Source organism: Streptomyces sp. NBC_00503 (genome assembly GCF_036346895.1).
Taxonomy (GTDB): domain Bacteria; phylum Actinomycetota; class Actinomycetes; order Streptomycetales; family Streptomycetaceae; genus Streptomyces.
In genome coordinates this window covers 6410286-6525628 of sequence record NZ_CP107855.1, presented here as the reverse complement: position 1 = coordinate 6525628, position 115343 = coordinate 6410286, and the positions used below count along the sequence as shown (strand labels likewise).

At 70.2% G+C, this 115343-nt stretch carries 77 protein-coding genes and 1 pseudogene (2 of these 78 cut by a window edge); 41 read left to right on the top strand and 37 right to left on the bottom strand.

Going from position 1 to position 115343, the window contains the following annotated elements:
• From OG490_RS29790 to OG490_RS29775, 4 genes are all read left to right on the top strand, one after another.
• Positions 1 to 120 carry the 3' portion of a nucleotidyltransferase family protein gene (locus OG490_RS29790; protein ID WP_330301123.1) on the top strand. Its footprint begins 462 nt before the window's first position, so the window shows 120 of its 582 coding nt (coding positions 463-582); its start codon lies off the left edge, out of view; the stop codon is at positions 118 to 120.
• Between the two features lie 272 nt (positions 121 to 392).
• Positions 393 to 2012 carry a malate synthase A gene (gene aceB, locus OG490_RS29785; protein WP_330299352.1) on the top strand — a complete coding sequence of 540 codons (1620 nt, stop codon included), beginning with the start codon at positions 393 to 395 and terminating at the stop codon, positions 2010 to 2012.
• Positions 2013 to 2307: 295 nt separating this feature from the next.
• The gene (locus tag OG490_RS29780; RefSeq protein WP_330299351.1) at positions 2308 to 3501 is read left to right on the top strand and encodes a GDSL-type esterase/lipase family protein; all 1194 of its coding nucleotides are present in this window, start codon (positions 2308 to 2310) and stop codon (positions 3499 to 3501) included.
• Between the two features lie 70 nt (positions 3502 to 3571).
• Positions 3572 to 4522 carry an MTH938/NDUFAF3 family protein gene (locus tag OG490_RS29775; RefSeq protein WP_330299350.1) on the top strand — a complete coding sequence of 317 codons (951 nt, stop codon included), beginning with the start codon at positions 3572 to 3574 and terminating at the stop codon, positions 4520 to 4522.
• Positions 4523 to 4544: 22 nt separating this feature from the next.
• On the opposite strand, the gene OG490_RS29770 is transcribed toward OG490_RS29775, so the two are convergent.
• The gene (locus OG490_RS29770; RefSeq protein WP_330299349.1) at positions 4545 to 6608 is read right to left on the bottom strand and encodes an ATP-binding protein; all 2064 of its coding nucleotides are present in this window, start codon (positions 6606 to 6608) and stop codon (positions 4545 to 4547) included.
• 141 nt (positions 6609 to 6749) lie between these two features.
• On the opposite strand from OG490_RS29770, the gene OG490_RS29765 reads away from it, so the two are divergent.
• The gene (locus OG490_RS29765; RefSeq protein WP_330299348.1) at positions 6750 to 7811 is read left to right on the top strand and encodes an Lrp/AsnC family transcriptional regulator; all 1062 of its coding nucleotides are present in this window, start codon (positions 6750 to 6752) and stop codon (positions 7809 to 7811) included.
• A 137-nt stretch (positions 7812 to 7948) separates the two neighbouring features.
• Here OG490_RS29765 and OG490_RS29760 read toward each other — a convergent pair whose 3' ends face one another.
• The 7 genes from OG490_RS29760 to OG490_RS29730 all read right to left on the bottom strand — a co-directional run bounded on the left by OG490_RS29760 (position 7949) and on the right by OG490_RS29730 (position 13980).
• On the bottom strand, positions 7949 to 9343 hold the full coding sequence (locus OG490_RS29760; RefSeq protein ID WP_330299347.1) for a nucleobase:cation symporter-2 family protein: 1395 nt from the start codon (positions 9341 to 9343) through the stop codon (positions 7949 to 7951).
• A gap of 392 nt (positions 9344 to 9735) precedes the next feature.
• Positions 9736 to 11133 (bottom strand): 8-oxoguanine deaminase, encoded by a 1398-nt coding sequence (locus OG490_RS29755; protein WP_330299346.1) that lies wholly within the window; start codon positions 11131 to 11133, stop codon positions 9736 to 9738.
• Between the two features lie 206 nt (positions 11134 to 11339).
• On the bottom strand, positions 11340 to 12263 hold the full coding sequence (pucL, locus tag OG490_RS29750) for a factor-independent urate hydroxylase (RefSeq protein ID WP_330299345.1): 924 nt from the start codon (positions 12261 to 12263) through the stop codon (positions 11340 to 11342).
• 1 nt (position 12264) lies between these two features.
• Positions 12265 to 12657, bottom strand: a complete 393-nt coding sequence (uraH, locus tag OG490_RS29745; protein ID WP_243339130.1) for a hydroxyisourate hydrolase — start codon at positions 12655 to 12657, stop codon at positions 12265 to 12267.
• Positions 12658 to 12665: 8 nt separating this feature from the next.
• Positions 12666 to 13181 (bottom strand): 2-oxo-4-hydroxy-4-carboxy-5-ureidoimidazoline decarboxylase, encoded by a 516-nt coding sequence (uraD, locus tag OG490_RS29740; RefSeq protein ID WP_330299344.1) that lies wholly within the window; start codon positions 13179 to 13181, stop codon positions 12666 to 12668.
• A 152-nt stretch (positions 13182 to 13333) separates the two neighbouring features.
• A complete protein-coding gene (locus OG490_RS29735) occupies positions 13334 to 13732 on the bottom strand; it encodes a helix-turn-helix domain-containing protein (protein WP_330299343.1) in 399 nt (132 codons plus the stop codon).
• Complete coding sequence (locus OG490_RS29730) at positions 13729 to 13980, bottom strand: thiamine-binding protein (RefSeq protein ID WP_330299342.1); 252 nt, start codon at positions 13978 to 13980, stop codon at positions 13729 to 13731. The genes OG490_RS29735 and OG490_RS29730 overlap by 4 nt, the downstream gene beginning before the upstream one ends.
• Positions 13981 to 14106: 126 nt before the next feature.
• On the opposite strand from OG490_RS29730, the gene OG490_RS29725 reads away from it, so the two are divergent.
• The 4 genes from OG490_RS29725 (at position 14107) to OG490_RS29710 (ending at position 18387) form a co-directional block, all read left to right on the top strand.
• A complete protein-coding gene (locus OG490_RS29725; protein WP_330299341.1) occupies positions 14107 to 14940 on the top strand; it encodes a TIM barrel protein in 834 nt (277 codons plus the stop codon).
• A 74-nt stretch (positions 14941 to 15014) separates the two neighbouring features.
• Positions 15015 to 15905, top strand: a complete 891-nt coding sequence (locus tag OG490_RS29720; RefSeq protein WP_330299340.1) for a 2-hydroxy-3-oxopropionate reductase — start codon at positions 15015 to 15017, stop codon at positions 15903 to 15905.
• A gap of 234 nt (positions 15906 to 16139) precedes the next feature.
• Positions 16140 to 17597: a catalase gene (locus tag OG490_RS29715; protein ID WP_330301122.1), complete on the top strand. Its 1458-nt coding sequence runs from the start codon at positions 16140 to 16142 to the stop codon at positions 17595 to 17597.
• Between the two features lie 511 nt (positions 17598 to 18108).
• Positions 18109 to 18387 (top strand): hypothetical protein, encoded by a 279-nt coding sequence (locus tag OG490_RS29710; protein WP_330299339.1) that lies wholly within the window; start codon positions 18109 to 18111, stop codon positions 18385 to 18387.
• Between the two features lie 239 nt (positions 18388 to 18626).
• On the opposite strand, the gene gcl is transcribed toward OG490_RS29710, so the two are convergent.
• Both gcl and OG490_RS29700 read right to left on the bottom strand, forming a co-directional pair.
• Positions 18627 to 20414, bottom strand: a complete 1788-nt coding sequence (gene gcl, locus OG490_RS29705; RefSeq protein WP_330299338.1) for a glyoxylate carboligase — start codon at positions 20412 to 20414, stop codon at positions 18627 to 18629.
• A gap of 306 nt (positions 20415 to 20720) precedes the next feature.
• Positions 20721 to 20981, bottom strand: a complete 261-nt coding sequence (locus OG490_RS29700) for a hypothetical protein (RefSeq protein WP_330299337.1) — start codon at positions 20979 to 20981, stop codon at positions 20721 to 20723.
• On the opposite strand from OG490_RS29700, the gene OG490_RS29695 reads away from it, so the two are divergent.
• Positions 20884 to 21417, top strand: coding sequence for a hypothetical protein (locus tag OG490_RS29695; RefSeq protein WP_443065989.1), 534 nt, complete (start codon positions 20884 to 20886; stop codon positions 21415 to 21417). The two genes, OG490_RS29700 and OG490_RS29695, sit on opposite strands and share 98 nt — an antisense overlap.
• A gap of 41 nt (positions 21418 to 21458) precedes the next feature.
• Complete coding sequence (locus tag OG490_RS29690) at positions 21459 to 21947, top strand: glutathione peroxidase (protein WP_330299335.1); 489 nt, start codon at positions 21459 to 21461, stop codon at positions 21945 to 21947.
• Positions 21948 to 22059: 112 nt separating this feature from the next.
• Here OG490_RS29690 and OG490_RS29685 read toward each other — a convergent pair whose 3' ends face one another.
• The gene (locus tag OG490_RS29685; protein ID WP_330299334.1) at positions 22060 to 23601 is read right to left on the bottom strand and encodes an AMP-binding protein; all 1542 of its coding nucleotides are present in this window, start codon (positions 23599 to 23601) and stop codon (positions 22060 to 22062) included.
• A 107-nt stretch (positions 23602 to 23708) separates the two neighbouring features.
• Complete coding sequence (locus OG490_RS29680; RefSeq protein ID WP_330299333.1) at positions 23709 to 24926, bottom strand: winged helix DNA-binding domain-containing protein; 1218 nt, start codon at positions 24924 to 24926, stop codon at positions 23709 to 23711.
• A 180-nt stretch (positions 24927 to 25106) separates the two neighbouring features.
• On the opposite strand from OG490_RS29680, the gene OG490_RS29675 reads away from it, so the two are divergent.
• Positions 25107 to 26282, top strand: a complete 1176-nt coding sequence (locus OG490_RS29675) for a magnesium and cobalt transport protein CorA (protein WP_330299332.1) — start codon at positions 25107 to 25109, stop codon at positions 26280 to 26282.
• A 209-nt stretch (positions 26283 to 26491) separates the two neighbouring features.
• On the top strand, positions 26492 to 26833 hold the full coding sequence (locus tag OG490_RS29670; RefSeq protein ID WP_443065892.1) for a hypothetical protein: 342 nt from the start codon (positions 26492 to 26494) through the stop codon (positions 26831 to 26833).
• Between the two features lie 1220 nt (positions 26834 to 28053).
• On the opposite strand, the gene OG490_RS29665 is transcribed toward OG490_RS29670, so the two are convergent.
• The 7 genes from OG490_RS29665 to OG490_RS29635 all read right to left on the bottom strand — a co-directional run bounded on the left by OG490_RS29665 (position 28054) and on the right by OG490_RS29635 (position 34635).
• Positions 28054 to 28689: an LmbU family transcriptional regulator gene (locus OG490_RS29665; protein WP_330299331.1), complete on the bottom strand. Its 636-nt coding sequence runs from the start codon at positions 28687 to 28689 to the stop codon at positions 28054 to 28056.
• A gap of 595 nt (positions 28690 to 29284) precedes the next feature.
• A complete protein-coding gene (locus tag OG490_RS29660) occupies positions 29285 to 30019 on the bottom strand; it encodes a response regulator transcription factor (protein ID WP_330299330.1) in 735 nt (244 codons plus the stop codon).
• Positions 30020 to 30175: 156 nt separating this feature from the next.
• The gene (locus OG490_RS29655) at positions 30176 to 30463 is read right to left on the bottom strand and encodes an acyl carrier protein (RefSeq protein WP_330299329.1); all 288 of its coding nucleotides are present in this window, start codon (positions 30461 to 30463) and stop codon (positions 30176 to 30178) included.
• Positions 30464 to 30597: 134 nt separating this feature from the next.
• Positions 30598 to 30813: a hypothetical protein gene (locus OG490_RS29650; protein WP_330299328.1), complete on the bottom strand. Its 216-nt coding sequence runs from the start codon at positions 30811 to 30813 to the stop codon at positions 30598 to 30600.
• Positions 30814 to 31046: 233 nt separating this feature from the next.
• Positions 31047 to 32399, bottom strand: a complete 1353-nt coding sequence (locus OG490_RS29645) for a lysine N(6)-hydroxylase/L-ornithine N(5)-oxygenase family protein (RefSeq protein WP_330299327.1) — start codon at positions 32397 to 32399, stop codon at positions 31047 to 31049.
• A gap of 45 nt (positions 32400 to 32444) precedes the next feature.
• Entirely contained in the window at positions 32445 to 33281 is an 837-nt protein-coding gene (gene ddaH / locus OG490_RS29640) for a dimethylargininase (RefSeq protein ID WP_443065891.1), read from the bottom strand.
• Positions 33282 to 33396: 115 nt separating this feature from the next.
• The gene (locus OG490_RS29635; protein ID WP_330299326.1) at positions 33397 to 34635 is read right to left on the bottom strand and encodes an arginine deiminase; all 1239 of its coding nucleotides are present in this window, start codon (positions 34633 to 34635) and stop codon (positions 33397 to 33399) included.
• Positions 34636 to 34685: 50 nt separating this feature from the next.
• Between OG490_RS29635 and OG490_RS29630 the strand changes: the two genes are divergently transcribed.
• The 5 genes from OG490_RS29630 to OG490_RS29610 all read left to right on the top strand — a co-directional run bounded on the left by OG490_RS29630 (position 34686) and on the right by OG490_RS29610 (position 45134).
• Positions 34686 to 35597, top strand: coding sequence for an FMN-binding negative transcriptional regulator (locus OG490_RS29630; RefSeq protein ID WP_330299325.1), 912 nt, complete (start codon positions 34686 to 34688; stop codon positions 35595 to 35597).
• 223 nt (positions 35598 to 35820) lie between these two features.
• Positions 35821 to 36846 (top strand): ATP-binding cassette domain-containing protein, encoded by a 1026-nt coding sequence (locus tag OG490_RS29625; protein WP_330299324.1) that lies wholly within the window; start codon positions 35821 to 35823, stop codon positions 36844 to 36846.
• The gene (locus tag OG490_RS29620) at positions 36843 to 37637 is read left to right on the top strand and encodes an ABC transporter permease (RefSeq protein WP_330299323.1); all 795 of its coding nucleotides are present in this window, start codon (positions 36843 to 36845) and stop codon (positions 37635 to 37637) included. Before OG490_RS29625 ends, OG490_RS29620 begins: the two co-directional genes overlap by 4 nt.
• Before the next feature lie 88 nt (positions 37638 to 37725).
• The gene (gene glyA, locus OG490_RS29615) at positions 37726 to 39153 is read left to right on the top strand and encodes a serine hydroxymethyltransferase (RefSeq protein WP_330299322.1); all 1428 of its coding nucleotides are present in this window, start codon (positions 37726 to 37728) and stop codon (positions 39151 to 39153) included.
• Complete coding sequence (locus tag OG490_RS29610) at positions 39150 to 45134, top strand: amino acid adenylation domain-containing protein (RefSeq protein ID WP_330299321.1); 5985 nt, start codon at positions 39150 to 39152, stop codon at positions 45132 to 45134. Before glyA ends, OG490_RS29610 begins: the two co-directional genes overlap by 4 nt.
• A gap of 91 nt (positions 45135 to 45225) precedes the next feature.
• On the opposite strand, the gene OG490_RS29605 is transcribed toward OG490_RS29610, so the two are convergent.
• The 10 genes from OG490_RS29605 to OG490_RS29560 form a co-directional block, all read right to left on the bottom strand.
• A complete protein-coding gene (locus tag OG490_RS29605) occupies positions 45226 to 46428 on the bottom strand; it encodes a cytochrome P450 (RefSeq protein WP_330299320.1) in 1203 nt (400 codons plus the stop codon).
• The gene (locus tag OG490_RS29600) at positions 46412 to 46693 is read right to left on the bottom strand and encodes a hypothetical protein (protein WP_330299319.1); all 282 of its coding nucleotides are present in this window, start codon (positions 46691 to 46693) and stop codon (positions 46412 to 46414) included. Before OG490_RS29600 ends, OG490_RS29605 begins: the two co-directional genes overlap by 17 nt.
• Positions 46694 to 46976: 283 nt before the next feature.
• Entirely contained in the window at positions 46977 to 47858 is an 882-nt protein-coding gene (locus tag OG490_RS29595) for a DUF4097 family beta strand repeat-containing protein (RefSeq protein WP_330299318.1), read from the bottom strand.
• Positions 47859 to 48153: 295 nt separating this feature from the next.
• A complete protein-coding gene (locus tag OG490_RS29590; protein WP_330299317.1) occupies positions 48154 to 49677 on the bottom strand; it encodes an MFS transporter in 1524 nt (507 codons plus the stop codon).
• 285 nt (positions 49678 to 49962) lie between these two features.
• Positions 49963 to 51153 (bottom strand): cytochrome P450, encoded by a 1191-nt coding sequence (locus OG490_RS29585; protein ID WP_330299316.1) that lies wholly within the window; start codon positions 51151 to 51153, stop codon positions 49963 to 49965.
• 36 nt (positions 51154 to 51189) lie between these two features.
• On the bottom strand, positions 51190 to 51411 hold the full coding sequence (locus tag OG490_RS29580) for an MbtH family protein (protein WP_330299315.1): 222 nt from the start codon (positions 51409 to 51411) through the stop codon (positions 51190 to 51192).
• Positions 51408 to 67739 carry an amino acid adenylation domain-containing protein gene (locus tag OG490_RS29575; RefSeq protein WP_330299314.1) on the bottom strand — a complete coding sequence of 5444 codons (16332 nt, stop codon included), beginning with the start codon at positions 67737 to 67739 and terminating at the stop codon, positions 51408 to 51410. Before OG490_RS29575 ends, OG490_RS29580 begins: the two co-directional genes overlap by 4 nt.
• 90 nt (positions 67740 to 67829) lie before the next feature.
• Entirely contained in the window at positions 67830 to 71660 is a 3831-nt protein-coding gene (locus OG490_RS29570; RefSeq protein ID WP_330299313.1) for an SDR family NAD(P)-dependent oxidoreductase, read from the bottom strand.
• Complete coding sequence (locus tag OG490_RS29565; protein WP_330299312.1) at positions 71657 to 72442, bottom strand: thioesterase II family protein; 786 nt, start codon at positions 72440 to 72442, stop codon at positions 71657 to 71659. The genes OG490_RS29570 and OG490_RS29565 overlap by 4 nt, the downstream gene beginning before the upstream one ends.
• Positions 72443 to 72984: 542 nt before the next feature.
• Positions 72985 to 74505 carry a tryptophan halogenase family protein gene (locus OG490_RS29560; RefSeq protein WP_330299311.1) on the bottom strand — a complete coding sequence of 507 codons (1521 nt, stop codon included), beginning with the start codon at positions 74503 to 74505 and terminating at the stop codon, positions 72985 to 72987.
• Between the two features lie 361 nt (positions 74506 to 74866).
• Between OG490_RS29560 and OG490_RS29555 the strand changes: the two genes are divergently transcribed.
• Positions 74867 to 77137, top strand: coding sequence for a S9 family peptidase (locus OG490_RS29555; protein WP_330299310.1), 2271 nt, complete (start codon positions 74867 to 74869; stop codon positions 77135 to 77137).
• Between the two features lie 126 nt (positions 77138 to 77263).
• On the opposite strand, the gene OG490_RS29550 is transcribed toward OG490_RS29555, so the two are convergent.
• Positions 77264 to 80191 (bottom strand): AfsR/SARP family transcriptional regulator, encoded by a 2928-nt coding sequence (locus OG490_RS29550; RefSeq protein WP_330299309.1) that lies wholly within the window; start codon positions 80189 to 80191, stop codon positions 77264 to 77266.
• 173 nt (positions 80192 to 80364) lie between these two features.
• The gene (locus OG490_RS29545) at positions 80365 to 80541 is read right to left on the bottom strand and encodes a hypothetical protein (RefSeq protein WP_330299308.1); all 177 of its coding nucleotides are present in this window, start codon (positions 80539 to 80541) and stop codon (positions 80365 to 80367) included.
• Positions 80542 to 80815: 274 nt separating this feature from the next.
• On the opposite strand from OG490_RS29545, the gene OG490_RS29540 reads away from it, so the two are divergent.
• The 3 genes from OG490_RS29540 (at position 80816) to OG490_RS29530 (ending at position 83501) form a co-directional block, all read left to right on the top strand.
• Positions 80816 to 81706: a 4'-phosphopantetheinyl transferase family protein gene (locus OG490_RS29540; RefSeq protein ID WP_330299307.1), complete on the top strand. Its 891-nt coding sequence runs from the start codon at positions 80816 to 80818 to the stop codon at positions 81704 to 81706.
• A gap of 206 nt (positions 81707 to 81912) precedes the next feature.
• On the top strand, positions 81913 to 82236 hold the full coding sequence (locus OG490_RS29535; RefSeq protein WP_330299306.1) for a 2Fe-2S iron-sulfur cluster-binding protein: 324 nt from the start codon (positions 81913 to 81915) through the stop codon (positions 82234 to 82236).
• A complete protein-coding gene (locus tag OG490_RS29530; RefSeq protein WP_330299305.1) occupies positions 82236 to 83501 on the top strand; it encodes an NAD(P)/FAD-dependent oxidoreductase in 1266 nt (421 codons plus the stop codon). The genes OG490_RS29535 and OG490_RS29530 overlap by 1 nt, the downstream gene beginning before the upstream one ends.
• 67 nt (positions 83502 to 83568) lie before the next feature.
• On the opposite strand, the gene OG490_RS29525 is transcribed toward OG490_RS29530, so the two are convergent.
• Positions 83569 to 84963, bottom strand: coding sequence for a serine hydrolase domain-containing protein (locus OG490_RS29525; protein WP_330299304.1), 1395 nt, complete (start codon positions 84961 to 84963; stop codon positions 83569 to 83571).
• A 161-nt stretch (positions 84964 to 85124) separates the two neighbouring features.
• Between OG490_RS29525 and OG490_RS29520 the strand changes: the two genes are divergently transcribed.
• Both OG490_RS29520 and OG490_RS29515 read left to right on the top strand, forming a co-directional pair.
• On the top strand, positions 85125 to 85649 hold the full coding sequence (locus OG490_RS29520) for a hypothetical protein (protein ID WP_330299303.1): 525 nt from the start codon (positions 85125 to 85127) through the stop codon (positions 85647 to 85649).
• Between the two features lie 106 nt (positions 85650 to 85755).
• Entirely contained in the window at positions 85756 to 86592 is an 837-nt protein-coding gene (locus OG490_RS29515) for a DUF4097 family beta strand repeat-containing protein (protein WP_330299302.1), read from the top strand.
• Positions 86593 to 86652: 60 nt separating this feature from the next.
• Here the strand turns inward: OG490_RS29515 and OG490_RS29510 are convergent, their stop codons facing one another.
• Positions 86653 to 87822 carry a serine hydrolase domain-containing protein gene (locus tag OG490_RS29510; protein ID WP_330299301.1) on the bottom strand — a complete coding sequence of 390 codons (1170 nt, stop codon included), beginning with the start codon at positions 87820 to 87822 and terminating at the stop codon, positions 86653 to 86655.
• A gap of 62 nt (positions 87823 to 87884) precedes the next feature.
• Positions 87885 to 89078 (bottom strand): serine hydrolase domain-containing protein, encoded by a 1194-nt coding sequence (locus OG490_RS29505; protein WP_330299300.1) that lies wholly within the window; start codon positions 89076 to 89078, stop codon positions 87885 to 87887.
• Between the two features lie 141 nt (positions 89079 to 89219).
• On the opposite strand from OG490_RS29505, the gene OG490_RS29500 reads away from it, so the two are divergent.
• The 17 genes and pseudogenes from OG490_RS29500 (at position 89220) to OG490_RS29420 (ending at position 110001) form a co-directional block, all read left to right on the top strand.
• Entirely contained in the window at positions 89220 to 90470 is a 1251-nt protein-coding gene (locus tag OG490_RS29500) for a sensor histidine kinase (protein WP_330299299.1), read from the top strand.
• Positions 90467 to 91204, top strand: a complete 738-nt coding sequence (locus tag OG490_RS29495) for a response regulator (RefSeq protein ID WP_443065890.1) — start codon at positions 90467 to 90469, stop codon at positions 91202 to 91204. Before OG490_RS29500 ends, OG490_RS29495 begins: the two co-directional genes overlap by 4 nt.
• 37 nt (positions 91205 to 91241) lie before the next feature.
• A pseudogene (locus OG490_RS29490) lies at positions 91242 to 91580 on the top strand (alpha/beta hydrolase fold domain-containing protein); the annotation flags it as partial.
• Positions 91581 to 91667: 87 nt separating this feature from the next.
• Positions 91668 to 96905, top strand: a complete 5238-nt coding sequence (locus OG490_RS29485; protein ID WP_330299298.1) for a caspase family protein — start codon at positions 91668 to 91670, stop codon at positions 96903 to 96905.
• Positions 96902 to 97750, top strand: a complete 849-nt coding sequence (locus OG490_RS29480) for a hypothetical protein (protein WP_330299297.1) — start codon at positions 96902 to 96904, stop codon at positions 97748 to 97750. Before OG490_RS29485 ends, OG490_RS29480 begins: the two co-directional genes overlap by 4 nt.
• 705 nt (positions 97751 to 98455) lie before the next feature.
• Positions 98456 to 99661, top strand: coding sequence for an ATP-binding protein (locus OG490_RS29475; protein ID WP_330299296.1), 1206 nt, complete (start codon positions 98456 to 98458; stop codon positions 99659 to 99661).
• Positions 99658 to 100500, top strand: coding sequence for a roadblock/LC7 domain-containing protein (locus OG490_RS29470; RefSeq protein ID WP_330299295.1), 843 nt, complete (start codon positions 99658 to 99660; stop codon positions 100498 to 100500). Before OG490_RS29475 ends, OG490_RS29470 begins: the two co-directional genes overlap by 4 nt.
• Complete coding sequence (locus OG490_RS29465; RefSeq protein WP_330299294.1) at positions 100493 to 100885, top strand: DUF742 domain-containing protein; 393 nt, start codon at positions 100493 to 100495, stop codon at positions 100883 to 100885. Before OG490_RS29470 ends, OG490_RS29465 begins: the two co-directional genes overlap by 8 nt.
• 3 nt (positions 100886 to 100888) lie before the next feature.
• Positions 100889 to 101449 (top strand): GTP-binding protein, encoded by a 561-nt coding sequence (locus OG490_RS29460; protein WP_330299293.1) that lies wholly within the window; start codon positions 100889 to 100891, stop codon positions 101447 to 101449.
• 10 nt (positions 101450 to 101459) lie between these two features.
• On the top strand, positions 101460 to 102848 hold the full coding sequence (locus OG490_RS29455) for a cytochrome P450 (protein ID WP_330299292.1): 1389 nt from the start codon (positions 101460 to 101462) through the stop codon (positions 102846 to 102848).
• Positions 102849 to 102952: 104 nt separating this feature from the next.
• Positions 102953 to 104200 (top strand): cytochrome P450, encoded by a 1248-nt coding sequence (locus OG490_RS29450; RefSeq protein WP_330299291.1) that lies wholly within the window; start codon positions 102953 to 102955, stop codon positions 104198 to 104200.
• Positions 104197 to 105006 carry an enoyl-CoA hydratase/isomerase family protein gene (locus tag OG490_RS29445; RefSeq protein WP_330299290.1) on the top strand — a complete coding sequence of 270 codons (810 nt, stop codon included), beginning with the start codon at positions 104197 to 104199 and terminating at the stop codon, positions 105004 to 105006. The genes OG490_RS29450 and OG490_RS29445 overlap by 4 nt, the downstream gene beginning before the upstream one ends.
• Positions 105007 to 105109: 103 nt before the next feature.
• The gene (locus tag OG490_RS29440; RefSeq protein ID WP_330299289.1) at positions 105110 to 105964 is read left to right on the top strand and encodes a uridine kinase family protein; all 855 of its coding nucleotides are present in this window, start codon (positions 105110 to 105112) and stop codon (positions 105962 to 105964) included.
• Positions 105965 to 106085: 121 nt separating this feature from the next.
• Positions 106086 to 106883, top strand: a complete 798-nt coding sequence (locus tag OG490_RS29435; RefSeq protein WP_330301119.1) for a VOC family protein — start codon at positions 106086 to 106088, stop codon at positions 106881 to 106883.
• 121 nt (positions 106884 to 107004) lie between these two features.
• Complete coding sequence (locus OG490_RS29430) at positions 107005 to 108273, top strand: VWA domain-containing protein (protein WP_330299288.1); 1269 nt, start codon at positions 107005 to 107007, stop codon at positions 108271 to 108273.
• A complete protein-coding gene (locus OG490_RS29425; RefSeq protein WP_330299287.1) occupies positions 108273 to 109076 on the top strand; it encodes a hypothetical protein in 804 nt (267 codons plus the stop codon). The genes OG490_RS29430 and OG490_RS29425 overlap by 1 nt, the downstream gene beginning before the upstream one ends.
• A 145-nt stretch (positions 109077 to 109221) precedes the next feature.
• Positions 109222 to 110001: a methyltransferase domain-containing protein gene (locus OG490_RS29420; RefSeq protein WP_330299286.1), complete on the top strand. Its 780-nt coding sequence runs from the start codon at positions 109222 to 109224 to the stop codon at positions 109999 to 110001.
• Here OG490_RS29420 and OG490_RS29415 read toward each other — a convergent pair.
• From OG490_RS29415 to OG490_RS29405, 3 genes are all read right to left on the bottom strand, one after another.
• Positions 109998 to 113699 (bottom strand): pentapeptide repeat-containing protein, encoded by a 3702-nt coding sequence (locus OG490_RS29415; protein ID WP_330299285.1) that lies wholly within the window; start codon positions 113697 to 113699, stop codon positions 109998 to 110000. The genes OG490_RS29420 and OG490_RS29415 overlap by 4 nt on opposite strands.
• A complete protein-coding gene (locus OG490_RS29410) occupies positions 113696 to 114742 on the bottom strand; it encodes an AAA family ATPase (protein ID WP_330299284.1) in 1047 nt (348 codons plus the stop codon). The genes OG490_RS29415 and OG490_RS29410 overlap by 4 nt, the downstream gene beginning before the upstream one ends.
• A gap of 69 nt (positions 114743 to 114811) precedes the next feature.
• A protein-coding gene (locus OG490_RS29405) for a VMAP-C domain-containing protein (protein ID WP_330299283.1) crosses the window boundary here: on the bottom strand, positions 114812 to 115343 show its end. It continues 1640 nt past the right edge of the window; only the last 532 of its 2172 coding nucleotides appear in the window; its start codon lies beyond the right edge, outside the window; its stop codon occupies positions 114812 to 114814.

Sequence of the window (115343 nt, the reverse complement as noted above, 5' to 3'; positions counted from 1 at the left end):
GACAAGGGCGCACGGGTGCACTTGTCGGCGCACGTGACGGAGCTCACGCTGGTCGAGTGCGGGGACGTCGCGGAGGCCTTCGACATCGACACGCCGCCCGACCTGGCACGGCTCATCTGAGCAGGACCGGAGGCAACCTTGAGCGGGCTGTGACCGCTATGGCACTGAGGGCCACCAGGTAGCGGAATCTGTCGACCCAGAGAATCTCGACATCAACAAACCATTGAACTTCCACCATGAGGAAATTACTATCCACTGGTCAGAAGCGCCCTGAACCCCCAGACGGCGCCCGCGACCGTATCCGGAACTCTCCACACCCGACGGCACTGCGTGCCGTCCAGCGCGAGCATTCCCCGCGGCCGCCAGGCACCGCCGCTGAAGGAGTGACAGATATGTCCGCACCAGCGCCGTCATCGCTGGCCATCGTCGCCGCCGAGCCCCTGCCCCGGCAGGACGAGGTCCTCACGGAAGCGGCCCTCGCCTTCGTGGCCGAGCTCCACCGGCGGTTCGCCCCCCGTCGCGCCGAGCTCCTCGCCCGTCGCGCCGAGCGCCGCGCCGAGATCGCCCGTACTTCCACCCTCGACTTCCTCCCGGACACCGCACAGGTCCGCGAGGGCGACTGGAAGGTGGCGCCGGCCCCGGCCGCGCTGAACGACCGCCGTGTGGAGATCACCGGTCCGACGGACCGCAAGATGACCATCAACGCCCTGAACTCGGGCGCCAAGGTCTGGCTCGCCGACTTCGAGGACGCCTCGGCTCCCACCTGGGAGAACGTGGTCATCGGCCAGCTCAACCTGATCGACGCCTACGAGCGCCGCATCGACTTCACCGACGCCCGCACGGGCAAGGCGTACGCCCTCAAGCCCGCCGAGGAGCTCGCCACCGTCGTGATGCGCCCGCGCGGCTGGCACCTCCAGGAGCGCCACCTGCAGTTCGAGGGCGGCCCGGCCTCCGGCTCGCTCGTCGACTTCGGCCTGTACTTCTTCCACAACGCCAAGCGCCTCATCGCGCTCGGCAAGGGCCCGTACTTCTACCTGCCGAAGACCGAGTCGCACCTCGAGGCGCGCCTCTGGAACGAGATCTTCGTCTTCGCCCAGGACTACGTCGGCATCCCGCAGGGCACGGTCCGCGCGACCGTCCTGATCGAGACCATCACGGCCGCGTACGAGATGGACGAGATCCTCTACGAGCTGCGCGACCACGCGGCGGGCCTGAACGCCGGCCGCTGGGACTACCTCTTCTCCATCGTCAAGAACTTCCGTGACGGCGGCGAGAAGTTCGTCCTGCCGGACCGCAACGCGGTGACGATGACCGCTCCCTTCATGCGGGCGTACACCGAACTCCTCGTCAAGACCTGCCACAAGCGCGGCGCGCACGCCATCGGCGGCATGGCGGCCTTCATCCCGTCCCGCAAGGACGCCGAGATCAACAAGGTCGCCTTCGAGAAGGTCAAGGCCGACAAGGACCGCGAGGCCGGCGACGGTTTCGACGGCTCCTGGGTCGCCCACCCCGACCTGGTCCCGATCGCGATGGCCTCCTTCGACGCGGTCCTCGGCGACAACCCGAACCAGAAGAGCCGCCTGCGCGAGGACGTCTCCGTCGCCGCCGGCGAGCTCATCGCGATCGACTCCCTGGATGCGAAGCCCACCTACGACGGCCTGCGCAACGCCGTCCAGGTCGGCATCCGCTACATCGAGGCCTGGCTGCGTGGCCTCGGCGCCGTCGGCATCTTCGGCCTGATGGAGGACGCTGCCACCGCCGAGATCTCGCGCTCGCAGATCTGGCAGTGGATCAACGCCGGCGTGATCTTCGAGAACGGCAAGCTCGCGACCGCCGAGCTCACCCGCGAGGTGGCCACCGCCGAACTCGCCGCGATCCGCGCCGAGGTCGGCGAGGAAGCCTTCACCAACGGCAAGTGGCAGCAGGCCCACGACCTCCTCCTCCAGGTCTCCCTGGACGCGGACTACGCCGACTTCCTCACCCTCCCGGCGTACGACCAGCTCATCGGCTAGTCCAGAACCCCGACCGGCCCAGCACCTCGGCTGAAATTCGCACAGCAGCCGAACCAGACCGCGCCCCCGAAGCCCCACGGCTCCGGGGGCGCGGTCATGTCCGGAGCCAGGATCCAGACAGTCGGGCCGAACGACCGGTCGGTTGTTACTTGTTCGTAACTTGCCTGTACCTAGCGGTAACAAGCGGGGACATGGGAGTTTTCCGGTTACCACCGGCCGGAGGTAACCCCCACTTACCCAGCCATGCACCGGAGTTGTTCCCGACTTCGGCATGGCCGACCGCAGGAGTTCCGCAGTGATCGGATTCCGCAACGACAGCACGAACCGGACCGCCCGCAGTCGAGTGCGACGACTGGCCGGCATCGGGATGGCACTGCCGCTCGCCGCCGGGGCGCTGGTGGCCGGCGGGGCCGGGACGGCCGTGGCCGGGCCCGGGAGCGGGCCCACCGCCGTGGTGTCCATGGGCGACAGCTACATCTCCGGCGAGGCCGGACGCTGGAAGGGCAACAGCCTCACCAACAGCGGGAGCCGGACCGGCACCGACCGGGGATGGGTCAGCGGGAGCACCTACGACCCCTCGAAGGTGTACGGGGCCACGGCAGGCGGGTGCGACCGGTCCGACTCCGCCGAGGTGAAGAGCGCCGGGGCGATCGCCGACGTGGCCGTCAACCTCGCCTGCTCCGGGGCGACCTCGGAGAACGTGTTCCGCGCCTCGAACGGCGGCGTCGCCTTCAAGGGCGAGGCCCCGCAGGCCGATCAGCTCGCCGCCGTGGCCGCGAACAACAACGTCAAGGTCATCGCGCTGTCCATCGGCGGGAACGACCTCGGCTTCGCCGACATCATCAAGGAGTGCGCGTACGACTTCGTGCTGTGGAACTCCTACTGCTACGACGACCAGCAGTCGGTCGTCGACCAGAAGATGGACGCCGTCATGGCGAACGTCGGCAAGTCGGTCGACGAGGTACGGACCGTCATGCGGGGCGCCGGTTACGCCGACTCCTCGTACCGGATCGTGCTGCAGTCCTACCCGTCGCCGATCCCGCGCGGCACGGAGAACCGGTACACCCAGAGCGACTGGAGCCGGCTCAACAGCGGCGGCTGTCCCTTCTGGAACAAGGACTCGGACTGGGCGCGCGACTCGCTCGTGCCGCAGATCGCCGACCGCATCAGGGGGGTTGCCGCCGCCAAGGGAGTGCAGTTCCTGGACCTGCGGGACATGATGCAGGGCCGCGAGGTCTGCGCGAAGGCGAGCAAGCAGGTGACGACCGCGGCGCCGGCCTCGGCGAAGACGAGCGAGTGGGCGCGCTGGATCGACAGCAGCGAGACGCAGGGGCTGGTCCAGGAGTCCATGCACCCGAACTACTTCGGCCAGCTGGCGGCCGGGCGCTGCCTGGCGCTGGTAGTGGCCCAGCCGGCGAGCGGCGGATTCGGCTGCAAGAACACCGCCGGGGGCGACCAGACCGGGATGTACCTGACCCCTTCGTCCTGATCCCCTCCCCCCAATCCCCGCCCCGATATTGGGGTGACCCGGTTCGGCGCGGGCTGGCATGCTTCCGGGCATGTCAGCCCGCGCAGCACGTCCCAACGTCTACATCTCCGTCGACATCGAGGCGGACGGACCGATCCCCGGGCCGTACTCGATGATCAGCTTCGGCGCCGCCGTGGCCGGCCGGCAGAGCGGGCACTCGTATACGGCCGCCGATCCGGAACAGGACACCTTCTACCGCGAGTTGCGTCCCATCAGCGAGGCCTTCGTACCGGAGGCGCTCGCCGTCAGCGGGCTCGACCGGGACCGGCTGCTGAGCGAGGGCGCCGAACCGGCCGCCGCCATGGCCGAATTCCGCGCGTGGGTCCGGGAAGTCTCCGCCGGGGCCCAGCCGGTGATGTGCGGATACCCGGCCTCCTTCGACTGGACCTTCCTGTACTGGTACTTGATGAGCTTCGGCGGCGAGAGCCCCTTCGGGCACTCGGGCTGCCTGGACATGAAGACCCTCTACGCGACCAAGGCCCAGGTCCCGCTCCGCTCCGCCGTCAAGCGCCACATGCCCCCGCACCTCCTCTCCCGCCGCCCGCACACCCACCACGCGCTGGACGACGCGATCGAGCAGGCCGAGCTGATGAGCAGCCTGATGCTGTGGGAGCCGCCCGCCCGTTCCCCGCTGGTCACCCACGTCTCCTGGGGCCGGATGGAGGTCGAGGGGCTGCCGCCCGGCAAGGACTTCGTGCTGTACCCGGGCGGCGGTCGCGCCTGGGACTGGTCGCGGCACGGCACCCGGCACGAGCCGGGGATCCAGCCCGCCGACGTACGGGAACTCCTGGACCGGGGCTGCGCCGAGGTCGTCCTCAGCCGCGGAATGGAGCTGCGGCTCCACACCATGCCCGAGACGCTGAGCCTGCTCCAGGACGCCGGAGTCGGCGTCCACGTCGAGGAGACGACCGCGGCGGTCGCCCTCTACAACCGGCTGGCCGCCACCGAGCGGGTCGGCGGGCTCTTCCACTCCACCTGCTGAACGGGGCGGGCCTGCCCCGCACTCAGTCCGACAGCTCCGGCAGCAGGTCGCGCAGGGGGGTGCGGGCGCCTGTGCGGTAGGCCGTGCGGAAGGCGTCCGGGGTGAGGCGGGTGCGGAGCGTGTGCAGGGCTCGGGGGGCCGAGGCCGCGCGGGGGCGAGTGCGGGAGACCGCTCCCAGGAGGCGGGCGGCCTGCGCGTAGTGGGCCTGGTCCGCCTCCAGTTCGGCGAGGAGCTCCACCGAGAAGGCCGCTCCGAGCTGGTCGTCCAGCGCGAGCTGGGTCCGCAGGGCGCGCAGCAGTTCGGTGCGGGCCAGCGCCGGGCGGCCTTCGCGGCGCTGGACCAGGGCATGGGCGCAGCAGGTCCAGGATCGGGCCCACAGGTCGGCGGGGCCTTCCGGCGGGCCGTCCTCCAGCGGGACCGACAGCGGGTCGAAGTGGGCCACCGCCATGGTGTGCGCGGCTTCGAGCGCTTCGCGGCCGAGGCCGAAGTCGGGGTCGGCCGGCAGCAGTTCCAGTCCGTCGCGGAACTCCGCGGCGGCCTCCTCGTACCGGTGCTCCCACAGCGCGACCGTGCCCCGTACGTGCGCGAGGTAGGCCAGGCAGGTGTCCTCCCCCTCGTGTACGGCCGCGGCCCACGCCTCCACCAGCAGGGGGTCGGCGCCGTCCGACTCGCCGAAGCCGGCCACGAGCCAGGCCGCGAGCCACAGGGCCCGTGCGGGCCGGGGCGCGGGGTGCAGGGCCAGGGCCCGTTCCAGGTGGCGCCGCCCCTCCGCCACCATCCCGCACGCGGACCACAGGAACCACAGGGACACCGCGATCTCCAGGGCCGTGCCCGGACCGCTGGCGGAGAGCGGGTTCATGGCCGCGCGCAGTTCGGGGAGTTCCCGCAGGGCGAGGGCGCGCGCCTCCCGCTGCGCGCCCGCGCGCCACAGCTGCGCCGCCCGCTCGGCGACCACCCGACACCGCTCGTGGTGGCGCCGAGCGGTGGCCGCGCCGTCTCCGGCGGGCCCGTGCGCGAGCAGGCGGCCCGCGTAGGCCCGTACGGAGAGCGGCAGCCGGTAGCGGCCCGGCCCGACGTCCGCCAGCAGGCCGGGGGCCAGCCGCTGCAGCGCCTCGGCGGCGGTGTCCGGGGTGAGTTCCCCGAAGCCGCACACCTCGGCGACGGCCGCCCGGTCGAAGGGGCCGGCGAAGACGGAGAGCCGCTCCCAGAGCAGCCGTTCGGCGGGCGAGGCCAGCCGGTGGGACCGTTCGGCGTCGACTCGGGTGCTGCGGCCGGCGCCGCCCGCGAGGAAGGTCAGCGGGTCGGAGCCGAGTCTGCGGAGCGCCTGCGCCGGCGCGTACTGGTGCGCACGCCCCGCTGCGAGCTCCAGCGCGCCGGGGATCCCGTCGAGGGCCCGGCACAGCGCGGCCACGGCGGCCGCGTTGCGGTCGGTCAGCTCGAAGAAGGGGTCGGCGCCGCGGGCCCGTTCCTCGAAGAGCCGCACGGCCTCGTACCCGGCGACGGCCGCCACCGCAACCGCCACCGGAACCGGCGCCGAGGGGTACGCCGTTGGGGGCCGGTTCCGGGGGCCGGGCAGGGGCGGGGCCGCCGGAGGCACGGAGGGTGCGCAGGACACGGAGGATGCGCAGGACCCGGGCCCGGCCAGTGGCGGCACGGCCAGTGGCGGTACGGCGAGCACCGCCTCCCCCGCCAGCCGCAGCCGCCGCTGCGAGGTGGCCAGGATCCGCAGCCCCGGAAGGCGCGACAGCAGCCCCGCAGCGAGCCCCGGCCCCGCTTCCCCGAGCTGTTCGCACCCGTCGAGGACGAGCAGCGCCGCGCGCCCCGCCAGCCGGTCGGCGAGCTGGCTCTCCAGCTCCGCCCAGCGGCGCTCGGGCAGGGCCGCGAGGTCCAGCCAGTCGGCATCGAGCCCGTCCCGGCGGATCAGCGTGCGCACGGAGCGCACCGCGAGCCGGGTCTTGCCGATGCCGGCGGGGCCGGTGAGTGTCGTCAGGCGTTCGCCGGCCAGCAGCGAGGCGAGGGCGGTCAGCTCCCGCTCACGGCCGATGAAACTGGACAGTTCGGCGGGCACCGCAAGGCGCATCCCCACGCCGGTCTCCCCCACGCATCCTCCTGCGATGTCCGACAAGTACATACAACCACTCGTTCAACAGTTGAATGCACAAAGAAGGATGATCGGTTCATAATTTCGTTGTCTCGTCACCGACCGGGAGAACCACCAGGGGAAGGTATGAACTCGGCCAATTCCGCCATCGACGACATGGACCGGGCGCTCGTCCACGCACTCCAGCTCGCTCCCCGTGCGAGCTGGGAGCTGCTGGCACCGGTGCTGGGAGCACGCCCGGACACCCTGGCACGCCGCTGGGAGCGGCTCACCGGGGCCGGGGAGGCGTGGCTGACGGGGATAGGACTGCGGACCGGCGTCCGGCCGCCCTGCATGGCCTGGGTGGAGGTCACCTGCGCCCCGGGAACCTCCCCGCCCGTGGGCGACGCGCTCGTGGCGGATCCGTACACGCTCGGCGTGGAACACACCACCGGCGGCCGTGACCTGCTGGTCTTCCTGGCCCTCCCGGACCTGCCCGCGCTGTACCGGTACCTGTCCTCGCGAGTGCAGCTGATCCCGGGCGTGATCGGGACCCGCACCTCCATGGTGACCGCGGTGCACTACGCCCCCGACCGCTGGCGCCTGGACCAGCTGGCCCCGGGCCAGATCGACCTGCTGACCGGCCGGACCCGGCGTTCGGCACACGCCACCGCCCCGGCCACGGCCCCGGTCGCACCGCTCCAGCACGAGGACCGGCCGCTGGTACGGGCCCTGGCCTCCGACGCCCGGCGCAGCGTGGCCTCGCTGGCCCGGGAGTTCGAGATGAGCGAGTCGACCGTACGGCGCCGCCTGACGAAGCTGGAGGCCGGTCAGAGCCTGCGCTACAGCTGCGCCCTGGCGTCGGGGCTGTCGGGCTGGCCGGTGTCGGCGACGCTCTGGGCGGAGGCGGCCGAGTACGAACTGGCCGATTGCGCGGCGGCGGCCGCGGGACTGCGCGAGACCCGGACCTGCATGTCCGTCAGCGGGCCCTGGAACTTCATGATCAGCGTACGGCTGCGCACGGTGGAGGACCTCTCCCGCTACACCGCGGACCTCACCCGCCGGCTGCCGGGCCTGCGCATGCGGGACTCCGCGGTGTCCCTGCGCGTGCGCAAGTCGGAGGCGCAGGAACTGGGCCCGCGCGGCCACCGGTTGCGCACGGTCGTCCCGGACATCTGGTCCGACCCGGTCCCGCAGGGCGGCGCCTGAGCCTCCCTCAGGCCGGCGCCCCGCCCGGAGGAGCGGCCCGCCGGAACCCGCAAACGCGCACGGCGGTGCGGACGCCACACCCGCAGTGGGTGGCGTACGCACCGCCGTTCGGCACTGTCCGGCCGGGCCGGGCCCGGTCAGTGCACCGGCACCGGTTCCGGGCCGGCGGCTTGGGCCGCGCCCTTCTTGGTGCCGAGGTGGTTGAAGGCCAGGTTCAGCGCGATGGCCACGACGCAGCCGGTGCTGATGCCTGAGTCGAGGACGACCAACAGGTCCTTCGGGAAGGCGTGGTAGAAGCCGGGGGCCGCGATCGGGATCAGGCCGATGCCGAGGGCGGCGGCGACGATCAGGGCGTTCTCGCCCTTCTCCATGGCCGCGCCGGCCAGGGTCTGGATGCCGCTTGCGGCCACCGAGCCGAAGAGGACGATGCCCGCGCCGCCGAGCACCGGGAGCGGGACGACTCCGATGACGGAGGCGGCGATCGGACACAGGCCCAGCAGGATCAGGATGCCGCCGCCGGCCGCGACGACGAACCGGCTGCGCACCTTGGTCATGGCGACCAGGCCGATGTTCTGCGCGAAGGCGCTGCACATGAACCCGTTGAACAGCGGGCTGATCGCGCTGCCGAGGGCGTCGGCCCGCAGGCCGCCCTCGATGGTCTTCTCGTCGGCGGGACGGCCCACGATCTTGCCCAGCGCCAGGATGTCGGCGGTGGACTCCGTCATGCACACGAGCATCACGATGCACATCGAGATGATGGCGGCGACCTGGAACTGCGGGGCGCCGAAGTGGAACGGGGTCGGGAAGCCCACGAAGTCGGCGTTCCTGACGGCGTCGAGGTTGGTCATGCCCAGGGGCAGCGCGATGAGCGTGCCGGCGACCAGGCCGAGCAGGATGGATATCTGCTGGAGGAACCCGCGCAGGAACTTGCGCATCAGCAGGACGATCGCGAGGGTGACCGCGGCCATCCCGATGTTCTGCATCGAGCCGTAGTCGGTGGCGGTGCGGTTCCCGCCCTGCGACCAGTTGAAGGACACGGGGAGCAGCGAGACGCCGATCAGGGTGATGACCGTACCGGTGACCACCGGCGGGAAGAACCTGACCAGCTTGCCGAAGTACGGGGCGGCGAAGAAGCCGAGGACTCCGGCGACGATGATCGCGCCGAAGATGACGGGGACGGCGTTGTCGCCGGCCCCCTTGCCGATGGCGATCATCGGGGTCACGCCGGCGAACGAAACGCCGTTGACGAAGGGGAGTTTGGCGCCGATCTTCCAGAACCCGAGGGTCTGGAGGAGGGTCGCGAGCCCTGCGGTGAAGAGCGAGGCGCCCATCAGGAAGGCGGTCTCGGTGGCCGAGAGGCCGACCGCCGGGCCGACGATCATGGGCGGGGCGACGACACCCGCGTACATGGCGGCCACGTGCTGGAGCCCGCTGGTGAACATCTTCAACGGAGGCAAGGTCTCGTCGACCGGATGCTTCCCCTCCGCCGGTACTACGACTGCATCTTTGCGAAACCCAGGCGTTGCGGCCACGGTTTCCTCCGCTCGGTTAGTCACGTCGGCAGGGACGTGAGTGTCTTGGAGGTGGTGCTGAAGCGGTGCTAGTCGAGCCTGTATTGAGTTGTGGGTGACGCTCGTGGTGCGCGGCTCGGTGCTTGGCGCTGGGTGCTTGGCGCTCGGCACTCGGCGCCGAATGTTCGTCCCAAGGGGTACGGAATTTGAGCTGGCGGTGCCGTGGCAGTGGCGCGGTTCACGAGCTGGGGAGCAAGTGTCACGAGTCACCGCCCCCGGGGGCGCCTTCGGAAAAATCCTCAGGCGCTACCCGGGAACGGCTGCCGCGGACCCCGCTCGGGTCCACGGCCGCCGGACGAGGGCCGTCCCCCCCGTCCGGACTCCGTGGGATCAGGCCTGCGCAGGCCAGATCGCTAAGAATGCAGTCGCGCGAGGCGCTGGGCCTCTTCCCGGGTGGACACGGCGATCGCGTCCTCGTCGGCGAAGAGAAGACGGTTGTTCTCGACGATCTGCTTGCCGTTGACCAGCGAGAGGGTCACGGGAGCGGCAGCTCCGAAGACCAGGGCGGTGACCGGGTCTGCGATGGAGGAGTGGGCCAGCGTGCTCAGGTTCCACATCACCAGGTCGGCGCACTTGCCGACCTCGAGCGAGCCGATGTTGTCGGCGCGGCCGAGGACTTGGGCGCCACCGTACGTACCGAGGCGCAGGGCCTGGCGCGCGTTGAGGGCGCGCTCGCGGTGGACCGGGTTCAGGCGGTTGATGAGCAGCGCGTTGCGCAGTTCGGTGTGCAGTTCGCCCGACTCGTTGGAGGCGGTGCCGTCCACGCCGAGGCCGACCGGGACGCCGGCGGCGAGCATGTCCGGGACGCGGGCGATGCCGGCGGCCAGACGGGCGTTGGAGGACGGGCAGTGCGCGACACCGGTCCTGGTACGGGCGAACGCGGCGATGTCGGAGTCGTTCATGTGGACGCTGTGCGCCATCCACACGTCCTCGCCGAGCCAGCCGGTCGACTCGAAGTAGTCGGTCGGGCCCATGCCGAACAGTTCCTTGCAGAACTGCTCCTCCTCGACGGTCTCGCTGCCGTGCGTGTGCATGCGCACACCGAGGCGGCGGGCCAGCTCGGCGCCCTGCTTCAGCAGCTCAGTGGAGACCGAGAAGGGGGAGCACGGGGCGACGGCGACCTGAGTCATCGCGTCGAAGGAGTAGTCGTGATGCTTCTTGACGGTCGCCTCGGTGTCGGCGAGCGCGCCTTCGAGGGTCTCGACCGCGTGGTCCGGCGGCAGGCCGCCGTCCTTCACGCTGCGGTCCATGGAACCGCGGGCGAGGGTGAAGCGGACGCCCATCTCGGACGCGGCGCGGATGATCGACCCGGAGAGGTCGCCCGAGCCCTTGGGGAAGACGTAGTGGTGGTCCATGGCGGTGGTGACGCCGCCCTTGGCCATCATCGCCAGGGAGCCCTGGGCCGCCGTGTACGTCATCTGCTCGTCGATGCGCGCCCAGGTCGGGTACAGCGCGACGAGCCAGTTGAAGAGGTTGTGGTCGGTGGCCAGACCACGCGTGATCCACTGGTAGAAGTGGTGGTGCGTGTTGACCAGACCGGGGGTCACGAGGTGTCCGGTGCCGTCGATGCGACGGACTGTGTTGACGAGGTTCTCGGGGGCCCTGCCCGCACCGATGGCCTCGATCCTGTTACCGGCGACCACGACATGGCCCGAGGCGTACTCGGTGTCGTTGGCGTCGACGGTTGCAATCGCACAGTTTTCGATGACGATGCGCTCTACAGCGCTGTCACGGGCTGCCGATGCTGTCATGGGACTTCCTCGTGCTTTCAGTGGCGGTACGGGCACGGCAAAACCCTGGGGATTTGAGTGCCGGAGCCGGGGGCCTTGGCAGCTGACAGTACTGCCGCCCCATATGTTGCTACCGGGTGCCGAGATTCACGAAGTGTGGATGTCTGACGGGCCGGGTGATGCACCGTCCCGGGGCCACTGCGGAGCCCCGGGACGCGCGTGCCACATCAGAGGTTGGTCATGTCCACGGGGATACGGGCGTCGACGCCGTCGCGGAGAACCGTCGCTTCGATCAGACCGTACGGGCGGTCCGCGGCGAAGTAGACCTCGTTGTCGTTCTTGAGACCGAAGGGCTCGAGGTCGACGAGGAAGTGGTGCTTGTTCGGGAGCGAGAAGCGAACCTCGTCGATCTCCGAACGGTGGTTGATGATGCGCGAACCCATCTGGTACAGGGTCTGCTGCAGCGACAGGGAGTAGGTCTCCGCGAAGGCCTGCAGCATGTGCTTGCGGGTCTCGGCGTAGGACTTCTCCCAGTTGGGCATCCGCTGGTCGTCGTCCGACCAGCTGAAGCGCCAGCGGGCCGACACCTGGGTGGCGAGGATGCGGTCGTACGCTTCCTTCAGGGTCGTGTACTTGTCCTTCACGTAACCCCAGAACTCGGAGTTCGTGGAGTTCATGACGACGAGGTCCTTGAGGCCGGAGATGACCTCCCAGTTCTTGCCGTCGTACGTGATCTGCGTGACCCGGGTCTCGCCGCCGTTGCGGACGAACGAGTGGTTCACCTCGTCGGAGCCGATGAACTTGGAGTTCGCGTCCGAGGTGGCGATCCGGGACCAGGAGTACTCCTCGATCCGGATGCGCGCCCTGTGGATCGGCTCCTGGCTGTTGACGAACCAACGCGCCAGGTGGATGCCGAACTGCTCGGCGGACTCGATGCCGTACTCCTTGGCGAAGGCGTACACCGTGTTCTTGGTGGTGTCCGTCGGCAGGCAGTTGGCGTTCGAACCGGAGTAGTGGACGTCGTCCATGTCACCCGAGAGGGCGACCGAGACGTTCAGGTCCTTGATGTGGTGGGTGTCGCCGTCCCGCGTGATCTTGACTACGCGGTTCTCTGCTTTGCCGTACTGGTTCTGGCCCAGAATGGTGGCCATGCTAGCTCCCTCGGTAAACGGAGTAGCCGAACGGGTTGAGCAGCAGCGGTACGTGATAGTGCTCGCCCGGGTTCACCGCGAAGGTGATGGTGACCTCGGGGAAGAACGCACCGCTGTCCCTTACGCGGGGGGCGTCCTGCTGTGCCTCGGCGGCTTGCTTCTTGGAGAAGTACGTCTCGGTCTCGAAGTCGAGACGCACGTGGGTGGTGCCCTCCGGCAGGGCCGGCAGGTCCTTGCAGCGCCCGTCCACATCGGTGGCGGAGCCGCCCAGGGCCGCCCACTCACCGTCGAGACCCGTACGGGCCGACAGGGAGATCGCGACGCCTTCGGCGGGCTTTCCGATGCTGGTGTCCAGGATGTGCGTGGACACCGACGCGGTGGTCTCAGTGCTCATGCTCGGTCTTACTCTCCTTCTACGGATTCCACGAGACGGGTCAGGCGAATCCGGTTGATCTTGACGAGCTCGCCACGAGCGATTTCCCGCTCCTGTTCCGGCGAGTTCTCGATCCGGACCTTGACCGCGTCCCGCATGAACTCACCGGTCGCACCGGTGGCGCAGATGAGGAAGACGTGGCCGAACTTGTCCTGGTAGGCCAGGTTCAGTTCGAGGAGCTCGTTCTTGAGCTCCTCCGAGGCACCGGCCATGCCACGCTGCTCGCGGGCGGAGGTCGGGTCTCCCGGCTTCGGGCGGCCGATCGGCGCGTGGCCTCCCATGGCCTCGGCCAGGTCCTCGGCGGTGAGCTCGGCCATGGCCGCCTCGTTCGCGGAGAACAGGGTTTCGGCGCTGGTGAAGGGGCGCTGGGCGAGCAGCTTGCTCCCCCATGCCGAACTGGCGCACACCTCGTGGAGCTCGGCCGTGGCCGCGCTGTCGTCCAAGGTGTTGAACCGGGTGAGACCCGGGGTCGGACTCGAAGTCACGGTAGGCCTCCGTGGCCTTGTTGCTTTGACGGGCTGGGCATAGCTAACGCCCTCGACAACACGGCGTCAACACTTTGTTGAAACTTCCCGTACACAAAAGCCGCCGCCCGGGTGAATTGGGCGGCGGCTCGTCACTCTGAGTCAGGTCGGCTTCACGTTTGGTTCGCTTTGTTGGGTCCTTTGGGAGCATTCGAGTCCCGGTTCAAATAGTTGTACACCGTGAACCGGCTGACACCCAGGGCTCCCGCGACCGTCTCCACGCCGTGCCGGACGGAAAAAGCGCCGCGCGCCTCGAGTATCCGTACGGTGTCCTGCTTGGTCTTCCGGTCGAGCTGGGACAACGGTACGCCGTGCCGGCGCTCCAGCGCCGCCAGGATGTGATCCAGCGAGTCCGAGAGCTGCGGAAGCCGTACGGCCAGCAGGTCCTCGCCCTCCCAGGCGAGCACGACGTCGTCGGGCTGGGCCAGGGCGGGATCCATCAGCTCCCCGCCCATCGCGTCCACCAGCGGCTTGATCGCCGCGACGAACGGGTGATCACGGGGCTCGGTCATGGGGTCTCCTCCCCGATCACGTTGACCTGGAGCGAGACGCGCGTCGCTCCGGCCGCCAGCGCGTCGCGCAGCAGCGCGGTGACCGCGCTCAGCACCTCGTCGGTCTCCCCTTCGGCCGTGTTTCCGAACGGGCCGACATCCACCGCGTCCAGTTGGGCCTTCTGGATGACCTCGCGAGCGGCCACGGCATGGGCAGGGGCCTCTTCGAGATCGAAGGGCTCGGTCGTGAACTCCACTCTCAATCGCACGTCGCTCAAGCTACCCGGCAGTCCGGACTTTTCGGCAGTCGGTACTTGACAAGTGAGACACCGGGCTTGCAGTCTTCCATCAGGCAGAAACTAACTTCCGCAATACGGAAGGAGCGCACACCCCTCATGGGATACACGGACCAGCGCTTCGATGTAAATCTTTCGATCCTCTTCACGGAACTCCCGCTCCTGGAGCGTCCCGCGGCTGCCGCCGCAGCGGGCTTCACGGCGGTCGAGCTGTGGTGGCCCTGGATCGAGACCCCCACCCCCGCACAGGAGGAGCTCGACGCTCTCAAGAAGGCTCTTGAGGACGCCGGGACCCAGCTGGTGGGCCTGAACTTCTACGCCGGCCAGCTGCCGGGTCCGGACCGCGGTGCGGTTTCGGTTCCCGGTGAGGAGTCGGAGCGCTTCAACGCCAACATCAACGTGGCGGCGGACTTCGCCGCCTCGGTCGGCTGCAAGGCGCTGAACGCCCTCTACGGCAACCGCGTCGAGGGTGTGGACCCGGCCGTCCAGGACGAGCTCGCCCTGAAGAACCTGGTCGTGGCGGCCCAGGCCGCGGACCGCGTCGGCGCGATCCTCCTGATCGAGACCCTGAACAAGCCCGAGTCGCCGCTCTACCCCCTGGTGAGCGCCCCGGCCGGCATCGAGGTAGTGGACAAGGTGAACGAGGCCACCGGCCTCGGCAACGCCAAGTTCCTGCTCGACCTGTACCACCTGGCGATGAACGATGAGGACCTCTCCGAGGTCATCGAAAAGTACGCCGCCAAGACCGGGCACGTCCAGATTGCGGACAAGCCGGGACGAGGTGCCCCCGGCACCGGCGACCTGCCTCTCGAAGAGCTGCTCGACCAGCTCCAGAAGGCCGGTTACAACGGTTATGTCGGTCTTGAGTACAAGGCCGCAGACGCCGCCGCGTCCTTCGCGTTCCTGCCGGCCGAGGCCCGCGCCGCGAAGTAAGCGGAAAAGTCCGGGCGAACAGCCAGGCACCACACGAACTTTTCGTACAAAGCATTAAGAGAAGGACCCTCATCATGAGCAACCTCCCCAAGATCGCGTGGATCGGTCTCGGCATCATGGGCTCCCCCATGGCCGAGAACCTCCTGAAGGCCGGTTACTCGGTCACCGGCTTCACGCTGGAGCAGGACAAGCTGGACCGCCTGGCCGCCGCCGGTGGCTCCGCCGCCGGTTCGATCGCCGACGCCGTGGCCGACGCCGACGTCATCATCACGATGGTGCCCGCGTCCCCGCACGTCGAGGCCATCTCCTACGGTGAGAACGGCATCCTCGAGAACGCCAAGTCCGGCGCGCTGATCATCGACATGTCGTCGATCACCCCGCAGACCTCGATCGACCTGGCGAAGAACGCCGCCGCCAAGGGCATCCGCGTCATCGACGCTCCGGTGTCCGGTGGCGAGGCCGGTGCCATCGAGGCCGTCCTGTCGATCATGGTGGGTGGCGAGCAGGCCGACTTCGACGAGGCCCTCCCGATCCTCGAGGCCCTCGGCAAGGTCATCGTCCTGTGCGGCCCGCACGGCTCCGGCCAGACGGTGAAGGCTGCCAACCAGCTCATCGTCGCGGTGAACATCCAGGCGTGCGCCGAGGCCGTCGTCTTCCTCGAGAAGTCGGGCGTGAACCTCGAAGCCGCTCTGGACGTGCTCAACGGCGGTCTGGCCGGCTCCACGGTCCTGACCCGCAAGAAGGCCAACTTCCTGAACCGCGACTTCAAGCCCGGTTTCCGGATCGACCTGCACCACAAGGACATGGGCATCGTCACCGACGCCGCCCGCAACGTGGGTGCGGCCCTCCCGGTCGGCGCTGTCGTCGCCCAGCTGGTCGCCTCGCTGCGCGCCCAGGGTGACGGTGGCCTGGACCACTCCGCGCTGCTCCGTGCGGTCGAGCGCCTCTCCGGCGCCCAGATCTGATCCCGCGGCCCGCTTGCGGGCCGCAGCTCCACTCCCCTTCGGGGGACCTGAGTTTCCGGATGGTGCCGGTGCTGACACCTGTCCTGTCGCGCCCAAGCGCCGGCACCGTCCGGATTACCTCTCCCGCCATCTTTCTTTTCAACAAACTGTTGACGTCGAGTTCAAGTCGAAATTAGGCTGTTCCGCATGACGGAAGACGAATTCCGTCAGCAGTTCCCCGTACGGAAGGTCACCATGTCGAAGCGCACGCTGACGACCGAGTCTGGCGCCCCGGTCGCCGACAACCAGAACTCCGCTACCGCCGGCGTCGGTGGCCCCATCCTGGTCCAGGACCAGCAGCTCCTCGAGAAGCTTGCCCGCTTCAACCGTGAGCGCATCCCGGAGCGTGTGGTGCACGCCCGCGGCTCCGCCGCGTACGGTCACTTCGAGGTGACCGACGACGTCACCGCGTACACCAGCGCCGCGTTCCTGAACACGGTCGGCAAGAAGACCGAGACCTTCCTGCGGTTCTCCACCGTGGCCGACTCGCTGGGTGGCTCGGACGCGGTCCGCGACCCGCGCGGCTTCGCGCTGAAGTTCTACACCGAAGAGGGCAACTACGACCTCGTCGGCAACAACACCCCGGTGTTCTTCATCAAGGACCCGATCAAGTTCCCCGACTTCATCCACTCCCAGAAGCGCGACCCCTTCACGGGCAAGCAGGAGCCGGACAACGTCTGGGACTTCTGGGCGCACGCCCCCGAGGCGACGCACCAGATCACCTGGCTCATGGGTGACCGCGGTATCCCGGCGTCGTACCGTCACATGAACGGCTACGGCTCCCACACGTACCAGTGGACCAACGAGCAGGGCGAGGCCTTCTTCGTCAAGTACCACTTCAAGACGAACCAGGGCATCCGCTGCCTCTCCGGTGACCAGGCCGCCGAGCTCGTCGGCAAGGACGGCAACTCGCACCAGACCGACCTGCTCCAGGCGATCGAGCGCGGTGTGAACCCGAGCTGGACCCTCTACGTCCAGATCATGCCCGCCGCCGAGGCCGCGGACTACCGCTTCAACCCGTTCGACATCACCAAGGTGTGGCCGCACAGCGACTACCCGCTGCAGCGCGTCGGCCGTCTTGTCCTGGACAAGAACCCCGACAACGTCTTCGCCGAGGTCGAGCAGTCCGCGTTCTCCCCGAACAACTTCGTCCCGGGCATCACCGCCTCGCCGGACAAGATGCTCCAGGGCCGTCTGTTCGCGTACGCCGACGCCCAGCGCTACCGCCTCGGTGTGAACCACACCCTGCTGCCGGTCAACGCCCCGAAGGCGACCAAGGCCGACAACTACGGCCGCGACGGCGTCATGGCGCTGCGCAACGGCTCGCGCCACGACAAGAACTACGAGCCCAACTCGTACCAGGGTCCGGCCGAGACCGGTCTGGCGCTGGGCGCCCCGAAGGCCGTCTCCGGCTACACGGGCACCCACGAGGCTCCGCTGCACACCAAGGACGACCACTTCTTCCAGGCCGGTGAGCTCTACCGCCTGATGTCCGAGGCCGAGAAGCAGCGTCTGGTGGCGAACATCGCCGGCGGCCTGTCCCAGGTCACCATCGAGGACGTCATCGAGAAGAACCTGGCTCACTTCCACGCCGCCGACGCCGACTACGGCAAGCGCGTCGAGGAGGCCGTTCGCGCCCTGCGCGACGCCTGAGCCGAAAAAGCTTCACCGGGGGCCTGACGGGAGGTCAGGTCCCGGGTGACGAGCCCACACTGCGGACCCGGATGAGGGGTGGTACGCGGTGAGGGCGGACTGCGCCAGTCCTTGCGGCTGGCGCCGCGTGGGGACCGTGGCGAGCGTGCGAGCCAGTGCGGTGGTAATGGGTTCCGAGGCCCGTCTCTTGACCTGAGGGAGACGAAGCCGGAGTTCTCGTCGTCCGCCCGCCACGGTCCCAGCCAAATCCTCCTCATATACACAGGGGCCACGCACAGAGCCCCCTGTGTATATAGGGGACAACCTCCCCCACCTTCTCCGCCCGGTGGTGCGAACGTCCTGTCGCGCCAGCCTCGTACCGTCGGGCGGTACCAAACCAGAGAGCCGAGTCACGGACGGTCCCGTGACTCGGCTCTTTGTCATGTCCGGGTGTGGTCCAGCAGCCCCTCGAAGCGGGTCCGCCACATGGCCTCCTGGCCAGGCCCTCCTCGACGCGCACGCGGCGCCCGGGGTGTCGGCCGGTGACGCCGGGCTGGCCCGCGCGTCCCCTGCTGGAGGCGGCCGTCTGCTCCCTCCCCAGGGCGCGCCCTCGGCCGCCCCCACCGGCCCTGTCGCCAGGCAGCACCTGGAGGCGTACCGCGCGCCGGCCGGGGCCGCCGTGGCCTACGAGGCGCTGCTGAACGACCTGCTGCGACACCTCGGCGCGCAGGGCGGGCCCACGCTCCCGCGCGAGACCTCGGCCGGGCCGGGGACGCGGCCGGGGACGCGACCTCCTTCACGCATCTGTTGAACGAGGAGCTGAGGGTGCTCGGGCCCGACCATCCGGACACCGCGGCGACCCGCCGGGAGCCGGCCCGGTGGGCACCGTAGGCGCGGGACCGGTAGCCGGAGGCGGGCGGGAGCGTTCCGCCCCGCGGGACGGTCCCGGGACCTGGGACCCGTAGGGCACGCGAAACGGCCCCCGTTCCTCCTGGAGGAGGGACGGGGGCCGCTGCGTGGTGCTAGACCAGCCTGGTGGAGACAGGCGGACTAGGCAGAGATCGGGCGGATCGCGGTCGGGGCGTGGCCCGGCTCGGTCGCCAGCTCTTCGAACTCGGTGACGTCGCTCATGTCGACCGTCTTGCTCATCGAGATGTTGGTGACGCGCTCCAGGATGGCCTCGACGACGACCGGGACGCTGTACTCGGCGGCCAGCTTCTTGGCCTCCTCGAGGGCGGCACCCAGCTCGTTCGGGTCCGTCACGCGGATGGCCTTGCAGCCCAGACCCTCGACGACCTTGACGTGGTCGACGCCGTAGACACCCAGCTCGGGGGCGTTGATGTTCTCGAACTCGAGGTTGACCTCGAAGTTGATGCCGAGACCACCCTGCGCCTGACGGATCAGACCCAGGTAGGCGTTGTTCACGAGGACGTGGACGTACGGGATCTTGTGCTGCGCACCGACGGCCAGCTCTTCCAGCATGAACTGGAAGTCGTAGTCACCGGAGAGCGCGACGACCGGGGTCGTCGGGTCGGCCTTGGCGACACCCAGCGCGGCCGGGATGGTCCAGCCGAGCGGGCCGGCCTGGCCGCAGTTGATCCAGTGGCGCGGCTTGAAGACGTGCAGCATCTGCGCACCGGCGATCTGGGACAGACCGATGGTGGTGACGTAGCGGGTCTCCGGGCCGAAGGCCTTGTTCATCTCCTCGTAGACGCGCTGCGGCTTCATGGGGATGTTGTCGAAGTGCGTACGGCGCTGCAGCGAGCCCTTGCGCTCCAGGTGCGAGGCGACCCAGGCGCTGTAGTCGGGCAGCTTGCCCGCGGCCTTGAGCTCCTTGGCGACCTCGATGAAGGTGATCAGCGCGGCCTTGGCGTCGGAGACGATGCCCAGGTCCGGGGCGAAGATCTTGCCGATCTGGGTGGGCTCGATGTCGACGTGGACGAACTTGCGGTCGCCCAGGTACGCGTCCAGGTTGTAACCGGTGTGACGGTTGGCCCAGCGGTTGCCGATGCCCAGGACGTAGTCCGACTCCAGGAACGTCGCGTTGCCGTAGCGGTGCGAGGTCTGGACACCGACCATGCCGGCGGCGAGCTCGTGGTCGTCCGGGATGACGCCCCAGCCCATGAGGGTGGAGATGACCGGGACGTTCAGCAGCTCGGCGAACTCGACCAGCAGGTCGGAGGCGTCGGCGTTGATGATGCCGCCACCGGCGACGATCAGCGGGCGCTCGGACTCCAGCAGGAGCGAGATGGCCTTCTCGGCCTGCTTGCGGGTCACGGCCGGCTTGTGGACGGCCAGCGGCTCGTACAGGTCCGGGTCGAACTCGATCTCGGTCAGCTGGACGTCGATCGGCAGGTCGATGAGGACCGGGCCGGGACGGCCGGAGCGCATCAGGTAGAAGGCCTCCTGGAACACGCCCGGGACCTGCGCGGCCTCCAGGACGGTGGTCGCCTTCTTGGTGACCGGCTTGGCGATCGACGCGATGTCGACGGCCTGGAAGTCTTCCTTGTGCAGCTTGGCGACCGGGGCCTGACCGGTGATGCACAGGATCGGGATCGAGTCCGCGATGGCCGAGTACAGGCCGGTGATCATGTCGGTGCCGGCGGGGCCGGAGGTACCGATGCAGACGCCGATGTTACCCGGGGCCGTGCGGGTGTAGCCCTCGGCCATGTGCGAGGCGCCCTCGACGTGGCGAGCGAGGGTGTGGCCGATGCCACCCACGTTCTTGAGCTCGCGGTAGAACGGGTTGATCGCAGCGCCGGGCACGCCGAACGCTTGCGAAACGCCCTCGCGCTTGAGGATCTCCACTGCAGCGGCGGCGGCTGTCATACGAGGCATCGAGTTCTCCTGCGGGTCTGGCGGTCAGGCTTTTCCGTAATCCGGAAGTTTTGTTCTGCTATACGGAACAAGCTAAGCGTCGGCCCCGCGCACGTCAAGACGGGAAGGCAGCCCGGAACCCACCAAAAGCCGCGTCTCGGTCGGTGAGTTGTACGAAAAACCAGGCCTCGGCCAAAAATCGGGGGTCTGCCCGCCCCGGTGGTGGCAGGTGGTGGAGCATGGGGATACGCACAGCGACGGAGGGGGATCAGGTCTCATGGCGGATGCGGTACCAGTGCGCTGCCCGGCGTGCCTGCGCGAGAACGACTACACGGTGCCGGTGTTCCCCTGCGCCTGCGGGAGCCCGGTCACCCCGCCGCTCGACCTGTCCTCGCCGCCCCGGGAGCTGACCCATCGCACCTGGTCGGACGGCTGGGTGTCGGTGCGGTGCGCGGCCTGCGGGCGGGAGAGCGAGTGGCCGCATCCGGAGGTGGGGTGCGGATCGTGCGGGACGGTGGTGGCGGTCCCTGTCCACCCGCCGGGCGCCGGGTCCGCCCAGCCCGCCCGGGCCCGGGCCGCTGAGCCCATGGGGTCCGCCCCGGGCCCCACCGCGCCGTCGGGTGGCCCCGTGGCGGTCCGCCCCGCGTTCCGCCCGGTGACCATCCGTACCGCCCGGGACGCGGTGGCCACGGCCGCGCTGTACCTGCGCTGGCTCGGCTTCCAGGACGTGCGCCAGCCCGACGGCCGGCCCATTCCGTCGGCAGCGGTGGACCTGCGGGCCCCGGGCCTGGTCGCCCAGGTGGACCCGACCACGGCGCCGGCCGGGCTGCGGGCGGTGGAATGCGTCTGGCTGAACGGGCTCACGGCCTCCGCGACCAGCGTGTACTTCGCGCTCGCCGGATATACGGAAGACGCGCGCGCCCGCGCGGACGACCTGGGGATACCCCTGTTCGTCATGGACCTCACCGGCATGCCGCAGCCGGTCAACGACCCGGCGGACGAGCTCGTCGGTACGGGGGCCTAGGCTCGGGGCGTATTACGCGATTTTCTGCCGAGGAGAGCTTGATGAGCCTGTACGACATCCCGCTGACCACCCTGTCCGACGAGCCCACCAGCCTCGCCGCGTACAAGGGCAAGGCGATCCTGCTCGTGAACACCGCCTCGCAGTGCAGTCTCACCCCCCAGTACTCGGGTCTGGCCCGGCTGCAGTTCAAGTACCAGGAGAAGGGCTTCACCGTCATCGGTGTGCCCTGCAACCAGTTCGGCGAGCAGGAGCCGGGCAACGCCGAGGACATCCAGACCTTCTGCGCGGCCGGTTTCGGCGTCACCTTCCCGATACTGGAGAAGTCCGAGGTCAACGGTGAGAACCGGCACCCGCTCTACCAGGAGCTGGTGAAGACCCCGGACGCCGAGGGCGAGGCCGGGGACATCCGGTGGAACTTCGAGAAGTTCCTGATCTCCCCGGCCGGCGAGGTCGTGGGCCGCTTCCGCCCGGGCACCGAGCCCGAGTCCCCCGAGGTCGTCGCCGCGATCGAGGCGCAGCTGCCGGCGTAGTGCCCGGTGCAGCTGCCCGACTGTCCGGCTGTCCGGCCTCCCGGCCGGTACGGGGCTGCGCGCGCAGCCCCGTACCGGCCGGGAGGCCGCTCCGGCCTGACCGCCTCGGTGGTCAGTTCACCTGCCGGTCGCGGCCCGACCAGTACGGGTCGCGGAGCTTGAACTTCTGGATCTTGCCCGTGGCCGTGCGCGGAATGGCATCGCGGAACTCGACCGTCGTCGGTGCCTTGTAACCCGCCATGCGCTCCTTGCAGTAGGCGATGATGTCGGCCTCCTGGGCCGTCGCCCCCTCGGCCAGCACCACCAGGGCCTTGATCGTCTCGCCCCACTTCTCGTGCGGGACGCCGATGACGGCGACCTCGGCGACCGCCGGATGGCTGAAGATCGCGTCCTCCACCTCGATCGAGGAGACGTTCTCGCCGCCGGTGATGATCACGTCCTTCTTCCGGTCGGAGATCGTCAGGTGGCCGTCGGCCCCGTCGACCGTGCCGCCGTCGCCGGTGTGGAACCAGTCCCCCTCCAGCGCCGCCCCGGTCTCCTCCGGCTTGTCCCAGTAGCCGTCGAGCACCACGTTCGAGCGGGCCAGGACCTCTCCGGAGTCCGAGACCTTCAGCTTGACCCCGAGCGCGGGCAGGCCCGCGCGGGACAGCTTGCGCGCACGCTCCTCGGCCGGCAGGTCCGCGTCGGCGGGCCGGGTCCGGTTGAAGGTCAGGAGCGGGGAGGTCTCGGTGAGGCCGTAGATCTGGGTGAATTCCCAGCCCAGCTCCTCCTCCACCCGCTGGATGGTCCTGGTCGGCGGCGGGGCGCCCGCGCAGACGATCCGTACCCGGTCGCGGCCCGGGATCGCGCCCTCCCAGGTCGCCGCCGCGTCCAGCACCATGTTCCACACGGCGGGCGCGCCGCACATCAGGGTCACCCCGTGCTCCTCGACGCGGCGCAGGATCTCCGTCCCGTCCACCTTGCGCAGGACGACCTGCTTCACGCCGAGGCCTGCCATGACGTACGGCATGCCCCAGCCGTTGCAGTGGAACATCGGCAGGGTGTGCATGTAGACGTCGCGCTCCCACACGCGGGTGTGCAGGCCGAAGGTCAGGCCGTTCACCCAGATGTTGCGGTGCGTGAGCTGCACGCCCTTGGGGCGGGCCGTGGTTCCGGAGGTGTAGTTGATCGTTGCGGTGGCGTCCTCGTCCGGCCGCGACCACGGGCGCGGCTCCACGCCGAAGCGCATCAGCTCGGTATCGGTCTGGGTGCCCAGGACGAAGCGGTGGCGCGCCTTGACGGCGGAGAGCGACTCGTCGAGCTCCGGGTCCACCAGCAGGACCGAAGCACCGGACTGCTGGACCACGTACGCCACCTCCTCGGGCTTGAGGCGGAAGTTGACCGGCACGCAGATCCGGCCGCTCATCGGCACCGCGAACAGCAGCTCCAGCATCCGCGCGGAGTTGTGGCTGACCACCGCCACGCGCTCGCCCTCGCCGACCCCCAGCGCGTCCAGCCCCGCCTGCCAGGCCCGGACACGCTCGCCCAGCCGCCCGTACGTCGAGTCGGGCACCGGCGCCGCGGGCTGATCGGGCTCGTCGACCACGCCGGGGCTGGAGGAGAACCCCAGCTCCGCCCGGTCGAGGAAGTCCGTGACGGTCATGGGAATCCGCATTGCTTGCTCTCTCCTATGTCCGGAACAGGTACGCATGGCGCCGGTGCATGCATACATGGCACACGGTGCATCGTGCCGTGTCGGGAGGCCGGGCCACCAGAGCGGCGTCAGCCGTGGATTGACCCGAAGCGGACGGACCCGCCGGCGCCGTCCTCGGCCATGGCGGCGAGGAGCACCTCCCCTTCGGCGACGATCTCCGCCCTACGGTCCTTCGTCGCCCCGGAGGACGACTCGAACGACCCGAGCGACCCGAGCGAACCGACCGGCTCGAACAGCTCGACGGTGAGGACGTTCCCGTCCAGCTTCCAGAGCCCGGCGAGGAAGCCGTCGAGCAGGAGGACGCAGTGGGCCTGGTTCCCCGTCCAGGTGCGCCCCTTGAGCTCGGGGGCGATCACGCGGGTCCGGTCGGCGTGGGAGAGGAGCAGGTTGTCGAACTCGGGGAGGAAGCGCGGCGGCGCGGGCACGTCGGCCCCGGGGCGGGGCGCCTCGGGCAGGTCGAAGAGCTCCACGCCGTTCTCGTCCTGGAAGACGACCAGCCGCGGCCGCAACCGCTCGAACGCTTCGCGCAACCGGGTGAGACCGGCCCAGGTCTGCATGTCCTTGACGGAGGCGGGGCCGAAGGCACCCAGATAGCGCAGAACGGCGTCATCGACGGCAACCGCCCCGTCATCCACCTCCCCCACCTCGCCCTCCACCCCTGCCCCTGCCCCTGCCCCTACCCCTGCCTCTGCTTCCGCGCCCACCCACACGCCGAGGGTGGTGAGCCGCACCTGCCCGCTCCTCCCCCACACCCCGCGCGGGGTGACCTGCACGAGCGGCAGCCGACAGCGCGCGGCGACGGACAGCGACTGCGGGTCGGCATCGGGCCACTCCTTGAGCAGCTCCTCGCGAATCTCTCCCATGGTGCGGGGCTCCTCCTCCACGAAATCCCGCGCGAGCCCGGCCAGCCGGTCCAGGTCGACTCCGACCAGGCCCTTGCGGAAGTTGTTGACCTCCCGGTCCCGGGCGGGCTGCACGAGCGGCCGCAACGTCAGCGCGTCCTGGGCCGTGTGGGTGTGGATGGTGGACCGCATGGTGACGATCCGGAGCACTTCCCGGGACTCCATGAGCCCGGCGAGTTCGGCGGGCCGGAATCCGGCGAGGCGGGCGTGGAGCTGGAAGTACGGCGGCTTCACGTTCTGTGCCTGCAGTCCGAGGAGGTGTGCGACGGCATCCTTCGCCGGCATCTCGGCGCGGCTCAGGAGCAGCTGACGCGCGAGCGTGGCGCGGTTCAGCGAACGGGTATCAAGTACGGGATGCGTCGTCCTGGAGGTGGTGGAGGCCATGACAGAAAACTAGCCGCCCTTGCGGACAACTCCTGTCCGCAACCCAAAACCGACCACCCCACACCCACACCCACAACGTCCCCGCCACCCACCACCCCCCATTCCGCGCTATATCCTGCCCCTTGCTCGCAAACCGCATCAATCACATTCGCCCGGGAGCTGCCTGCGATGTCACCCTCGATGTCGGAGCGCCCAGACCGCCGCCCCTCGCCCCCCGCCTCGCCCGCGAAGCGCGCCGGTGGCTGGCGCCGCCCGGGATCCCCTGCCTCGCATCCCCCGGCCACACCCCCGCGGACCCCGAAGCCGGCCCCGCCGGCCCCCACGCCCCCGGACCACCGCAGCGTGATCGACTCCGCCGTCTACCGCGACGGCGTCCGAGTCGCCACGCCCACCACCCTCGCCGAGACCTTCCGCAGGCTGCGCGAACAGCCCGACGGCATGGCCTGGATCGGCCTCCACCGCCCCACAGAGCCAGAACTCCACTCCCTGGCCACCGAGTTCAACCTCCACCCGCTCTCCGTCGAAGACGCCCTGGAGGCCCACCAGCGGCCCAAGCTGGAACGGTACGGAGACACCCTCTTCGTGGTCCTGCGCGCCGCCCGCTACCTGGACGCCCTGGAGGAGGTCGACTTCAGCGAGCTCCACATCTTCGTCGGCCCGGACTTCCTGATCACGGTCCGCCACGGCGCCGCCCCCGACCTCTCCGCGGTCCGCCGCCGCATGGAGGAGTCCCCCGAACTCCTCTCCCTGGGCCCGGAGGCCGCCCTCTACGCCATCCTCGACGCGGTGGTCGACGGCTACGCCCCGGTCGTCGAGGGCGTCCAGAACGACATGGACGAGATCGAGACCGAGGTGTTCCGCGGCGACCCCGAGGTCTCCCGCCGCATCTACGAACTCTCCCGGGAAATGGTCGAATTCCAACGCGCCACCCGCCCCCTGGTCGGCATGCTCCACAGCCTGATGGCGGGCTTCGCCAAGTACGGCACCGACGAGGAACTCCAGCGCTACCTCCGCGACGTGGCCGACCACGTAACCCACACCAGCGAACGCGTGGACGGCTTCCGCCAGGCCCTCACCGAAATCCTGACGGTCAACGCCACCCTGGTCTCCCAACAACAGAACGCCGAAATGCGAGCCCTGGCCGAGGCCGGCTTCGAGCAGAACGAGGAAATCAAGAAGATCTCCTCGTGGGCCGCCATCCTCTTTGCACCCACACTCGTGGGAACCATCTACGGCATGAACTTCGAAGACATGCCGGAGCTGAAGTGGGCAGGCGGCTACCCCTTCGCAATCCTGCTGATGGCAGTGGTCTGCGTCAGCCTGTACCTCATCTTCAAGAAGCGCGACTGGCTGTAGATCGCACACCGGAATCGTTGATCAACTTAGCTCTTGCGAACATCTGGAAGTGGCCCGCAGGGCCCCCTAGGGAGAATCTGAGGAGAATCCGCAGCCCACCCGTGCCGGGCACTCCCCCGCACCTTGGGACAGCCCTTCCCGCACCGCCGACCACCTTCGACCGCACGCGGTGGCGGAGGGTCAGCGAACTGGACGGCAGCGACTTCCGCGTGTTCGGACAGGACGGAACGGGCGGGTACGCAGCGATCTGGCTCATCCGCCCGAGCCGGCCACTGGCCGAGCAGCCCGTCGTCTTCCTCGGGTCCGAGGGAGAGACCGGTGTCGTAGCACGCGACCTGGGTGACTTCCTGTGGCTCCTGGCCGACGGCTTCGGCCCCTGGGAAGCCGCCACGTCGTACGAGCCCGACTGGAGGGCGCACCCCAATCCGGAGTTGGCAGCCGTCGCCGAAGGATTCGCACCGCACCAGCGCCGGTCGGCGGCAGCCGTGATCGAGCTGGCGGCGCAGGAGTTCCCCGACTTCGACGACACCATCATGGAGCTCTGCCGCTGAACCCAGCGCCGTCGTCGCGGACGTTCACTCAGCCGGCCGCCGGACGGGACGAGGAGGAGGTCTTCGCCGCACTGGCCGCGCGCACCGGCGACTGGGGCGCCTCCGCGTTGGCTGTATGTCTGGCCCTCCTGGCGGCATGATCCCCTGGTTTCGTACCGGGGAGCTCACGAAGATCTTCCTGTTCTTCGCGAAGACCCGGTTCCGGAACGGGCCAGGCTCACCTCCCGAGTTCTGGGCAGCACCGACCGGGGCATGTCGACGATGCGCGTCTTGCCGCCCTTGGGTAGAGCGAAGTAGAGGCGCCCCGAGGGAAGTTGCACCTGCCTGCACACCCTGATCATCGATTCCCTTCCCCCTTGCGCGAGGTCACTGCCCGGCCGTCGAGTACGTACGCAGCATCCGCCGGGACAGCCCGCGCGACATCGTCGGCGTGTACACCCGCCGGGCCGATCACCACCCCGCAGCCCGCGCCCCTGGCGCCTACCGCCGTGGCGAAACGATCCGGCACGATCCGGCACGCGACGCCTCGTCCCGCACGCCCTGACGCCCGCCCGCCCGTCCCGGCCCACCGGGCGCGCACGGCTTCCAGGTCCCATTGCCGCAATTCCCTCGCCGGCCGGACCGGCCTGACCGATTGCCAAAGACCGCGGGCAGAAGCCGCATAAGAAAGCGGAATGTTGGATACGATATCAAGGAGTGGCTGATTCTCGCCCACCATTGCTCGCGAGAAATCGTTGGCCCGGATGGAATTGCCGCCGCCTTCCCGTCGAGATCCGCTCGGGGGTGGATGGCTTGAAACAGATGTCACGGATGTTACGGATTACGTGAATCCAATGAAACCCGACAAGGCAGACTGCGGAGGACTCACCGACCAATCGCCGGACATCTTTCCACGGCACCCATCGAAATCCGTCCGGATGGTCGCGGAAGCGTCGGAGAAAATCAAGAGGAGCTCGCGTTAAGGATTCGTATGGACATCCCTGCTTCCCGCTTCCGCTCCCCCAAACGCAAAGGCCGGCTGTCCTGTTAACAGGACAGCCGGCCCCGCGAAGCCGGTCGCAAGGGACCAGCCGAGAACGCACCTACCGACTGAGCATGGCGGATCGATACTGCATCAACCCAGACCGCCGCATCCTCAACCTCCGCAGCCCCATGGTGCGCACGGCCTTCCTTCCGCCCCATGGGCCACCCGGATCACGCGAATTACCGGATCGCCCGGATCACTCCGCGACGCGCACGACCTCCAAGTCGAGCGCTGCTTCCGGTAGCTGGGGTGCAGTTCGGGGATGTCCGGCCTGGACGGTCTCATCGGCGGCCAGCTCGACCGCCTCCCCGAAGACCAGCTCAGCGGCGGAGTCGAGCGTGGACAGCACCCACTCGTCCACCTCGGCACCGCTGCGCTCGGCGGCCTTGAGCCACCGATCAAAGCGGTCGCGAGGCACGGCCAACCGGCGGACGCCGTCCCGGCCTTCGGACTTCAAGACCTCCGCCCCCCTGGCCTCCCGCAGGGCATTGCGGAGCTGCTTCGTCGTCCAGGACAGCTCCTCGGCCCGGCTGAGCCACGTGTCCTGCTCCGCCACCGACAGCGAGGCCACTTCCGCATGGTGCTGGAACGTCAGTCGAGCATGCCTCCTGCCCTGCTCGAACCGGCGGGTTACCCAGGCGTAGTTGCGCAGGGTCTGGTACTGCAGTCCGGCGGCCTGTATGCCCTGCTGGTATCGGTCGGAGAAGTGGTCCTTTCCATAGGTCAGCCAGTCGCCCAGCCACCATGCGGAGGAATCCAGGACACCAGCCAATTGACGTCCGGCCCGCTCCCACTCCTCGAAGGCAAGCAGGTCCGGCAGCTTCAGCCCCACCCTTGTGGTGAGCACCTGGTCAGCGCGCGGCTGCCCTCTGCGTAAGCCTCCGCGCGGCGGCGGAATCATCCTCTCCGCCCGTGGAGTGGATGATGGAGGCGCGCTTATTCCGCCATCGGCGCTATTAGCCAGGATCACGCACATGACCCCCGTTTCGGTCAGTTCTGCACGCGGTTGGAATTGTCACTTTTACATTTCGAGCAGATTCGAGGAAAGCAGCCGAGTAGTTCAGCTGTCAAGATCACTTCGCGGGAGCGCGGGCAATGAGATCGTCAAGGCAACGTCCGGTTGCGGTGCGTGACCGCGCGTGCGTTCGGGGTCGTGACCCGGCGTCGGACAGGCATGCGGCCCAGGTAGGGGCATGCCTGCGGAGACCACGATCACCTACACCGCCGTCGCTGGTTCCTCGACGGCATCACCCGGGCCGCCCTCGTCCTGCTGTACGTCTGACAAGGGCGTTCGGTTCACCGGCAATTGATGTCGTCCGGACTTCGTCCAGGCCGCACTCGGCGAGACCGTATTTCGAAGGGGGACGCCGGCGTCACGCCGGGAACGCCGACCCGGCGCGGCTCGTTCGAGTCGGACAACAAAGCGCTCATGCCACGCTGTTGAGGATCCTGTGACGTGGCTCCTGCTTGAGGTCGCGAGGAACCGTCAGCTGCGCGTGCTGATCCGTCAGATAACGCAACACCGCGAGCACCCGACGGTTGTCGCTCGGGCTGCCGGGGATGTCCAGCTTGTCGAACACCGCCGCCACCCGCTTCTCCACCGTTCCCTGGGATACGACGAGCCGCGCTGCGATCGCACTGTTGGTACGGCCCTGCGCCATCAGGGAGAGGACCTCCAGCTCACGCTCGCTGAGCGCGTCGAGCACGGTCCCGCGGCCGCCGCCGAACCGGTGCGCGGTGCCCGCCGCCAGCGCGCCGACCATGCGGGGATCGACCACGGTACCGCCCACCGCGACGTGGGCGAGCGTGTCCATCAGCTCGCCGGTGTCCGTCATGCGGTCCTGGATCAGATAGCCCAGGCCCGCGCCGTCCCCCGCGAACAGTCGGGCGACATGCTGCGGTTCGGGGACCGCCGAGATGACCAGGACGCCGATGCCCGGGTGTCGGCGGCGGGCGTCGAGCGCGGCCTCCACGCCCTCGTCGCTCCAGGTGGGCGCCAGCCGGACGTTGGCGATGAGGACGTCGGGACGGTGTGTGGAGATCAGAGCGGGCAACACCCTGGCGTCATGGACGGAAGCGGCCAGTTGGTGACCGTAGTCGCCGAGTACGTGTGCCAGGCCTGCCCGCAGTATCGCGGAGCCTTCGGCGATGATCAGTCGCACAGCGGATCACTTCCTTGGCTGGGGCCTACACGGACAGCCGTGCAACTCGGCTGTCCGAGGGATGAGTTCGCCGGCCCGGCCCGCCTCTGTCGCGGACGTCCGGTCAGGCACGACCTGGGCACCCGATCGTAGAGCGCCTTCACTGCGGTCTTCATCTCATCCACCGAGGGCCGCAACCCCGGGGACCGCGGGACGCCGGTCCAGCAGGTCCGCCATGAGGGCCAGGGTGGGCGTCCGCGCGAACTCGCTCATGGTCAGGCGCCGTTCCAGCGCTGTCACCAGCCGCGCGGCCGCCCTCGACGTGCCGCCGATCTCGAAGAAGTTGTCGCCCCGGCGAATGCGTTCGACCGGAACGCCGAGCATATCGGCCCACGCGGCGGCCAGCCTGCGCTCACTCTCAGTCGCCGGTCGGCTGGAGCTCTCACGGTCGTCTTCGCCGGTCATTTGTTTCGCCTCCACTGGGATACCCACTCCGCCCATCGTGAGCCGTTTCGGCATCACGTCTTCATGCAGGGAGACGTTAGGCGACAGCCCTATCAATGCAATATCGCTCCAGTTCCGCCGGAGGTTATGGAGGCTCAGTCCAGCCCCTCCAAGAGCCGTTGCAGCGCACCGACCCGCTTGCCCAGCTCGGCCACCTCGCTGCGCAACTCCTGCTGCTGCGCCGCAGTACGGCAGGCGGTCCGCCGTTCCCTGGTCGAGGTCGCCGAGGCCCAGAACAGCCCCGCTGCGAGGAGTGTCGTCGTGCTCAGCAGTACCGAGCCCGCGATCATCGAGCCTGCCGTGGAATCCATTGTTCCGCCTCTCTCCGGGCCCGTTCGGAACCCTCTGACATGTGCGCGTATTTTGAAGTTACGCGATTGCACTCGCCCTCACCATGGAGGAAATCCTCCAATTAGAGGGAAACTCCGGGCACGAAGAGTGCCCTATGAAATTATCTATTTCCCCTCCGGACGTGGCTGTCGGCCCCCTGGACGAATCCTGGGGGCCGACAGTCATATGCAACGGAAAGGCGGGCGGAGGAAGATCAGAGGCGTTTCTCCCCGGCCTCGAGTCGCCCGGCCACAGCCGGCACCAGTTCCCGTTCCGCACGCCGCTGGATGATGGAGTCGGCGATCTCACCGCTGCGCACGGCGATGTTCGACAGCAGCGACGAAGTCAGGCCGTGCGTGTGCTCCGTACCTCCCTGAAGATAGATGCCGCAGGTCAGCTCGGGTGTGGTGACGAGCCGGTAGTTGCGTTCCACCCGGTGGCGGCCCGCCTCGTCACGCAGGCAGTAGCGGTCGAGGTCGCCGAGCAGATGGGTCGGGTCCATGCCCGCGTAGCCGGTGGCGAAGACGATCGCGTCCACATCGAGCGGCTGGGGCTTCCCGCCGCGCAGCGACTTCAGGAACACCTTCCTCCCGCGCCCGTCGACTTCGACCGACTGGACCTTGCTGAGGTTGTGGTAGTGCAGGCGCTTGGCCTCGGCCACGTCCTCGTCGTACGTGACCTGGTAGAGGTATCGGATGTCGGCGTCGTCGACCACCCCGTAGTTGGTGTTGCGGTGGTAGCGCCAGAAGGCGTCGCGCGCCGACTCGGCGCCGTCGTAGTAGTCGTCGACCGCGTCGGCGTCGAACACCTGGTTGGCGAAGGGCGTGTCGTCCGCTACGGAGTACCCGTACGACGGCAGGATCGCGTGCACCTGCGCGTGCGGGAGCCGCTCGTGGAAGAACTTGGTGATCTCGGCCGCGCTCTGGCCGGCACCGACCACCGCGACGCTCTTGAGCTCCTCGGGCTCGACCCTGCCCCACCTGTCGAGGAACTCGGAGCTGTGCCAGACCCGTTCGTCCCGCACCACCCCGTCCGGCATGCGCGGCTGGAGCCCTGTCGAGATGACGACGTTCCGCGCGTTGACGAGCCGGGTGGCGCCCCCGGCGGTGTCGCGGATCTCGAGCTGCAGATGCTCGGACGTACCGGGTACGTCTCCGGGTGGTAGGCGTATCGCGCTGACGGCCGAACTGTAGGTGACGACGTTGGACATGCTCGACTCGGCCCACTCCAGGTACTGGTGGAACTCCTGGCGGGTCGGGAAGAAGTCCTTGCGGTTGACGAACTGCGCCAGTCGGCCCTTCGCGTGCAGGAAGGACACGTAGCTGAATCGCGAGGCCGGGTTGCGGAAGGTGACCAGGTCCTTCAGGAAGGAGATCTGCATGGTCGCCGACGGCAGCAGCATGTTGCGGTGCCAGCCGAACGACGGCTGGCGCTCGAAGAACGCGGCCTTGACCGGGTCCGTCAGGACATTGGCGCGGTGCTCTTCCAAGGAGATGGACAGCGACAGATTGGACGGGCCGAATCCGATGCCGACCACGTCGTAGGTGGGGTCTTCGTGAACACTCATGGGGGCTCTCCCGGTTGTGGAGCTGATGGTTGTGAGGAGTGCGGATCAGGCCGCGGTCCAGTGGCGGATCTCCAACGTGCAGCACTTCACGCTGCCGCCCGCCTTGAGCAGTTCGGACAGGTCCACCCCCACGGGCTCGAACCCGCGGCTGCGCAGCTGCGCGGCCAGTCCCGTCGCGGTTTCGGGCAGGAACACCCGGAGCCCGTCCGAGACCGCGTTGAGGCCGAAGACCTCCGCGTCCTCCTCGTCGACGGGGATCGCGTCGGGGTAGAGCTCGCGCAGGGTGGCGAGGCTCTCCGGGGAGAACGCCGCCGGGTAGTACATGACTTCGGTGTCGGAGAGCACGGCGAGCGCCGTGTCCAGGTGGTAGTAGCGCGGGTCGACGAGGTTGAGCGTGACCACCGGGAGGCCCAGGGCCTTCTCCAGTTCGGCGTGGGCACGGGGGTCGGTCCGGAAGCCGGTGCCCGCCAGGATGGTGTCGCCGACGACCATGTAGTCGCCCTCGGCCTCATTGACGTATTCGGCGGAGTGGACCTCGGGGTAGCCGCGCCGCGTGAACCACTCGTGGTACGCCGGGGCCTCCGCGGCGCGCTCCGCGTGGTGGAACCGGGCGACCAGCACACGGTCGTCCACCACGGTCGCGCCGTTGGCGGAGAAGACCATGTCCGGCAGGCCTTCGACGGGGTCGATGAGATCGACGGTGTGCCCGTACTCCAGGTACAGCCGGCGCAGGCCGTCCCACTGCTCGATCGCCAGATCGGTGTCGACCGGCTTTTCGGGGTTCATCCAGGGGTTGATCGCGTAGGTGACGTCGAAGAATGTCGGACGGCACATCAGGTAGTGGCGGGGTGTGGCCTTGCGGGGAGCCTGGGACTGGGACAAGGGAGTGCTTCCTTAGGGTGGGTTGATCTCGTGGATGAATCTCGTGCGGTGAATCTCGTGGTCATTTCGCGCAGCAGGTGCGACCGCTCCTCCGCGGCGGCCGCCGGCGGACGGCTCACACGGCTTCGCGCTCTATCGGGCAGCTCATGCAGCGCGGTCCGCCGCGTCCCCGGCCGAGCTGGTCGCCCCTGATCCGCAGCACCTCGATGCCGTTCTCCTCCAGCATCCGGTTGCTGTTCTCGTTGACCTCGTAGGCGACGACGCTGCCGGGAGCGATGGCCAGGAGATTGCACCCGTCGTTCCACTGCTCGCGCTCGGAGCTGTACGAGTCCTGCTCGGTCTGCAGGACGCGGACCGTGTCGAGGCCGAGCGCCGTGCCGATGGCGGCGAAGAGGTCCTTGTTCTCGGTGACGTCGGGGGCCTCATGGGCGCCCGGGGTCAGGGTCCAGGACCTCAGCGCGTGGCGGTCGAGGCCGGCGAAGAGGGTGAAGGCGTCCCTGTCCACCATGGTCATCACGGTGTCGAGGTGCATGAGGGCACGGGCCTTGGGCAGTTCCACCGCGATCACGCGCTGCGCGGAACCGGCGCGGAAGAGGCGGCGGGCAAGGAGCTCCACGCCGGCGGGGGTGGTGCGTTCGCCGAGGCCGATGAGGACGGTGCCGTTGCCGATCACCTCGACGTCGCCGCCCTCGATCGAGGCCGGCGCCATCGCCTCGCCGTCGATCCAGCGGTAGGCCCCGCTGCCCGCGAACATCGGGTGGAAGTTGTAGATCGCCTCGTAGTTGACGGTCTCGCGCTTGCGTCCGGTCTTCCTCATCGGGTTGACCGAGACGCCGTCATAGACCCAGCAGCTGGTGTCGCGGGTGAAGAGCGAGTTGGGCAGCGGCGGGAGGATGAAGTCGTCGTCCGCCAGCAGGGCGAGTCCGAGGGAACGGCCGTCGGCCTGTCGTCTCTCCCCCGCCCTTTCGAGGAGTTCGCGCTTGTTCAGGCCGCCGAGCAGGTGGGTGGCCAGTTCGTCCGGCCCCATCCCGGTCAGCACCCGCTCTGTCACCCGGGCGAGCAAGGCGCCCAGATGGGGCTGACGCTCGTCGAGGATGCGGTCGAGTACGAAAGCCACCGCGTCGTCGCCCTTGACCGTCTCGGCCAGCAGATCGTGCAGGAGATGGACGGTGACTCCCCTGTCGCGGAGGAGCTGCTGGAAGGCCCGGTGCTCCTCCTGCGCCCTGGACACCCAAACGACGTCGTCGAAGAGCAGCTCGTCCTTGTTGCTCGGAGTCAGCCGCTCCAAATCCAGACCGGGTTCGTGCAGGATGACCTGTTTCAGCGCACCGACTTCAGAATTCACATGGAACATGTTCTCTCCTGGCTTCGATCCTGGGCGGCGACTACTCGTCCACCGAAGTTATGGACACCGGTTTCTCTTTCGTTATCGAACTCTTTTCGGCCAAAGATCAGCCATCGCCGTGGCCGGACTCCGTCGGCCCGCTTCGGGGGTCCGAAACGCACCCGCTGCCCGCCTCCGGCTTTCCGGACACGGGCAAGGAACGCAGCTGGGGCCCGGATCCCGAAGCCCGATCAATAACGACTCGAAAGGGCCGGTGGCTAATTTTCTCCGCAGACAACAAGCCGCAGCTCACAAAGCAGCAGAAGGAGCGGTCCCCGATGTTCGTTCCCCCGCCCTACCGAGAACCGGACGGTTCCTGGACGGCCGATCTGATCCGCGGCAACCCGCTGGGGCTGCTGCTGAGCAACGGCGGCCCCGCCGAGGTCCCGTTCGCCACGCACCTCCCCGTGATCCCCGATCCGGAGATGACGGCCGACTGGTCCGCCGGCCTGTCCGGAGTCACCCTGCTCGGGCACATGAACAGGGCGAACCCGCACTGGGCCGCATTGAAGACCGGCGATGTGGCGCTGCTGACCTTCACGGGACCGCACGCCTACGTGTCGCCGACGGTGTACCAGGTGACGCCGGCCGCCCCGACGTGGAACTTCACCTCGGTCCACGTACACGGCACGATCGAGAAGATCGAAGAGGCCGAGCCGGCCGAGGAGACGCTGCACGTGGTGAAGTCCACCGTGCGGGCCTTCGAGGCCGATTTCGGCGCCGACTGGGACATGACCGAGTCCGTCTCCTATTTCCGCCAGATCCTGCCGAACGTGGGCGGATTCCGATTCACGGTCTCGGGCGCCGACGGAATGTTCAAACTCAGCCAGGAACAGCGCCCCGAGATCCGCAGCCGTGTACAGCAGGAATTCACCGAGCGCGGGTGCACCCGGCACCGCGCAACCGCCGCACTGATGAACCGGCTGCCATGAGCCGGGCCAGGAGTGGACTGCAGGTTCCCGTGATGTACGACATGGGGTTCCGCGCTACATCCATGGCCGCGGCCCGGATTCTCACAGCCTGCCTGCGCAGGGTTTCCCGGCGCAGCACAATGAGCAGCGGAAAGAGCAGCGGATCGCTCCGCCATCAGGGCACGGAGATTTCCCTCATCCGTAATTCAACCTGATCCACGACCCACTTTTACAAGGAGGAATCATGTCGGTGAGTGAGCCCGGGCCCTCTCGGGGGTCGCGTTCGGGTGCGGCGATCACGGCTACGGGGCTGCGGAAGGCGTACGGGGAGCAGCAGGTGCTGGACGGGGTGGATCTCCACATCCCGGAGGGTTCGGTGTTCTCGCTGCTGGGCCCGAACGGGGCCGGCAAGACCACCGCGGTGAAGATCCTCTCCACACTGACTCCGGCGGATGCCGGGCAGATCACGGTGGCCGGGCACGATCTCGCATCGGACCCGGACGGAGTACGCCGCAGCATCGGTGTCACCGGCCAGTTCTCCGCGGTCGACATGTTCCACAACGCTGCGGAGAACCTCGAACTGATGGGCCGGCTGTGGCACCTGGACCCCCAGGTCATCAAGCGGCGGAGCGCCCGTCTGATCGAGCAGTTCGACCTCGTAGAGGCTGGGAAGAAGCCGGTGATCACCTACTCCGGCGGCATGAAGCGCCGCCTGGACCTGGCGATGACCCTGATCGCCGCCCCGCCTGTGATCTTCCTCGACGAGCCGACCACCGGGTTGGACCCGAGGGTGCGTCGGGCGATGTGGGACCTGATCCGCGACCTGGTCGCCGACGGCGTCACCATCTTCCTGACCACCCAGTACCTCGAAGAGGCGGACCAGCTCGCCGACACGATCGCCGTCCTCAACGGCGGCCGCCTCGTCGCCCAGGGCACCCCCGAACAACTCAAGCGGCAGGTCCCCGGCGGCAGCATCGACCTCCAGTTCACCTCCCCGGCCGCACTCGACCGGGCCCAGGCCGCCCTCTACGGCACCCCCGCCACCCGCGACGACGACACCCTGACCCTGCGCGTGTCCAGCGACGGCTCCGCCGCCTCGGTCCAGCACGTACTGGGCCGCCTGGACACCGCCACCGTCCACGAACTGTCCCTGAAGACTCCCGATCTCGACGACGTCTTCCTCGCCCTCACCGGACAGACCCCCACCACCGTCGGCGTCGGCAACGCCGACGCCCCTGCGCCCGCCGACACGGAGAAGGTCCTGGCATGAGCACCGTCACCTACGCGGTGGCCGACACCGCCACCCTGCTGCGCCGCAACATCAAGAACCTGCTGCGCTACCCCACCACCATCATCGCCGTCGTGGGCATCCCGGTCCTGTTCCTGCTGCTGTTCGTCTACGTCTTCGGCGGCGTCCTGGGCACCGGCGTGACCGCCGCCATGCCCGGCGGCAGCACCGACTACGTCAACTACGTCCTTCCCGGCCTGATCATCATGACCGCCGCCACCGGGTCCCTCAGCACCGCCGCGGCCACCAACATCGACATGACCGAGGGCATCATCGCCCGGTTCAAGACCATGGCGATCTTCCGCCCCGCCATCCTCATCGCCCGGGTCACCTCCAGCGTCCTGCAGACGCTCGCCTCCATGGCCCTGGTCTTCGCCGTCGCCTGGCTCATGGGCTTCACACCCACCGCCAACGCGATCGAATGGCTCGCCGCCATCGCCCTCCTGGCCGCCACCAGCTTCGCTCTCACCTGGCTCGGCGTCGCCTTCGGCCTGGCCGCCAAAACCCTCGATTCCGCGAGCAACGCCCCCTTCCCCCTCATCCTGCTGCCCTTCGTCGGCTCCGGCATCGTCCCGACCGACACGATGCCCACCGGCCTGCGGTACTTCGCCGAGTACCAGCCCTTCACCCCCATCATCGAGACCCTCCGCGGCCTCCTCATGGGCACGGAGATCGGCAACAGCGGCTACATCGCCGCTGCCTGGTGCGCCGGCATCACCCTCCTCGGCTACGTCTGGGCCATGAAGCACTTCAACACCGACCGCACCCGCTGAACCCCGTCCCACCACCACCCGGCAGTCCCCCCAACAACTTTCCGTTCCGTGAGTCGAGGCGCGTCAAGCGCGAGATGAGGTACAGGTGATGACACATCAGTCGCTCGCTGGAGAGGCGCGCTCGACGTCTCACGGTGACAGTTCCTGGACGGGCCAGCAGGCGGAACTGCTCCGCATCGGCATCGGCTCCCTGCACGAGACCGACCCGGAGCTCGCCGCGATGCTGGACGCCGAGGTGAGCCAGCAGAACTCGACCCTCGCGATGATCGCGTCGGCGAGCATCGCGGATCCCTCCGTCCTCGCCGTCGGCGGAGCGGCCCTGTCGAACGTGACGGCCGAAGGCTACCCAGGGGCGCGATACCACCCGGGGGCCCAGCAGTTCGACCGGGTCGAGAACCTGGCGGTGGAACGGGCGAAACGATTGTTCGGCGCCCGGTACGCCAATGTGCAGGCGCACTCCTGCTCCTCCGCCAACCTCGCGGTCCTCTCGGCGCTGATGCGCCCGGGTGACACGCTCCTGGGGCTCGACCTCGACTCGGGCGGTCACCTCACCCACGGCTCCCGGGCTTCGGTGAGCGGGCGCCACTACAACGCGGTGTCCTACGGCCTGGACGAGTCCGGCCGGATCGACTTCGCGCGGCTGGAGGAACTGGCCCTCGAACACCGGCCCCGGGTCCTGATAGCCGGAGCCAGTGCCTACCCGCGTACGGTCGACTTCGCCCGGTTCCGCGCCATCGCCGACTCCGTCGGGGCGTATCTGCTCGCGGACATCTCCCACATCGCGGGTCTGGTCGCCGCCGGCCTGCACCCGAGCCCGATCGACGTCGCCCACATCACCACCACCAGTACCTACAAGCAACTGGGCGGACCCCGGGGCGGTTTGATCCTCAGCGGGGTGGAGTACACGACTCCCGGACCCGACGGCCGCACTCCGCTGTCCCGGCTCATCCAGCGCGCCGTCTTCCCGCAGTCACAGGGCACGCCCAGCCCGGCATCCATCGCCGCCAAGGCCCGCGCCTTCGCGATGGCGGCCGAGCCCGCCTTCCGGGAGACGGCCCGGCTGATCCTGCTCAACGCCCAGGCACTCGCCGCGGAACTCTCGGCCCTCGGCTATCGAGTACTCACCGGCGGCACCGACAACCACATGGTCCTGATCGACACCACCGGCGTCGGCCTGACCGGTGTGACCGCCGAGCGCGCGCTGGAGGAGTGCGGCATCCTCGCGAACCGCAACCGCATCCCCGGTGACACCAAGCCGCCGCTGGTCACCAGCGGCCTGCGCCTGGGCACCAACATCCTCGCGCAGCGCGCAATGGGCCCCGTGGAGATGCGCGAGTGCGCGCAGCTGCTTCACACCGTCCTCTCCGGCACCCGCCTGCAGTCGGACACCGACTACCTGATCGACCCGGCCCTGGTCGCCACGGTCCGCGAGGAAGTCCGGTGGCTGTGCGCCCGTCACCCCCTGTCCATCGACACCGCCCGTGTCCCGGTATCCCTGATCGGAGTCGGAGCATGATCACCGACCACCACCCCGCCTCCGAGTCCCGGCGCGGATCCGCCCCCGAGCTCTGGCCGCCCGCGCTCGTACCGACGAACCAGCCGCGCCGCCCCGGCGCGGCCCCCCGGTGCACGGCCAGCGAGAACGCCCCGCTGACATCGAGATCCATCCGTCCCCGGGTCCTCGCCGCGGCGTTCGCGGCGGTGCTGCACCGCTACACCGGCCAGGACCGCATCGCACTGGCCGTACCGGCGGGCGAGCTCCGCTTCGAGGTCACGGGTGGGACGACCCTGCGGGACCTGGCGGACGACAGCACCGCAGCGGATGCCTTCGGCACCGCATCCGTCGGCTTCGCCGCCGCCGGCGACCCGTTCGAAGAAGGCGCCTCCCTCGAGCTCCAGCTGGTCGTACGCGCCGAAAGGGTCGAACTCCACTACGACGCCGAGCTGTTCGAGCACACCACGGTGGTCAGGCTGCTCGACCACTACCGCACGCTGCTCCTGGACGGACTGCGCCACCCCGAGCGCACCGTGAGCCGGATGCGGCTGCTCACCGACGAGGAGCTGCACCACACCCTCGTCGAGTGGAACCGGACCGAGACGGAGCTGCCCAACCAGGGATGCCTGCACGAGGCCTTCGAGGCCCGGGCGGACAGTGCGCCGGAGGCGATCGCCGTCGTCCACGGCACCGAGCGGCTGACGTACCGCGAGGTCAATGCCGCCGCCAACCAGCTCGCCCACCACCTGCGGTCCCTGGGCGTCGGCCCGGACGTGCGGGTCGGCCTGTGCCTGGACCGCTCCGCCCGGCTGCTCGTGGCGGAGCTCGCGGTCCTCAAGGCGGGCGGCGCCTACGTGCCGCTCGATCCGGACTATCCCGCGGAGCGCATCGCCGCCATGGTCGCCGGCACCTCCTGCGCGGTGATGATCAGCCGCGAGGAGCTGACCGGGAGCCTGCCCGAGGGCGACGGGCAGAGCCCGCCGCTGGTCCTGCTCGACCGGGACGCCGACATGCTGGCCCAGCTGCCCGAGCACAGCCCGGGCCGCCTCGCGGAACCGGACCACCTCTGCTACATCATCCACACGTCCGGCTCGACCGGCGCGCCCAAGCCGATCGCGCTGCACCACCGCGGGGTCCTGAACAACATCGCGGACCTCAACACCCGTTTCGGCGTGGGTCCCGGGGACTCGGTGCTCGCACTGTCCTCGCCCAGCTTCGACATGTCCGTCTACGAGTTCCTGGGCCTGACCATCGCCGGCGGCACCGTGATCGTGCCCGACGCCGGTCGCACGAAGGACCCCGAACACTGGGCGGAGCTGCTCGTCGCCGAGGGCGTCACCGTCTGGAACTCCGCCCCGGCACTGCTGAACCTGCTGACCGACCACCTGGAGCAGACCGGCGCCGGGCCGCTGCCACGGCTGCGCCTGGCGCTGCTCGGCGGCGACTGGGTACCGGTCACCTTGCCGGAGCGGGTGGACGCCGTCGCTCCCGGTCTGCGGTTCATCGTGATGGGCGGGGCCACCGAGTCCTCGATCCACTCGACGATCTACGACGTGGACAAGGTCGACCCGGAGTGGACGAGCATCCCGTACGGCCGTCCCATGGCCAACCAGCGCACGTACATCCTCGACGAGGCCATGCAGCCGGTGCCGCCGGGCGTGACCGGCGAGCTGTACCTGGCGGGCGTCGGCCTGGCCCGCGGCTACCTGGACCAGCCGGAGCGCACCGCCGAGCGGTTCACCGACTGGTCGTACGGGGACGTGGTGCGGGGCGAGCGCCTGTACCGCACCGGTGACGCCGCCCGGTTCGGGGCGGACGGACTGATCGAGCTGATCGGCCGCAAGGACTTCCAGGTCAAGATCCACGGCCTGCGCGTGGAGCTCGGCGAGGTCGAGTCCGTGCTGCGCTCCCACCCGGGCGTACGGCAGAGCGTGGTCGTGACCCGCTCCAACCGGCTCGTCGCCTACGTGGTGCCCGAGGAGGGCGAGGCCGGCGCCGCCGTCGACAGCGGGGTGCTGCTGAGCCTGGCGGCGCAGAAGCTGCCGCAGTACATGGTCCCCGCCTCGGTCGTCACGCTCGATCGGCTCCCGCTCACGCCGAACGGCAAGCTGGACCGGCTCGGGCTGCCCGAGCCGGAGTTCACCACCGCCGTCTACCGGGCACCGGCGTCGCCCGAGGAGGAGATCCTGGCCGCCGTGTACGCCGAGGTGCTCGGCATGGACCGGGTCGGCGTCGACGACGACTTCCTGACCGTCGGCGGAGACAGCATCCGCGCCATCAAGGTCGTCACCCGGGCCCGGGCCCGCGGCCTGGAGGTCACCCCGCGGCAGATCCTGGAGTCCCGCACGGTCGCCGCGCTCGCCCGGGCCGCGACCGTCGCCGTCCCCGCGACCGGAGCAACCGTCTCCGCGCCCCTGGCCGATCCCGGCTCCCCGGAGTTCCAGGACTGGCAGCGGCGCTACCCCGGGCTCTCGGACGTGTGGCCGCTGACCTCGCTGCAGTCCGGGATCCTCTTCGAGTCCACGCTCAACGACACCGGCTACGACGCGTACCAGATGCAGAGCGTGTTCCACCTGTCCGGCGAGGTCGACGCGACCCGCATGCGTACGGCCGGTCAGGCCCTGCTCGACCGGTACGCCAACCTGCGCGTGGCCTTCGTCGCGGACGCCGACGACAATCCGGTACAGCTCGTGGTGGACGGCGTGGAGCTTCCCTGGCAGGAGATCGACCTCGCCCCGGTGTCCCCCGCCGAGCGGGGCGAGGCCTTCGAGCGCTTCCTCGCCGAGGACTACGCCAGGCCCTTCGACCGCGCCACCCCGCCGCTGCTGCGCCTGACCCTGGTGCGGTTCGGCCCGGAACGGTGCGAGCTGGTGCTCACCACCCACCACGTGCTCATCGACGGCTGGTCCGAGCCGATCCTGATGCAGGACCTGCTGCGTCTGTACGCTTCCGGAGGGGACGCCTCCGGCCTCCCGGCGGTCCACGAGTTCCGCGACTTCCTGGCCTGGCTGAACCGGCAGGACCGCACCGAGACCGCGCGGGTCTGGGCGCAGGAGCTCGCCGGTGTCGACGAGCCGACGCTGCTCTTCCCGTCCGGCACCCCGCGCGCCGAGACCCGGGGCGCCGGCGAGCTCAGCCTCACGCTGACCCGGGACGACTCCCGGCGGCTGCTGCGGCGCGCCGCCGAGCTGGGCGTCACGGTGAACACCGTGGTCCAGGGCGCCTGGGCGGTCCTGCTCAGCGGGCTCACCGGGCGCGAGGAGGTGGTGTTCGGCGCGACGGTCTCCGGCCGTCCCGGCTCGCTGCCGGGCGTGGAGTCCATGGTGGGGCTGTTCATCAACACCCTTCCGGTACGCGTCCGTTGCACCCCAGGCGACACCCTCGCCGATCTGCTGACCCGACTGCAGAGCCGACAGTCCGCACTCCTGGACCACCATCACCACGGCCTGGTCGACATCCACCAGCAGACCGGCCTGGACGCCCTGTTCGACACCCTCGTGGCGTTCCAGTCGTACCCGGTGGACCAGGCCGGCATCGCCGAGGCCGGCGCCGCGGCGGGGATCGAGGTCACGGGGGTGCACGCCGAAGGCGCCGCCAACTACCCGCTGGCCCTGATCGTCGAAACCGACCCCGGCATCCGCCTGACCCTCCAGTACCACCGCAACCTCTTCACCGAGGACGCCGTCGACGGCATCGCCGTACGGCTGCACGAGGTGGTGCAGCAGCTCCTGGACGACCCGTCCCGGCGTGTCGGCACGGTCGACGTGCTGCTGCCCGCCGAGCGCGAGCTGATCGCCACCGGGCGCCGGGGCACGGACTCGGCACTGCCCGGGGAGCCGCTGCCCGCCCTGGTCGAGCGGCAGGCGGCCGAGACCCCGGACGCGGTCGCGGTGGTCTCCGAGGGGGTCACGCTGAGCTACCGGGAGCTCAACACCTGGGCCAACCGGCTGGCGCACCGGCTGATCCGGCTCGGCGCCGGCCCCGAGTCGGTGGTCGCGCTCGCCCTGCCCCGGTCCGCGCAACTGGCGGTCGCGCTGCTGGGGACGCTGAAGTCCGGCGCCGCGTTCCTCCTGATCGACCCCGACGGGCAGGCCCCGGCGGAGGCGGTCCAGGTCGTCACCCGGGCGGACGTCAACGAACTGGGCGCAGAGGCCATCGGCCCCGGGGAGAACGCCGACCCCACCGCCGCGGACCGCACCGCCCCCCTGGACCCGCGGCACCTGGCCTGGGTGCGCCGCCCGCACCGGGCCGACGGCACGGGGGCCGTTGTCGCCCTCGACCATGGCGCACTGGCGGCCGGAGCGCTGCGGTTCGCGGCCGGTGCGGGACTGACTCCCGGGACGCGGCTGCTGGCGGCCTCGCCGGACGACGACGCCATGCTGTTCGAGGTCTTCGGCGCACTGTGCTCCGGCGCCTCCGCGCAACTGCCCACGGACATCGACACCCTCGGCGAGGACTGGGGCTGGACGGGCGATGTGATCGCCACGGTCGCCCCGTTCCTGGCCGAGGTCCTCAACAGGTCCGGTGGCGCCATCTACGCGGGCACGGTGGTCCTCACCGGTGACACGCTGCCCGCGTCGGTCGTCCGATGCGTGCGCGGGGCGATCCAGGGTGCGCGGGTGACCGGCATCTACGGACCCGCCGAGACGGTCGCCGCCACCGCCTTCGCCGCCCCGGACGGGCCGGGCACGCAGGTGCTCCCGCTCGGCGCGCCGCTCGGGAACGTGCGGGCCTACGTACTGGACTCCGCGCTGCGGCCCGTACCGGCAGGTGTGGTCGGCGAGTTGTACGTCGCCGGGGAGGTGGCACGCGGCTACCACGGGCAGGCCCGCCTGACCGCGGAGCGGTTCGTCGCCGACCCGTACGGTCCGGACGGGGCCCGGATGTACCGCACCGGGGACCTGGCCCGCTGGTCCCGCGACGGCGCCCTGGAGTACTCCGGGCGCGGCGGCCCGCAGCCGCTGGTACGCGGGCGCCGGATCGCCACCGCCGGCATCGAGGCCGTCCTGGCCACCCACCCGGGCGTGTCCCAGGCGGCGGTGGCCGTCCGCGCCGACGCGGCCACGGGCGAGCCCCAGCTGGTGGCTTACGTGGCGCCGCTGCGCACCTCGGACGGCGTACGGGCCGAGGAGCTGCGCGAGTTCGCGGCGAGCCGGCTGCCGGACCACATGGTGCCGACGACCGTGGTGGCGCTGGAGGCGCTGCCTCTGGCGGCCGACGGCACCGTGGACCGGGAGGCCCTTCCCGAGCCCGGGTCCGTATCCGCGGGCGGCGGGCGCCGCAAGGGGCGCACCCCGCAGGAGGAGGCGGTCTGCGCACTGATCGCGGAGGTCCTCGGTGTGGACGAAGTGGGCATCGACGACAACTTCTTCGCCTTGCGCTGCAACTCCCTCAAGGCCACCCGCATCATCGGCCGGATGCGCCGGACGCTCGGAGTCGACATATCGATCCGCCTGCTGTTCCAGCACCCCACCGTCGCGGAGCTCTCCGAGCACCTCAAGCCCGCGACCGCCAAGACCCGCCCCAGCCTGGGCAGTCCGCTCAGGCGCATGACCGACAGCAACGACCCCGACGGGGCCAAAGCGATGGCCCGGCAGATCGTCGCCGAAACGAAGGCACAGGTACCCCTCATGCGCGAACAGGCCAAGCAGCAGGCCAAGGAACAGGCCAAGGCGCTCAAGGAGCAGATCACCGCGGAGGCCCTGGAGAAGTGGGGTGGCGACGCCTTCAAGTCCAGGATGGCCCAGAACATCGACGAGCGGATCCGCGCCGGCCTGCTGCGGGGATCGGGCAAGCCGGCGGACGAGCCGAAGGCCAAGGACGCCAAGGAGTCGCAGCGGCGCATGAAGGGGATGCTCGGACGCTTCAGCGAGGAAGTCCGCGACGGCAGCCAGAACCACCACCTCACCGAGGAGCAGCTGGCCCAGGTCCAGGAGATCCTCGCCGTCACCGCCAACTCCCTGCGCGGTGTCGTCCTGGAGGCTGCGAAGACGGCCGGCTGATCCTCCCCGGCCCCAACGCCGCGCCCCCCATGCCGGATCGTTCCCGGCATGGGGGGCGCAGTGGTCTCCGCGGCGCGGTGGCGCAGGGGGGTCAGCGGGTGAGGACCCACAGACCACCCGAGCGCACACCGGTGAAGTCGGGCGAGTTGAAGAAGAGCGGCGGAATGTTCGGGTCGATCCGCAGGTTCGGGAAGCGCTCCAGGAGCACCTCGAACACGATGCGGGTCTCCACCCGGACCATCTGGCCGCCGACACAGTAGTGCGAGCCACGGCCGAACCCGAGGTGGGCGTTGGGGCTGCGGGTCACATCGAACTCGTCCGGGTTGGGGAACTGGAGCGGGTCGCGGTTGGCCGCCCCGAGGAACACGCGGATCAGCGAGTCCTTGGGAATCTGCTTGCCGCCGAGCTCCACGTCCGCGATGGTGGCGCGGTAGGAGACGGCACCCGGGGTCAGGAAGCGCATCGACTCCTCGAGCATGCCGGGGATGAGCGAGTGGTCGGCCTTGACCTTCTCCGCCTGCTCCGGGAACGACTCCAAGCACAGCATGGTGTTGCCGATCAGCAACGGGGTGGCGAGGTGTCCGGCGCCCAGGATGCCGATGATGAAGTTGATGATCTGATCACGGGTCATCAGGCTGCCGTCGAGCTTCTTGACCTGGCTCAGCAGGCTGATCAGGTCTTCCTTCGGGTTCTGCGTACGCTCGTCGACGTGCCGGCCGAGCATCTCGCGAAGGGGCTCCAGGGGCTTCGTGAGCTTCTCGAAGTAACCCTCCTCGCCGTCGCCCTGGTCGACCGGCGTCATCTGGGCCTGCTGGTCCATGTTCTGGTCCACCAGCTTGAACATCGTCCGGTCGTCGGCCGGGATGCCCAGCAGCTCGCTGAAGACGATGCCCGCCACGTGGTCGACGAAGTCGCTCAGCAGGTTGAACCGGCCCAGATGGATCAGCTGGTCGGCGTACTCGTTGGCCAATTCGAGGACCCGGGACTCGAGGTGCTCTATGAACCGCGGGCTGAACGCGTGGCTGACCTGCTTGCGGATGTTCGCGTGCTCCGCACCGGTCATCTGCGCGAGGTCGCCGTCGAAGTACTTCAGCGTCTCCTCATCGAGGTTGAACAGCCGTCCGGAGTCGGCCGAGTATCCGTCGTTGTTGCTGAGGGCCTCGTTCACCTCCGCATAGCCGTATGCATGCCAGCGGCCGAGCTCCTCACTCCATTCGACGGGCTCCTTCGGCTGCTCACCACGCAGCCAGAACTTGTCGTCGGCAAAACCCCAGCGGTCAGCAAAATCGGTCATCGGTTTTCCTCCGTTGATGGAACTGCGGCAACTGGCTCACGGGATTGACCACCACGCGATGACGGTTGCGCTCACGCTGTTGGAACGACTGCCGCACGCGGCCACAGGCCTCGGACGCCATTTCCCGGCTGAGCATAAACACGCCGTTGGGTCCGAACACGGTGACCCGGAACGCGCCCACACGGCGGGCGCTGGCCCAGAGTAAGGCGCGAAGTCCGCGCCAGACCAGCACTTTGCGTGGCCGGCCGTCCTGTCGACGGGACATCGCCCGGCACCGGGCCGGACTGCCCATCGGCGTAATACTAAAAACCACGCATTCCCCGCGACGCAAGCCCCGATTCGCCGGCGGAGCTCGATGTTCGCGCTGACGTGGGAAGTAACCAGGCTGTTTAGCGGGAGCCGGTTGAGAACAACGACCTCGACCCGGCCCCATTCATCTGGGGCCGGGTCGAGGTCGAGACGCCGGTGTTTTTCAGCACACTTGGCCAATTCCGGGCTCTACGGAGGAGCGGGACGGAGCTCGGCGCCACCCGAGAACGTGTGCACGACTACGGCCATTCCTCGTCGAGGTCGAGTGCTGCGCGACGTATCACAATGTCTCCGATGAGGGTGCGGGCCTGCACCTTGACCGTCTCTGCGTCCGCCTCGGGTTTACGGGCGGAACTGTCGAGGAAGTCGAGGGACTGATAGACGGTGCCTACGTGTGAGTCCAGGTCCAGGTGGGCTCGGACGCCTTCGGGAATGCCGACCTCCAGCTTTCCGGACGCGGTCTCCAGGACCAGCGGGCCCCGTAACATCGCGTCGATGCGGATGTCGCCCTGCGTGGCCCGGGCCTCGACCGCGGCGTGCGCCCGGCCGATGTGGAGGTCACCGCTGTCCGCGTACACGCGTACGCCGCCGCTCACCTCGCCGATACGGATGTCGCCCGTACCCCTGTTGGCCTCCACCGCACCGTCGATCTCCCGGATGTACACGTCGCCGCTTCCGGCGACGGCCTCGAAGTCGCCTGCCACGTGCTGCACGTCGACGTTGCCGAGGACCGAGGACAGGAGCAGGGGGCCCGTCCGATCGAGCCGGATGTGACCGCAGCCGGCGGTGATCCGGCACTCCCCCAGCCGGCCCGTGCCGCGGAAGTCGGCGGCGAGGGCGTTCCCGTGCACACGGGAGCCGCTCGGCAGCTCGATGTCGACGATCACGGCCCCGATCCCCTGCAGGCCGCGCGCCGTCGGGGCGGACACCACGAGCTCGCCGGCCGTGTACGCGACGCCGGCCCGGCCGGCGGTGGCGACACCGGACGCGTCGTCGCGGTCCAGGGCGCGCACTTCGACGGTCGTCCTGGAGCGGTCGCCCGCGGTGAGCCGGACGTGGCCGATGTCCAGGCCGATGGTGACAAGGATCGGCTCAGGTGTGTCGAACTCGAAAATCGGCATGTCGATGCCCTCATGCGGATGGCAAGCGGCCATGGCCTCACGAGGCGTGCGCCACTGGCTGCGGGACTATCGGATGGGTGGGAGTGAAGTGGGGGCCGTCGGCGACGAACGGTGACTCCCGTCGTCGCCCGGCGGCTCTTTCCCTCAGTTCCGACAATGACGTTACGAGCAGGGCATATCGGCCTGATATTGGACAGCTATCGTGGAAAGGTGCGCATACACGAAATCCCCGCCGGCAGAAGCCGTACGGGGATTTCTTCCGTGCTGTACTGGGACGGAGATCAGAGCGTGGAACTCAGGCCGCCAGGGTGGACTCCTGCTCGCTCTCGGCCCGGCTCGCGCCGATCGGCTCCTTCGAGGCGTTCTCCCGCAGCAGCCAGGCCGCCACCAGGCCTCCGAGCAGGACAGCGACCGCGCCGATCAGCTGGGAGCTGGTCAGGCTGTCCCCGAAGGCGTTGTGGACCTGCTGCGCCGCATTCGGACCGGCCGCCGCGAGGGCCTCCGGCAGGGAGCGTGCAGCGTCGTCCGGGACGCCGGTCGGCAGTGAGGCGGCGAATCCCGCGGTCAGCACCGCACCGAGGACGGCGACGCCGAGCGAGTTGCCGACCTCGCTGATGGTGCCCATCAGGCCCGAGCCGACGCCCGCCTTCTCCGGCGGGATCGAGGTCATCACCGCGCCCGCCATGGCCGGCTTGGCGCAGGCGACGCCCGCTCCCATCAGCACCAGGCCCAGCAGGATGCCCGGGTAGGAGCCGCTGTGTCCGAGTACCGCGATGGAGGCGAGCCCCAGGGACATCAGGCTCAGCCCGGTGGCGATGGCCACCGGCGGCGCGAGCTTGCTGGTCAGCCGTACGCCCACACCGGTGAGGTTGAGCGCGACGAGGGTCAGCGCCATCGGCGCGATGCGCAGACCGGCCTCCAGCGGGCCGTAGCCGAGCACGAACTGAAGGTGCTGCGTCAGCAGGAACAGCGACCCGGCCAGACCGAACGCGACGAGCACACCGCCGGAGACCGCCCCGCGGAAGCGGGCGTTGCTGAAGAACGACATGTCCATCAGCGGGTTCGGGATACGGCGCTCCCAGAGGACGAAGCCCACCAGGACGGCCAGCCCGATACCGCCGGGCAGCAGCGTTCCGGCAGAGGTCCAGCCGTAGCCGGGACCCTGGATGATCGCGTAGATGACGGCCACGCTGCCGATGGTGGAGAGCAGCGCGCCGAACAGGTCGGGGCGGTCGCCCTGCGGGTCCTTCGACTCCGGGACCCGAAGGGCCACGGCGATCAGCCCGATCACGCAGACCGGCACGTTGACCAGGAACACCGAACCCCACCAGAACTCGGCCAGCAGCACGCCGCCGATCACGGGACCGAGCGCGAGGCCGAGCGAGGCGACGCCCATGATCCAGGTGAGCGCCTTGGGGGTCTCCTCCGCGTCGAAGGTGCGGACGATGATGGCCATGTTGGTGGCGAGCAGGAGGCTGCCTCCGACACCCATGCCCGCGCGGGCGGCGATCAGCAGGCCGGGGCTGGTGGCGAGTGTTGCGGCGAGCGAGCCGAGGCCGAAGAACGCGAGTCCGAGCAGTTGGATGCGCTTGCGTCCGTACCGGTCGGCGAAGCCGCCGGCGGCGATCAGCAGGCCCGCCTGGGTGAGGGCGTACGCGCCGATGACCCACTGGGTCTGCGCGGTGGTTGCGCCGAGCTCCTCGGTGAGGGAGGGGATGGCGACGTTGAGGATGGTGTTGTCGAGGATCACGACGAGCTGCACGAGGCAGACCACGGCGAGAATAATCCAGCGGTCCGGTCGGCGTTGCGGCTGGGTCACGGCCACTCCTTGTATGACGTATACAACTTTTACAGTGCACAGAAAAGGCGCACGGCGCGCCACGGCTACGATCGCCACACCGGAACTGGTGGGGGGACTGTTCCTTCGTTCTGAGAAGAACAGTAGGGGGCGCTCATATCGACCGGATATTGGAGACGTATTACAGGAGCACGAGCGTGCGGGCATTCGTTCCGCATCGGTCGACAATCTCTCGCAGACGTTGAAATGCCACGCGGCGAGGCTCCTTTTCAGGAAGCCTTCGGCCGCGTGGCTCACGTCGTACGTCTACTTGAGGATGACGGGCATCGCGCGGACGCCCACCATGTCCTCCGAGGGGAAGAAGGACGTCTTGTCCGCGTCGATCGCGAAGTCCGGGTAGCGGTCGAGCAGGGCGTTGATCGCGATCTTGCCTTCGAGCCGCGCGAGGCGGGTGCCCAGGCAGTAGTGGACACCGTGCCCGAACACGATGTGGGGGTTGGGGTTGCGGGCCGGGTCGAACTCCTGGGGGCGCTCGAACTTGAGCGGGTCCCGGTTGGCGGCGCTCACCCACGGCAGGATCATCTGCCCCGCGGGGATGGTGACACCACCGATCTCCACATCCTTGACGGTCACCCGGGACAGCGTCGCGGCCGGCGGGAGCAGCCGCAGGGCCTCCTCGATCGCGGTCGGCACCAGGGAGCGGTCCTCGCGCACCCGGACGAGCTTGTCGCGCTCGGTGTCCAGGCAGGCCATCGTGTTGCCGACCATCATGGTGCTGGTGATGTGGCCGGTGATCAGGAGGATGTTGGCGATGTTGACGACCTCGTTGTCGGTGAGGCGGTCGCCGTCCTGCTCGGCCTGGAGGAGATAGGTCAGCAGGTCCTCGCGGGGGTGCTTACGACGCTGGAGCACCTGGTCGAGCATGTAGTCGAGCAGGGGCTTCAAGCGGGCCTCGGCGGCGTGGATCTGGTCCTCGATCCCGTCACCGCCGGCGACGAAGTCGAGGCCCGCCATGTTCTCGATGATGTCGAACGCGGCGCCCTTGAAAAGGTCGAAGTCCTTGCTGTCGAGGCCCAGCAGGTCGGCTATGACGCGTACCGGCAGCGGGTAGGCGAAATCCGCCACGAGCTCGAAGCTGCCCTTGTCCCGCACCGCGTCCAGCAGTTCATCGGTGATCTTGTGAATACGCGGCTCCAGGCTCGTGATGACCCGGGGGCTGAACGCGTGCCCGATCAGCTTGCGGTACTTGGTCTGCTCCGGCGGGTCCATCTGGGAGATGTCGCCCTCCTGGAACTTCGGGTCGACCTGCACCGCGGCGTACGCGGCAGTGGCCGCCGAGAAGTTCTCGTGGTCGCCCAGGATCTGCTCCACCTCGGCGAAGCCGTAGGCGCACCAGGAGCCGAGCTGCTCGACGTACTCGATGGTGTTCGCCGGGCGGTTGCCGCGCAGCCAGGGGCTGTTGGGGTGGATATTCCACCGCTCAATGACTTTGGACATGGGGAGGTGTTCCTCTCTCTGGGACGGTGTCCCGGCCTACTTCTCGGCGGCGGCCATGGCGGACTGGAGGCTCTTGGGCCGCAGGTCGGTCCAGTTCTCCTCGACGTACTGGAGGCACTCGGCGCGGCCGGCCGCACCGAACACGACGCGCCATCCGGCCGGAACCTCGCGGAAGCCCGGCCAGAGAGAATGCTGGTCCTCGTCGTTCACCACCACGTAGAACTGGCCGTTCTCGTCATCGAAGGGGTTGCTGCTCATTCCTGAACTCCATTTCCGTTGGCCTGGGCCGACTTGGTCCGCCGCTTCGCGGAGAATTCCCGGCCGATGATCCGGCAGATCTCGGCGGCAGGTTCCGCATTGATCAAGTCGTGGTGCGTGCTTTCGATGCCGTACTGCTTGATGGAACCGGTGATGTACGGCGTCCACAGGTCCCCGTACGTCGTGTCCGGGTTGGGCACGGCATTGAAGAAGAGCGCGTCGCCCCGGTAGACCGGCGAGTCGAACTCCGGGGTCAGCGACGTGTGGTTGAGGATCACCCGCACCGCGTTGTCCAGGAAGGACTCGTAGTCGTGCGAGCCGACCACACTGGTGAGGTGCTCGCGGAAGTAATCCCGCAGCGCGATCGCGGTGGGCGCCGGCTGAGTCGCCAGATAGTCGCCGGGAACGCTGTCGAGCATCGCCAGGAACGCCACCTCGTGGCCCCGGTTCTGCAACTGCGCGGCGATGGCCTGGGCGAGCGTACCGCCGATGGAATATCCGGCCAGATGGAACGGGCCCTCCGGCTGGACGGCCAGGATTTCACCGACATAGTCGATGACCATCTCGTCGATGGATCCGGGCAGTCGGGCGGCGCCGTCGAATCCCTTCGCCTGGATTCCGTAGACCGTCTGGAATTCCGGCAGGCGGCCGGCGAAGCCGAGGTACGGCCAGCAGATGCCGCCGCCCGGGTGGACGAACCACAGCGGTTCGGAGCCGGGGCCCGCGGGTGCGTCACCGCCCTTGATGGACAGGACTGGCGCGAAGGGGTCACCGGAGGTGCCCGCATCGCCCGTCGATTCCAGGAACGTGGCCAGCTCGGCGACGGTCGGGGCGTCGAACACCGCCCTGAGCGGCAGGGTGACGCCCAGGACGACGCTGATCCGGCTGATCAGCCGCGAGGCGAGCAGGGAATGCCCGCCCCGGACGAAGAACGAGTCGTCGATGGTGACCGACTTCAGCCCGAGCACCTCGCCGAACAGACCGCACAGGATCTCCTCACGGGTGGTGCGCGGCGCCCGGCCGGCCGACTCGCCCGCGTAGTCCGGCTCCGGCAGCGCCCGCTTGTCGAGCTTTCCGCTCAGGGTCAGCGGCAGTTCACCGATGACCATGAGGGACGACGGCACCATGTGCCCCGGCAGCCGGTCCCGTACGAGCGCCCGTACGTCGTCCACCAGGCGCTCGTCGTCCGACCGGTCGGTGGCGGGCACCACATAGCCGACCAGGCGCCGGTCTCCGCGCTTCCTGTCGTCGACGACCACCACGGCCTGGTCGACACCGGGGTGCGCCGTCAACGCGCTCTGGACCTCGCCGAGTTCGATGCGGAAGCCGCGGATCTTGACCTGGTCGTCGGCGCGCCCGTGGAAGACCAGCGCTCCGTCCGCGTTCCACGAGACCGTGTCGCCGGTCCGGTACATCCGCTCGCCCGGCCGCCCGAACGGGCAGGCCACGAAGCGTTCGGCGGTCACGACCGGCTTGCCGAGGTAGCCGCGGGCCACACCGGGACCCGCGATGTACAGCTCACCGGCCACACCGATCGAGACCGGCTGCAACGCCGCGTCCAGTACGTACACCCGGGTGTTGTGGATGGGTGTGCCGATCGGGAAGACCCGGTCGTCCGCGGCCATCGGCGCGCTCATGGTCGCGCACACGGTGGTCTCGGTCGGTCCGTAGACGTTCATCATCCGGCGGCCCGGCGCCCACTGGGCGACCAGCTCCGGCGACGGCGCATCACCGCCGGTCAGCAGCGAGACCACGCTGGTCAGCGAGTCGGCCGGGAGCGCCGCGAGCATCGCCGGCGGCAGCATCATGTGGGTCACCTCGTGCCGGTCCACGGTCCTGGCCAGCGGCAGCCCCGGTACCAGGTCCTCCTTGTCGGCGAGGACCAGGGCCGCGCCGGAGAGCAGCGCGGTGAACATCTCGCAGATGGAGACGTCGAAGCTGGGCGAGACCAGTTGCAGCATCCGGCTGTCGGCGGTCACCGCCATCCGCGCCACGTGTGCCTCCACCAGGCTGGAGACACCGCGGTGGGTGACCACGGTGCCCTTGGGCTGTCCCGTCGAGCCCGAGGTGTAGATGACGTACGCGGCGCTGTCGAGCGTCGTCGTACGCGCCACGGGTGCGAGGTCGCCTCCGGCCGGCACGTCGTCCACCCGCAGGGTGTCGAGCTCGTGCCCGGCCAGCACCTCGGCCGCCGTGGCGTCCACGACCGCGACGCGGGCCCCGGAGTCGCCGAGCATGTAGGCGATCCGCTCGGCCGGGTAGGTGTGGTCGACCGGCAGGTACGTACCTCCGGCCTTGGCCACGCCGAGCAGTGCGACGACCAGGTCCGGCGAGCGGCGCATGGCCACCGCCACGACCGTCTCCGGCCCGACGCCCCGCTCGCGCAGGGTGCGCGCCAGCCGGTCGGCCCGCTCGTCGAGCTCGCGGTAGGAGACCCGCTCGTCCTCGAAGAGCAACGCGGTGGCGTCCGGGAACGCGGCGGCCTGTCGCTCGAACTGGTCGGGGATCGTGCCCTCGGCCGTGGCAGCCGCCGTGTCGTTGAACCCGTGCAGCAGCCGCTCCCGCTCGGCTTCCGGCCGTACGTCGACCGACCCGACCTGTACGTCGGGATCCGATGCCACCTGGCACAGGACGGCCGCGAACCGTGCGGCGATGCTCTCGGCGGCGGCCAGGTCGAAGTGGTCCTCCTGGTACTCCATCACCACGTGCAGGCGGTCGTCGGCCGCGGCCGCGATGCCCAGCGGGTAGTGGGTGCCGTTGCCCGTACTCACGTTGGCGATGGCGATGCCGCCGTTGGCCTCGGCATCGCTCAGGCCCTCGCGCTCCATCGGGAACGACTCGAAGACGACGACGGTCTCGAACAGCGTGCTCAGGCCGACGGCCCGGCAGATGTCCGTGAGCCCGATGTGGTGGTGGTCCATCAGCCGGCCCTGCCGGTCCTGGAGGCCGGTCAGCACCTCGCGGAAGGTGTGCCAGGGGGACGGATCCACCCGCACCGGCAGGGTGTTGATGAACAGGCCCACCATGGACTCGACCCCCGCCACCGCGGGCGGGCGGCCGGACACCGTCGTACCGAACACCACGTCCTGGCGGCCCGTGAGACCCGCGAGGACGATCGCCCAGGCGCCCTGGACCAGGGTGTTGAGCGTGATGCTCAGGCCGGCGGCGGACCGGATCAGCTCGCGGGCGGTGTCGGAGGGCAGCGGGATGTCCAGCTGCCCCACGTTCCGCGGGTCCGCCTCGATCGTGCGGTCGGGCACGATGAGGGTCGGCTCCTCGACCCCGGCGAACTCGGTCTGCCAGGCCCGCGCCGAGGCCTCGGGGTCCTGCTCCGACAGCCACACCAGGAAGTCCCGGTACTTGCGCACCCGCGGCAGGACGGAGTCGTCCCCACCGGAGGCGTACAGGCGCAGCAGTTCCTGCATCAGCACGCTCAACGACCAGCCGTCGAGCAGCGCATGGTGCGAGGTCAGGACCAGCTCGGCCTGCTCGGGCCCGGTCAGCGCCAGCCCGATCCGCAGCAGCGGAGCGGTGGCCGGGTCGAAGTGGTCGGCCTCGTCCTTGGCGAGGAACTGCTCGAAGGCCTCGGTCCGCCGCTTCTCGTCGAGGTCGCGCAGGTCCATCAGCTGCCAGGGCAGGCGCACCTCGTCGAGGACGAGCTGGACCCTGCCGCCGGCGGCGTCGGGCACGAACGCGGTGCGCAGGTTGGCGTACCGGTCGAGCAGCGCCTGGCCGGCCGCCCGCATCCGCTCCGGGTCCACCGCACCGGACAGCTGGTAGACGACCTGCACGTGGTAGGCGTCGTACGTCGAGTCGGCCATCATCGATTCGAAGAGCAGTCCGGACTGGAGAGCGGTCAGCGGCCATACGTCCGCCAGGGACGGGTAGCGCTGCTCCCAGGCCTCGATCTGGCTCTGGCGTACGGGGACCAGCGGCACGTCCGACGGAGTCAGGCCGCCGGCGCCCGGCCGGGCGGCATGGCGGGCCAGGCCCCCGAGGGCAGCACCCCACAGATCGGCCAGCTCCTGCACCTCGTCGCGGGAGAGCACGCCCGCGGGGAAGCCGAAGCGGACGCCGAGCTGAGGGCCGTCCTTCGTGTCCGTCACGGCCGCGTTGATCTCCAGGGTGGACATGACGGGCATGTCCGCGTCCGGCACCGCGATCAGCTCGTTGGAGCCGGGGACCTGCGTCCAGCCCAGACCGCGCAGTTCCTCCGGCATGTCCGCGGCTGAGAACCGGCCCAGGTAGTTGAAGGCGATCTGCCCGGTCGGCTGCGGCGCCAGAACGGCCGCGGTCTCCTCGTTCAGGTAGCGCAGGAGGCCGTAGCCCACCCCCTTGTCCGGGATCCGCAGCAGCTGCTCCTTGACCGCCTTGACCACCGAACCGGCGGCAGCACCACCCGCGAGGGCGTCCTCGACATCCACCTCACCGATGTCCAGGCGGACCGGGAACATGCTCGTGAACCAGCCGACCGTCCGGGACAGATCAGCCCCCGGAACGACCGCCTCTTCACGGCCGTGCCCCTCCAGCTTCACCAGCAGCGAGGACTCCTCCACTCCGCGACCGCGCCGCCAACGCGACACCGCCAGCGCCAGCGCACTCAGCAGACCGTCGTTCACACCGCCACGGAACGCCGCGGGAACCGTCGTCAGCAACGCCTCGGTCACCGCAGCGGGCACATGGAGCCAGACGTGGTCCACGGTGGAGATCACATCCACCGACGGGTCGATCTCACGTGAGCCGAGGAGCGGGTCCGGGCCTTCGACCACAGAGCGCCACAGGTCCAGTTCGGCGATCCGCTCGGGTGAGGAAGCCTCTTCCACCAGGGCGTGGGCCCAGCGGCGTACCGAAGTCGCCACCGCGGGCAGCGCCGGCACGGCGCCCTCGCGAATCCGGCCCCACGCCTCGGCGAAGTCGGGCAGCAGGATCCGCCAGGACACACCGTCGACGACCAGGTGATGCAGCACCACGATCAGCCGGCCCGCGGCCTCCGCGCCCGGATCGAACCACACGAACCGCGCCATCACCCCGGCCGCCGGATCCAGCCGACCCGTCGCCCCGTCCAACTCCTCGGCGGCACGGGCCAGCCAGGCCTCGTCCCAGATCCCGTCGCACTCCACCCGCTCGACGAGCGACGCGAGGTCCACCGACCCCGCGGCATCGACCTGCATACCGCCCTCGACCAGCCGGGACCGCAGCACATCGTGCCGGTCCCACACCGCCGACAACGTGCCCGACAGACCCGCCGCATCGATCCCCACCGGCAGATCCAGCACCGTGGACATCGTGAACCGGCCGAAACCACCACCGAGTTCCAACAAATACTTCGTCACCGGCATCAGCGGCACAAAACCAACGCCACCACCCGCGAGCTCCTCCAGCACCACAGCCGCACCACGACCGGCCGCAACCACCGCCAGCTCCGCGACCCGCCGATGCTGGAACACCTCACGCGGCGTAACTTCCACACCCCGCGCACGAGCCCGCGACACCACCTGAATGGAACGAATGCTGTCCCCGCCCACGGCGAAGAAATCATCGTCCACACCCACCCGGTCCACACCGAGCACCTCGGCGAACACCGCCGCCAGCACCCGCTCCGTCTCCGAGGACGGCGCACGATACGCCTCACCCTTGAACACCGGAGCCGGCAACCCCGCCCGGTCCAACTTCCCGTTCGCCATCAACGGCAACCGCTCAAGAACCACGAACGCCGACGGAACCATGAACTCCGGCAACCGCGCCGCCGCGAACTTGCGCAACTCCGGCACCGACACACCCGCCGTCAGATCAAGGGTGCTGCGGTTGTTGGCGTTGTCGTCGTTGTCGTCCTTGTCGCCGTCCGTTGTCCGGGCGGGGACGACGTAGCCCACGAGCTGCTTGCTGTCGCCCTTGCCCTCGCGGACCACGACGGCGGCCTGCTCGACGGAGGGGTGGGCGGTCAGCGCCGCCTCGACCTCGCCCGGTTCGATCCGCTGACCGCGGATCTTCACCTGCCCGTCACCGCGCCCGACGTACTCCAGCCGCCCCTCGCTGTTCCAACGCGCCAGGTCACCCGTGCGATACATCCGCGACCCGACCGGACCGAACGGATCCGCCACGAACCGCTCCGCCGTCAACTCCGGCCGACCGTAGTAGCCGCGCGCCACCGACTCGCCGCCGACGTAGAGCTCACCGGGGACACCGGGCGGGACCGGCAGCAGACCGTCCCCGAGGACGTAGGCCCGGGCGCTGTCCAGCGGGGTGCCGATGGGCGCGCTGGTCCCGCCGTCCCATTCCTGGTCGCGCGTGAGTGTGTAGGTGGAGGCGTAGAAGGTCTCGGTCTGGCCGTAGCCGTTGACCACGCGCACGCCCGGGAAGGCCTTGCGGGCCCGCTCCACCAGCGAAGCCGGCAACGCCTCACCGGCGAACACCAGCGTGTTCACACTCGTCTTGCCCGCGATCTGGTCGAGGAGTTCGGCGAACACCGACGGAACGGAGCTGATCACGCTGCCTCGCCAGCGCGTACGCTCCCCCAGTTCCAGGACGTCGCGGACGACCTCGACACTGCCACCCGTGGTCAGCGCCGTCATGATCTCGAACACCGACACGTCGAAGTTGATGGACGTACCCGCCAGCACCTTCGCTCCCGGGCCCAGCCCGAGAGCGGCCACCAGTGAGGGCAGACAGCTGGTGATGTTCCGATGCGTGATCACCACGCCCTTGGGGACGCCCGTGGAGCCGGACGTGTACATCACGTACGCCGCATTGTCCGGGCTCGGCCCCGGCGCGACCGGGGCCGCGTTGCCGCCGTCCAGATCGAGCTCGCCGAGGAGCAGCGCGGGCACGTCGTGCTCCGGCAGCCCGGCCGCCGCCTCCTCGTCGAGGAGGAGCCACTGGGGCCGCGCCTGCTCCAGCATCAGGCCCAGCCGTGCGCTCGGGTACCGCGGGTCGATGGGCAGGTAGGCGGCGCCGGTCTTCATGATGCCGAGCATCGCCACGACCAGGTCGACCGAGCGCGGGAGCGCGAGCCCGACGAGGGACTCCGCCGTCACGCCCCGCCCGATCAGGGCCCGGGCCAGGCGGTTGGCCCGCTCGTCCAGCTCGCGGTAGGTCAGCCAGTCGTCGCCGCACACCACGGCGACCTCGTCCTGGTACGCGGCCGTCTGCTGCTCGAACAGGCCCGGGACGGTGGCGTCCGGCACCCGACGGCCCGGCCCGGCGAAGACGGCCAGCTGCTCCCGCTCACCCGGCAGCAGCATGTCCACCGACCCGATCCGCTGCTCCGGGGCGGTGACGAGCTGCTCGACGAGCCGCACGAAGCGGGTCGCGAGGTTCTCCACGGTGCTCCGGTCGAAGAGGTCGGTCGCGTACTCCAGGTACCCGATGACGCCCTGTCCGGGAATGTCGCCCATGTTGAAGAACAGGTCGAACTTCGCGGTCGCGGTGAACGAGGGCTCCCAGCTCACCTGGAGGCCGCGCATCTCGAAGCCCTCACGGGTGATGTTCTGCCAGGCGAACATGACCTGGAACAGCGGGTGGTACGCGGTGGAGCGCTCGGGGTTGAGCAGTTCCACCAGCCGCTCGAAGGGCGCTTCCTGGTTGTCGTACGCCGCCAGCGCCTTGCCCCGGACCCGCCCGAGCATCTCCTCGAAGGTCGGGTTTCCGGACAGGTCGGCGCGCAGTACCCAGGTGTTGACGAAGAAGCCGACCAAGTCGGCCAGTTCGGCGTCGGTGCGGTTGGCGATCGGGGACCCCATGGTGATGTCCTCGCCCCCGCCGAGGCGGCTCAGCAGCACCGCGAGCGCGGACTGCAGCACCATGGCGGCCGTCGCGCCGTGCGCGCGCGCCAGCTTCTCGACCTCGGCCGCGACGTGCGGCGGGAGGCCGAACTCCACGGCGTCGCCGCGATGGCTGGGCGCGGGCGGGCGCGGCCGGTCGGCCGGCAGCTGGAGGGGCTGCGGCGCCCCGGACAGCTCCTGGCGCCAGTACGCCGCCTGGGCGGCCAGCAGGCTCTCGGGGTCGCTCTCGTCGCCCAGCAGTTCGCGCTGCCACAGCGTGTAGTCCACGTACTGCACCGCGAGGTCCGCCCAGTCGGGGGCCGTGCCGTCCAGGCGTGCCGCGTAGGCGGTGCCCAGGTCACGGGCGAGCGGGGCGATCGACTCTCCGTCGACGGCGATGTGGTGGATCACCAGTGCCAGCAGGTGCTCCTCGGCACCGCACCGCAGCAGCGCGGTACGGGTGGGGATCTCCGTCGCCATGTCGAAGGGGCGGCCGATGACCGCGGCCAGTGCCTCGTCGACCGTGTCGGGCGTCACCTCGACCAGCGGGGTGTCCAGCGCGGCCTGCGAGGCCGGCAGTACCTGCTGGTACGGGTGCCCGTCGGCGTCCTCCAGCATCAGGGTCCGCAGGGTCTCGTGCCGGGCGACCACGTCCCGCAGCGCCGCGCCCAGCGCCTCGACGTCCAGTCGGCCGGTGAGCCGCAGGACGAAGGCATGGTTGTACGTCGCCGAAGGCCCCTCGAAGCGGTCCACGAACCAGAGCCGGCGCTGCGCGAAGGACAACGGCACGCGCTCCGGGCGGCTCTGCGCCCGCCGCAGCCGCACCCGGGCCGGGCCGCTCGTCGACAGCTGTCCGCTCAGTTGCGCGACGGTGGGAGCGGCGAACACCTGCGGGACGCGGACCTCCGCGCCCAGCGTGGCGCGGATCCGGTTGACGAGCCGGGTGGCCAGCAGGGACTGGCCGGTCCTGGCGAAGAAGTCGTCGTCGATACCGACCCGCTCCACGCCGAGGACCTCGGCGAACAGCCGGCACAGCACTTCCTCGGTCGTGTTGCGCGGGGCGCGGTACGCGACGCCGGTGAACCCCGGCTCGGGCAGTGCGGTGCGGTCGACCTTGCCGTTGGGCAGCAGCGGGAACTTCTCCAGCGTCACGAACGCCGAGGGCACCAGGTGGTCGGGCAGCTTCGCGGACATGAAGGCGCGCAGGTCCTGCGGAGCCTCGGGCCCGGCCGCGATCACGTACGCCGCCAGGTACTTCGAGGTGCCGGTCCCCCGGCTCTCGCGGGCGACGACCACGGCCTGTTCGACCTCGGGATGGCCGGCGAGGACCGCCTCCACCTCGCCGGGCTCCACCCGGACGCCGCGTATCTTCACCTGTCCGTCGCCGCGTCCCACGTATTCGAGGCGGCCGTCGGCGGTCCACCGGGCCAGGTCGCCCGTGCGGTACATCCGTGATCCGGCGGGGCCGAAGGGGTCGGCGACGAAGCGCTCGGCCGTCAGCGCGGCCTGGCCGCGGTAGCCGCGCGCGAGGGACGCCCCCGCGACGTAGAGCTCTCCCGTCACCCCGGGCGGTACGGGCATCAGGCCCGCCCCCAGGACGTGGGCGCGGACGTGCTCGAGGGGCTCGCCGATCGGTGCGCTCGCCCCGCCGGTCCACTCCTCGTCCCCGGCCAGCGCGAACGCGGTCGCGTAGAAGGACTCGGTCTGGCCGTAGCCGTTGACCACCCGGATACCCGGGAAGGCCTCCCGGGCCCGAGCCACCAGTGCCGTCGGCAGGGCCTCGCCCGCGAACACCACGGCCTTGGGGCTGATCCTGCCCGGCAGGCCGTCGAGGAGCTCGGCGAAGGCCGAGGGCACCGAGCTGATCACGTCGGCGGACCAGTCGTCCCGCTCGCCCAGGGCGAGTACGTCGCGGATGAGCTCGACGGTGCCGCCGACGCAGAGCGTCGAGAAGATCTCGAACACCGATACGTCGAAGTTGACGGACGCACCGGCCAGCATGCGCGCACCCGGTGCCATGCCCGTGCTGGCCACCAGGCCGGGCAGGCAGCTGGTCACGTTCCGGTGGGTGATCGCCACGCCCTTCGGGATGCCCGTGGAGCCCGAGGTGTACATGACGTACGCCACGTTGTCCGGCCGCGGGGCGGCGGGCACGGGGGCCTCGGCGGCCGTCGACCTCTCGACGTCCGCGAGGTACAGCACGGGGAGGTCGGTGGGCGGCAGGACGTCCGCTGCCACGGCGTCCGTGAGGACGAGTGAGGGAGCCGCGTCGGACAGGATGAACTCGAGGCGCCGGCTCGGGTACGCCGGATCGATCGGCAGGTATCCCGCTCCGGCCTTCATGACGCCGAGCAACGCGACGACCAGGTCGGACGTCCTGCCCAGGGCCACCGCGACGACGGACTCCGGCCCCACGCCGCGGCCGGTCAGACCGCGGGCGAGGCGCGTGGCGCGCTCGTCCAGCTCGCGGTAGGTCAGCGACTCCTCGCCGCACACCACGGCCACCGCGTCCGGCGTCGCCGCGGCCTGCCCCTCGAACAGCGCCGGGACGGTCGTGTCCGGCACGGGCACCGAATGGTCGCCGGAGATGCGCAGCGCCTGCTCCCGCTCGGCGGGGCTGAGCACGTCCACCGATCCGATCAGCAGGTGCGGGTCCGTCACCAGGGCGCGCAATACGCGTTCGAAGCGCGCGGCGATGGTCTCCACCTCGGCCCGGTCGAGCGCGTGGGGCTGGTACTGGAGCGACAGCAGCAGGTTGGGGTCGGCGTCGGCCATCACGGTCACCGGGTAGTGGGTGCCGCTGAACGGAGTGATGCCGGTGATCGCCACTCCGGCCGTGTCGTTCGCCTCGCTGAGCCCGACATGGTCGACCGGGTACGACTCGAAGACGACGAGGGTGTCGAAGAGTCCGCTGGTCCCGGCCGCCTGCTGGATCTCGGTCAGTCCGTAGTGGTGGTGGTCGAGCAGCGCGCCCTGGCGGTCCTGGAGTCCGCCGAGCAGCTGGGCGAAGGTCTCGCCCGGGGCGCAGCTCACCCGGACCGGGAGGGTGTTGATGAACAGGCCCACCATGGACTCCACGTCCGGCACGGCCGGCGGGCGGCCCGAGACGGTGGCACCGAACACCACGTCCTGTCGTCCGGTCAGCTGTCCGAGGAGAACCGCCCAGGCCCCCTGCACCAGCGTGTTCAGGGTGACGCCCAGGTCGGCGGCGGTCGCGGCCAGTTCGAGGGCGAGCTCGGCCGGCATCGGGACGTCCACGTGCCCGATGTCGTCGCTGTGCGAAGTGCCGCCCTTGTCGCGGACGAGCAGCAGGGTCGGGTCGTCGAAGCCGTCGAGCTCATTCGCCCAGGCTTCGGCTGCCGCCTGCCGGTCCTGCTGCGACTGCCACACCAGGAACTCGCGGAACCCGCGGACCCGCGGCAGCACGGAGGCGTCGCCGCCGGACCCGTAGAGCCGCAGCAGATCCTGCATGAGAGTCGGCACCGACCAGCCGTCGAAGAGCACGTGATGGGCGGTGAAGACCAATGCGGAGCGCTCGGGCCCGCGGTTGATCAGCGAGATCCGCAGCATCGGCGCGGTGGTGGGGTCGAACCGCGTGTTGCGGTCCGCGAGCAGGAACTTCTGGAACTCCTCGTCACCCTTGGCGCTCATGTCCAGGTACTGCCAGGGCAGTTCGACGTCCTGGAGGACGAGCTGGACGAGGTCACCGCCGGCCTCGGGCACGAACGCGGTGCGCAGGTTGGGGTACCGGTCGAGCAGCGCCTGGCCGGCCGCCCGCATCCGCTCCGGGTCCACCGCACCGGACAGGTGGTAGGCGAACTGCATCTGGTACGCGTCGTGTCCGGCGTCCGAGACCATCGACTCGAAGAGCAGTCCGGACTGGAGCGCGGTCAGCGGCCATACGTCCACCAGGGACGGGTGGCGCTGCTCCCACGCCTCGATCTCGCTCTGGCGTACGGAGACCAGCGGCACGTCCGACGGAGTCAGGCCGCCGGCGCCCGGCCGGGCGACATGCCGGGCCAGGCCGGCCAGGGCCGACTCCCACAGGCCCGCCAGCTCCTCGACGTCCTCGCGGCTGAGCACACCGGTGGGGAATCCGAGGCGGGCGGTGAGCTGCCCGGTGTCGGTGACGAGCGCGTTGATCTCCAGGGTGGACATGACGGGCATGTCCGCGTCGGGCACAGCGATCAGTTCGTTGCTGCCGGGGGCCTGCGTCCAGCCCAGGCCGCGCAGCTCCTCCGGCATGTCTGCGGAGGTGAAGTGGCCCAGGTAGTTGAAGGCGATCTGCCCGGTCGGCTGCGGCGCCAGAACGGCCGCGGTCTCCTCGTTCAGGTAGCGCAGGAGGCCGTAGCCCAGCCCCTTGTCCGGGATCCGCAGCAGCTGTTCCTTGACCGCCTTGACCACCGAACCGGCGGCAGCACCACCCGCGAGGGCGTCCTCGACGTCCACGTCACCGATGTCGAGCCGGACCGGGAACATGCTGGTGAACCAGCCGACGGTGCGCGAGAGGTCGGCACCCGGGACGACCGCCTCTTCACGGCCGTGCCCCTCCAGCTTCACCAGCAGCGAGGACTCCTCCACTCCGCGACCGCGCCGCCAACGCGACACCGCCAGCGCCAGCGCACTCAGCAGACCGTCGTTCACACCGCCACGGAACGCGGCAGGCACATCGGTGAGCAGGGCCTCGGTCACCTGAGCGGGCACGCGGACCCAGACGTAGTCCACGGTGGAGATCACATCCACTGCGGGGTCGGTCTCGCGGGAGCCGAGGAGCGGGTCGGGGCCTTCGACGACCGACTGCCACAGGTCCAGTTCGGCGATCCGCTCGGGTGAGGAAGCCTCCTCCACCAGGGCATGGGCCCAGCGGCGTACCGAAGTCGCCACCGCGGGCAGCGCCGGCACGGCGCCCTCGCGAATCCGGCCCCACGCCTCGGCGAAGTCGGGCAGCAGGATCCGCCAGGACACACCGTCGACGACCAGGTGATGCAGCACCACGATCAGCCGGCCCGCAGCCTCCGCGCCCGCATCGAACCACACGAACCGCGCCATCACCCCGGCCGCCGGATCCAGCCGACCCGTCGCCCCGTCCAACTCCTCGGCGGCACGAGCCAGCCAGGCCTCGTCCCAGATCCCGTCGCACTCCACCCGCTCGACGAGCGACGCAAGGTCCACCGACCCCACGGCATCGACCTGCATACCGCCCTCGACCAGCCGGGACCGCAGCACATCGTGCCGGTCCCACACCGCCGACAACGTGCCCGACAGACCCGCCGCATCGATCCCCACCGGCAGATCCAGCACCGTGGACATCGTGAACCGGCCGAAACCACCACCGAGTTCCAACAAATACTTCGTCACCGGCATCAGCGGCACAAAACCAACGCCACCACCCGCGAGCTCCTCCAGCACCACAGCCGCACCACGACCAGCCGCAACCACCGCCAGCTCCGCGACCCGCCGATGCTGGAACACCTCACGCGGCGTGACCTCAACACCCCGCGCACGAGCCCGCGACACCACCTGAATGGAACGAATGCTGTCCCCGCCCACGGCGAAGAAATCATCGTCCACACCCACCCGGTCCACACCCAGCACCTCGGCGAACACCGCCGCCAGCACCCGCTCCGTCTCCGAGGACGGCGCACGATACGCCTCACCCTTGAACACCGGAGCCGGCAACCCCGCCCGGTCCAACTTCCCGTTCGCCATCAACGGCAACCGCTCAAGAACCACGAACGCCGACGGAACCATGAACTCCGGCAACCGCGCCGCCGCGAACTTGCGCAACTCCGGCACCGACACACCCGCCGTCAGGTCGACGTGCAGGTCGCCGATGCTCTCGGCGGCGCCGGGGTCCGTGCCCATGACGCCCACCGGGACCACGTAGCCGACGAGCTGCTTCGAGCCCGCGCGCTCGTAGACGGTCACCACTGCCTGGGCCACGCCGGGGTGGGCGCTCAGGACCGCCTCGACCTCGCCCGGTTCGATCCGCTGACCGCGGATCTTCACCTGCCCGTCACCACGCCCGACGTACTCCAGCCGCCCCTCACTGTTCCAACGCGCCAGGTCACCCGTGCGATACATCCGCGACCCGACCGGACCGAACGGATCCGCCACGAACCGCTCCGCCGTCAACTCCGGCCGGCCGTAGTAGCCGCGCGCCACCGCACCCGCGACGTACAGCTCGCCGACGACGCCCGGCGGCACCGGGACGACACCGGGAGACAGCACGTAGGCGCGCATGTTGCCGAGTGGTTCGCCGATGGGCACGCCGCGCGAGGCGTCCCAGTCCTCGCGCGCGTCGACCGTGAAGGTACCGGCGTAGAAGCTCTCGGTCTGGCCGTAGCTGTTGACCACGCGCACGCCCGGGAAGGCCTTGCGGGCCCGCTCCACCAGCGAAGCCGGCAACGCCTCACCGGCGAACACCAGGGTGTCCACGCTCGCCTTGCCGATGAGCCGGTCGAGCACCTCGGAGAAGACGGAGGGGACGGAGCTGATCACGCTGCCGTGCCAGGACTCGCGCTCCCCCAGTTCCAGGACGTCGCGGACGACCTCGACGCTGCCACCCGTGGTCAGCGCCGTCATGATCTCGAACACCGACACGTCGAAGTTGATGGACGTACCCGCGAGCATCCTGGAGCCCGGGCCCATGCCGACGACCGTGGCGAGGCGCAGCACACCGTTGACCACGCCGTGGTGGGTGATCCCGACACCCTTCGGGGTGCCCGTGGAGCCCGAGGTGTACATCACGTACGCGAGGTTGTCCGGGCGCAGCGCGATCCCGACGGGACCGGCGTCGGCGGCGTCCAGGTCCAGCTCGCCCAGGAGGACGGAGGGGATGTCGTGCTCCGGCAGCATCGGCGCCGTCTCGGCGTCGGTCAGCAGCAGCGCCGGGCGGGCCTGCTCCAGCACCAGGCCCAGCCGCTGGCTGGGGAAGCGCGGGTCGATCGGCAGGTAGGCGGCCCCGGACTTCAGGATGCCCAGCATCGCCACGACCAGGTCGGCCGACCGCGGCAGCGCGAGCCCCACGAGGGACTCCGCCGTCACACCCCGCCCGATCAGGACCCGGGCCAGGCGGTTGGCCCGCTCGTCCAGCTCCCGGTACGTCAGCGATACGTCGCCGCTGAGTACGGCGAGCGCGTCCGGGTCCACGGCGAGCTGCTGCTCGAAGAGTTCGGGGACCGTCAGCTCCGGCGTCGGCGCGGCCGACCCGGCGAACCGTGCGAGCTGCTCACGCTCGCCCGGCAGCAGCACGTCCACCGAGCCGATGGGGCGGCCCGGGTCGGTCCCGAAGGCCTCCAGTATCTGGAGGAAGCGCGCGCCGATGTTCTCCACCGTGCCCCGGCCGAAGAGGTCGGTGGCGTACTCCAGGACGCAGCGCATGCTCTCGTCGACGGGGTCGACGGCGAAGTTGAACTCCAGATCGAACTTGGCGGTGTGGGTGGGGACGGCCTCCAGCTGCCCGGCCACCCCCGGCAGGTCGAGGTCTATGCGGTCGCTGCTCTGCCAGGTGAACATCACCTGGAACAGCGGGTGGTACGCGGTGGAGCGCTCGGGGTTGAGCAGTTCCACCAGCCGCTCGAAGGGCGTGTCCTGGTTGTCGTAGGCCGCGAGCGCCTTGTCCCGCACGCGCTCCAGGACCTGCTCGAACGTCGGGTTGCCGGACAGGTCGGCGCGCAGTACCCAGGTGTTGACGAAGAAGCCGACCAGGTCGAGGAGCGCCTCGTCGGTGCGTCCGGCGACGGTGTTGCCGATGGGGATGTCCTCACCCGCGCCCAGGTGGTGCAGCAGCACGACCAGTACGGCCTGCATCACCATGGGCGTCGTCGCGCCGTGCGCCTGGGCGAGGCGTTCCGCCGCGGCCAGCAGCTCCGGTTCGATGGCGAAGTCCACCATGTCGCCGCGGTGGCTGATCATCGAGGGGCGGGGCCGGTCCGTGGGCAGCTGCAACTGCGCGGGCGCGCCTGCGAGTTCCTCCAGCCAGTAGCCCAGCTGGGTGGCGAGCACGCTGTCGGGATCGTCCTCGTCGCCGAGCACCTCACGGTGCCACAGCGTGTAGTCCCGGTACTGGACGGGCAGTTCGGGCCACGTAGGCGCCTCGGACCGCAGGCGCGCCTCGTAGGCCTCGGCCAGGTCCCGGGCGAGCGGCTCCATCGACTCGCCGTCGGCCGCGATGTGGTGGATGTTGAGGACCAGCAGGTACTGCTCCGCTCCGGAGCGCACCACCGTGGCCCGGACCGGGATCTCGCAGGAGAGGTCGAAGTGGTGGGTGATCACCTCGTTCGCCACGGCGTCCACCTCGTCGGGGGCGGCCTCGACGAGGGGGACGTCGACGCGCAGCTCCTCCACCGGTACGACCCGCTGCGCCGGCACTCCGTCGCCGTCGACGACGAAGACCGTACGCAGGCTCTCGTGCCGGACCACCACGTCACGCAAGGCCGCCGACAGCGCGTCCACGTCGAGCTTTCCGTTCAGGCGTACCAGGAACGGAATGTTGTACGTCGCCGACGGCCCCTCGAAGCGGTCGATGAACCACAGGCGCCGCTGTGCGAAGGACAGAGGGATCATTTTGCGTCTACTCCTCGATCAGTCGTCCTGTCGGCCTCGTACGAGGCCGACAGGACACCACCACTGGTGACGGGCTGTCGGTCGACCGGCTCAGCCGGCCTTGTGTTGTTCGATCACCACGGCCATGCCCGCCACGGTCGGTTCCTCGTAGAGCTCCTGCGTGGTCACGCGTACGCCGAGCTTCTGGTCGGTCAGGGCGAGCAGCCGGGTGGCCCGCAGGGAGTTGCCGCCGAGTTCGAAGAAGGACTCGTCCCTGCCGACTTCGGGGCGGCGCAGGGCTTCCGCCCAGATGAGCGCGATCCGGGTCTCCAGCTCGGTCTGCGGCGCAGCGAAGCGCCTGGCCGGCCGGTCCACGGCGGAGTCGAGCAGGAGCTGGGCACCGTCCACGGCTCCGTAGGCATCCCGCGGGATGCGCGGGACCTCGGCGATGCGCACCGGCACCGGCGCCGGGAAGGCGGCCGCGGCCGCGGCGACAGCCGTACGCACGGCATCGTGCCCGTCGGCGTCGCCTTCGTCGGCCACGTACGCGACGACGACCTCGCTGACCCGCAGCTGCTGCGGCACCAGCTCCTCGACCATCGCCGGGTTCCTGAGGTCCAGGCCCACGACCACATAGGGGTCGGGCAGCGCGCTCGCGCCGAGGAAGAGCCGCAGGCCGGTGTCCGGGTCGATGGTCCGGAAACCGCGGTGCTCGGCAGCCGCGGACGACTGGCCCCGGTTCATTCCGACCCCGGCCCACATGCTCCAGGCGAGGCAGTGCACCGGGCGCCGGAGTTCATGGTGCCAGTGGTCCGCGAAGCCGACGAGGAAGCTGCTGGCCGCGGAGTAGGCGCTGAAGGAGTGCCCGCCGAACTCGCCGTTGACGGAACCGAAGAGCATCAGTGAAGCCTTCGGCCGCGTCCGCAGGGCCTGGGCGATGGCCAGCGTGCCGGAGACCTTGGCCCGGTACTGCTCGGCGTAGGTCTGCGCGGTCTCGTTCACGATCGTGTGCTGGTCGAGGTCCGCCCACTGGCCGGTGGGGTCCGCGGCGGCCAGGTGCAGCACGCCGTCGAGCGGGCGGCCCCAGCGTTCCTCGGCCGAGGAGACCGCGGCCTCCAGCGCCGCGGCGTCGGCTACGTCCAGCTGTTCGTAGGCGACCTGTCCGAGACGGGACAGCTGGGTGAGGCGGGCGGCCTTCTCGCCCTCGGCGGGCGAGCGTCCCACCAGCAGCAGCCGGACGCCGAAGGCGGCGACGAGATAGGCCGCGATGTCGTGGGCGATGCCGCCGAGTCCGCCGGTGACCAGGTACAGCCCGCCCGCGGTCACGGGCTGGCGGGCCGTACTCGCCGCGGCGTCCTCGGCGAGCGGGACCAGCTTCGGCTGCCAGCGGCGGCCCTGGCGTGCGGCGATGAGCCCGGTGCGGCCGCGGTCGGCCAGTTCGGTGCGGACGGCCTGCGCCCACGCGCCCGGGTCGGCGGGCAGGTCGAGCTGCCGGATCGGCAGCGGGGCGGCCTCGCCGATCGCGGTACGGACCAGACCCGGCAGGGCGCAGACACCGAGGTCGATGCGGTCGCCCTGGTGTACGTACAGCGCGCCCCGGGTGAGCACGAGGAGTTGCGGGTGCCCGAACTCCCCGTCGGCGAGCGCGGCGATCAGCGCGGTCAGCTCGGCAGTGGCGGCCGTCAGGCGGTCGGCGGGCTCCCCGTCGAGGGACAGCGGCAGCGCGAAGACGATCGAGGAGATCCCGCCGTGCTGCGTGTGCACGGCGGCGAGGAGGCGGCGCAGTTCCGCGCGGTCGGCGGCCGGTACGCGGTAGCGCACGGGCGATTCCGCCCCGAAGGTGCCGGCCCGGCGGACCGCCACGTACGGCTGCTCCACGTCCAGGTGCTTCAGGTCCTCGTCCTCGGCGAGGACCAGCCGGACTCCGGGAGCGTCGTCCTTGGCCGCGCTCCCGGCGAGCTCCACCCACTGGCGGCCGAAGAACCAGGTGTCGTCGCCCTGCTCCTCGGCCGCGGTCCCGGTCGTCCTGTCGGCGAAGGCGCCGGCCCGGAAGGCGTCGACCAGCGCGGCCCGCTGGATCTTCCCGCTCGCGGTCTTCGGGAACTCCGCCTCGGTGACGGGTACGAGCAGGTCGGGCGCGATCCCGGACTCGCGTACGAGGACGGCGCGCGCCTCCTCGGTCGTCCGGGCCAGCGCGCCGGTGTCCCAGCTCGTGGGCACGTAGAAGATGACCAGCTGGTCGGTGGAGGCACCGGGCTCGCGGACGCCCACGGCGGCCGAGAAGGTGACGCGTACGCCGTCGAGCTGCTCGACCACGCTCTCCAGCTCGTGCGCCATGTAGTTGATGCCGCGGACGATGATCTGGTCCTTCTTGCGGCCCGCGATCACGACCTCGCCGTCGCGGACGAAGGCCATGTCGCCGGTGCGGAACCAGCCCTGGTCGTCGTAACCCTCGAGGTTGGCCTCCTCGTTGCCGAAGTAGCCGGCCATGATGGTGCGTCCGGTGATGCGCAGCTCGCCCATCCGGCCCTCGGGCAGCACGTTGCCGGAGTCGTCCACGACGCGGATCCGCACGCCGGGGATCGGTCGGCCGACGCGGGACAGGACGACCGCGTCCTTGTGGCCCGGGTCGAGGTCACCGATGGTGCCGGTGAGCGAGGCCGGGTCGATGGCGACGGTCCCCGCCGTGCGGTCCTCGCGGCTCTGTCGGCTGTAGGTGACGCCCGAGCAGGTCTCAGACATGCCCCAGGCCGGGACCATCGCGTCGCCGGGCAGTCCGTGCGGGGCCAGGAGCTCGAGGAAGCGGTGGCTGGTCGCCGCGATCACCGGCTCGCCGCCGTTGGTGATCTCGCGCAGGCAGGAGAGGTCCCAGGACCGGGTGCGGATGTTGTCCGCGTGCTCGTTGACCAGCGCGAAGGCGAAGTTCGGGGCCCAGGTGTTCGTGGCGCGGTAGCGGTCGGCCCAGTCGAGCCAGAGCAGCGGGTCGGAGAGGAAGTGGGAGATCTTGGCGTTGACGTGCAGCGCGCGCAGGAAGACGTCGCGGACGTTGTAGAAGGCGACCGTGACGTGGTCGAACGGCATCCAGATGAGGGAGATGTCCTCGCTGGTGAGCCCGCAGTGCTGGGCGACCGCCATCGACCGGGCCACCACGCTCGCGTTGGTGTGCTGCACGCACTTGGGCACACCGGTGCTGCCGGAGGTGAGCAGGTTGAGTACCGGGGAGTCCGCCGTCGCGGGGAACCAGTCCTGGTCCGCGGGGTGCTCGGCGAGTTCGTCCACCGTCAGGATGCGTACGTCGGGCTCGTCCCAGAGCTCGCGCACACCCGAGAGGGTGCCCGCGGTGGCGGCGTCGGTGACCAGGACCGGGCGGCCGAGCAGGTGCCAGGCGCCCCGCAGCTTGCGGTTCGTCTCGTTCTCGGAGGTGTACGTGGTCGCGACGGCGACCGGGGTCGGCACGAAGCCGCCCAGGACGCAGGCCCAGAACGCGGTGAGGTAGCCGCGGTTGTCGTCGAACACGAACAGCGCCGCGTCGCCCGGCTTCAGACCCGCGGTGCGCAATCCGCCGAGCACGTACTGGGCCTGCTCGAGCAGCTCCGCGTAGGTCTGCAGGACGTCCTCGTTGCCGGCGGTGATGTAGACCGTGCCCTTGTCGGGAGCCAGCTCGGCCGCCAGCCGCAGGCCCTCCTGAAGCGTGGTCGGCGCACCGTCCGGGATGTGCAGGTCTCCGCCGTACAGATCGGCGGCGGGCAGGTCGGCCTCATCCGCGGGCGACTCGGCCGGCTCCGTCGCCGACACCGGCGCCGGCGACGCCGTCTTCGTCGGTGCGGCCCCCCGCACGCCCTTCCGGGCGGCGGCGGCCACGTCGGCGACACCGGGCACGGCCCTGACCACGTCGGTCAGGGCCCGGAGGACGTCCTGTCCGAGGACATCGGGGGAGGTCATGCGCTTCTCCGGTTCGTCGCGGGCGTCAGGATCTTGCGGCCGATGAGGGAGACCACCTCGGAGGCCGACTCGAAGAAGTAGAAGTGGCCGCCCGGGAAGAACTCGGCGGCGAACTCCGCGGTGGTGTGGTCGGCCCACCGCTTGACCTCGTCCAGCGGTGCCCGCGGGTCCGACTCGCCGCAGAGCACGGTGACCGGGCAGTCGAGCGGGGCGCCCGGCTCCGAGCGGTGCCGCTCCCAGAGGGTGAAGTCCGCGCGGACGGTGTAGAGCATGGACTCCATGACGTCGTCGTCCTCGGCGATCTCCTCGTCGATGCCGCCGAGGGCCACGATCTCGGCCCGGAACTCCTCGTCGGACAGCTCGTGCAGCAAGCGGACCTCCGACTCCCCGGGGGCCGGCTGCGCGGAGAGGAACAGGTGTTCCGGTCCGCGGCTGCCGCGCGCCTGGAGCGCCCTGGCCAGCTCGTAGGCGAGGGTCGCGCCCGCGGAGTGCCCGAAGAATACGTACGAACCATCGAGAACCGGGCGCAGCGCGTGCGTGAGCACCTCGACCAGTGGGCCCACTTCGGTGAACGGGTCTTCGGCTAGGCGGTCCTGACGCCCCGGCAGCTGTACGGCGACCAGTTCGATCTCGGGCGGCAGCAGATCGACCCAGTCGGCGTAGGCGGGTGCGCCGGCACCCGCGTGCGGGAAGCAAATCAGCCGGCGAGTGGCTCCCGGTCGTCTCGCTCGCCAGATGTAAGGGGTTTCGGGGGCCAGTTCAGGAATTTCCAAGAGCGTCATCTGCGGGTACTCCTCGCTCGTCTCGCGCAGCCCGGGGCCGCTCGCCGTGGCGAGGTCGTCCCAGCGCGCCGTTCAGTACGGCGGCGGTTTTATGGCGGCGATTTTATGGCGGCGGCGATGTGGCGGCGGTCCGGTACGGAAAGGATTCCCGGATCGAGATCACCGATCCGTGGGACATGCGGTTCAAAAAGAGCGGAAGGGGATCACGCCATTGTCCGCGACAGCATTTCCAAGACAAAGAGACCAGACAAAGAGGCCGGACAAAAAGGCCGTCGCCGTCACCGCATACGCTCCCCCGTCGCGGAATACTGTCAGTGCCGGGTCGATATTCCGCCCCGCACGACGCCACCTACCTTCGGCCTTGAGAGTGGCTGGAGTCAAGCGTCTTCGGCGGGCCGCCGGCCCGGCGGGTTCTGTCCCGTCGACAGGACAGAATTTCGCGGCGTGAATGATCGCTGCACCCCTTCCCTCCAGTGGTATATGAGCCATTCTTCGCTGTGGACCTGCGGGGCATTTCGATGGAGACGGCGTCCCGGGACGGTCTAGGCGCCCATCAGGCCCATCTGTGTCAGGTACGCGAACTGCGCGGGCAGCTCGGCGACGAGGGCCTGCGCGGTGTCCCGTACCGCCGCGAATTCCTGGCACGCGGCCGCGCCGTCGACCAGCTCCAGGGCCGTCGACGGACGCAGCCGGATCGCCCCCGTGCCCAGCAGTAAGCAGGCGTAGGCGTGCGAGGGCAGCCCCTGGTGGTACGGCGGGGCCTGCTCCCCGCCCGGTGGCCGCACCCGCCAACGGGCGATGCGCTCGGCGAGCGCTTCGGGCACCGGGCGGGTCTTGACGTCCCGCCAGTACTGCGTGTGATCGCGCGCGGCGCCCTGGTAGTACAGCGTCTGGAACTCCTGCGCCCCGTCCATCATCCGGCTGACGGAGTCGTTGTAGCTGTCCCGCAGCTTCGGGTGCCAGTCGGCGGCCGGGAAGTGCCGCACCAGCTGTTCGAGTGCGTGGTGCACGAAGGAGGCCCCGGTCGCCTCCAGCGACTCGGCACCGCCGAGCGCCCCGATGCCCACGCAGTTGCGCTGCCACGACTTCAGGCCGCGGCCGAGGTCCAGCCGGGAGTGGACGGCCTCGGTCCCGGCCGCCTCCGGACCCGCGAACTGGCGCAGCGCGCGCTCGGCCTCCTCGGGCGTGCAGTACTCCTGCGCGTACGCGTATCCCGCCGCAATGCCGCTGAGCAGCGGGACCGTCCGGATCCAGCCCGCCCCTCGCGCCGTCACCGTGGTGTACGGAGGGATGCCGCGCGCCTTCATGTCGGCGGGGACCCGCAGCGTGACCATGTTGTCGTTGGGGAGCGTGTCCTGGTAGGAGAGGTAGGGCACCTTGAGCGCCTTGTGCAGGAGCACTCCCCGGTTGCCCGTGCAGTCGACGAACAGGTCGCCGCGGATCTCTCCGTGCTCCTTCGTGACCACGTGTTCGATCCACCCCCGCGCGTCGAGGCGGACGTCCAGGACCTCGTCGGCGAGGTACCGCACACCCCGTTCCACCGCGTACCCGATGAGGTAGCGGGCGAGCGGCCCGGCCTCGAAGTGGTAGCCGTAGGGGACCGCCGCACCGCCCTGCCCGGCGGGTGAGCCGACCGGCCACCGGGGACCGCGCCCCGCGTCGCACAGCCGCGCCGCGACGAAGCAGTCCCGGTCGAAACGCCCGCTCGGCCCGTTGTGCAGCCACCACTCGGTCAGGGGGAAGCCGTCGACCTCGCGCACCTCCTCGAAGGGAAGGTAGAAGTGCCGGTCCGGACGCTCCCAGTCCTGCAGGCGGACGGCGAGCTTGTACGTGGCATTGCAGGCCGGCATCCAGTCCTCTTCCGCGAGGCCGAGGAAACCGAAGAAGCGCGGGATGTCGGAGAGGGTCGTCTCGTCGTGGCCCGTGGCGGACCTGCCGGACTCGTCGTCGACCAGCGTGACCGAAATCCGATCACGGAATGCGGCCTTCAGATACGCGGCGGTCATCGAGCCCGCGATGCCTCCGCCGACGATCACGACCTCTTCCGGGTTCCGGATATTCACGACAACACCTCAGTTATTGCTTTCATTTGTGACACAATCCCTCTCCATGTCCGGGCGGCCACTGTGACATTCGGTTCCATGTGACCCGTACAGCCGCGCTGTCTCCGGTAATCACCCGATCTCGGCCGAAACTTGCCGCCTTATCGAAGCGACGGATGTCCTGCTGCCAGGACACCTGGCGGGCTGAGGACTCAGGGCGCCGGGCTGGCCAAGGGCGGGCTGGGGTGGGGATGATGACAGAGCCGGTGATTCCCGGACCACCCCGCGAAGGAAGCGCCGAGGAAATCCGCCGTTTCTCCTACGGCATCCGGATTCAATTACCCCGAACGAAGGGCACCCGATGCACGGGAATCCACTTGATGTGCAGTCCTATCAGGCGGCGGAACGGCTGCTGCGGCACCACCGCAAGGAACTGGTCCTCGGTGACAAGGTCACACCACGGTGGATCGGCGACGGCGCCCGCTTCTGGTACACCGTCAACACGGCGGCCGGAAGGCGTTACGTCCTCGTCGACCCGAAGGCAGGTACCCGGCAGGAGGCGTTCGACCACGAGCGGCTCGCGGCGGCGCTGGCGGCCGCGTCGGGACAGGCCGTCGACACGACGGCGCTGCCGTTCTCCGCGATCCAACCGACCGCCGAGGCCGTCGAGTTCGACGCCTTCGGCGAGCACTGGCGGTGCCATCTGACGGACTACGTGTGCGAGAAGGCCGAGGGAGAGGCCCCCGGCAACCCGCTCGCGGTGGCCGCCCCGGACCGCAAGCACACGGTGTACCGCGCCGGGCACGACCTGCGCGCCCGCACCCTGGACGGCGCCCGGGACTGGGCGCTGACGTCCGACGGCTCCGAGGACCTGGACTACGGCGCCAACCCGGACTACCTCATGTACTCCACCCTGCTGACGAAGCTCGGACTGCCGCACCTCCCGCCCGCCGTGGCCTGGTCCCCGGACTCGACGCGGGTGCTGACCCACCGCACCCGCCAGCACGGTGTCCGGCGCACCCACCTGCTGCGCGCCGCCCCCGCCGACGGCAGCGAGCCCACCCTGCTGTCCCCGCGCTTCGCCGTACCCGGCGACGAGCGGATACCGCTCGCCGAGTACGTCGTGGTCGACGTGGCGAACGGCTCGGTCACCGCCGCGCAGGCGGAACCGGTGGCGATGTCGATGATGTCGCCGGTCTTCCAGAAGTGGGCCTGGTGGGCCGAGGACGGCTCGGCCGTCTACTACTTGAGCCGGACCCGGGACGCCCGCACGCTGAGCCTGCACCGGCTCGACCCCGCCTCCGGCGAGGTGCGGACCATCCTGACCGAGTCCGGCCCGACCCGGGTGGAGCCCGCCCAGCAGCAGCTCCAGACACCCATGGTCAAGGTCCTGGGCGGCGGGGAGGAGGTGCTGTGGTACTCCCAGCGCGACGGCTGGGGCCACCTGTACCTGATCTCGGCCAGGACGGGCGAGCTGATCCAACCGGTGACCTCCGGCACCTGGGGTGTGCAGGAGCTCCTGCACGTCGACGAGCAGGAGCGCGACGTCTACTTCATCGCCTCCGGGCTGGTCAAGGAGGACCCTTACCGCCGGACGGTGTGCAAGGTCGGCCTGGACGGCTCGGGATTCACCCGGCTCACCGACGACGACCTGGACCACGTCGTCACCGTCGCGCAGAACGCCGAGTACTTCATCGACTCCGCGTCCTCGACCGGCACGGCCCCGGTGATCACCGTGCGGGACTGGACCGGCCGTGTGCTGGTCGAGCTGGAGCGCGCCGACATCACGCGCCTGGAGGCGGCCGGCTGGAGCCGGCCCGAACGGTTCCGGGTGACCTCCGCCGACGGCAAAACCGATATCTATGGACTTCTGTACCTTCCTCACGGATTCGACCCCGACCGGCGCTACCCCGTGATCGACACTCCCTACGGCCTGCCGACGGCCAACCGCGTGAGTCCCTCCTTCGACCCCGGCCACTACGGATACGAGGCCGAGGCGCTGGCCGCGCTGGGCTTCGCCGTGATCGCCGTGGACGGGAAGGGCTCGCCCGGCCGCAACAAGGCGTTCCACGACGCCTCGTACGGCAACCTGGGCGACGCCTGCGGTCTCGACGACCACGTCGCGGCGCTGCACGAACTGGCTGCCACGCGGCCGTGGATGGACCTGGACCGGGTGGGCGTCACCGGTATGTCCTCGGGCGGGTACGCCGCCGCGCGGGCGCTGCTGCGCTACCCGGACGTCTTCAAGGCCGGTGTCGCCGAATCCGGCATGCACGACTTCCGCCTTCTGGAGCCCGGGCTCGGCGAGGCGTACCACGGTCCCTTCGATGCGCAGGAGTACGCCGCCCTCTCCAACGCGGAGCTCGCCGACCGTCTCGAGGGCAAGCTTCTGCTGATCCACGGCGGCCTCGACGACCGGGTCCCGCCCGAGGTGACCCTGCGGCTCGCCGAGCGGCTGATCGCCCACGGCAAGGACTTCGACCTGGTCGTGGTCCCGGACGCGGACCACATCTACTTCGGCTACGAGCACTACGTGACCCAGCGCCGGTGGGACTTCCTGGTCCGCCACCTGCTGGACGTCGAGCCGCCCGCGGACTACCGGCTCCCGGCCGTACCGATCGACATGGAGGCGCTCGCAGAATTGTTCGGGTGACCGCCGGCGCGGCCGAGCGTAAAGAGAACCGGAAACACAAGCGGAAACAGAAGTAGAAACAGAAAAGGTGCCCTCGGCCCGGAATCCATCCGGGCCGAGGGCACCTTTTCGCTGTCCCGTTCGGCGCTATTCCACCAGAGCGCCCAGCGCGTCCGTCGCCCGACGCTCCCACATCGTCGCCCCGAGCGTCGAGAACCGCTCCTGCGCCGTGAGCAGGTTCCCGCGAGCCGCGTCGGGCCGCCCCAGTTGCCGGCACACCTCCCCGAGGACCAAGTTGATCTGGCCCGCCACCAAGGGCGTTCCGTTGTCCTCGGCTATCTCCAGCGCATCCGCCAGCGTCGCCTCCGCCAACTCGGCCTGGCCCGTGGCGAGTCGGGTCTCACCGAGCCCCAGCAGCGCGTGGGCGAGGCCGAGCATGTCGGACTTCTCCTTGACCATCCGCACGGTCCGCAGGAACGACTCCTCGGCCGGCTTCAATTGTCCCAGCGCGAGTTGGACCCGGCCGAGCCGGTGCACTGCCTGGGCCAGGGCCCGGGTGTTCTCCGCGCCCGTGCCCTCCTCGGTCCCGATCGCATCCAAGGCGAACCGCATCGCCGACTCCGGACGGCCCCGTTCGAGTTCGATCTCCGCCATCTGGTTCAGGATGTGCGCTTCGCCCACGAGGTCACCGCAGACGCGGAAGATCGGCAGAGCCTCCAGGGAGTGCTCCATGGCGGTGTCCAGGTTGCCCCGTTCACGGTCGATCATGGCCATGCACCGCAGAGTCGACGCCCGCCCTCTCTGGTGCCCCGCCTCCCCGTAGAAGCGCAGCGCCGCGTCGAAGTGCGGGACGGCCGCCTCCAGGTTGATCTCCATTTCGAGGGCGCCCAGGCTGTAGTGCATCGCCCCCTGGCCGAGCAGGTCACCGGCGGCGTGGGCGGCGGCCAATGCCTCGTCACAGCACTTGCGCCGGTCCTCGGAGTAGCTGCGGGTCGCGAGGAATTCCGTGGAGGAGATCGTCAGGTCCCAGGCGATCTCGGCCAGACCCATCCGGGCCGCCTGACGGACGGAGGCCACCAGGGCGAGCCGCTCGGCCTCGTACCACTCCAGGGGTGCGGCGAGCAGGTCGTCCATGAGGCTGGAGTCGATCCGCCGCCTCTGGACACTGCTGCGGTTCACAGGACTGTTGCCGACGGCCTCCCGCCGACGGGCGTCCTCGGCGATGGTCAGGAGCGTGCGCAGGAAACGCGTGGTCGCGGCCAGCCGGTCCGGCTCCGGCTCGTCCTGCCGAGCGCGCTCGGAAGCGTAGAGGCGCAGCAGGTTGTGGAAGCGGTAGCGCAGCTGGCCGGTGGCGTCGATGCCGACCACGTCGAGGAACTGGGCGTCGACGAGGGCCTCGACGAGCAGTTCCGCGTCGAACACCTCGTTGTTGAGCACCGCCGCGGCTGCCCAGGCGGTGAAGTCCGGTACGTCGAGCAGGCCGAGTCTTCTGAAGAGCCGGGCCGCCTCGTCGGGGAGGTACCGGTAGCTGAGCGCGAAGCTGGCACGGACCTGGGATTCGCCCTGGCTGAGCTCGTCGAGACGGCGGCGCTCGTCACTCAGCCGTGACACCAGGTAGCGCACCGTCCAGTGCGGTTTGGAGGCGAGCCGGGCCGCCGCGATGCGCAGGGCCAAGGGCAACCGGTCGCAGAGCTTGACCAGTTGGACGGCATCGGCACGCGCGGTGGCCACCTTGCGGTCGCCGACGATCGTGGTGAGCAGTTCGACGGCCTCCGCCTCGGACAGCAGGCCCAGGTGCACGCGGGCCTGGGACGGCCAGGCGACGAGGTCCTCCATCTGGTCCCGGCTGGTGACCAGGACGCAGCACTGTCCGCCGCCGGGCAGCAGCGGCCGGATCTGCGTGTAGGTGCGGGCGTTGTCGAGAACGATGAGGACGCGCCGGTCGGTGAGCAGGCTGCGGTAGAGGGAGACCCGCTCCTCCGGATCGGCGGGGATCTGCTCACCGGGTACGCCGAGGGAACGCAGGAACCGACTGAGGATCTCGTGGGCGGTGGCGGGTTCGTGCTGTTCGTCGTAGCCGCGCAGATCGGCGAAGAGCTGGCCGTCCGGGAACTGCTCGGACGCGCCGACGGCCCAGTGCGTGGCCAGACCGCTCTTGCCGATGCCGGCGGGACCGGTGATCAGGCCCACGGAGGAGCTGCGGTCGTCCCCGGCACCGGTCAGCAGGCTGGCCAGGCCGGCGAGCTCCTCGGTACGTCCGGTGAAGGCCGGTACATCGGGCGGGAGTTCGGAAGGGACTGCAGCTGCCGCCGGAGCCTGGCTCGACTTGCGCTCGACGACCGGCGGAGCCACGGGGGCGAGCGAAGGGTCGTCGCGCAGGATCGCGTCGTGCAGTTCCTGGAGGTCGGGTCCCGGTTCGATGCCGAGTTCGTCGATGAGTTGGCGGCGTGCGTCGCGGAAGGTCTCCATCGCGTCGGCGCGGCGGCCGGAGCGGTACTGGGCGAGCATCAAGTGGTGCCGGGTGCGTTCGCGCAGCGGGTGCTCGCGCACCATCGCGGCGAGGCCCGGGATGAGCTCCTGGTGCCGACCGAGTTCCAGGTGCACCAGGGTGGAGTCGTCGTACGCGTTGAGCCGGTGCTCCTCCAGACGCTCCGCCTCGTCCTCGATCGCCCGTCCGCCGACTCCGGTGAATGCGGGCCCGCGCCACAGTGAGACCGCTTGGGCGTATCCGTGGGCGGCTTCCGGGAGGAGTCCTTCTTGGGCGGCCTGCTCCGCTGCCTGGACGAGGGAGGTGAACTCCACCGAGTCGAATCGATGGCCTTCGGTGCGCAGGACGTAGCCGGGGTGCGCGGTGACGATGACGTCCTCGGCGATGCCCGCACTCTTGAAGATCTTGCGCAGGGCGGCGACACAGATGGCCACTTGGGTACGCGCGGTGGTCGGCGGGTTGTCGTTCCAGACGGCGTCCACCATGGCGTCGACCGGTACGACACGGCCAGGGGTGAGCAATAGCAGCGCGAGAATGGTGCGCTGGCGTGCACCGCCGAGCGGTACACCTTTTTTCTCCGCGGTCACTTCAAGAGGTCCCAAGACCTTGAAGCTGAGCTGTTCCCCCACCTCGGCCCCCTATTCAGAAGTCCTGATCTCCGGACGAGATCCAATCTAGGTTATCGGCCCGGAAGTGCGAGGTCGAAGCGCTCGCAGGGGGTTCGCCCGCATCGGGGAGGGCGGGGCGGGGCGTCGCGGGTCTACTGGGCGATGTTGGCCGGAGCAGCGGCAACGGGAGCGGGCGGGGTGACCGGGTTGACCGGGGCGATCCAGGGGGTGTCGTTCGCGGCGGCGGCACCGGCGGAGGTGATGAGCGCGAAGCCGGCGACGAGGGCGATGGCGACCGACTTGACCGAGGTCTTCAGGGTCTTGTTCATTTTCAGTCTCTTCTCTGTGTGGCGCGCCCAGTTCCCTGAGCTGCGGTTTCTCCGTCTGAGAAGAAAGTTAGAGAAGCGCGTTTTCGGGCCCTTATCGCTCCGGCATCGCCCGCCGAGCCACTTGTTAACGGCTGCCCCCGGGATCGATAACGGCTCCACCGGGGAGGTTTTCCACCCCGGTGGACGGAGGATTTCCTGCTACCCCGGCACCCCGGCCGCGGCGAAAACTCGTGGTGCGGCAGAGCCACTGCCGCGGCATGGAGGTGAAACCGCAATGACGCCGATCTCTGCAGCCGGCACCACGTCGGCTCCCACTCGAGGCGCCGATGCACCACAGACCACCGCCGAGGCCCACATCTGGTCCCTGCCCCCGCTGTCCCAGCCGTCTTCCTGGTTCGGACTGCTGGACAGCACGGAACTCATGCGCCTCTCGTCCTTCGCCCACGAACTCGACCTCGCCCGGTTCGTCACCGGCCGGATGCTCGCCAAGACCGCCCTCGCCTCACTCCTGGGCACAGGCCCCGAGGCCGTCCGGTTCCGCACGCGGTGCCCGGGGTGCGGCGGCCCCCACGGCAAGCCGCACGTGGTGGGCGCGGGGGCGGGATGGGAACTGTCCATCTCGCACTCGGGCGACGTAGTGGCGGTCGCGATCGCCCTGGGCAGCCCGCTCGGCCTCGACGTCGAACAGGGAGAGCCCTGGAGCAGCCCCGGTCTGCCACCGGAGTACGAGCTCGTCCTCACGCCCATGGAGCGGGCGACGATCGAGGCGCTCCCACAGGAACGGCACGCCGACGCCTGCCTGACGTACTGGACCCGCAAGGAAGCCGTACTGAAGGCGACCGGGGAGGGGCTCAACACGCCCATGACCGACTTCACTCTCTCCGGCCCGGAGGACCCGCCGGCCCTGCTGGCCTGGCATCCGGACGGCACCCGCCCGGTTCCCGCGATCGCCGACATCAGGCTGGGCGACGACATCCACGGTGCGGTGGCGGCACTGGGCGTCCGCTCCGTGTTGCCGACCATCCACAGCAGCGCCGAACTACTGCCCGGGCGCCCCTCGGTGAAGAGGCGGGCGCCCTCGCCATCCATCCGGATCCTCTCGACGGAACGACCGCTGTCAGGCAGCGCCGGGCGGGCGCGGTCTCCAGTCGCCGCACGGAGCTGACCGCCCGGCCGGCCGACCAGCCGGCTGGCCGGCTCTGCCGAAGGCCTCCCGCCCCCGAACCTGCCCGATTTAACGAGTCGATACGAACCCCCCGTATCAATAAGGCAGTTGAAAACACGGGCCGGGCCCAGGGACGCACCACGTCTGCGCAGGGCGTCCCGCGCCCCTCCCGCCCACCTCTTTCACCGACTCCCGAGGAGTACCCCATGCCGAAGATCACCTACGTGTCCGCCGATCAAATCGAGCAGACGTTCGATGTCTCCGTGGGCGCGACCGTCATGCGCGGTGCTCTCTCGAACGACGTCGACGGCATCGTCGGCCAGTGCGGCGGCTACGCCCAGTGCGCCTCCTGCCACGTCTACGTCGCCCCCGACGACCTCGACAAGCTCGAGCCGATGCAGCCGGACGAGAACGACATGCTGGACTTCGCCGCCTGCTCCCGCGAATCCAACAGCCGGCTCAGCTGCCAGCTCAAGGTCACCGAAGCCCTCGACGGCCTGACCGTCCGCCTCCCCGAGCGGCAGGGCTGATGCGTACATACGAAGAAGCCGCGCACGTCGTCGTCGTCGGCGCCGGGCAGGCCGGCTACCAGACCGCCGCCTCCCTGCGCGAGCGCGGCCACCGGGGACGTATCACCCTCATCGGCGACGAGGGCGTCCTCCCGTACGAACGCCCTCCGCTGTCCAAGGCGTACCTGAAGGGCGAAACGGACGAGACCCAGCTGTGGCTGCGGCCCGAGACGTTCTACGAACGCCACTCGGTCGAGCGGGTCACGGGCACCGCCATAGCCGTCGACCGGGACTCACGGACCGTCCGCCTCGCCGACGGCTCCGCCCACGGCTACGACCACCTGGTGCTGGCGACCGGGGCCCTGCCCAGGAACCTGCCGGTGACCGGCCACGGCCTGCGGGGGGTACGGACCCTGCGCACCCTGCGGGACGCCGACGCGCTCAGGAAGGGCCTGGTCGACGCGGAGCACGTGGTCGTCGTCGGCGCCGGGTTCATCGGACTCGAATTCGCCGCGGCGGCCCGCGGCCTGGGGCACGCGGTGACCGTCGTCGAAGGGCTCGGGCGGCCCCTGGCCCGGGTCACCTCGGCGCCGACGGCCGAGCACTTCACCCGCCTGCACGAGGAACGCGGCAACGAACTGCTCTTCGGGCAGGGCGTCGCCCGCTTCCACGACGACGGCGACGGACGGGTGGCCGCGGTGGATCTGACCGACGGCCGCCGGCTGCCCGCGGACCTCGTGCTGGTCGGTGTCGGTGTCACCCCGTGCACGGAACTGGCCGAGGGGGCCGGGCTGGCGGTCGCGGGCGGGATCGTCACCGACGCCCGGCTGCTGACGAGTGATCCACGCATCTCGGCCGTCGGAGACTGCGCGGCGTTCCCCCATCCGCGCTCCAGCACGCACCTGCGCATCGAGTCCGTGCAGACCGCCGTCGACCACGCCCGGCTGGTCGCCGACCGCCTCACCGGCACGCCCCGCGCGTACGACGACCTGCCCTGGTTCTGGAGCACCCAGTTCTCGACGACCTTGCAGATCGCAGGGCTCAGCCGCGGCTACGACACCGAGCTGGTCCTGGGCGAGGACTCCTCCTCCTTCTCGGTCCTGCTCTTCCGCGGGGACGAGCTGATCGCGGTCGAGTCCGTCAACCGCTCCGGCGACCACATGGCGGCGCGCCGGATTCTCGGCAGCGGCGTCCCGCTGACCCGCCAGGAGGCGCATGCCGCCGGTTTCACGCTCAAGGGGCACCTCAAGGCACGGTCGGAAGGAACGGTGCCGGTGGGTGTGTGAGGGGCGCTGCACGCACCGCACGCGAGGAGCGTGCGTCCGGACAGTGGCCTCACGGCCGGTCAGCCCGTCACTTGGAGGTCATGGGAACCCTCTTGAACAGCCGGCCGGCCAGGTCGGCTCCAGTGATCACACCGCTCTCGTCGCGCGCGAAGAAGCCGCGTTGCCCCTTCAGGCCGGCGCCGGTGATGATGTATGCGTCATCGTCACCGGGCAGCAGGCCGAGCCCGGCCGGCGGGAGATCCGGAGGCAGTTCGGTGTCCGACGCCTCGCGGATCTCCGGTTTGATCGCGCATGCGATCGTCAACCCGGCGCCCTCCGTGGCGATGGTGAGCGTCATCAAGTCGTTCGCGTAGGTCCCGACGACCTCCACGGCCCGCTCCTCGTCCCAGGGAAGCGGCTCCGGGTCCCGGTCGACGACCCCGAGGTAGTGCTCGAGCGCCCACCGGACGGCGGCCTGGTTGAAAGCGAGGCCGCCGACCGGGCCCGCGTTGGACATCGCGACGACCGCGAAGTCGTGTTCGGGCACGATCTGCAACTCGGTGAACTGGCCGTTGGCCGATCCGCCGTGACCGACTGTGCGAACGCCGTCCACGTCGCGCAGGAACCAGCAGATGCCGAAGGCGTCTCCGAGCGTGCTGCCCCGCAATTCGACCGTCCGCTCCTGCATCTGCCGCAAGACCTCGGCGGGCAGCACCCGGGTGCCGTCCTGCGCGTGGCCGTCACCCAGATGGAAACGGGCCCAACGCAGCATGTCCGCCACCGAGGACGCGCCACCCCCGCCGGGGTTGTTGCCGCGGCTGTCCTTCCACTGCCGCGCGATCGTCGGCGTCCCGTCCTCGCCGACGTTGTGTCCCACCGCGAACCGCCGCGTCATGACGTCATTGATGGCGAAGGAAGTGTTCGAAAGACCCAACGGCTCGAAGAGAAGCGAGGCGACGGCCGTCTCATAGGTCCTGCCCGTGACACTTTCTATGATCCGCCCAGCCAGGTTGTACCCCACCTGGCTGTAGGAAGCCCGGGCACCAGGTGGCGCAATCAGCGCCACCTCGGACATCTTCGCCACATACGCGGCCAGGGCGTCGTCGCCCTCACCGGTGTCGACGCCCATTCTCCAGTCGAGGCCCGCCGTGTGGTTGAGCAGCTGCAACACAGTGATCTCTGCCGCGGCCCGCCCATCCGGGAGCACGAGTTCGGGAACATAGCGGCGCACCGGCGCGTCCAGCTCGACCCGCCCCTCCGCGACCAGACGCATCAGCGCCGTCGCCGTAAAGGACTTCGTGACCGAGCCCAACACGAACAGCGTGTCCTGATCGACGGGTAGCGGGTTCTCGACGCTCGTCACGCCGTGGCACCCGTAGACCTCCCTGCCGTCCACCCACACCCCGACGGCAGCACCGGGCACCCCGAACTCCGTGGCGGTCGCCTCGACTAACTCCGACAGTGCGTCCTGCTCCTCGCTCATGACAACTCCCTCATCGGTCGCATCGCGGGGGCGCCCTCGTCCAGCCTGTCACGGGCCTGCCGGTCGTTCCAGGCGTTGGGTTATCGGGGGGCTCCCTGGACGTGCGCCATTTTGGCGCCATCCGACTTGCAATGGTGCCACACTGGTGCCATTATTGCACCATGGACCTCACTCCCTACGTCGACAACCTCCGACACGAACTCGGCGTCGCAGCCGAGGCCGGCGGAGACGAAGCCCGCGCCCTGGCCGAGCGGCTCACCGCGCAGCTCGAGTCGGCCGCCCGGCTCACCCTGCTGAACGCGCTGTCCGACGCGATGGACGAGGTCACCCGCGACCTGGCCCCCGGCTCGGTCCATGTACGACTGCGCGGGCTCGACCCCGAGTTCATGGTCACGGCCCCGCCCACCCCGGACGCCTTCGGTGAGGACTACGCCCCGGCGACGCCGGCGCCCGCGCCGCCGGCCCCGGTGGAAACCGAGGACGGCGCCACCTCGCGCATCAACTTCCGCCCGCCCGCCCAGCTCAAGGTCCGGGTCGAGGAGGCCGCGACCCGCGAAGGGCTCTCGGTCAACGCCTGGCTGGTCCGGGCCGTCGCCGCCGCCCTGGAACCCCCGGCGAACCGCGGCACGGGCGACTCGGGTCGGGCGCCCGCAGCCGGACAGGGATTCACCGGCTGGGTGCGCTAGCGCTGTCTCCGGTCACAGCACTGGCCGACCTCGCACCACTCACGCCTCCCGACCGAGCAGCCGGCAGACAGCGGGCGACACACAACAGCCAAAGGACGGCTCAACCATGCCTACTTTCGACACCCCCGAGCCCCTCTCCGCCACCGTTGAACTCGGGATGGGGCGGGCCCGGTTCATCGCGGGCGAGCGCACCGACACCGTCGTCGAGGTGACGCCGAGCGACCCCGGCAACGAGCGGGACGTACGTGCCGCCGAGGACACCCAAGTCACCTGCGCGGGCGGGGAACTCGTGATCAAGGGCCCCAAGAGTCGCTCGCCCTTCGGAAAGATCGGTTCGGTCGATGTAACCGTCGAACTGCCCGCGGGCTCGGACCTGACCGGCAAGACGGGTCTCGGCGACCTCTTCGGCGAGGGCCGGTTCAGGAACTGCCACCTGACGACGTCCACCGGCGACATCCAGCTGGAAGAAGCCGCGACCGTACGGCTGAAGACTCCCAACGGGGACGTCCTCGTGGACCGTGTGACGGGCGAGGTCGACATTCAGGGATCGGGTCGGGTGCGGCTCGGCCGGGCCGACTCCACGGCCACCATCAAGAACCTCAACGGCGAGACCGCGATCGGAGAGATCCGTGGGGAGCTGACGGTGCGCTCGTCCAACGGCCCCATCAGCGTCCAGCACGCGGGCTCCTCCGTCACGGCCAGGTCCGCGAGCGGCTCCATCCGGCTCGCCGAGGTGGTGCGCGGGCAGATCATCATGGAGACCTCGGCCGGGGCGCTCGAGATCGGGATCGCCGAGGGGACCGCGGCCTGGCTGGACGTACGGTCCAAGGCCGGGCGTGTGCGCAATGAGCTCGGGACGGCGGAGGGGCCCCAGGCATCCGAGGAGACGGTCGAGGTCCGGGGCCGGACCAGCGCCGGCGACATCATGATCCGCCGGGCCTGAACCACCCACCGGCCACACCAGCACCCGAGAACGTCCAGTACCCAGGAGCCCCGGCGGGGTTCAGCGGCACAGGGCGGTGTCCACGGCGCGTTCGAGATTTCTCCGGCCCGCCTCGTCGGTGAGCTGCATGGTGACTGCGACGTTGATGGCGCGGCCGTCGTCGGTGGCGCCGCCCCGGGTCTCGTACCCCGGGAAGCTGCCGCCATGGCTCCAGGCGAGACCGCCGCACGGCAGCGGCCTGCTGACGAGTCCCAGTCCGTAGCGGGCGGCGGGGCCGAACGTCGCTTCGGCGGGGACGGTGGAGCGCATCTGGGCGAGCTGGGCCGCCGGGAGGAGGCGGCCGGCGAGGAGTGCGCTGAAGAAGCGGTTGAGGTCGGAGTTGGTGGAGACCATCTGGCCTGCGGCCCAGCCCCAGGAGGGGTCGATCTCCGTGATGTCGCGCAGCGGTCCGTCCTCCGGTTCCCGGTAGTAGCCGTGGGGGTGCGGCTCCCGGATGGTCGTCTCTCCGGGGGCGGGGAAGTAGGTGTGGCGCAGCCCGATGCGCTTGATGATGCGCCGGTCGATCTCCTCGGCCAGGGGGCGGCCGGTGACCTTCTGGACGATCAGGCCGGCCAGCAGGTAGTTGGTGTTGCTGTACTTCCAACTCGTCCCGGGGGCGAACTCGGCCGGGTGCTGGAGGGCTGTGTCGAGCAGGTCGCGGGGGGAGTAGTAACGCACGTCGTCCCCAAGGTAGTTGCTGTAGTTGGGGAGGCCGCTGGTGTGCTGGAGGAGCTGGCGGACGGTGATGTGGCGTCCGTCGATCCCCTCTCCGCGGACGAGGCCGGGCAGGTAGGTGTCGACAGTGGCGTCGAGGCCGATCTTCCCTTCGCCGACCAGCTGCAGGACGACGACCGCGACGAAGGTCTTGGTGTTGCTGCCGATCCGTACCTGGCCGTCCCTGGGCACCTTCGAGCCGGTGGCCAGGTCGCCGAGCCCGGCGGTATAGGTGCGGGTGCGGCCGTCACGGTCCTGGACGCTCGCCAGCGCGGCCGGCATCCCGTCATCACGCACCAGAGCATTCAAGCTCTGCTGGACGGCGTCCGGCCCGGCAGCGGCAGCGACCGAAGGCGGGGCAAGGCCGCCCAGTGTCATGACGCCGATGGCCACCGCGGCTGCGGCGGGTAGGGCTCGGCGGCGCGTGCCCTGCTGCCGGCCCGGCAGGCGAAGCCCTTGCCGTGTGTGTCGACGCATGAGTCAACTCCTGGGGAATCGTTGGATCATCGTTCGGGTCCGTCTGGTCGCCGGTGCCTGATTCAGCCGCACAGGGCCCTGTCCACGGCGTCCTTCACGTGCTCCGCGGCCGAATCGTCCGTTGGGATGCTCGTGACCGCGACGTTGGCTGCGCGACCGTCGTCGGTGACGCCGCCGCGGGTCTCGTACCCCGCGATGTCGCCGCCGTGGCCCCAGTAGACGCCGCCGCACGACAGGGGCCTGCTCGCGAGACCCAGCCCGTAGCGGAGGCCCGAGGTCCCGGCGGGGACCGTCGTGCGCATCTCGGCGAGCTGGGCCGCCGGGAGGAGGCGGCCGGCGAGGAGCGCGGTGAAGAAGCGGTTGAGGTCGGAGTTGGTGGAGATCAACTGGCCTGCGGCCCAGCCCCAGGAGGGGTCCATCTCCGTGAAGTCGCGCAGCGGTCCGTCCTCCGGGTTGCGGTGGTAGCCCTGGGGGTGCGGCTCCCGGATGGTCATCTCTCCGGGGGCGGGGAAGTAGGTGTGGCGCAGCCCGATGCGCTTGATGATGCGCCGGTCCATCTCCTCGGCCAGGGGGCGGCCGGTGACCTTCTGGACGATCAGGCCGGCCAGGACGTAGTTGGTGTTGCTGTATCCCCACTTCTCCCCCGGAGCCGCGTCGGCCTTGTACCGGAGGGCGATGTCGAGCAGTTCGCGGGGTTCGACGTACCGGTTCCTGATCTCGTCGTCGTCGATGTGGGCGCCGTATTCGGGGAGTCCGCTGGTGTGCTGGAGGAGCTGGCGGACCGTGATGTGGCGTCCGTCGATCCCCTCTCCGCGGACGAGTCCGGGCAGGTAGGTGTCGACAGTGGCGTCGAGGCCGATCTTCCCTTCGCCGACCAGCTGCAGGATCACCACCGCGGTGAACGCCTTGGTGTTGCTGCCGATCCGCACCTGGCCGTCCCCGGGCACCTTCGAGCCGGTGGCCAGGTCGCCGAGCCCGGCGGTATAGGTGCGGGTGCGGCCGTCACGGCCCTGGACGCTCGCCAGCGCGGCCGGCATCCCGTCGTCGCGCACCAGAGCGTTCAAGCTCTGCTGGACGGCGTCCGGCCCGGCAGCGGCGGCGGCTGAAACGGCGGCGGAGGCGCTGGACGGGGCGAGGACGCCCGTGGTCATGACGCCGATGACCAGCGCTGCCGCGGCCGACACGGCTCGTCGCCGCCCGCCGCCCTGCTGCTGCCGGGTCGGGGAAGAAAGGCCCTGCCGGGTCTGAGCTCGCATGAGTCAACTCCTGGGGAAACATTCGGTCGGAGCACGAATCCTGGTTTCCAGGGCCCTTCGACCGCATCGCGGGAAGGCGGGAGAAACAGCTCCCCCGATCGGGGGAGGCTGCCGTTGGGCTGCCCGGTGATACTGGCGATCATGATCAGGGGAATTCGGCCGCTGTTGCGCGGCTCCACGTATTCGGGTGTGCTGTTCGCCTATTGCGGCGCTCTGGCGAGCCTTCCGCTGCTGCCTTTCGCCCTGTTGCCGGCGCTGTCGTGGCAATCCGCCCCCGAGAACGTGCAGATCGTCCTGGTCCTACTGGTCTGGGCGGCACTGGTCGCCGCGGCCGGACTGGCGCGCCCCGTACGGCGGGCCCTGGTCGTGTCCGCCCGCCGGCTGCTGCGGGTGCCGCTGCCGACTCCCGCGGCCGGCCGCCGGACCCCCGGCTCCCCCGGCCTCGACCACTGGCGGACCCCGCTCTGGCTGGTGCTGCACGTGGCGCTGGGGTGGACGGGCGCGCTGGTGAGCGGCCTGCTGATCATCGCGGGCCTGACCCTGCCGGGGGGCCGGCTCCGCTCCGAGGCGGAGCTGAGTCTCTTCGGCTGGTCGGTGCGGGCGCAGGGTGGCTGGGGCAGCTGGGCGGTGGCGCTCGGCTGCCTGCTGCTGGCGGCGGCCGTCTGCGCGGGGGTGACGAACGCCCTGCGGTGGCTGGCGCCGAGGCTGTTGGGGCCGTCGTCGGCCGAGCTGCTCGCGCTGGCGGCCGAGCGGGAACGTCTGCTGGCCGAACGCAACCGGCTGGCCCACGAGTTGCACGACTCGATCGGGCACACACTGACCGCCGCCACGATCCAGGCCGCGGTGGCCGGCGAGATGCTCTGCGCCGACCCGGCGGCGGCACGGGCCGCCATGCGCAGCATCGAGGAGTCGACGCGGGCCGCGCTGGAGGACCTGGACTACGTGCTCGGGGTGCTGCGCGAGGAACAGTCGGGAACGGCCCCGACCCGGACCCTGGCCGACCTCCCCGAGCTGCTGGACCGCCTGCGGCACGCGGGCGCGGTAGTGGAACCAGAGCTGTCGGGCGAGCTGGCACAGATCCAGGGGACGCTCTCCCGGGCGGCGTACCGGATCCTCCAGGAAGGGCTGACGAACGCGCTGCGCCACGGGGCGGGCGGCCCGATCGAGGTCCGGGTGGCTGCCGGGCCGGACGGACTGGATCTCACGGTGGTCAACCGGACCGGGGCGCGGACGGGCCCTGGCCCGGGCCCGGGTACCTTCTCGACCTCCGGCCACGGTCTGCCCGGACTGGCCGAGCGCGTCAGGCTGCTGCACGGCGAGTTCCAGGCCGGCCCGGACGGTACGCAGCACTGGCGACTGGCCTGCCGGCTGCCGGCCCGGGTGTCGGCGTGAGCGGATCCGACGCGGGCGAGGACACGGCCCTGCCTTCCGTCACCAGCCCCTCCGCCACCAGCGCCTCCGTGACCAGCCCCGCCGTCACCCTCCTGATCGCGGACGACGACGAGGTCACCCGCAGCGGTCTGCGCCTGCTGCTCGCCGCGCAGCCGGGGATCACGGTGGTCGGCGAGGCCGCCGACGGCGTCGAAGCGGTCGAACGGGCGAGGATCCTGCGACCGGACGTGGTCCTGATGGACGTCCGGATGCCGCGTCTCAACGGGATCGAGGCCACCCGCCAACTCGTTGCCGAAGCGGCCGAACCGCCGAAGGTCGTGGTGATCACCACCTTCGAGAACGACGGCTACGTCACGGCCGCCCTCAGCGCGGGCGCCAGCGGCTTCGTCCTCAAGCGCCTCCCGGTCCCCCGGATCGCCGAGGCGGTCCGGGTGGTGGCGGCGGGCGAGGCGGTACTCTTCCCGGCCGCACTGGGCCGCATGGTCGCCCCCCGCCCGCTGGGCTCCGCGCAGGCCCTGCCGCGGGCCGCCCTGACCGGCCGGGAGGAGGAGGTGCTGCGCCTGGTGGCCACCGGGCTCTCCAATCCGGAGATCGCGGAGTCCCTCACGGTGAGCCTGGAGACGGTCAAGACGCACGTCGGAAACGTGCTGACCAAGCTCGGCGCGCAGAACCGGACCCATGCGGTGGTGATCGCCTACGAGTCCGGCCTGGTGGTCCCGGGCTTCGCCGGCTGACCGGCTCCCCGTCCCCGGGTGCGCGTCCCGCACCGAGAACGCCACCGGCTACGTCCTCGCCACCCAGGACGTCCTGGACTTCCAGCACCTCTACGCGGGCGACGACCCCGCCGTCCGCGGCTCCTCCCACGTCTCCCCGCTGCGCGCCGAGAAGTTCACCGGCCTCGCCCCCGCGGTCATCGGCACCGCCCAGTACGACCCCCTGCGCGACGAGGGCAACGCCTACGCCGAGGCCCTCGAGCACGCCGCCGTGGACGTCTTCGCCCGCACCTACGACGGACTGATCCACACCTTCCTCAACCTCTTTCCCGTCTCCCCGGCCGCCGACGCCGCCGTCACCGAGCTGTACGCCCAACTCAAGGAACGCTTAAGCTGACTTCGTCTCCGCCCACCGCAACCACCGCCGAAAGGGCCACCGCCTCGGTAGAGTTCGGGTTCAGCGATCATGACGTCGGGTGGTGGGGTGGGAAGGCAATTCTTCATCGCCTTGGGGAGCGGCAAGTACTGCCACCTCCCGAAGGAGGAACAGCTGGCCTCCGTCCCCGCTGACGTGCGAGCGACGACGGAGCTGTTCCAGGCGTTCGGCTACGAGGCCGTGTTACCGGGGCTGGGAGACTACGACAGCGCCGACCAGATACGGCGCAAGCTGACCCATTGGTCCTCCGATGCGGATCTGGCGGCCGACGACGTCGTCGTCGTGTACTTCGCGGGGCACGGCTCCGTCGAGGAGCGCGACCGCCACTACCTGCTCTGCTGGGACTCGCAGGAGGACGACCTCGTCTCCAGCGCCCTGGCCACCGAAGACCTCGTACGCATCCTCTGTCGCGGCGAGTTGCGCCACCTGCTGCTGATCCTCGACACCTGCTCGGCCGGAGCGGGAAGCGCGGATGCCGCCTCGGTCGCGCTCCAGACGATCGCCTACCGGAGCACCTCCGTCCGCGCCTCGACCGGCCTGTGGTTCCTGGGCTCGGCCCGGCACAAGGACATAGCGGAGGACGGAAAGTTCGTGACGGCCCTGATCGAGGCCGTCGAAACCACCGCGGGCAGAACCGGGCAACGCCAGCAGTACCTGGACCTCACCGAGCTCGTCAAAGCGGTCAACGAACAGTTCGACGCCGAAGGGCGCGGCCAGCGGGCCGAGTTGGCCAGCGGACTGGTGACCGGTCTCGCGCCGTTCCTGGCCAACTCGAACTACCGGGAGGAACTTCCTCCCCTCGGCACCGATCTGCAGGTCCAACGGCGCGTGGCAGATCGGGACTTGGATGAGCACTTCGGCCCCCGTTCCCGGGGCGTGGAGTTCGAGTCCGAGCAGGGCCTGTACTTCAGCGGCCGGATCAGGGTGCTGTCCGAACTCGTGGACTGGCTCACCTCGCCCCGCGGCGACGGTCACGGCAGGGTGGTCACCGGCAGCCCGGGTTGCGGCAAGTCCGCGGTGCTCGGACGGATCGTCGCCCTGTCGGACCCCGGATACCGGGCTCGTCTCGACCTCTCCGAAGTCGACGCCTCGACCGTGCTCCCCGCCGGATGCGTCTCGGCCGCGGTCCACGCCCGGCACAAACGGCTGGAGGAGGTGGTCGAACGCATCGCCACCGCGCTGGACACCCGTACCGACGGCCCCGCCGCCCTGCTGCAGGAACTGACCCGGCGCGGGCGTCAGGGAGCGCCCATCATCGTCGTCGTGGATGCCGTGGACGAGGCGGGTTCGGACACCGCGGCGGACGCCGGCGGCCACGGCGAGCCCCGCCGGATCACTCGCGAGCTGCTGCGCCCCATGTCGGAGATTCCCGGGGTGAGGCTGCTCGTGGGGGCCCGCCACGAACTCGTGGGCCCGCTGGGCCGCACGTTCACGGTGATGGACCTGGATCAGGACGGCTACCGGGCCACGCGCGAAGACGTGTCCGGCTACGTCGCACGGGTGCTGCTCGCCGGCGACGAACCCGAGATTCCGACGCCCTACCGGGACCGGGCCGACCGCGCCCGTACGGTCGCCGACGCCGTCGCGGCGAAGGCGGCCGGCGTCTACCTCTACGCGAGGACGACCGCGCGCACCCTGCGCTCCGACCGGTCCCCCGTCGACACCAGCCGCACCGGCTGGGCCGAGGACCTGCCCAGCGAAGTCGGTGAAGCCTTCGACGACTATCTGGCCCGCTTCGGTCCGGACGAGGCCCGGGTACGACGGATGCTGCTCGCACTGGCCTTCTCGGAGGGCAAGGGGCTCCCCCGGGGCCACGTGTGGACCACGCTCAGTTCGGTGATCTCGGGCGTCGTCTGCACCGAAGAGGATGTCACCTGGGCGCTGGACGTGGCGGAGGCGTACGTCGCCGAAGTCATCGACGACGACCAGCGATCCGCGTACCGCCTCTACCACAAGGCGCTCGCCGAGCATCTGCGCGCCACCGCGGACCGGGCGGCGGAGCAGGTCCAGCGGTCGATCGTACGGGCCCTGCGCTCGCTCGTCGCGAAGCCGGCCGACGGCCCGCCGGACTGGTTCGGCGCCGCCGGATACGTCCGGCGTCACCTCGCCACGCACGCGGCCGCGGGTGGCGTACTGACCGACCTGATCGAGGATCCCGGATTCCTCCTGGCCAGTGATCCGCGAGCCCTCCTGACGGCCTTCTCCTCCATCGAGGGCGACACGGCCCGGCGCATCCGCAGCGCGTACGAACACGTGGCACACCGGCTGACCGACGACCGCCCGATCGGGGACCGTGCCGCGGACCTGCAGCTCTCGGCCCGCCGGTGCGAGGCCGATCTGCTGGCCGACCGCATCGAGGACCTCTCCTTGGCCCGTCCCTGGGCCGCGAATTGGGCCTGGTGGTCCACGAGCGGCGTCCACCGGCTGCTCGCCGGTCACACCCGGACGGTGAGCTGCGTCGCCGTCGGCGCGCTGGACGGCCGTCCCATCACGGTCACCGGAAGTGTGGACGGCACGGCGCGGATCTGGGACCTGACGGCTCAGCAGCAGATCGGCGACCCCATGTCCGTCGGCAGCGCGGTGAGTTCCGTGGCCATCGGCGATCTGGGTGACTACACGGTGGCTCTGACCGGTGGCGACGACGGCACGGTCAAGGTCTGGGACCTCTCGGCGGGCCAGGAATACGGCGCACCGTTGCGCGGGCACACCAACCGCGTGGCGAGCATCGCGGTGGGATCCCTCCACGGCCGCGCGGTCGTCCTGACCGCCAGCGCCGACGGCACGGCGCGGTTGTGGGATCTGAAGGACCGGCGCCAGCTGGGGAGCGAGCTGACCGAGCACCGCCGTTCCGTCCTGGCCGCGAGTTTCGGCGAACTCGACGGACGGCCGATCGCCGTCACCGGCGGGGACGACAAGGCGGTGTACGTCTGGGACTTGTCCGAGGTGGTCGACGGCGGGAGCGCCCGCGTGGACGGCAGTCCCCTCATCGGTACGGCGATGGGCGTCTCCGCGGTGTGCGTGACCGAAGTCGACGGCCGGACCATCGCCCTGGTGGGCGACCAGGCGGGCATGCTGAGCCGTTGGGACCTGCACGATCGCCGTCAAGTCGGGGAGCCGGTCAGCGCACACGTCTACTACAGCCGCAGCGGAGTGACTTCGGCAGCCGCCGGCCATTTCGGGGGCCGCCCTGTGGCGGTGACGAGCGGGCGCAGCGAAGCCCGTGTGTGGGACATCCGCACCTTGCAGCAACTCGGACCTCCTCTGCGCGGCCACGTCCACGACATCACCGCGGCGGCACTGTTCGACCAGGGCGACATCGCCCTCACCGTGACGGTGAGCGAGGACCGGACGGCACGCATCTGGGACCTGGCGGCGGACCAGCCCGCGGAAGGCCATGCCCGACCCGTGCTGGCCGCGGCCTACCACTCGTACCGGAGTCGGGACCTGGCCGTCACCGGGAGCGAAGACGGATCCGCCCGCCTGTGGGACATGGGCACCGGCCAGGAATACGCTGCGCCCCTGAAGGGTCATACCGGCCAGGTCCTGGCCGTCGCCGTCGCAGAGGTGGGTGGCTCACTCGTCGTGGCCACAGGCGGATCCGACACCACCGTGCGATTGTCGGAGCCACTGCGCGCGGGGGCTTCGGTCGTCCCCCTGCTCGGTCACACCAATGCCGTCCGCTGCGCCGTCTTCGGCGAAGTGGACGGACGGCCGATCCTGCTCACCGGAAGCGACGACGGAACGGTGCGCCTCTGGGACGCGCGCGATGGCACCGAGCTCTGTCCGCCGCTGACCGGCCACATCGGGGACATCCGGCACCTGTCGGTCCGAAGGAGCGGACGAACACTTGAGGCCGTCCTGTGCACTTCCTTGGACCACGGATACCTGTGGCGCATCGAGCCCGGTCCGAGCCACCTGACCGCAACGCTCCGTTCCCACCTCGACGCGTCCACTCTCACCCCCGCCGCCCGGACCGTAGGAGTCGGGTTCCACCAGGGGCGTCCCGTCGTCATCGTGATCCTCGACGGAAACGCGGTCCACGCCCGGGACATGGAGACATCCGCCGTCGTTGGTGGCCCCTATCTCGGCCACACCGGCTTCGTCGCGGCAGCCACACTCGGCCTCATCGGCAGCAGGACTGTCATGGCAACGACCGCGTGGGACAACACGTTCCGCGTCTGGGACCTGATGTCCGGCACCGAAGAGGGTCCGGCCTTGGCCAGTTGCAACAACCTGGCCCCGGGTTCGCAGGCGCCGCCCGTCTTCGGACGGATCGGGAACGTCCCTGTGATGATCGGCGTCGGCGCCCTTCAGGTCCGCCTGTGGAGCCTGACCACCATGCAGCCGCTGGGCGAACCCTTGTACGGCCTCGAACAACATCTGCTGTCGGCCGACATCGCCCGCACCGCCGACGGCCGCGCCGTGGTCGTGGCGGGCAGTCTCGACGGTGCTGTGCGCGTCCACGATCTGGAGACCGGCCGGCAGACCGCCAGCCACCTGACCTCGGGGGCGTCCTCCATCTACCACGCCGTCACGGAACCCGTCGACGGCGACTCGATCGTGGTGCGCAGCAGCTGGACCGATGTCGAGGTATGGGGTCTCGGCGCACGTCGCAGACTGGCACGCCGCGCCGGACTCTCATGGCTCGCATGCGCCGGCGTACTTGAGGGGCGCCCCGTCGTGATCTCCGTTGCCGGGGACTACACCCTTCACGCCTGGGACCTTGCCACGGAAGCTCCCGTATGCCCGCCGATGCCGGGGCACACGGCCCTGGTCAGCGCACTGCGGGCCGGGCAGGTCGGCGGCGTGCCGATCGTGGCCAGCTCCTCGTACGACGGAACCGTACGCCTGTGGGACCTCCGGACCGGCCGCCCCCACGGGGAGGTCAGAACCGGCTACGAGATGGGGGCGACCGCACTGGACCTGGCGGTGATCGGCGGGCGTGACCACCTCGTGACCGGAGCCGGAGACGGCCGGGTCCGCATGCTCCCCTTGGACGACTCCTCGCCCTCCGGCATCGAGCTGGACCGGTTCCCGGCCGGGGTGCGACGCGTGCGCGTGACGAACGTGGGTGGCACTCCTACGCTCGTCGCCGCCGACGGGTACGGCCTGGTGCGCGTCTGGGACCTCGAAGCGACCGCCCTCCGGGCGGAGATCAACGTCGGCAGCGGAATCAACGGTGTCGCCGTCGACGAGGCGGGCCGGATCTGCGTGGCGACCGACATGGGGCTGGTGGCGCTCCGCCTGACCCCCGCAGCCCGTACGGAAAAGGGGGATCCCCGATGACCCGCGTCGTCCTCGTCCACGGCATCGCACAGCAGCTGAAGGGGCCCGAGAGCATCGCCGAGGCGTGGCTTCCCTCCCTGAACGACGGCCTCGCCCTTTCGGGTTCCGGCACCCTGCCGCGCCCCGACGTCTCGGTCGCCTTCTACGGCGACCTCTTCCGCCGGCCCGGTCACCGCGGGCTGGGCGAGCCGCCCCTCGACGCCTCCGACGTGGAACCCGGGCTCGAAAACGATCTGCTCCTGTCGTGGTGGCAGGCAGCCGCGGACGCCGAGGCCCGCGTGCCCGGACCGGACGCCCCCGGCCGGCTGCGCACCCCCCGCATCGTCCAGCGGGCGCTCAACGCCCTCAGCCACTCGGCCTTCTTCTCCGGTCTCGCCGAGGGCGCGATGATCGGCAGTGCGCGGCAGGTCCGGCGCTACTTCACCGAGCCGGAAGTCCAGCAGGCCGCCGGAGAACGGCTGGCTCGCGCGGTGACCGGCGAGACGACGGTGATCGTCGCCCATTCCCTGGGCAGCGTCGTCGCCTACGAGGCCTTGTGCGCCCACCCCCAGTGGCAGGACCTCACGCTGATCACCCTCGGGTCGCCCCTCGCCGTACGCGGCCTCGTGTTCGACCGCCTTCGGCCCACCCCGCACGAAGGGGCGGCCCGATGGCCCGTGCCCGTGAAGCGCTGGGTCAACATCGCCGATCACGGCGACGCCGTGGCACTGGTGAAGGAGCTCGCGCCGTCGTTCGGAACCCGCGTCCAGGACCTGGCGGTCGACAACGGCGCGCATGCCCACGACGTCCGCCCCTACCTGACCGCGCGTGAAACCGGTCTCGCCCTGGCGGAAGCGCTCGCCTGAGCGATTGCCGGACCCGCACTCGCTGCCCGGGGGCACCCCGGGCGCCGTTCACCTTTCTTATGCCGTACTTCACACGATGTTCGCCTTGGCCGCGGCGGCCGGTCAACGACCGCTGTTTTGGCGGAATACCGGGCAGCCCTGCCCGGGAACTGGCCCTCCGGTTCCGGCTCACCGACCTTCGTGCCCAGCCGTTTCGGCTCATCGCGGTCCGACGGCGCCATCACGCCACCGCCACTGCCGGACTCCGACCCGGCCCGCCGGAAAAGTAGGGGTAAAGCGCAACACGCCCCCGGTGCCGATGAGCTGGGTCCTGCCATTTTCCGGTGATGGTCGCCCGGGGGCAGCCGGCGGGATTCTCGGATCGATGTGAGGGATCGCCGCTCCCCTCATGAAGAACTGTTGAACGGACCGGTGGCGGAAGGGACGGCCGATAGCAGATGCGGGGGGCCGATGGACCATGTCAACCCGCCGCCATTGCGGCCGGGTTGGCCGGATGTCATGCCTTTGCGGGCGTCCTGGGGGCCGAAGATCCGGTGATAGCATCCCGGCATCTGTGATCTTGCTCCGTTTTGATGCAGATGCCGACTTGTGATCAGGCCACGTTCTCCGCGTAACCGCAGGTGAACGGTGCCGGTCAGCTGTGTTGCGGGGCCTCGCGAGGTGTATCTGCAGCCGTCCGCATGTCATGTGCCGGGAAAGGTTTCCATGAATCGAGACGCACTTGTGTGGTGCCTGGTTGCGGTGGCGGCGACAGCCGTTGTCGCCGTCGTGGCACTCGTCGCCCGCAACCGAGCGCTGGGGGCGAAGAAGGAACACAACGAGGCCGAACTGAGGCACCAGCTGCTCACGACGGACAGTCACCTGCACGGGACCCGAGCCGAGTTGCAGAGGTTCCGCGAGGAGCAGGACGCCACGCTCCGCGCGGCCAAGGACGCGGCGGAGGAGAACACCAAGGCCGTCCTCAAGGGTGCCGCCAGCCTCCTGCAGAGCCTCGCGGCCGAACAGACGACGCTTCTGGACGGCATCCAGCGCAAGTACGGCGGACACGCGGTCCTCAGCGACCTGTTGGACGTCAACCACGCCAACGCCCAGATGGCGCGCAAGGCCCAGGGCATCGCCGTGATGTGCGGTGCGCCGCTCGGCCGTCGCAACAGGCCCGCCAGCGTCTACGACGTGGTGCGCAGCGCCCAGGGGCAGATCCGCAACTTCCACCGGGTCGCCATCATGCAGCAGACCAGCCTCGCCCTGAAGGCGTACGCGGTCGCGCCCGTGGCCCTCGCCGTCGCGGAGCTGCTTGACAACGCTGCCAGCTTCTCGCAGCACGACGCACCGATCGAAGTGACGTTCCAGCGCGTCCAGAACAACCTGTGCATCGTCATCGACGACGCCGGCGTCAGCATGAACGACGAAGAGCGCCAGCGGGCGACCGCACTACTCTCCGGCGAGGTCGCGCCCCGCCTGTCCCAGCTCGGGACCCAGCCGAAGTTCGGCTTCCCGGTCATCGGCCTGATCGCGCGTCAGCACGGTTTCAGGGTCGACGTCACCGGAGTCTCCCGATACGGCGGCGTCAGGGCCGTCGTCCTCTTGCCCGAGGAGCTGTGGACCATGGAGGAGATACCGCCCGCCCCGGAGGCTCCGGTCAGTGACATCCGGCGCGTCGCCGAGAGCCGGCCCCAGGGCCCCGTGGCCCCGCAGATCCCGACCTCGCGCACGATGCACGGGCTGCCCAAGCGCGGGGCCCGCCAGGCGCCCATCGCCAGCGTCCCCGATCCCGACGCCACCTCCCCGGCGCCGCGGACCCCGGGGGAGACGGGCCGCACTTCCGGGCGCAGCCTGGGGGCCTTCCAGCGCGGCACGCTCTCCGGCCGCAACCTTGACGCCACCTCGTTCGAAGGGCCCGAAGAGGCATGACCTCAGACCTGTCGTGGATGCTCGAGGACATCGTGCACAACGTGCCCCGTGCACGGCACGCCGTCCTACTCTCCGCGGACGGCCTTCCTCGCGGCGCGACGGAAGGCCTGGCCGAGAAGGATGTGCGCACGATCTCCGCGGCCATGGCCGGGATGCAGTCGCTCAGCCGGGCCACGGCCCACTTCGCCGGGCCGGAGGAGGAGCGGCAGTGGAACCAGACGATCATCGAGTTCTCGCACGGCTGGAGCTTCCTGATCGGGGCGGGGCAGGGCTCCTACCTCGCCGCCGCTGCCGCGCCCGATGTGGACATGCAGCAGATCTCCTTCCGCATGCACCGCCTCGTCGCCCGACTGGGCAACAACCTCACCTCGCCGCCTCGGGTGAGCGCCGAGGACGCCGGAGGTCCGCGGGGCGGTGACCCCCGGCAGCAGGGCTCCGGCGACGCGGGATTCGTCCTGGGCGAGCTCGACCGGGTGATGTCCGAGGTCAAGGGAGCGCGCCACGCCGTGCTGCTGGGGTCGGACGGCCTGCCCCGCGGGGCGACCGAAGGGCTGAGCCGCGACCTCGCGGACACGATCTCCGCGGCCATGACGGGCATCCACGCCTACAGCCGGGTCACCTCCCAGTTCGCGGGGGTCACCGAGGACGCGCAGTGGCGTCAGACGGTCATCGAGTTCCAGCACGGCTGGATCTTCCTGATGGCGGCCGGCCCCGATGCCCTCCTGGCAGCCGCCGCCGAACACGACTGCGACATAGAACAGTTCACCACCCGTTTGCACGAGGTGGTTCCCAGACTGACTGCGGCGGCGACAACGGGGAAGGGGACAGGCCATGCCTGACGGGCCCGAACAGAATGAGGAGCTGGAACTGACATCATCGTTAGTTCCCCTCTTCGTGATCACCAACGGACGGGCGCTGCCCCCGGACCACGAGTACGAGCACACGACGCTCGTGACGGCGGCGGCGGACGGGGTCCAGGTCTCGGCGCGCACGCTGTCCCCGGAAGCGGGGCAGGTCCTGGACCTGGTCGCGAACGGGTTCCTGTCCGTGGCCGAGGTGGCGGGGCACACGCACCTGCCCCTGGGCATCGTCCGCATCCTGCTGGCGCAGTTGGAGGAGGACGGCCTCATCCTCACGAGGACACCGATACCGCGCGCCGAACGTGTCGACAGAGAACTGGTCAGCGCCGTGCTCGAGGGCCTGAAGAATCGATTCGGAGCGTAACGCGTGTACCTGGATCCAGATGTCTCCCACGCGGTGAAGATCCTCATAGTGGGCCACTTCGGGGTCGGCAAGACCACCTGCATCAGCAGTCTCTCCGAGATCGAGCCCCTGCGGACCGAGGAAGAGATCACCGAAGCCAGCGTGGGCTTCGATGACCTGTCGGGCACGCCCGACAAGAAGACCACCACCGTCGCCATGGACTTCGGCCGCCTCACCCTGAGCGACACCCTGGTGCTCTACCTCTTCGGAACGCCCGGCCAGGAGCGCTTCAAGGAGATGTGGGAAGAGCTCTCCCGGGGCGCTCTGGGCGCGCTGGTCCTCGTCGACCCGGAGCGGCTGCACGAGTCCTTCCCCGTCCTGGACCTCGTCGAACGTTTCGGCTTGACGTACGCCATCGCCGTGAACCACTTCGAGGGCACCACGCACTACCCGCTCGACGAGGTGCGCGAAGCCCTCAACCTCACTGCCGAGACCCCTGTCGTGGAGTGCGACGTACGGGACGAGAACTCCTCGGCGCAGGCCCTCATCGTCCTCGTGAAACACCTCATGTCCCAACTCGGCTAGGAGCGCAGGAATGCAACAGCCACTTGACCCGCAGGAGATACCTCCCGGCTGCCCCGCGCACGGGAACGTCCAGATGTACGGCCCCTCGTTCGGAGCCGACCCCGACGGCCACTACGCGCAGCTGCGTCCCTTCGGCCACAGCGCGCCCGTGGACATCGCCCCCGACGTCCAGGTCGAGCTGGTGACGAGCTACGACGCCGCCCTGTACGTCCTGCAGAACCCCGCCTCCTTCGTGCGCGACTCCCGCCGCTGGAACGCCCTCAACGAGGGCCGGGTCCCGGCGGACAGCCCGGCACTGCCGATGATGGGCTACCGGCCCAACGCGCTCTTCAGTGACGGTGCGGCACATGCCCGGCTGCGCCGGGCCGTCACCGACAGTCTGGCCACGGTCAACGAGCACCAGCTCATCCGGCAGACGCAGCAGTCCGCCAACTACCTGATCAGCCAGTTCAGTACGGACGTCCTGGGCCAGGCGGAGCTGATGGCCGAGTACGCCCAGCCGCTGCCCCTGCTGGTCTTCAGCGACCTGTTCGGCTGCCCGCCCGAGATCGGCGACCGCGTGATCGCCGGGATCAGCGGCATCTTCGAGGGGACTCCCGGGGCCGACGAGGTGCTCGGCGGGGCGCTCACCGAGCTGATCGCCCTCAAGCGGCGGCGCCCGACGGACGATCTGACGACGCGCCTGATGGAGCACTCGGCCCAGCTGAGCGACGAGGAGGTGCTGCACCAGCTGGTCACCCTGCTCTCCGGTGGCACCGCCCCGCTGGCCGCGGCCATCGGCACCAGTAGCGCCCTGTACCTCGGCGAGGACTGGCAGGTCGGCCTCCCGGTCGAGGACGCGGTCTCCCAGACCCTCTGGAACTACGCGCCGATCGCCAACTACGCGGCGCACTACCCGACTCACGACGTCGAGCTCGGCGGCCGGCTGATCCGGACCAACGACCCGGTCCTCGTCTCGTTCGCCGCGGCCAACACCGACCCGAAGCTGACCGACCACCGCGAACAGCTCAGCGCCAAGGCGCACTTGGCGTTCGGAGCGGGCCCGCACGCCTGCCCCGCCAAGGACCCGGCCTTCATGATGGCCGTGACCGCCGTCGAGACCCTGCTCAACCAGCTCCACGACGTCGAGTTGCGCGTCCCGTTCAAGTCGCTCACCTGGGCGCCGAGTCCGTGGAGCCGCTCGCTGGTCACCCTCCCGATCCGCTTCACCCCGAGGGCCGTTCCCCAGACGTCCGGGCAGGCCAGGTCGGCCGGATCGAGTGCGGGCCAGGTGCCCCAGCAGCAGGCGGCCGCCGTCCCGCTCTCCCCCGCCGGACCCTCGCGCACGAACGGCGGCGTCGCGCCGCAGCCCAAGGGCGGCCTGTTCAGTCGCTTCCTGTCCTGGACCAGGGGCGAATGAGGAAGGTGTGATTCAACTTACTCCATGAGTACCCAGCGGTAGTGGATGCCCCAATGATCATGCGGGTATGCATGGCGGCTGGTTCTCAGAAAGGAGCCGCCATCATGGGCGTTGCCACCACCCCGACGTGTGACCGCCGGGCGTCCGCCTCCCTCTTCTCCCGTCTGCGGACGGCCGGAGGGCAGGCCGACCCCTTCCCGATCTACGCCGAGTTCCACGCGCGCGGCGAGGTGGTGCCCGCCCCCTGGGGCGGCTTCGCCGTCACGGGCTTCGCCGCCTGTGACCAAGTGCTGCGCAGCAGACAATGGCTGGAGCCGGACAGACAGTGGCGGGAGCGGCAAGGGCCCGGGACGCGCTGGAACGCACCCTCCTCGCGCGAGATGGGCCACACCCTCGCCGCACTCAACCCGCCGGACCACACCAAGGTGCGGCGGGCGGCGGGCACCTTCGACCGGGGCACCGTGGAGCGCATCGGCCACAGTGTGAAACGGAACGCGGATCAGTTGCTCGACGCCTTCACGGAGCGAATACGCACCGGCGAGGCGGACTTCTCGGAGCTCGTCTGCGAGGAGCTGCCGGTCGCCACCATCGGTGAGTGGCTCGGACTCCCGCGGGCCGACTGGGCCAGGCTCCGGGAGTTGACGCACGATCAGGTGTTCACCCAGGAGTTGCTGCCCTCGGCCAGTCAACTGGCCCTGTCCGACGCGGCCACGGCCGAACTCCGCACGTACTTCATGGACCTGGTGCGCGACCGGCGCTCCCGCCCCGGGGGCGACCCCGTCACCCGGTGGATCCAGACCTGGGACGCGATCGAGCCCGACCGGGACAAGGCCGACGAGGCCGTCTACCTCCTGGTGCTGTTCGTCCTGCTGGCCGCCCTGGAAACCACCGCGACCCTCCTCTCGACGATGACGCTCCGACTCGTCGAGAGCCCGGACCGCTGGGCCATGGTCGCCGACAACCCCGACCTCGTGCCCGGATTCGTGGAGGAGACGCTCCGCTACGACCCGCCCACCCACGTGATCAGCAGGGTCGCCTCGCAGGACTCCGTGCTGGGGGGCTTAGAGATCCGCCGCGACGACATGGTCCACCTCATGGTCGGAGCGGCGCACAGGGACCCGGCCCGACACCGCGATCCGGACCGGTTCGACCCCGAACGCGCCCCCGACCACCTCGCGTTCAGCGGCGGCATCCACTACTGCCTCGGCGCGCCGCTGGCCCGCATCGAGGCCCAGACCCTCCTCCACCAGCTGGTCCGGCGCCTGCCGCGCCTCACCCTCGTACGCCCCCCGTCGATGGCGCCGCGCGTGGCGTTCCGGCGACTCCTGAACCTGGACGTTGCACTCGCATGACCGAATCGATCTCCGCCCCCGCCTGCGCCCCCGCCTACCCTCTCGTCCTCGCCCGGACCGCCCCCAAGGCGATACGCACCGAGCAGGACGGCCCCGTACTGCATGTGCGCCTCAACCCCTGGGGACAGGAGGACACCTTGGACGCCGCGGTCCTCGACGAGCTCATCACCCTGCTCGACGACCTCCACGAGAGACCCGACGTCCGTATCCTGACGCTGTCGTCACTGGGTACGGACTTCTGCCTGGGCGCCGACCGCAACGAGTACCAGGAGGCCATGGCCGCCGATCCGTCCGGATCGGGCCTGCGGCGCATCGCCGACAAGGCGCACCGCCTGTGCCAGGCCCTGGAGAACACCCACGCGGTCACCATCGCCCGGCTGCACGGGCGGGTCATCGGCGCGGGCCTCGCCCTCGCCTCCTTCTGCGATCTGCGCGCCGGCGCCGACACCAGCCGCTTCCGCATGCCGGAGGTCGGCATAGGGCTGCCGCCGGCGTGGGGCGGGGCGATGGGACGCCTGGTCTCCGAGGCCGGCACCGCCAGGATTCGCGAGCTCATGCTCACCTGCGAGGTCTTCGACGCCGATACGGCCCACCGGATGGGCCTGCTCCACCGGACCGCCCCGCTCGACCAGTTGGACAAGGTGATCGATTCCTGGACCAGGCCCCTCGTGCGGCGCTCGCCCGAGGCGCTCGTCCTGACCAAGCGGATGCTGGCCGGCTACGCGCGGGCGGACAGGACGGCGGACGTCTCCCTGCTCGACTCCCACCTCCTGACAGCCGCCCTCCACCAACACACACACGGCTGACCCCCGCCCCCGACGCGAACATCCGACCGCCCACGGGCCACCGGGGCGCGGGGCGGCCGGGATGATGGAGGGACACCCAGCACACCGCCTACGAGGAGTTCTCATGTCCGGAAGCCTCCGGGGCCTCACGCCGGAGCATGCCGCCCGGCTTGCCTTGTTGGTCGACGAATGCAAGCCGTTGCTGGACCGGGACGCGGGTATGGAAGGCGTCCAGCGGCTGCTGCGGGACCTCGGAGTCGGGGTGATGGACTCGATCACCGTCACCCGGGAAGTGCTGGGAGCCGGGTCGGGGGGCCTCGCAGAGGCCAAGGACATCGTGCTGTCCAGCGCTGCGCGGAGCACCGGACCGGCGGCGCATCAGCAACCCGCTGATGTGGCGGAGCGGGCGAAGGACGTTGTCGACGGCCTTCTCCACTCCGTCCCGGCCCCAGGGGCCACCAGGCTCGTCGCCATCGACGGAGCCGGAGGGTCGGGCAAGAGCACGTTGGCTGCGGCCGTGGCCGGAGAACTCGACGGCTCCGTCGTCGTGCACGTGGACGACTTCTACCGGCCCATGCCCGACCGCGAGCGGGAGCAGCTCGACGCGGAGCAGGGCTACCACCGCTACTTCGACTGGGGGCGGCTCCGGGACCAGGTCCTCGTCCCGCTGCGGGATCAGGGCCGGGCCGCCCGCTATCAGAGGTACGACTGGACCACCGGACGGCTCGGAGCATGGTGCGAGATCGCTCCCGGAGGCGTGGTGATCGTGGAAGGGGTCTACGCCGCACGACCGGAGCTGGTCCCCTACTACCACTTCACCGTCTACGTCGACACCCCGCGCAGCACCTGCCTGCAGCGCGTGCGGGCGCGCGGGGAGAACCCCGAGGAGTGGATCCGGCGTTGGCGCGACGCGGAGGACCACTACCTGCGCACCACATGGCCGCAGACCAGGGCCACGCTGCTTGTCAGGGGCTACTGATGCGCGGAGGATGCACGATCGCCCTGGCGCCGGTTCACCCGTGTGGCCCGATTCGGCCCGTGGGGCCCGGGTAGGGGAAGGGCCGTCCTTCCCCATCAATCCGGAGGCATCCGTGCCCGACATGAACGGCCCCTACAAGCCCGGTACTCCCTGTTGGATCGATCTGATGGTCCCCGACCAGCAGGCGGCGCTCGACTTCTACTGCGACCTCTTCGGCTGGCAGGGCGAGATCGGTCCGGCCGAGACCGGCGGGTACTCGGTCTGCACGCTCAAGGGCAAGCCGGTCGCCGGGATCATGAAGGCGATGAACCCCGACGGGACGCTGCCCGACCCGATGCCGCCGACCGTGTGGACGACGTACCTGTCCACCGACGGGATCGACGCCACCCTCAAGTCGGTCACCGACGCGGGCGGCAACGTCATGATGGGCCCGATGGACGTCATGGACCTCGGGCGGATGGCCGTCCTCGCCGACCCGACCGGCGCTGTCGTCGGGCTGTGGCAGCCCGGTTCCTTCGACGGGGCGGGCATCGTCAACGAGCACGGCGCGCTGATCTGGAGCGAGCTCAGCACCGGTGACACCGACGCGGCCGCCGCGTTCTACTCGGCCGTGCTGCCGATCAGCCCGGCCGCTTCGCAGATGCCGGGCGCCGAGGGCTACGTCGAGTTCAAGGTCGCCGGTCGCGCGGTCGCCGGGATGATGGACCTCGCGAGCATGCCTGCCGGGGTTCCGCCGCACTGGCAGCCGTACTTCCACGTCGACGACGTCGACAGCGTCCAGGCGGCGGCGGTCCGGGCCGGCGGCAGCGTCATGGCCCCGGCCTTCGACATGGCGGCGGGCCGGATGGCCGTCCTCGCCGACCCGCAGGGCGGAGTCTTCTCGGTGATCACGGCATCCGCACCGGAACAGCCCGCATAGTCCCCCGGCTGCCGCCCGCATACCGTTCGGCCGTCTCCGCGTCCTCCTTGTGGACTTCGCGGGGGCGGCCGCCGGGTCCCGGCGGTTTGGTGGGTGGGGGGAATCTCAATACGATCCGGCGATGATCACTAGAAAATGGGTGGCGGCCGGCGCATGCGGTCTGCTGGTCACCCTGGCCGCCGGGTTGTTCCCGGCAAGTGCCGTCGCCGGCGAGCCGGTGGCGAAGGAAGCGCCCAAGGTCGAGTTGGTGCTCGACGTCAGCGGCTCGATGCGGGCGCAGGACATAGACGGGCAGTCCCGGATGTCCGCCGCGAAGCAGGCGTTCAACGAGGTACTGGACGCCGTGCCCGATGAAGTGCGGCTCGGGATAAGGACCCTTGGCGCCAATTACCCCGGCGACGACAAGAACCTCGGCTGCAAGGACACCAAGCAGCTGTATCCGGTCGGCCCGTTGAACCGTACCGAGGCCAAGACGGCCGTGGCCACGCTCGCTCCCACCGGGTGGACCCCGATCGGGCCGGCCCTGCTCGGGGCCGCCGACGACCTCAAGGGCGGGGACGCCACCCGGCGGATCGTGCTCATCACCGACGGCGAGGACACCTGCGCACCGCTCGACCCGTGCGAGGTCGCCCGGGACATCGCGGCCAAGGGGATCCACCTGGTCATCGACACCCTCGGGCTGGTGCCCGACGCGAAGACCCGTAACCAGCTGATCTGCATCGCCGAGGCCACCGGCGGTACGTACACCTCGGTGCAGCACACCGCCGAACTCTCGGGCAGAGTACGTCAGTTGGTGGATCGCGCAGCCACTCCGGTGGTCAATCCGGTGGCCACCGAGGGCGCCAAGCAGTGCGAGGGGGCCCCGGAGCTGAAGCCGGGCCTCTACAGCGACCGCGAGACCTTCGGGGAGCACCGCTGGTACCGGGTGGGCGTCAAGCCCGGCCAGGAGTTGCGGGCTTCGGTGAGCATCGGCTCCGACCGTGCGGTCAACAACGACTACGGGATCCTGCTGCGCGCGACGACGCGGAGCGGGCGGGAGATCGTACGCGGCCAGGAAGCCGGTGACGGGCGGACCGACCTGATCTCGTCCGGGCTGCGCTATCCCAAGCGGGCGGCGAGCGGGGACGAGGACGAGCAGCAGCCGGAGACCGTGTGCCTGCAGATCAGCAATTCCTTCTCGGCGCCCCCCTCGGTCAAGACCACCCCGGGCATGCCCGTGGAGCTGACCATCGACGTGGTGGACGGCCCCGACGAGGCGAGCGACGCGGCCGCCTTCGGCCTCGGGCGCGGCTGGTGGCTGCTCGGCGTGCTCGTGCTCACCGGCTTCCTCGCCGGTCTGGTGTGGGGCTGGGTCTCCCGCTGGCGCATCGCGGTCTGGAGGACCAACTGATGAGTGACACCACCCGATACGCGCGGATCACGCGCACCGTGCGACGCGCGGCCACCGTCGGACTGCTGGTGGGCGGCGGGCTGCTCGGTGTGGCGGCATCGCCGTCTCCCTCGGCGAGCCCGAGCGGGGACCCGAAGGCGCCGACCGAGGCCGGCACCGCCTTCCGTACCGCCACGCCCGTGAAGTTGGGCCAGGAGGCCACGGCCGAGGCCTCCACCGGCGACTACCTGTACTGGGTCCTCCCCCTGGACGCGGGTCAACGCCCCACCGTCCAGGCTTCGGTCACGCTGCCCGCCGCGGCCGGCCGGCACGCCTCCTCCACGTGGCAGCTCGACGTCTACGACGGCCTGCGCCGCCGCCAGCCCTGCACGTACGGCACGCAGACCGGTACGGCGGCCAAGGACGCCGCCACCGTCGAGCTCTCCTGCACCCTGCGCCCGGTCCACTCGGGCGCCGACCAGTGGAGCAACGACCCGCTGCCGGGGGCCTATTACATCCGGCTCACGGTCACCGACCTCGCGCCGGAGGACCTCGGTCAGCCGGTACGGGCCCGCCTGCGGGCCGAGGCCAAGGACGTCGGCGGCGCCTACGCGGCCGACAACGCGCTGGCCAAGCCGCTCGTCCCCGGCTCCGGAACGGCCTCCGGCATAGCGCCGGACGGCGGCTGGTCCGGCGGCTGGTGGTCCGACCGCTGGCTCTGGACGGCGGCCGGCGGACTGCTCGCCGCGCTCGCCGGCATCGGGGGCTACCGCCTGACCCGGGGCGCGGGCCGTCCCGGACGAGGGGTACCGCCCACCGGCTGAGCCCACACCGTCCGAACCCGGACCCCGGGTGCCGGGCTGACCAGCCCCGCACCCGGGAATCCGTGCAAACACCATGCTTCGGAGCCGTTGCCTCCCCCCGGCTCCGCCGAGATGATGCGCCCCAGAACACACTTGGGGGGACGGCATGGACAACGGCGAAACCCGGGGAGACCAGTACGACGACGAGTCGGAGGACTACGTCGGCTACTGGCAGGGACGCGACTACGAACACGCCGCGGAGATAGCCGCGGTCAAGCGGCTGATCGGGCAGGGCGGCGCCCGGTACGGACTCGTCTGCGAAGTGGGCGGCGGATTCGGAAGGTTGAGCCCGGTCCTCAAGGAGTACGCCGACCGGGTCATGATGTTCGACCCCAGCGCCAAGCACGTCGGCATCGCCCAACGACTCCTCGCCGACCAACCCGGCGTCACGGCCCACCTCATGCGCCCAGGCCAGATCCCGCTGGCCGACGGGGAGGCCGATCTCGTCTCCATGATCCGCGTCATGCACCATCTCCCCGACCCCGGCCCGACCCTGCGCGAGATCGCGCGCGTGCTCAAGCCCGGCGCCCTCGCCCTGATCGAGGTGGCCAACTCGGCGCACATGCTCAACAAGTTGCGCTACGCCAAGCGACTGCGCACGGTGCCGCGCCAGCCCGTGGACATCCGCTCCGCCGAGAAGGTGGCCGAAGGCAGCATTCCCTTCGTCAACCACCATCCGGACACCGTCGTGGAGCAGTTCGCGGCCGCCGGGCTGCGCGTCGAGGAGAAGCTGTCCGTGTCGAACATGCGCAGTGGACGGCTCAAGCAGAGCGTGGGCGAGGAGCGGCTGCTGGCCGTCGAGCAGCGCATCCAGAGCCCGTTGGCCGCTCTGAACTTCGGGCCCAGCCTCTTCTTCCTGCTGCGGCGCGGGGGCGCCCGCGCCTAGGCCGAGGTATCCGGGGGCGGGGTCCTGAACGTGGCGGTGCCCCGCCCCGGCAGCAGACGCTGCCAGCCGTCCGGGAGTTCGGAGCTGTCCGCGAAGGACACGTCCGTGAACTCCGCGGCCTCCGTGAAGTCGGCCTGCTCGAAGGTGACTCCGGCCGCGAAGACCGCGTTCGTGAACACGGCCGACGCGGCGAAGGTGGCGAGGGCGAAGGAGGTGCGGCCCTCGAAGCGGGCCCCGTCGAAGAGCGCCTCGCTCCCCCAGACGGTGGACTCGAAGGAGGCGGGCCCCTGGAAGGCGGTCCGGTCCCAGGTGCTGCGGTCGTGGAACACCGTGCGGGCGAAGCCGGACACCCCCCGGACCCTCATCCGGCTCATGACCGCCTCCCCCCACACCTCGGCCCGGGCCATGTCGAGTCCGCGGGCGAACATCGTGTCGGCGAACCCCGCGCTGCCCCCGAAGTCGACCCTGTCGAAGCGTGCTTCGCGGTCGAATGTGCTCCCGTCGAAGGCTCCGTCGCGGCGGAAGACGGCCCGTCCGAAAGAGACGGCCCCCTTGAACCTGGAGGCTTCGAAGCTCGCCCGGCCGTCGAACAGGGCCCGGTCGAAGGAGAGGCGGCCTTCGAACTCGGCCCCCGCCGTGTTCCAGCCGTCGACGAACCGTGCGCGGTCGAAGGCCGCGGGGCCCGTCCGGACGTGGCCCGTCAGCGGGTCCCGCAGGTGGCTCAGCACCCGTTCGAGGAGGCCGCCGGCGAAGGGGGTGCCCCGCAGGTCCACCGGGGATCCGGGCCGCAGCCCTCCCAGGTATGCGGACTGTTCGGTGTCCGTCGCATGGGCCAGGCACCAGCGGCCGCTCGGCAGCCGGATGCCGATGCAGCCCGCCGGATCGGCCGCGCCGCCCGGGTACCCGCACCGCGGCCAGTCGACACCCGGATCCTCGATCCTCAGCTCGGCGTCGGACAGCGCCCGCGCCACCTCGTCGGGTCCGTCGAGGCAGATCCAGCCCGGCTCACCCGTCTGCGCCCCCGGCTCCGCCTCCAGCCGCTCGACCTCGAGGTGTTCCATGCCGCTGACCGCGCGCAGCGACTCGCCCTGCATCACGATGATGGACCCGATCGCGCCCGTCCGCCTCAGCCGCTCCGTGGCCGTCCGGTGGCCGGCCAGGCGCAGCGCTTCGTCCACCGCGCGCCCTTGCGCCTCCTGCCCGTCGACCCTGAGCTCCCCTCTCGCGAGAGCCACCGCCAGGGAGACGTCCCATTCGCCGGAACCCCCGCGCAGTCGCGACAGCGCCCCCGGCAACTCGGCCAGCAGCCGTCCGGCCTTCCCCAGGGCTCCAGCCCCCGGCAGCATCACGAGTACGGCGCCGCCGTCCGCGGCACCGACCCTCCCGGTCACTGCGGTCACTCCGCTGTCCGCCTGCGCCCGTAGCAGGAGCTCGGTGAGCTCGGGCTGCAACGGCCGCCCCTTGGGCGCCATCGCCACCTCGGCCCGTACCGCCAGGCAGATCCCGCGTTCGTCCTCCCGCGCCCGGGCATGGGCCGCCATGACCTCCCGGAATCCGGTCTGTTCGAGCAGGGCCTGCCCGGACAGGAACACCATCCGGTCCGGCCATACGGTGTGCACGATGCCCGCCAGCCGCCCGTCCCGGGAGACCGGGGCGCCGACGTAGTGGGTCCAGGCTCCGGGTTCGTCGGAGAGCCGGACGAGCTCCCCGTTGCGCTCCCCCTCGTACGGGAGGACCTCGCCGGTCAGCGCGATCGGCTGCCCCTCGTCCGTACAGGCGTCGACCCGCAGTCGGACGGCCTCCACGGCGGCGTCGGCCCACTCCGGCGGCGACCAGGCCTGCGGGTCCACCAGGTCCTCGTCGGCCAGCAGCAGGAACACCGTGGGCGTGGCCTCGTCCCACCACACGGCCCGGCAGGGCAGTTCCCGGCCTCCGGTGCGGACCCACGCGATGGCACTGCGCCCGAGCCCGTCCCCGACGGCGAGCACCATGCGGGGCGACAGCAGCACCCCCACCACCTGCGGTTCCCTCGTCGGCTCGAACCGGACCCGCACCACCCGGTCGGCCAGTCCCGGATCGGGGCGGGCCGCGGTGGCGAACGGCTGGGCCCCGTCCGGTAGTTCGCGGCGGCCCCGCAGTCCGTCGGTGAGGCGGATCGCCGTGAAATCGGGGCCGGTGCCGCGGTGCCGGGACATGTACTCCCAGACCCGCCGCCGCACCAGCTCCCGTACGGCGGCCACGTCCCCGCGCAGCTGCGATCCGAGCAGGGCTTCCCGTACGCCGGGCAGGAACTCGAACTCCGTCTGATCCGCTACCTGTTCGGCCCCCCAGGGCGCGAACAGCCCTCCCAGCGCCACCTCCGCGAGATGGCTGTGCTCGGAGTCCCGCAGCAGGGAGCGGCGTACGAGGGTCATCACGGGCAGCGTCAGCGGTACGGCGGCCAGGTGGGCGGCGAGGCGCTGGGCGGTCGGGGAGGCGTTCGCGCGGAAGCGTTCCACCGCCTCCAGGGGGTCCGGGAAGGGCTTCTCGGGTCCGGGGCTCTCGTACGGGGCCTCGTGCGCGGGCTCCGCGTCCAGGCGCAGGCAGGCGAGGCGCCGCCAGCGGCCGTCGCCGGACACCACGCGCACCAGCCGGGCCAGGCTCCCCGAGGCGATGCCGACCACCGGGACCACCGCCCCGCCGCCGCGGGCCCGCCGGACCAGGGGGACGCGCTGCCAGGAGCGGGTGGCGGCCGCGGGCCGGTCGGCGCGGACCGCGAAGGGGACCGGGCGAACGGCTCCGCGGGTCCAGAGCCGCTCGGGCAGGACGTTGAGCACGGCCACGGCGTTGTGCGTGGACCATTGCCGGAGCAGGCCGCGCAGGGGGGCTTCGCGCCAGCCGCCGGCCACGGTGTCGGAGAGGACGAGGATCAGCCGGCGGCCCGCCGGGTCGGCCAGTTCCATGGGGTTGCGGGGAGCGGTGGCGCGGCCGCGCGTGACCATGGGGGTACCGCCGGGGCCGGTGCCGGTGAGCTGCCAGGTCCGTACGTCGCGGAAGACCCCGCTGCGCGTGAGGACCCCGCGGACCTCCTCCACCAGGTCGGACCAGAGCAGCATCGAGTGGTGGGTGTCGACGACCAGGGCCACGTCCAGCCAGCGGCTCTCGGCGGGGCGCAGGACCGGGGTGATGACCATCCGCTCGATGCTGCGTTCCACGGTGAGCTGCTCGTCCAACTCCTCTCCCGGGCCTCCGATGTTGCGGCGGCCGACGGGGCGCAGGGAACGCATCAGGGCGAGCGGGTCGTCGAGGGAGGCGGCGCGCGGCAGCCTCAGCGGCGTACCGCGGCGCCGGGGCGGTGCGGGGGCGTCGCCCGGGGTCTTGCCCTCCCCGTGGAGCGGATCAGCGGGACCGGCGGGATGGTCGGGATCGGCGGGATCGGCCGGGCCGGGGCGCGGACCGGGCGCCGGGAAGAACTGGGCGGCGGGCTCCGCCCCCGTGCGGGCGGCGCCGGGCAAGTCACCAACGGGTCCTGCCGGTTCGGGTTCGAGGTTCGGCTCCGGCGGCGCCGCGGCCGGCCCGGCGGCCGGGGGGCGGGGCTGCGCCGCGTCCACCCGGGTCGCCAGCCACAGGATGTCGGCGATCTCCTCCGCCCCCGCTCCGGGGCGCGGGCCGCCGTCCTCGGCGCCTTCGGCGAAGGCGGCGAGGAGCCTCTCGATCACGCCGAGGGCCCGGTGAGGTGGTGCATGACGGTGGCGAGGAACCGGTCGCGGTCGCCGGGGGCGGACCAGGCGCCGGCCAGGCGGAGTTGGATGGCGTTGAGGAGCTGGTCGGTGGCCAGGTCACCGTCGTCGGCGCGTTCGAGGAAGCTGGTGACGAGTTCGCGGTACTCGTCGCTGTGCTCGATGTCCACGCCGAGCCGCCCGCGCACGATGCGGGCGAGTTTGTCGAGTCCGGGCGGTTCCAGGTGGAGCCGGACGCAGCGGCGCAGGAAGGCGGGCGGGAAATCGCGTTCGCCGTTGCTGGTGAGGACCACGATGGGGAAGTACCGGCACTGGACGCGGCCTTCGGCGATCCGGACGGCGGCGTCGGGGTCGTCGTCGGTGCCGATGGCGACGGTCGGGTCCTCCTTCGCGAGCCGGGCGAGTTCGGGGATCACGAAGCCGCCGTCCTCGAAGACGGTGAGGAGGTCGCCGGGGAGGTCGATGTCGCTCTTGTCGATCTCGTCGACGAGCAGGACGCGCGGCCGGTCCTGCGGCAGCAGGGCCGTGCCGAGCGGGCCGAGGCGCAGGTAACGGGCGATGGACGGACCGCCTGCGGCGGCGCCCGGGGTGCGCAGCTGTTCCAGTCCGGCCTCCTGGAGGCGGCCGATCGCGTCGTACAGGTAGAGCCCGTCGCGCAGGACGGTCCGGCTGGTGACCGGCCAGTGCAGTACGGGGCCCAGGTCCAGGTCCGAGGCGATGCTGTAGGCGAGCGTGGACTTGCCGACGCCGGGCTTGCCGGTGATCAGGAGCGGCCTGCGCAGGTGCAGGGCCGTGTTGACCACGTCCTTCTCGATCTCGTCGGGTACGTAGCCCTCGCCCCGCCGCCAGGTGCGGTCCCAGGCGGGGCCCGAGCAGCCGGGGGGCGTGTATCCGGGGTCCGGGGTGCCGGTGAAATCCCGCCAGGGTGGTGGCGGTCCGGCTTCCAGCCTGGTCCGACGCTCGGCGGCCTCGCCGGTCCCGTGGTACAGCCACCAGTCCTTCACCACTGCCTGTGCCTCCATCTTCGGATGTCGCGGTCTGTCGTCGGGATCGGTGTCGGGGTCGATGTCGGGGTCGATGTCGGGATGGGTTCAGGCCAGGGGCCGCAGGGCGAGCGTGTCGTCGGGATCGTCCCACAAGAGAACCAACCGGTCTGCCCCTGCCGCCTGTTGTCGACTGGCGTGGGGGGCGCCCGCGCCCGCTCCGACGGCCGCCCGGCGCACCTCCCGTACGCGCGCCGGCAGTGCGCGCACGTCGAGTGCGCCGGGGTCGGGGCGTCCGCCCGCGTCGACCGGCGCGAGCAGGGCGAGGAGATCGGACGGAATGAGAAGACCGGCCGGACCGGTGGGACCGGGTGCGGCGGCGGGACCGGGCGGAGCGGCGGGACCGGGCTGAGCGGGCGGTCCGCCCGCACGCCGCCACACCGCCACCGGCACCCCGCCCTCCAGCGCCGCTTCCACGACCGCGCCCGTCCGCGCCCCGGACGGCGTGTGGGCCAGTACGCACGCGGGCGCGGGCCCCGCCCCCAGCTCCAGGCCGAGGCCGTCGTGGACGTCCGCGTCGTTCACCACCCGGACCGCCTCCGGGTGCCGTCCGCCCTGGGCCCACAGCCAGCGCCATTTG

Coding starts and splice junctions, on each gene's coding strand:
- OG490_RS29450 (WP_330299291.1), top strand. CDS start 102,953: ATGGGCGTTGCCACCACCCCGACGTGTGACCGCCGGGCGTCCGCCTCC.
- OG490_RS29475 (WP_330299296.1), top strand. CDS start 98,456: ATGAATCGAGACGCACTTGTGTGGTGCCTGGTTGCGGTGGCGGCGACA.
- OG490_RS29645 (WP_330299327.1), bottom strand. CDS start 32,399: ATGAGTGTTCACGAAGACCCCACCTACGACGTGGTCGGCATCGGATTC.
- OG490_RS29420 (WP_330299286.1), top strand. CDS start 109,222: ATGGACAACGGCGAAACCCGGGGAGACCAGTACGACGACGAGTCGGAG.
- OG490_RS29735 (WP_330299343.1), bottom strand. CDS start 13,732: ATGACCGAGCCCCGTGATCACCCGTTCGTCGCGGCGATCAAGCCGCTG.
- OG490_RS29595 (WP_330299318.1), bottom strand. CDS start 47,858: ATGCCGATTTTCGAGTTCGACACACCTGAGCCGATCCTTGTCACCATC.
- OG490_RS29530 (WP_330299305.1), top strand. CDS start 82,236: ATGCGTACATACGAAGAAGCCGCGCACGTCGTCGTCGTCGGCGCCGGG.
- OG490_RS29610 (WP_330299321.1), top strand. CDS start 39,150: ATGATCACCGACCACCACCCCGCCTCCGAGTCCCGGCGCGGATCCGCC.
- OG490_RS29765 (WP_330299348.1), top strand. CDS start 6,750: ATGAACTCGGCCAATTCCGCCATCGACGACATGGACCGGGCGCTCGTC.
- gcl (WP_330299338.1), bottom strand. CDS start 20,414: ATGCCTCGTATGACAGCCGCCGCCGCTGCAGTGGAGATCCTCAAGCGC.
- OG490_RS29570 (WP_330299313.1), bottom strand. CDS start 71,660: ATGACCTCCCCCGATGTCCTCGGACAGGACGTCCTCCGGGCCCTGACC.
- OG490_RS29535 (WP_330299306.1), top strand. CDS start 81,913: ATGCCGAAGATCACCTACGTGTCCGCCGATCAAATCGAGCAGACGTTC.
- OG490_RS29465 (WP_330299294.1), top strand. CDS start 100,493: ATGCCTGACGGGCCCGAACAGAATGAGGAGCTGGAACTGACATCATCG.
- glyA (WP_330299322.1), top strand. CDS start 37,726: ATGACACATCAGTCGCTCGCTGGAGAGGCGCGCTCGACGTCTCACGGT.
- OG490_RS29650 (WP_330299328.1), bottom strand. CDS start 30,813: ATGGATTCCACGGCAGGCTCGATGATCGCGGGCTCGGTACTGCTGAGC.
- OG490_RS29470 (WP_330299295.1), top strand. CDS start 99,658: ATGACCTCAGACCTGTCGTGGATGCTCGAGGACATCGTGCACAACGTG.
- OG490_RS29545 (WP_330299308.1), bottom strand. CDS start 80,541: ATGAACAAGACCCTGAAGACCTCGGTCAAGTCGGTCGCCATCGCCCTC.
- OG490_RS29510 (WP_330299301.1), bottom strand. CDS start 87,822: ATGCGTCGACACACACGGCAAGGGCTTCGCCTGCCGGGCCGGCAGCAG.
- OG490_RS29675 (WP_330299332.1), top strand. CDS start 25,107: ATGTCGGAGCGCCCAGACCGCCGCCCCTCGCCCCCCGCCTCGCCCGCG.
- OG490_RS29455 (WP_330299292.1), top strand. CDS start 101,460: ATGCAACAGCCACTTGACCCGCAGGAGATACCTCCCGGCTGCCCCGCG.
- OG490_RS29625 (WP_330299324.1), top strand. CDS start 35,821: ATGTCGGTGAGTGAGCCCGGGCCCTCTCGGGGGTCGCGTTCGGGTGCG.
- uraH (WP_243339130.1), bottom strand. CDS start 12,657: ATGAGCACTGAGACCACCGCGTCGGTGTCCACGCACATCCTGGACACC.
- OG490_RS29775 (WP_330299350.1), top strand. CDS start 3,572: ATGTCAGCCCGCGCAGCACGTCCCAACGTCTACATCTCCGTCGACATC.
- OG490_RS29605 (WP_330299320.1), bottom strand. CDS start 46,428: ATGACCGATTTTGCTGACCGCTGGGGTTTTGCCGACGACAAGTTCTGG.
- OG490_RS29430 (WP_330299288.1), top strand. CDS start 107,005: ATGATCACTAGAAAATGGGTGGCGGCCGGCGCATGCGGTCTGCTGGTC.
- OG490_RS29655 (WP_330299329.1), bottom strand. CDS start 30,463: ATGACCGGCGAAGACGACCGTGAGAGCTCCAGCCGACCGGCGACTGAG.
- OG490_RS29445 (WP_330299290.1), top strand. CDS start 104,197: ATGACCGAATCGATCTCCGCCCCCGCCTGCGCCCCCGCCTACCCTCTC.
- OG490_RS29435 (WP_330301119.1), top strand. CDS start 106,086: ATGAACGGCCCCTACAAGCCCGGTACTCCCTGTTGGATCGATCTGATG.
- OG490_RS29715 (WP_330301122.1), top strand. CDS start 16,140: ATGTCGAAGCGCACGCTGACGACCGAGTCTGGCGCCCCGGTCGCCGAC.
- OG490_RS29410 (WP_330299284.1), bottom strand. CDS start 114,742: ATGGAGGCACAGGCAGTGGTGAAGGACTGGTGGCTGTACCACGGGACC.
- OG490_RS29685 (WP_330299334.1), bottom strand. CDS start 23,601: ATGCGGATTCCCATGACCGTCACGGACTTCCTCGACCGGGCGGAGCTG.
- OG490_RS29565 (WP_330299312.1), bottom strand. CDS start 72,442: ATGACGCTCTTGGAAATTCCTGAACTGGCCCCCGAAACCCCTTACATC.
- OG490_RS29755 (WP_330299346.1), bottom strand. CDS start 11,133: ATGACAGCATCGGCAGCCCGTGACAGCGCTGTAGAGCGCATCGTCATC.
- OG490_RS29600 (WP_330299319.1), bottom strand. CDS start 46,693: ATGTCCCGTCGACAGGACGGCCGGCCACGCAAAGTGCTGGTCTGGCGC.
- OG490_RS29680 (WP_330299333.1), bottom strand. CDS start 24,926: ATGGCCTCCACCACCTCCAGGACGACGCATCCCGTACTTGATACCCGT.
- OG490_RS29500 (WP_330299299.1), top strand. CDS start 89,220: ATGATCAGGGGAATTCGGCCGCTGTTGCGCGGCTCCACGTATTCGGGT.
- OG490_RS29720 (WP_330299340.1), top strand. CDS start 15,015: ATGAGCAACCTCCCCAAGATCGCGTGGATCGGTCTCGGCATCATGGGC.
- OG490_RS29620 (WP_330299323.1), top strand. CDS start 36,843: ATGAGCACCGTCACCTACGCGGTGGCCGACACCGCCACCCTGCTGCGC.
- OG490_RS29690 (WP_330299335.1), top strand. CDS start 21,459: ATGAGCCTGTACGACATCCCGCTGACCACCCTGTCCGACGAGCCCACC.
- OG490_RS29480 (WP_330299297.1), top strand. CDS start 96,902: ATGACCCGCGTCGTCCTCGTCCACGGCATCGCACAGCAGCTGAAGGGG.
- OG490_RS29520 (WP_330299303.1), top strand. CDS start 85,125: ATGGACCTCACTCCCTACGTCGACAACCTCCGACACGAACTCGGCGTC.
- OG490_RS29440 (WP_330299289.1), top strand. CDS start 105,110: ATGTCCGGAAGCCTCCGGGGCCTCACGCCGGAGCATGCCGCCCGGCTT.
- OG490_RS29725 (WP_330299341.1), top strand. CDS start 14,107: ATGGGATACACGGACCAGCGCTTCGATGTAAATCTTTCGATCCTCTTC.
- OG490_RS29580 (WP_330299315.1), bottom strand. CDS start 51,411: ATGAGCAGCAACCCCTTCGATGACGAGAACGGCCAGTTCTACGTGGTG.
- OG490_RS29630 (WP_330299325.1), top strand. CDS start 34,686: ATGGACACCGGTTTCTCTTTCGTTATCGAACTCTTTTCGGCCAAAGAT.
- OG490_RS29505 (WP_330299300.1), bottom strand. CDS start 89,078: ATGCGAGCTCAGACCCGGCAGGGCCTTTCTTCCCCGACCCGGCAGCAG.
- OG490_RS29700 (WP_330299337.1), bottom strand. CDS start 20,981: ATGGGCTCAGCGGCCCGGGCCCGGGCGGGCTGGGCGGACCCGGCGCCC.
- OG490_RS29575 (WP_330299314.1), bottom strand. CDS start 67,739: ATGATCCCTCTGTCCTTCGCACAGCGGCGCCTGTGGTTCATCGACCGC.
- OG490_RS29585 (WP_330299316.1), bottom strand. CDS start 51,153: ATGTCCAAAGTCATTGAGCGGTGGAATATCCACCCCAACAGCCCCTGG.
- OG490_RS29515 (WP_330299302.1), top strand. CDS start 85,756: ATGCCTACTTTCGACACCCCCGAGCCCCTCTCCGCCACCGTTGAACTC.
- pucL (WP_330299345.1), bottom strand. CDS start 12,263: ATGGCCACCATTCTGGGCCAGAACCAGTACGGCAAAGCAGAGAACCGC.
- aceB (WP_330299352.1), top strand. CDS start 393: ATGTCCGCACCAGCGCCGTCATCGCTGGCCATCGTCGCCGCCGAGCCC.
- OG490_RS29540 (WP_330299307.1), top strand. CDS start 80,816: ATGACGCCGATCTCTGCAGCCGGCACCACGTCGGCTCCCACTCGAGGC.
- OG490_RS29525 (WP_330299304.1), bottom strand. CDS start 84,963: ATGAGCGAGGAGCAGGACGCACTGTCGGAGTTAGTCGAGGCGACCGCC.
- OG490_RS29635 (WP_330299326.1), bottom strand. CDS start 34,635: ATGTTCCATGTGAATTCTGAAGTCGGTGCGCTGAAACAGGTCATCCTG.
- OG490_RS29425 (WP_330299287.1), top strand. CDS start 108,273: ATGAGTGACACCACCCGATACGCGCGGATCACGCGCACCGTGCGACGC.